95 protein-coding genes, 1 tRNA gene, 1 pseudogene and 1 riboswitch (1 of these 98 cut by a window edge) are annotated in these 115,343 nt (G+C 66.1%); of the genes and pseudogenes, 62 read left to right on the forward strand and 35 right to left on the reverse strand.

The features are described from left to right. Window position 1: 1 nt before the first annotated feature. From ACOYJQ_RS01675 to ACOYJQ_RS01685, 3 genes are all read left to right on the forward strand, one after another. A complete protein-coding gene (locus tag ACOYJQ_RS01675; protein ID WP_433455885.1) occupies window positions 2-913 on the forward strand; it encodes a cytochrome c1 in 912 nt (303 codons plus the stop codon). A 234-nt stretch (window positions 914-1,147) separates the two neighbouring features. Continuing rightward, on the forward strand, window positions 1,148-1,693 hold the full coding sequence (locus tag ACOYJQ_RS01680; RefSeq protein WP_433455887.1) for an adenine phosphoribosyltransferase: 546 nt from the start codon (window positions 1,148-1,150) through the stop codon (window positions 1,691-1,693). Window positions 1,694-1,703: 10 nt separating this feature from the next. Beyond that, window positions 1,704-2,498, forward strand: coding sequence for a tRNA1(Val) (adenine(37)-N6)-methyltransferase (locus tag ACOYJQ_RS01685; protein ID WP_433455889.1), 795 nt, complete (start codon window positions 1,704-1,706; stop codon window positions 2,496-2,498). Window positions 2,499-2,558: 60 nt separating this feature from the next. Here ACOYJQ_RS01685 and ACOYJQ_RS01690 read toward each other — a convergent pair whose 3' ends face one another. The 3 genes from ACOYJQ_RS01690 to ACOYJQ_RS01700 form a co-directional block, all read right to left on the reverse strand. Then, window positions 2,559-3,518: an NAD(P)-dependent oxidoreductase gene (locus ACOYJQ_RS01690; protein ID WP_433455891.1), complete on the reverse strand. Its 960-nt coding sequence runs from the start codon at window positions 3,516-3,518 to the stop codon at window positions 2,559-2,561. Window positions 3,519-3,565: 47 nt separating this feature from the next. After that, window positions 3,566-4,768 carry a tRNA epoxyqueuosine(34) reductase QueG gene (queG, locus tag ACOYJQ_RS01695; protein WP_433455893.1) on the reverse strand — a complete coding sequence of 401 codons (1,203 nt, stop codon included), beginning with the start codon at window positions 4,766-4,768 and terminating at the stop codon, window positions 3,566-3,568. 90 nt (window positions 4,769-4,858) lie between these two features. After that, window positions 4,859-5,551: a glutathione S-transferase family protein gene (locus tag ACOYJQ_RS01700; protein ID WP_433455894.1), complete on the reverse strand. Its 693-nt coding sequence runs from the start codon at window positions 5,549-5,551 to the stop codon at window positions 4,859-4,861. 297 nt (window positions 5,552-5,848) lie between these two features. Here ACOYJQ_RS01700 and ACOYJQ_RS01705 point away from each other — a divergent pair, with 297 nt between their 5' ends. Continuing rightward, on the forward strand, window positions 5,849-6,652 hold the full coding sequence (locus tag ACOYJQ_RS01705; RefSeq protein WP_433455896.1) for an undecaprenyl-diphosphate phosphatase: 804 nt from the start codon (window positions 5,849-5,851) through the stop codon (window positions 6,650-6,652). A gap of 331 nt (window positions 6,653-6,983) precedes the next feature. After that, complete coding sequence (locus ACOYJQ_RS01710; RefSeq protein ID WP_433455898.1) at window positions 6,984-8,654, forward strand: extracellular catalytic domain type 1 short-chain-length polyhydroxyalkanoate depolymerase; 1,671 nt, start codon at window positions 6,984-6,986, stop codon at window positions 8,652-8,654. Between the two features lie 63 nt (window positions 8,655-8,717). Here ACOYJQ_RS01710 and ctrA read toward each other — a convergent pair whose 3' ends face one another. The 7 genes from ctrA to ACOYJQ_RS01745 all read right to left on the reverse strand — a co-directional run bounded on the left by ctrA (window position 8,718) and on the right by ACOYJQ_RS01745 (window position 15,787). Beyond that, window positions 8,718-9,419, reverse strand: a complete 702-nt coding sequence (gene ctrA, locus ACOYJQ_RS01715; RefSeq protein WP_433455900.1) for a response regulator transcription factor CtrA — start codon at window positions 9,417-9,419, stop codon at window positions 8,718-8,720. Window positions 9,420-9,849: 430 nt separating this feature from the next. Further along, entirely contained in the window at window positions 9,850-11,412 is a 1,563-nt protein-coding gene (gene gcvPB / locus ACOYJQ_RS01720; protein WP_433455902.1) for an aminomethyl-transferring glycine dehydrogenase subunit GcvPB, read from the reverse strand. After that, window positions 11,412-12,752, reverse strand: a complete 1,341-nt coding sequence (gcvPA, locus tag ACOYJQ_RS01725; protein WP_433455903.1) for an aminomethyl-transferring glycine dehydrogenase subunit GcvPA — start codon at window positions 12,750-12,752, stop codon at window positions 11,412-11,414. Before gcvPA ends, gcvPB begins: the two co-directional genes overlap by 1 nt. 55 nt (window positions 12,753-12,807) lie before the next feature. Beyond that, the gene (gcvH, locus tag ACOYJQ_RS01730; protein ID WP_433455905.1) at window positions 12,808-13,188 is read right to left on the reverse strand and encodes a glycine cleavage system protein GcvH; all 381 of its coding nucleotides are present in this window, start codon (window positions 13,186-13,188) and stop codon (window positions 12,808-12,810) included. 147 nt (window positions 13,189-13,335) lie between these two features. After that, the gene (gene gcvT, locus ACOYJQ_RS01735; protein WP_433455906.1) at window positions 13,336-14,463 is read right to left on the reverse strand and encodes a glycine cleavage system aminomethyltransferase GcvT; all 1,128 of its coding nucleotides are present in this window, start codon (window positions 14,461-14,463) and stop codon (window positions 13,336-13,338) included. A 52-nt stretch (window positions 14,464-14,515) separates the two neighbouring features. Then, window positions 14,516-15,124, reverse strand: coding sequence for a hypothetical protein (locus ACOYJQ_RS01740; RefSeq protein WP_433455908.1), 609 nt, complete (start codon window positions 15,122-15,124; stop codon window positions 14,516-14,518). A gap of 141 nt (window positions 15,125-15,265) precedes the next feature. Next, entirely contained in the window at window positions 15,266-15,787 is a 522-nt protein-coding gene (locus ACOYJQ_RS01745; protein WP_433455910.1) for an invasion associated locus B family protein, read from the reverse strand. Between the two features lie 662 nt (window positions 15,788-16,449). Here ACOYJQ_RS01745 and coxB point away from each other — a divergent pair. The 8 genes from coxB to ACOYJQ_RS01785 all read left to right on the forward strand — a co-directional run bounded on the left by coxB (window position 16,450) and on the right by ACOYJQ_RS01785 (window position 23,137). Continuing rightward, the gene (gene coxB, locus ACOYJQ_RS01750) at window positions 16,450-17,304 is read left to right on the forward strand and encodes a cytochrome c oxidase subunit II (protein ID WP_433455912.1); all 855 of its coding nucleotides are present in this window, start codon (window positions 16,450-16,452) and stop codon (window positions 17,302-17,304) included. Window positions 17,305-17,443: 139 nt separating this feature from the next. After that, window positions 17,444-19,054: a cytochrome c oxidase subunit I gene (gene ctaD, locus ACOYJQ_RS01755; RefSeq protein WP_433455913.1), complete on the forward strand. Its 1,611-nt coding sequence runs from the start codon at window positions 17,444-17,446 to the stop codon at window positions 19,052-19,054. A 171-nt stretch (window positions 19,055-19,225) separates the two neighbouring features. After that, complete coding sequence (locus ACOYJQ_RS01760; RefSeq protein ID WP_433455915.1) at window positions 19,226-20,233, forward strand: heme o synthase; 1,008 nt, start codon at window positions 19,226-19,228, stop codon at window positions 20,231-20,233. Then, a complete protein-coding gene (locus ACOYJQ_RS01765) occupies window positions 20,230-20,439 on the forward strand; it encodes a hypothetical protein (RefSeq protein WP_433455917.1) in 210 nt (69 codons plus the stop codon). The genes ACOYJQ_RS01760 and ACOYJQ_RS01765 overlap by 4 nt, the downstream gene beginning before the upstream one ends. Before the next feature lie 17 nt (window positions 20,440-20,456). Then, on the forward strand, window positions 20,457-21,083 hold the full coding sequence (locus ACOYJQ_RS01770; protein ID WP_433455919.1) for a cytochrome c oxidase assembly protein: 627 nt from the start codon (window positions 20,457-20,459) through the stop codon (window positions 21,081-21,083). Window positions 21,084-21,124: 41 nt separating this feature from the next. Next, on the forward strand, window positions 21,125-21,976 hold the full coding sequence (locus ACOYJQ_RS01775; RefSeq protein WP_433455920.1) for a cytochrome c oxidase subunit 3: 852 nt from the start codon (window positions 21,125-21,127) through the stop codon (window positions 21,974-21,976). Between the two features lie 56 nt (window positions 21,977-22,032). Further along, window positions 22,033-22,830: an SURF1 family protein gene (locus tag ACOYJQ_RS01780; RefSeq protein WP_433455921.1), complete on the forward strand. Its 798-nt coding sequence runs from the start codon at window positions 22,033-22,035 to the stop codon at window positions 22,828-22,830. Window positions 22,831-23,061: 231 nt separating this feature from the next. Continuing rightward, window positions 23,062-23,137: transfer RNA gene (locus ACOYJQ_RS01785), tRNA-Thr, on the forward strand. A 363-nt stretch (window positions 23,138-23,500) separates the two neighbouring features. Here the strand turns inward: ACOYJQ_RS01785 and ACOYJQ_RS01790 are convergent. Continuing rightward, window positions 23,501-24,049 (reverse strand): GNAT family N-acetyltransferase, encoded by a 549-nt coding sequence (locus ACOYJQ_RS01790; RefSeq protein ID WP_433455923.1) that lies wholly within the window; start codon window positions 24,047-24,049, stop codon window positions 23,501-23,503. A 189-nt stretch (window positions 24,050-24,238) separates the two neighbouring features. Continuing rightward, window positions 24,239-25,186 carry a glycosyltransferase family 2 protein gene (locus ACOYJQ_RS01795; RefSeq protein ID WP_433455925.1) on the reverse strand — a complete coding sequence of 316 codons (948 nt, stop codon included), beginning with the start codon at window positions 25,184-25,186 and terminating at the stop codon, window positions 24,239-24,241. Window positions 25,187-26,351: 1,165 nt separating this feature from the next. Between ACOYJQ_RS01795 and ACOYJQ_RS01800 the strand changes: the two genes are divergently transcribed. Then, window positions 26,352-29,144, forward strand: coding sequence for a right-handed parallel beta-helix repeat-containing protein (locus ACOYJQ_RS01800; RefSeq protein WP_433455927.1), 2,793 nt, complete (start codon window positions 26,352-26,354; stop codon window positions 29,142-29,144). An 8-nt stretch (window positions 29,145-29,152) separates the two neighbouring features. Here the strand turns inward: ACOYJQ_RS01800 and ACOYJQ_RS01805 are convergent, their stop codons facing one another. The 6 genes from ACOYJQ_RS01805 to ACOYJQ_RS01830 all read right to left on the reverse strand — a co-directional run bounded on the left by ACOYJQ_RS01805 (window position 29,153) and on the right by ACOYJQ_RS01830 (window position 37,329). Beyond that, window positions 29,153-30,187, reverse strand: coding sequence for a glycosyltransferase family 2 protein (locus ACOYJQ_RS01805; RefSeq protein ID WP_433455929.1), 1,035 nt, complete (start codon window positions 30,185-30,187; stop codon window positions 29,153-29,155). Continuing rightward, window positions 30,184-31,659 (reverse strand): O-antigen ligase family protein, encoded by a 1,476-nt coding sequence (locus ACOYJQ_RS01810; RefSeq protein WP_433455931.1) that lies wholly within the window; start codon window positions 31,657-31,659, stop codon window positions 30,184-30,186. The genes ACOYJQ_RS01805 and ACOYJQ_RS01810 overlap by 4 nt, the downstream gene beginning before the upstream one ends. Continuing rightward, window positions 31,656-33,344 carry an alpha-L-arabinofuranosidase gene (locus ACOYJQ_RS01815; RefSeq protein WP_433455933.1) on the reverse strand — a complete coding sequence of 563 codons (1,689 nt, stop codon included), beginning with the start codon at window positions 33,342-33,344 and terminating at the stop codon, window positions 31,656-31,658. Before ACOYJQ_RS01815 ends, ACOYJQ_RS01810 begins: the two co-directional genes overlap by 4 nt. After that, window positions 33,344-35,374, reverse strand: coding sequence for a GumC family protein (locus tag ACOYJQ_RS01820; RefSeq protein WP_433455935.1), 2,031 nt, complete (start codon window positions 35,372-35,374; stop codon window positions 33,344-33,346). Before ACOYJQ_RS01820 ends, ACOYJQ_RS01815 begins: the two co-directional genes overlap by 1 nt. After that, window positions 35,371-36,582, reverse strand: coding sequence for a glycosyltransferase (locus ACOYJQ_RS01825; RefSeq protein ID WP_433455937.1), 1,212 nt, complete (start codon window positions 36,580-36,582; stop codon window positions 35,371-35,373). The genes ACOYJQ_RS01820 and ACOYJQ_RS01825 overlap by 4 nt, the downstream gene beginning before the upstream one ends. 72 nt (window positions 36,583-36,654) lie before the next feature. Beyond that, window positions 36,655-37,329, reverse strand: a complete 675-nt coding sequence (locus tag ACOYJQ_RS01830; protein WP_433455939.1) for a sugar transferase — start codon at window positions 37,327-37,329, stop codon at window positions 36,655-36,657. A gap of 475 nt (window positions 37,330-37,804) precedes the next feature. Between ACOYJQ_RS01830 and ACOYJQ_RS01835 the strand changes: the two genes are divergently transcribed. The 9 genes from ACOYJQ_RS01835 to rfbG are packed head-to-tail and all read left to right on the forward strand — an operon-like array spanning window position 37,805 to window position 47,474. Further along, window positions 37,805-38,941: a glycosyltransferase family 4 protein gene (locus tag ACOYJQ_RS01835; RefSeq protein WP_433455941.1), complete on the forward strand. Its 1,137-nt coding sequence runs from the start codon at window positions 37,805-37,807 to the stop codon at window positions 38,939-38,941. Further along, window positions 38,938-40,107, forward strand: a complete 1,170-nt coding sequence (locus ACOYJQ_RS01840; RefSeq protein ID WP_433455943.1) for a polysaccharide biosynthesis/export family protein — start codon at window positions 38,938-38,940, stop codon at window positions 40,105-40,107. Before ACOYJQ_RS01835 ends, ACOYJQ_RS01840 begins: the two co-directional genes overlap by 4 nt. After that, complete coding sequence (locus tag ACOYJQ_RS01845; protein WP_433455945.1) at window positions 40,104-41,498, forward strand: oligosaccharide flippase family protein; 1,395 nt, start codon at window positions 40,104-40,106, stop codon at window positions 41,496-41,498. Before ACOYJQ_RS01840 ends, ACOYJQ_RS01845 begins: the two co-directional genes overlap by 4 nt. Beyond that, entirely contained in the window at window positions 41,491-42,477 is a 987-nt protein-coding gene (locus ACOYJQ_RS01850; protein WP_433455947.1) for a glycosyltransferase, read from the forward strand. The genes ACOYJQ_RS01845 and ACOYJQ_RS01850 overlap by 8 nt, the downstream gene beginning before the upstream one ends. Further along, window positions 42,477-43,529, forward strand: coding sequence for a glycosyltransferase family 4 protein (locus tag ACOYJQ_RS01855; RefSeq protein WP_433455949.1), 1,053 nt, complete (start codon window positions 42,477-42,479; stop codon window positions 43,527-43,529). Before ACOYJQ_RS01850 ends, ACOYJQ_RS01855 begins: the two co-directional genes overlap by 1 nt. A 45-nt stretch (window positions 43,530-43,574) precedes the next feature. Continuing rightward, window positions 43,575-44,582, forward strand: coding sequence for a UDP-glucuronic acid decarboxylase family protein (locus ACOYJQ_RS01860; protein ID WP_433455951.1), 1,008 nt, complete (start codon window positions 43,575-43,577; stop codon window positions 44,580-44,582). 14 nt (window positions 44,583-44,596) lie between these two features. Beyond that, on the forward strand, window positions 44,597-45,427 hold the full coding sequence (locus tag ACOYJQ_RS01865) for a sugar phosphate nucleotidyltransferase (RefSeq protein WP_433455953.1): 831 nt from the start codon (window positions 44,597-44,599) through the stop codon (window positions 45,425-45,427). Continuing rightward, the gene (locus ACOYJQ_RS01870) at window positions 45,424-46,347 is read left to right on the forward strand and encodes an NAD-dependent epimerase/dehydratase family protein (protein ID WP_433455955.1); all 924 of its coding nucleotides are present in this window, start codon (window positions 45,424-45,426) and stop codon (window positions 46,345-46,347) included. Before ACOYJQ_RS01865 ends, ACOYJQ_RS01870 begins: the two co-directional genes overlap by 4 nt. Then, the gene (gene rfbG / locus ACOYJQ_RS01875) at window positions 46,344-47,474 is read left to right on the forward strand and encodes a CDP-glucose 4,6-dehydratase (protein ID WP_433455957.1); all 1,131 of its coding nucleotides are present in this window, start codon (window positions 46,344-46,346) and stop codon (window positions 47,472-47,474) included. Before ACOYJQ_RS01870 ends, rfbG begins: the two co-directional genes overlap by 4 nt. Before the next feature lie 96 nt (window positions 47,475-47,570). Here the strand turns inward: rfbG and ACOYJQ_RS01880 are convergent, their stop codons facing one another. After that, complete coding sequence (locus tag ACOYJQ_RS01880) at window positions 47,571-48,623, reverse strand: acyltransferase (protein WP_433455959.1); 1,053 nt, start codon at window positions 48,621-48,623, stop codon at window positions 47,571-47,573. 533 nt (window positions 48,624-49,156) lie between these two features. On the opposite strand from ACOYJQ_RS01880, the gene ACOYJQ_RS01885 reads away from it, so the two are divergent. Beyond that, entirely contained in the window at window positions 49,157-49,840 is a 684-nt protein-coding gene (locus ACOYJQ_RS01885; RefSeq protein ID WP_433455961.1) for a response regulator, read from the forward strand. Window positions 49,841-49,866: 26 nt separating this feature from the next. Further along, window positions 49,867-51,762: a sensor histidine kinase gene (locus tag ACOYJQ_RS01890; RefSeq protein ID WP_433455963.1), complete on the forward strand. Its 1,896-nt coding sequence runs from the start codon at window positions 49,867-49,869 to the stop codon at window positions 51,760-51,762. Window positions 51,763-51,936: 174 nt separating this feature from the next. Here ACOYJQ_RS01890 and ACOYJQ_RS01895 read toward each other — a convergent pair whose 3' ends face one another. Next, on the reverse strand, window positions 51,937-52,269 hold the full coding sequence (locus ACOYJQ_RS01895; protein ID WP_433455965.1) for a hypothetical protein: 333 nt from the start codon (window positions 52,267-52,269) through the stop codon (window positions 51,937-51,939). A gap of 227 nt (window positions 52,270-52,496) precedes the next feature. Between ACOYJQ_RS01895 and ACOYJQ_RS01900 the strand changes: the two genes are divergently transcribed. The 3 genes from ACOYJQ_RS01900 (at window position 52,497) to ACOYJQ_RS01910 (ending at window position 57,269) form a co-directional block, all read left to right on the forward strand. Continuing rightward, window positions 52,497-52,781: a hypothetical protein gene (locus ACOYJQ_RS01900; RefSeq protein WP_433455967.1), complete on the forward strand. Its 285-nt coding sequence runs from the start codon at window positions 52,497-52,499 to the stop codon at window positions 52,779-52,781. A 36-nt stretch (window positions 52,782-52,817) separates the two neighbouring features. Further along, window positions 52,818-53,924 (forward strand): efflux RND transporter periplasmic adaptor subunit, encoded by a 1,107-nt coding sequence (locus ACOYJQ_RS01905; RefSeq protein WP_433455969.1) that lies wholly within the window; start codon window positions 52,818-52,820, stop codon window positions 53,922-53,924. 213 nt (window positions 53,925-54,137) lie between these two features. Beyond that, window positions 54,138-57,269, forward strand: coding sequence for an efflux RND transporter permease subunit (locus tag ACOYJQ_RS01910; RefSeq protein ID WP_433455971.1), 3,132 nt, complete (start codon window positions 54,138-54,140; stop codon window positions 57,267-57,269). Window positions 57,270-57,366: 97 nt separating this feature from the next. Here the strand turns inward: ACOYJQ_RS01910 and ACOYJQ_RS01915 are convergent, their stop codons facing one another. Further along, a complete protein-coding gene (locus ACOYJQ_RS01915; RefSeq protein WP_433455973.1) occupies window positions 57,367-57,600 on the reverse strand; it encodes a cysteine rich repeat-containing protein in 234 nt (77 codons plus the stop codon). A gap of 555 nt (window positions 57,601-58,155) precedes the next feature. Beyond that, window positions 58,156-58,494, reverse strand: a complete 339-nt coding sequence (locus ACOYJQ_RS01920) for a DUF3088 domain-containing protein (protein ID WP_433455975.1) — start codon at window positions 58,492-58,494, stop codon at window positions 58,156-58,158. 466 nt (window positions 58,495-58,960) lie between these two features. Here ACOYJQ_RS01920 and ACOYJQ_RS01925 point away from each other — a divergent pair, with 466 nt between their 5' ends. The 11 genes from ACOYJQ_RS01925 (at window position 58,961) to ACOYJQ_RS01975 (ending at window position 73,394) form a co-directional block, all read left to right on the forward strand. Further along, entirely contained in the window at window positions 58,961-59,977 is a 1,017-nt protein-coding gene (locus ACOYJQ_RS01925; protein WP_433455977.1) for an LLM class flavin-dependent oxidoreductase, read from the forward strand. A 32-nt stretch (window positions 59,978-60,009) separates the two neighbouring features. Next, the gene (locus tag ACOYJQ_RS01930) at window positions 60,010-61,338 is read left to right on the forward strand and encodes an LLM class flavin-dependent oxidoreductase (RefSeq protein ID WP_433455979.1); all 1,329 of its coding nucleotides are present in this window, start codon (window positions 60,010-60,012) and stop codon (window positions 61,336-61,338) included. A 12-nt stretch (window positions 61,339-61,350) separates the two neighbouring features. Further along, a complete protein-coding gene (locus ACOYJQ_RS01935) occupies window positions 61,351-62,544 on the forward strand; it encodes a M20 aminoacylase family protein (protein WP_433455981.1) in 1,194 nt (397 codons plus the stop codon). 38 nt (window positions 62,545-62,582) lie between these two features. Next, complete coding sequence (locus tag ACOYJQ_RS01940; RefSeq protein ID WP_433455983.1) at window positions 62,583-63,539, forward strand: PLP-dependent cysteine synthase family protein; 957 nt, start codon at window positions 62,583-62,585, stop codon at window positions 63,537-63,539. A 116-nt stretch (window positions 63,540-63,655) separates the two neighbouring features. Next, entirely contained in the window at window positions 63,656-64,846 is a 1,191-nt protein-coding gene (locus tag ACOYJQ_RS01945; RefSeq protein WP_433455985.1) for an NAD(P)/FAD-dependent oxidoreductase, read from the forward strand. Window positions 64,847-65,342: 496 nt separating this feature from the next. Then, on the forward strand, window positions 65,343-66,989 hold the full coding sequence (locus tag ACOYJQ_RS01950) for an ABC transporter substrate-binding protein (protein WP_433455987.1): 1,647 nt from the start codon (window positions 65,343-65,345) through the stop codon (window positions 66,987-66,989). Between the two features lie 102 nt (window positions 66,990-67,091). Further along, on the forward strand, window positions 67,092-68,399 hold the full coding sequence (locus tag ACOYJQ_RS01955) for an NtaA/DmoA family FMN-dependent monooxygenase (protein ID WP_433455989.1): 1,308 nt from the start codon (window positions 67,092-67,094) through the stop codon (window positions 68,397-68,399). Between the two features lie 34 nt (window positions 68,400-68,433). Then, on the forward strand, window positions 68,434-69,438 hold the full coding sequence (locus tag ACOYJQ_RS01960) for an ABC transporter permease (protein ID WP_433455991.1): 1,005 nt from the start codon (window positions 68,434-68,436) through the stop codon (window positions 69,436-69,438). 96 nt (window positions 69,439-69,534) lie between these two features. Then, the gene (locus tag ACOYJQ_RS01965; protein ID WP_433455993.1) at window positions 69,535-70,428 is read left to right on the forward strand and encodes an ABC transporter permease; all 894 of its coding nucleotides are present in this window, start codon (window positions 69,535-69,537) and stop codon (window positions 70,426-70,428) included. Continuing rightward, window positions 70,425-72,056, forward strand: a complete 1,632-nt coding sequence (locus ACOYJQ_RS01970) for a dipeptide ABC transporter ATP-binding protein (protein ID WP_433455995.1) — start codon at window positions 70,425-70,427, stop codon at window positions 72,054-72,056. Before ACOYJQ_RS01965 ends, ACOYJQ_RS01970 begins: the two co-directional genes overlap by 4 nt. A gap of 132 nt (window positions 72,057-72,188) precedes the next feature. Beyond that, a complete protein-coding gene (locus ACOYJQ_RS01975) occupies window positions 72,189-73,394 on the forward strand; it encodes a PLP-dependent aminotransferase family protein (protein WP_433455997.1) in 1,206 nt (401 codons plus the stop codon). Between the two features lie 130 nt (window positions 73,395-73,524). Here the strand turns inward: ACOYJQ_RS01975 and yghU are convergent, their stop codons facing one another. After that, the gene (gene yghU / locus ACOYJQ_RS01980) at window positions 73,525-74,397 is read right to left on the reverse strand and encodes a glutathione-dependent disulfide-bond oxidoreductase (RefSeq protein ID WP_433455999.1); all 873 of its coding nucleotides are present in this window, start codon (window positions 74,395-74,397) and stop codon (window positions 73,525-73,527) included. A gap of 169 nt (window positions 74,398-74,566) precedes the next feature. On the opposite strand from yghU, the gene ACOYJQ_RS01985 reads away from it, so the two are divergent. Beyond that, window positions 74,567-75,244 carry a DNA-3-methyladenine glycosylase family protein gene (locus ACOYJQ_RS01985; RefSeq protein ID WP_433456000.1) on the forward strand — a complete coding sequence of 226 codons (678 nt, stop codon included), beginning with the start codon at window positions 74,567-74,569 and terminating at the stop codon, window positions 75,242-75,244. Window positions 75,245-75,285: 41 nt separating this feature from the next. On the opposite strand, the gene ACOYJQ_RS01990 is transcribed toward ACOYJQ_RS01985, so the two are convergent. The 5 genes from ACOYJQ_RS01990 to ACOYJQ_RS02010 form a co-directional block, all read right to left on the reverse strand. Then, on the reverse strand, window positions 75,286-76,317 hold the full coding sequence (locus ACOYJQ_RS01990) for an LLM class flavin-dependent oxidoreductase (protein WP_433456002.1): 1,032 nt from the start codon (window positions 76,315-76,317) through the stop codon (window positions 75,286-75,288). A gap of 41 nt (window positions 76,318-76,358) precedes the next feature. Beyond that, entirely contained in the window at window positions 76,359-77,195 is an 837-nt protein-coding gene (locus tag ACOYJQ_RS01995; protein WP_433456004.1) for a PhzF family phenazine biosynthesis protein, read from the reverse strand. A 133-nt stretch (window positions 77,196-77,328) separates the two neighbouring features. Beyond that, complete coding sequence (gene proX, locus ACOYJQ_RS02000) at window positions 77,329-78,393, reverse strand: glycine betaine/L-proline ABC transporter substrate-binding protein ProX (protein ID WP_433456006.1); 1,065 nt, start codon at window positions 78,391-78,393, stop codon at window positions 77,329-77,331. Window positions 78,394-78,577: 184 nt separating this feature from the next. Beyond that, window positions 78,578-79,606, reverse strand: a complete 1,029-nt coding sequence (locus ACOYJQ_RS02005; RefSeq protein ID WP_433456008.1) for an ABC transporter permease — start codon at window positions 79,604-79,606, stop codon at window positions 78,578-78,580. 121 nt (window positions 79,607-79,727) lie between these two features. After that, entirely contained in the window at window positions 79,728-81,017 is a 1,290-nt protein-coding gene (locus ACOYJQ_RS02010) for a quaternary amine ABC transporter ATP-binding protein (RefSeq protein WP_433456010.1), read from the reverse strand. A 706-nt stretch (window positions 81,018-81,723) separates the two neighbouring features. Here ACOYJQ_RS02010 and ACOYJQ_RS02015 point away from each other — a divergent pair. The 6 genes from ACOYJQ_RS02015 (at window position 81,724) to phnE (ACOYJQ_RS02040) (ending at window position 88,269) form a co-directional block, all read left to right on the forward strand. Continuing rightward, complete coding sequence (locus tag ACOYJQ_RS02015) at window positions 81,724-82,971, forward strand: glycosyltransferase (protein ID WP_433456012.1); 1,248 nt, start codon at window positions 81,724-81,726, stop codon at window positions 82,969-82,971. Between the two features lie 464 nt (window positions 82,972-83,435). Beyond that, window positions 83,436-84,560, forward strand: coding sequence for an acyltransferase family protein (locus tag ACOYJQ_RS02020; RefSeq protein WP_433456014.1), 1,125 nt, complete (start codon window positions 83,436-83,438; stop codon window positions 84,558-84,560). Between the two features lie 211 nt (window positions 84,561-84,771). Continuing rightward, window positions 84,772-85,728, forward strand: a complete 957-nt coding sequence (phnD, locus tag ACOYJQ_RS02025) for a phosphate/phosphite/phosphonate ABC transporter substrate-binding protein (RefSeq protein ID WP_433456015.1) — start codon at window positions 84,772-84,774, stop codon at window positions 85,726-85,728. Between the two features lie 78 nt (window positions 85,729-85,806). After that, the gene (gene phnC, locus ACOYJQ_RS02030) at window positions 85,807-86,646 is read left to right on the forward strand and encodes a phosphonate ABC transporter ATP-binding protein (RefSeq protein ID WP_433456017.1); all 840 of its coding nucleotides are present in this window, start codon (window positions 85,807-85,809) and stop codon (window positions 86,644-86,646) included. Continuing rightward, the gene (phnE, locus tag ACOYJQ_RS02035) at window positions 86,646-87,452 is read left to right on the forward strand and encodes a phosphonate ABC transporter, permease protein PhnE (RefSeq protein ID WP_433456019.1); all 807 of its coding nucleotides are present in this window, start codon (window positions 86,646-86,648) and stop codon (window positions 87,450-87,452) included. Before phnC ends, phnE (ACOYJQ_RS02035) begins: the two co-directional genes overlap by 1 nt. Before the next feature lies 1 nt (window position 87,453). Further along, a complete protein-coding gene (gene phnE / locus ACOYJQ_RS02040) occupies window positions 87,454-88,269 on the forward strand; it encodes a phosphonate ABC transporter, permease protein PhnE (RefSeq protein WP_433456021.1) in 816 nt (271 codons plus the stop codon). Window positions 88,270-88,350: 81 nt separating this feature from the next. Here the strand turns inward: phnE (ACOYJQ_RS02040) and ACOYJQ_RS02045 are convergent. The 4 genes and pseudogenes from ACOYJQ_RS02045 to ACOYJQ_RS02060 all read right to left on the reverse strand — a co-directional run. Next, window positions 88,351-89,565: pseudogene (locus tag ACOYJQ_RS02045) on the reverse strand (ATP-binding cassette domain-containing protein); the annotation flags it as partial. Window positions 89,566-89,723: 158 nt separating this feature from the next. Continuing rightward, the gene (locus tag ACOYJQ_RS02050) at window positions 89,724-90,716 is read right to left on the reverse strand and encodes an MsnO8 family LLM class oxidoreductase (protein WP_433456023.1); all 993 of its coding nucleotides are present in this window, start codon (window positions 90,714-90,716) and stop codon (window positions 89,724-89,726) included. A 351-nt stretch (window positions 90,717-91,067) separates the two neighbouring features. Continuing rightward, window positions 91,068-93,068, reverse strand: a complete 2,001-nt coding sequence (locus ACOYJQ_RS02055) for a SufS family cysteine desulfurase (protein ID WP_433456025.1) — start codon at window positions 93,066-93,068, stop codon at window positions 91,068-91,070. After that, the gene (locus ACOYJQ_RS02060) at window positions 93,052-94,467 is read right to left on the reverse strand and encodes a family 2B encapsulin nanocompartment shell protein (RefSeq protein WP_433456027.1); all 1,416 of its coding nucleotides are present in this window, start codon (window positions 94,465-94,467) and stop codon (window positions 93,052-93,054) included. The genes ACOYJQ_RS02055 and ACOYJQ_RS02060 overlap by 17 nt, the downstream gene beginning before the upstream one ends. Window positions 94,468-95,362: 895 nt before the next feature. Here ACOYJQ_RS02060 and ACOYJQ_RS02065 point away from each other — a divergent pair. The 4 genes from ACOYJQ_RS02065 to ACOYJQ_RS02080 all read left to right on the forward strand — a co-directional run bounded on the left by ACOYJQ_RS02065 (window position 95,363) and on the right by ACOYJQ_RS02080 (window position 98,464). Next, entirely contained in the window at window positions 95,363-96,688 is a 1,326-nt protein-coding gene (locus ACOYJQ_RS02065; RefSeq protein ID WP_433456029.1) for an LLM class flavin-dependent oxidoreductase, read from the forward strand. 143 nt (window positions 96,689-96,831) lie between these two features. Continuing rightward, on the forward strand, window positions 96,832-97,476 hold the full coding sequence (locus ACOYJQ_RS02070) for a peroxiredoxin (RefSeq protein WP_433456030.1): 645 nt from the start codon (window positions 96,832-96,834) through the stop codon (window positions 97,474-97,476). A 125-nt stretch (window positions 97,477-97,601) separates the two neighbouring features. Beyond that, window positions 97,602-98,030 (forward strand): YeeE/YedE family protein, encoded by a 429-nt coding sequence (locus ACOYJQ_RS02075; protein ID WP_433456405.1) that lies wholly within the window; start codon window positions 97,602-97,604, stop codon window positions 98,028-98,030. Next, window positions 98,030-98,464, forward strand: coding sequence for a DUF6691 family protein (locus ACOYJQ_RS02080; protein WP_433456032.1), 435 nt, complete (start codon window positions 98,030-98,032; stop codon window positions 98,462-98,464). The genes ACOYJQ_RS02075 and ACOYJQ_RS02080 overlap by 1 nt, the downstream gene beginning before the upstream one ends. 28 nt (window positions 98,465-98,492) lie before the next feature. Here ACOYJQ_RS02080 and hemP read toward each other — a convergent pair whose 3' ends face one another. Further along, the gene (gene hemP, locus ACOYJQ_RS02085; RefSeq protein ID WP_433456034.1) at window positions 98,493-98,699 is read right to left on the reverse strand and encodes a hemin uptake protein HemP; all 207 of its coding nucleotides are present in this window, start codon (window positions 98,697-98,699) and stop codon (window positions 98,493-98,495) included. Between the two features lie 236 nt (window positions 98,700-98,935). Here hemP and ACOYJQ_RS02090 point away from each other — a divergent pair, with 236 nt between their 5' ends. The 8 genes from ACOYJQ_RS02090 (at window position 98,936) to ACOYJQ_RS02125 (ending at window position 109,057) form a co-directional block, all read left to right on the forward strand. Continuing rightward, complete coding sequence (locus tag ACOYJQ_RS02090; protein ID WP_433456036.1) at window positions 98,936-101,074, forward strand: TonB-dependent hemoglobin/transferrin/lactoferrin family receptor; 2,139 nt, start codon at window positions 98,936-98,938, stop codon at window positions 101,072-101,074. Window positions 101,075-101,188: 114 nt separating this feature from the next. Next, window positions 101,189-102,118, forward strand: a complete 930-nt coding sequence (locus tag ACOYJQ_RS02095; protein ID WP_433456038.1) for a heme/hemin ABC transporter substrate-binding protein — start codon at window positions 101,189-101,191, stop codon at window positions 102,116-102,118. A gap of 11 nt (window positions 102,119-102,129) precedes the next feature. After that, window positions 102,130-103,272 carry a FecCD family ABC transporter permease gene (locus tag ACOYJQ_RS02100; protein WP_433456040.1) on the forward strand — a complete coding sequence of 381 codons (1,143 nt, stop codon included), beginning with the start codon at window positions 102,130-102,132 and terminating at the stop codon, window positions 103,270-103,272. Further along, window positions 103,269-104,099 (forward strand): heme ABC transporter ATP-binding protein, encoded by an 831-nt coding sequence (locus tag ACOYJQ_RS02105; protein WP_433456042.1) that lies wholly within the window; start codon window positions 103,269-103,271, stop codon window positions 104,097-104,099. The genes ACOYJQ_RS02100 and ACOYJQ_RS02105 overlap by 4 nt, the downstream gene beginning before the upstream one ends. A gap of 175 nt (window positions 104,100-104,274) precedes the next feature. Continuing rightward, the gene (locus ACOYJQ_RS02110) at window positions 104,275-105,834 is read left to right on the forward strand and encodes an ABC transporter substrate-binding protein (protein ID WP_433456044.1); all 1,560 of its coding nucleotides are present in this window, start codon (window positions 104,275-104,277) and stop codon (window positions 105,832-105,834) included. A gap of 20 nt (window positions 105,835-105,854) precedes the next feature. After that, on the forward strand, window positions 105,855-106,802 hold the full coding sequence (locus tag ACOYJQ_RS02115; RefSeq protein WP_433456046.1) for an ABC transporter permease: 948 nt from the start codon (window positions 105,855-105,857) through the stop codon (window positions 106,800-106,802). A gap of 3 nt (window positions 106,803-106,805) precedes the next feature. Further along, the gene (locus ACOYJQ_RS02120) at window positions 106,806-107,630 is read left to right on the forward strand and encodes an ABC transporter permease (protein WP_433456047.1); all 825 of its coding nucleotides are present in this window, start codon (window positions 106,806-106,808) and stop codon (window positions 107,628-107,630) included. Next, the gene (locus ACOYJQ_RS02125) at window positions 107,627-109,057 is read left to right on the forward strand and encodes an ABC transporter ATP-binding protein (RefSeq protein WP_433456049.1); all 1,431 of its coding nucleotides are present in this window, start codon (window positions 107,627-107,629) and stop codon (window positions 109,055-109,057) included. Before ACOYJQ_RS02120 ends, ACOYJQ_RS02125 begins: the two co-directional genes overlap by 4 nt. 465 nt (window positions 109,058-109,522) lie before the next feature. Here the strand turns inward: ACOYJQ_RS02125 and ACOYJQ_RS02130 are convergent, their stop codons facing one another. After that, a complete protein-coding gene (locus ACOYJQ_RS02130; protein WP_433456051.1) occupies window positions 109,523-110,446 on the reverse strand; it encodes an AraC family transcriptional regulator in 924 nt (307 codons plus the stop codon). Between the two features lie 97 nt (window positions 110,447-110,543). Here ACOYJQ_RS02130 and ACOYJQ_RS02135 point away from each other — a divergent pair, with 97 nt between their 5' ends. Beyond that, complete coding sequence (locus ACOYJQ_RS02135; protein WP_433456053.1) at window positions 110,544-111,290, forward strand: SDR family oxidoreductase; 747 nt, start codon at window positions 110,544-110,546, stop codon at window positions 111,288-111,290. A gap of 159 nt (window positions 111,291-111,449) precedes the next feature. Here ACOYJQ_RS02135 and ACOYJQ_RS02140 read toward each other — a convergent pair whose 3' ends face one another. Then, a complete protein-coding gene (locus tag ACOYJQ_RS02140; RefSeq protein WP_433456055.1) occupies window positions 111,450-111,953 on the reverse strand; it encodes a Fur family transcriptional regulator in 504 nt (167 codons plus the stop codon). A 150-nt stretch (window positions 111,954-112,103) separates the two neighbouring features. Here ACOYJQ_RS02140 and ACOYJQ_RS02145 point away from each other — a divergent pair, with 150 nt between their 5' ends. The 3 genes from ACOYJQ_RS02145 to ACOYJQ_RS02155 all read left to right on the forward strand — a co-directional run. Further along, entirely contained in the window at window positions 112,104-113,075 is a 972-nt protein-coding gene (locus tag ACOYJQ_RS02145; RefSeq protein WP_433456056.1) for a metal ABC transporter solute-binding protein, Zn/Mn family, read from the forward strand. 196 nt (window positions 113,076-113,271) lie between these two features. Beyond that, a complete protein-coding gene (cobT, locus tag ACOYJQ_RS02150; protein WP_433456407.1) occupies window positions 113,272-114,243 on the forward strand; it encodes a nicotinate-nucleotide--dimethylbenzimidazole phosphoribosyltransferase in 972 nt (323 codons plus the stop codon). A gap of 103 nt (window positions 114,244-114,346) precedes the next feature. Further along, window positions 114,347-114,541, forward strand: a riboswitch (cobalamin riboswitch). Window positions 114,542-114,661: 120 nt separating this feature from the next. Beyond that, window positions 114,662-115,343: the 5' portion of an ABC transporter substrate-binding protein gene (locus tag ACOYJQ_RS02155; protein WP_433456058.1), read on the forward strand. The gene runs 338 nt beyond the window's last position; 682 of the gene's 1,020 nt are visible here — the first part of the coding sequence; its start codon is at window positions 114,662-114,664; its stop codon lies off the right edge, out of view.

Genomic DNA, 115,343 nt, shown 5'->3' on the forward strand with positions numbered 1-115,343 from the left:
CATGAGCGAGAACAGGCGTGCGGCCTCCGTGGGCGGCGGATTGAGGCGCTTCGTGATGACGCTCGGCGCCGTCGCCGGGCTTGTGGCGGGCCTCGCCTTTTCCGCGCCGGCGCAGGCGGCGGGAGAGGCGATCCATCCGCCGGCGGTGTCCTGGTCGTTCGCAGGGCCTTTCGGCACCTACGACCGCGCGCAGTTGCAGCGCGGCTTCAAGATCTACCGGGAAGTCTGCGCAAGCTGCCACGCCCTGAGCCGCGTTGCGTTCCGCAATCTGGCCGAGCCCGGCGGGCCGGGATTTTCCGAGGATCAGGTGAAGGCGCTCGCCGCCACCTATCAGGTGCAGGACGGGCCGAACGACGCCGGCGACTACTTTGAGCGTCCCGGCATCGCTTCGGACCGCTTTCCCTCGCCGTTCCCGAACGAGCAGGCGGCGCGCGCCGCGAACGGCGGCGCCTACCCGCCGGATTTCTCGCTGCTGGCCAAGGCCCGCACCTACACGCGCGGCTTCCCGACCTTTCTGTTCGATATCTTCACCCTTTATCAGGAGCAGGGTCCCGACCTGATCCACGGCATCGTCGTCGGCTACGAGGAGCCGCCGGAGGGTGTGACGTTGCAGCCCGGCCAATACTATAACAAGTATTTCCCCGGCCATCTGATCGCCATGCCGCCGCCGATCGCCGACGGACAGGTCGAGTTTCCGCGCGGCGACGACGGCCGCCCCGTCGTTCCCGAGACGATAGACCAATATGCACGCGACGTGACGGCGTTCATGATGTGGGCGGCGGAGCCGCATATGGAAGCGCGCAAGGCGCTCGGCTTCCGGGTGATCATCTTCCTCGCCGTGTTCGCCGGCCTGCTTTACTTCGTGAAGAAGAAGATCTGGGCGAGCACCCACGCCGAAGAGCGTCACGCCTGACGATCCGACCGGCGAAAAAGCCCTCGGAGCGTTTCCCGATCAGATGGAAATATCTGATCGATCCGAGTTCGCCTGGAACGGGGAATCCCGGAACGGGGAATCCTGGATCGGTTTCCGATCCAGGTTGTTTTTTTGTTGGGCGTCCGTCCGGCAGGCGCTATTCTCGGCCGATCTCTCGGGGAGGTTCGTTCCCGACGACGCTGGTGGTCCCGGAAATGCCCAAGGTGATGTGACATGAGCAGGAACTCGACGGCCGATCTCAAGGCGACGATCCGCTCGATTCCCGATTATCCGCGTCCCGGCGTGGTGTTTCGCGACATCACCACCCTGCTCGGCAACGCCCGCGCCTTCCGGCGCACCATCGACGAACTGGTGCAACCCTGGCCGGGAGCCAAGATCGACAAGGTGGCCGGCATCGAGGCGCGCGGCCTCATCCTCGGCGGCGCGGTGGCGCACCAGCTCTCGGCCGGCTTCGTGCCGATTCGCAAGAAGGGCAAGCTGCCGCACGACACCGTCTCGATCGCCTATTCGCTGGAATACGGCCTCGACGCCATCGAGATGCACCGCGACGCCATCGACGCGGGGGAGCGCGTCATCCTTGTCGACGATCTCATTGCGACTGGCGGCACAGCGACCGCGGCGGTCGACCTGCTGCGGCGGATCGGCGCCGAGGTCGTCGCGGCCGTTTTCGTCGTCGACCTGCCCGATCTCGGCGGGGCGGAGAAGCTGCGGACCATGGGCGTCACCGTGCGAACGCTCGTGAGCTTCGACGGCGAATGACGCGGACCGCATGTCGGAGGCATCTTTCGATATCGTCGAGGATCGCCTGTTCGGCGACCGGCTGCGGCTTCTCCAGCCCCGACGCGGGCACCGGGCGGGCACCGATGCGGTGCTGCTGGCGGCGGCCGTCGCGGCGGATTTCGACGGCCATGTCGCGGATCTCGGCGCTGGCGTCGGCACGGTGGGACTGGCGGCGGCCGCGCTCAACCCGCGTGCGACGGCCACGCTGGTCGAGCGCGATCCGGACGCGGCCGGGCTCGCGGCACGCAATATCGCGCTGAACCATCTGGAAAGCAGGGTCCGCCTTGCCACTGTCGATCTGTTCTCGGCGGCGGAAAGGCGCGCCGCCGGCCTGCGGGACGCCGCCGATCTGGTGCTGACCAATCCGCCTTTTCATGAGGAAGGCGCGGTCCGCCGCTCGCCGGACGCCGCGAGGCGGTCGGCCCATATCCTCGAAGGCGGCACGCTGGACGACTGGATGCGCGCTTGCGCGGATGTCGCAAGGGCCGGCGGGCGCATCGTCGTCATTCATCGGGCGGATGCCCTGCACGGCCTGTTGACCGCCTGTGAGGGCCGCTTCGGCGGCGTGACGTTGCGAACCGTCCATCCTCACGCCGAGGCGCCGGCGACGCGGCTGCTGATCGCGGGTGTGAAGGGCTCGCGCGCGCCCCTGCGCATTCTGCCGCCGCTCGTGTTGCATGCGCCGTCGACAGGCGGCGGCCTGCCGGCGTTTACGCCGGAGATGCGGGCGATCAACCGCGGCGAGGCGCGTATCGCGATGGATCTCCGCCCGGCCGCTTCGTGAGTCGCCGCCCGCGTTCCGATGGAATCGGAACGTATGCGCCTGAACGTCCGTCGCTCCCGTTCAGCGGGAATCCGTGCCGGCAATGGCGCTGCCCTCGCCCAGGGCATGGAGCGCGGCGAGCCCTTCCCGATAGGTGGGGTAGGCAAGGCGAAAACCCGGCAGCGCCTTGAGCCGCGCATTGCTTACCCGCTTGTTTTCCACATGGAAGCTGCGCACCGTCTCCGGCAGTCTGGCCGTCGCGATATCGACGGGTTGCGGCGGCGGCACGCCGAGCAGCCGGGCGGCGAAGGCGACGACATCGCCCTGCGCGGCGGGTTCGTCATCGGTGACGTTGTAGACGCCTTCCGGGCCGTCCTGAGCCATCGCGGCCGCGATGGCGGCCGCGATGTCGTCCACATGCGCCCGGTTGAACACGTGCCCCGCCTTGACGATGTTGCGCGCCGTGCCGGCGGCGAGATCGCGCAGGTTGTTGCGTCCCGGTCCGTAGATGCCGGGCAGGCGAAAGACGAATGGGCGCGCTCCGGCCGATCGGGCGAGGGCGAGCCACGCGGCTTCCGCGTCCAGCCGGCGCAGGGAGCGCGGCAGACGGGTCAGCGTCAGCGAGGTTTCATCAACCCACGCGCCGCCGTGATCGCCATAGACGCCGATCGTCGAAAGATAGCCGATGTGGTTAATGCGCTTTCCGATTTCACGAAACCGGAAAAGGCGCTGCGATTCCGTTGCCTCCGGGGCCGCCGGCGTGTCAGTGCCGGTGAGCAGCGCGAGGGCGGGATCACCGGCCTCGCCGGGCGGAATGCCGGCGAGGAGGGTGTCGGCGGATTCGAGAGCGCGAAGCAATGCCGGCTCCGCGGGCTTCCGGCTGTCCGCGCCGTCGAAGACATGCGCGTCGATTCCGCGCGCCCTCAACGCCTGCGCCTTTTCCGCCGTCCTGACGGTGCCGGCGATGTGGGAAAAGCGGTGCGTCTGCGTGGCGATCAGCGCCTGCGCCGTGTAGCCGATGCCGAAAATGAAGAGTCTCATGCCGTTCCCCTGGAAGCGCTTCCCGATCTCATGCAATCGTCCGGCTCCTATCCGTGGTCGCTACGGCCTCTTGCGTCGATTGCCGCCTGCCACTCTCCGCCGACCTCGGTATCGGGCTCATGCGGGTGGCGACGGCGGGCGAGATCGGCGAAATCCGCTGCCGGAAGGAGCCGGCCAAGCGCCCACACGGCCGCGCCGCGCACCTCGGGCGCGGGATCGTCGAGCAGGGCGCGCGCCTCGTCCGCGAGCGCCGCATCCCCGGAATTGCCGATAGCGATGAGGACGTTGCGGATGAAGCGGTCGCGGCCGGTGCGCTTGACGGGCGATCCGGCGAAGCGGGCGCGGAAGGCGGCGTCCGTGAGGCGGGCGAGTTCGGCGAGCGGCGGGGCCACATTGTCGTCGCGGGCGACGAGCTTCGCCTCGCTGGCCGTGGCGGCGAACTTGTTCCACGGACAAACGGCGAGACAATCGTCGCAGCCGAAGATTCGGTTGCCGATCGCGGCCCGGAACGCGCGCGGGATCGCGCCCTTGTGCTCGATGGTCAGATAGGAGATGCAGCGGCGCGCGTCGAGCCGGTAGGGGGCGGGAAAGGCGTCGGTGGGGCAGATGTCGAGGCATCGGCGGCAGGAGCCGCAATGATCGCGCTCCGGCGCATCGGGCGGCAGCTCGGCGGTGGTGAAGATGACGCCGAGCAGCAGCCAGCCGCCGAAATCGCGCGAGACGATGACGGAGTGTTTGCCGGCCCAGCCGAGCCCGGCGGCCTGGGCGAGCGGCTTCTCCATCACGGGCGCGGTGTCGACGAACACCTTCACGTCCGCCCCGGCGCGGGAGGCGAAAAAGCCCGCCACCTGCTTGAGCTTGCCCTTGATGATGTCGTGATAGTCGCGGTTGCGCGCATAGGCGGCGATGACGCCGTTGCTCTTGCGGGTCAGCAGTTCCATCGGGTCGTCGGCCGGCCCGTAGTTCATGGCCAGCATGATGACCGAGCGCACCTCCGCCCACAGGGCGAGCGGCGAGGCGCGCCTGTCGGCGGTTTCCGCCATCCATTCCATCGAGGCATGATGGCCGGCAGCAAGCCATTCGGCAAGGCGTCCGCCTGCCTCCGGTATGGCGTCGGCGCGCGTGACGCGCACGAGATCGAAGCCCTCTTCGCGCGCCCGCGCGACCAGCGCCTGTTTCAGCGCGGCCCCGCGCGGCGCGGTTTCGTCCGCGCGGCCGCAGGGCTGGGCGGGAGAGGGGCGAACGTACAATCGGTCGGCTTTCGCGCCAGGTGCCAAGGTTCACGCAACCTATAGCACATGGCTGTCCGCGTTCAATTCGATCGTCGCGCCGGCCGCCGGTCAGAAATCGAGATCGGTGTAGTGGGCGGAGGGCACCATGCCCGGCACGCGGTCGGCAAGCAGGGAGCGGAAGGACGGGCGGGACTTGACGCGCGCGTACCAGGCACGCGCGGTTTCGTCTTCCTCCCACGGCACGTCGCCGAGATAGTCGATGCTGGAAAGGTGCGCGGCGGCGGCCAGATCGGCGTAGGTGAGCTCGGGGCCGGCGAGCCAGTTGCGCTTGGCGATGAGAAAGCCGATGTATTTCAGATGATAGCGCACGTTGGCCCGCGCGGCGCGGATGGCGCTCATGTCGGGCGGCCCGCCGCCGTCCGCGATGCTGATGAAACGCTTGTAGATTTTCTCGGTGACGAGATAGTCCGACACCTCTTCGTGGAATTTTCGCAGGAACCAGTCCATCAGCCGGCGCACCTCGACGCGCGCGGCGGCCTGCTCGGGCAGCAGTCGGCGGCTTTCGAGACCGAGACCGCGCGTCTCGTCCAGATACTCCGCGATGACCATCGGGCCGGGCACGGCGAAGCCCTGCTCCTCCAGAAACACCGGCAGGTTCCCGGCCGGATTCATGATCAGGAACTCGTGACGGCGCTCCCACGGCTTTTCCTCGATCAGTGCGGATTCGAGGCCCATCTCGGCCATCACGAGGCGGATGAAGCGCGATTGGGGGCAAAATGGATAGTGGAATAAGGTCGCCATCGATTCAGCCAAACGAGTCCGGGGGTGAAGGACGCGGCGCGGCACCACGCATACGGATTCTCAACATGACGCCCCTGTGCGGGCTCCGCACCGGGAAATCCCGCAGGATGCGGGCGCATTCGAATTGTCGCCCACTCATAGAGCCGGCTTGCGGCGCGAACAACTGATTTTATGCGTCGCAAACAGTGTAATGAAGTATGTCATTAAAGGTTCTCTAACGCTATACCGGCACAACGCCGGGGTGCGCGGCAGCGACGCTCATCGGGCGCCGGCGCGCCGGGAATCAAGGAGAACATCATGGTGATCGGCGACTTGCCTGAAGCGGCGGTGCTCGGCGTGGTCGAGGGACTGACGGAGTTCATTCCCGTTTCTTCCACAGGGCATCTGCTGCTGCTCGGCCATTTCATGGGTTTCGAGTCGAACGGCAAGACATTCGAGGTGCTCGTGCAGTTCGGTGCGATCCTCGCCATCATGCTGGTCTATTTTCAGCGGCTTGTCACCATGGCGCGGAACATCCGCACCGACCCGGAGGTGCAGCGCTTCGTCCTCGGCGTGTTCATCGCCTTCCTGCCCGCCGTCGCCATCGGCGCCGTCGGCCACAGCTTCATCAAGAACGTGCTCTTCAATCCCTGGATCGTCTGCGTGACGCTGATCCTCGGCGGCTTCGTGCTGATGGCCGTGGACAGGATGAAGTTTTCCCCCCGCTTCAACGACGCGACGCATTTTCCGCTCAAGACCTGCCTGATCATCGGCCTGTGCCAGTGCGTCGCGATGATCCCCGGCGTGTCGCGGTCCGGCGCGACCATCGTGGGCGCCATGTTCAACGGCGCCGACAAAAGGGCCGCGACGGAATTCTCGTTCTTTCTCGCCATGCCCACCATGGCGGCGGCTTTCTCCTACGACCTGCTGAAGAACTACCGCAACCTGGATTTCAACGACGGCCTGCTCATCGTGGTCGGGTTCATCGCGGCGTTTCTCTCCGGCTACCTCGTGGTGCGCTCCCTGCTCGCCTTCGTTTCCAATCACGGGCTGGGATTTTTCGCCTGGTGGCGCATCATCGCCGGCGCCGCGGGCCTTGCCGGCCTCATCGTCTTCGGCTGATGCCGCGTTGGCCGCGAGACCGGACTTGCGAGACAGGACTTGCAGGAACTGGACTTGCGGGAACTGGACTTGCGGGAAATTTCAATGTATTTTCAACGATGAAAAAAGAGCGGGCGTGACGCTCCATTTTTCCGGCATGCTGCGTGGCGTTTGGTAACGCACGTTGTGAACTTGTTGACATGGTTTTGCTGCAATGCGGTAGCATCTGTGCAGAGGGGCCCGCTTCAAGACCGGCGGATTAGCGGTGAACGGGGATCAGGGGCGGTGTCGCGTTTTTTTTCACCGCCTTCCCGGCATCTCCACGGTCCGACAACAAGAAAGATGGAGCAATATGACGGGAATTGCATCGACGACCGCGAATCTCGCCTTGTGGCGGATGCAGTGGGAGACGCTTTTTTCCCTGCCGCACCTGCTGGACGATGACGACATCGGCACGGAAGAAGGCTGTCGTCTCTCCGAGGTGGAACATTTTGGCGACAATCCCGGCAATCTGCGGCTGTTTCAGTACATTCCGCGCAACCTGCCGCCGGAGGCGCCGCTTGTCGTCGTGCTGCATGGTTGCACGCAGACCGCCGCCGGTTACGATCGCGGTTCCGGGTGGTCGTGGCTGGCCGAGCGGGAGGGCTTCGCCGTCATCTTCGCGCAGCAACGCAACGAGAACAATCCGCGCCGCTGCTTCAACTGGTTTCGCGTCGGCGATATCGAGCGCGACGCGGGCGAGGCGGCTTCCATCCGGCAGATGGTGAATTTCGTCTCGGCCGCGCACCGAATCGACCGGCAGCGCATCTTCGTGACCGGCCTTTCCGCGGGCGGCGGCATGACCAATGTCATGCTCGCGACCTATCCCGAGGTATTTGCCGCCGGCGCGATCATCGCCGGGCTCCCGTATCGCGCCGCCACCACCGTCCATGATGCGCTTCAGGTGATGATGGAGGGCAGCCAGCGTTCGCCGGCGGAGCGGGGCGAGGAGGTTCGCCGCGCCTCGCCGTTCGGCGCCCTGGTCGAAACCCGCGTCGCCGCGCGGTGGCCGCGCCTTGCCGTCTGGCAGGGGCTTGCCGACGATGTCGTCCGGCCGTCGAATGCCATGGAAATCGTCAAGCAGTGGACGAACGTGCATGGCCTCGATGAACTGGCGAGCGAGGAGGACGACTTCAAGGGCAGCCGCAGGCTGCGCTGGCGCGACGCCGACGGGCAGGTGCTGGTGGAGGCGGTGGCGATCGAACATCTCGGCCACGCCGTGCCGATCGACGCGCGGCGCGCCGATGTGCACGAACAGCCGGGGCCGCATTTCGCGGATATCGGCATGTCGGCGACGGAGGAAATCGCCCGGTTTTTCGGCCTGCTGCCCGAGCCCGTCGAGGCTGTGCCCGCTCCCGGCGAGGAGAAGCAGGTCGCGCCGGCGCTGAAGGCGCCGTCCTCGCGGGGCCGGCGGAACGGCGATGCGCGCCCGGCGTCGCGCACCCGTGACGCCGCCGCCGGGGATCGCGGCGCTGGGGATCGCGGCGCTGGGGATGAGCGGCCGCCCGTTCCAGCGGAAGGGGCTTCGGCGGAGGAAACCTTGTCAGAGCCAGCCCTGACGAAAGAGACCTTGCCGCACGGGATTTCTGAGCCGCAAGGGGGGGCTGCGCACGAAGTCCCGGCGAAAGATATCTTGCAGGAAAAGGTTCCGGCGGGAGAAGCGGCCGCTCCGGTCGCGGAGCCGGCCGGGCCGGAGGCGGGCGAGCCCTTGCCGCTCAAGCCCTTGCCGCTCAAGCCTTTGTCGCTCAAGCCCGCGATTGCGCCGAAGCCGCCCGCCGCACCACCGCTCTTGCCGGATGCATCGCCGGCGCAGGCCGAGCCTCTCCCGGCATCCGCAGCGCCGACGGAAGAAGCGCCGCCGGATACGGCCTCGCTGGCGCAGCCGGTTGATGGCGGCGCGATAGCGCCGGCCGTTTCCGCTGTCAAACCAGGACGAAGCCTTCTCCGGCGCATCTGGCGGGCGATGCTCTTCCGGGGACGGTAAACGTTACGCATCTTCACGGCACGCCGCTGCCTTCAACCCGCTTCCTTGTACGGAACGGGCTTTTCAGCCGGCCATTCGCGCCTCGCCGGGAGCGATATCCCGCAGCACATAGCCGCGACCCCACACCGTTTCGATGTAGTTCGTGCCCGCCGAGGCATTGGAGAGCTTCTTGCGGAGCTTGCAGATGAACACGTCGATGATCTTCAGTTCCGGCTCGTCCATGCCGCCGTAGAGATGGTTGAGGAACATCTCCTTGGTGAGCGTCGTTCCCTTGCGCAGGGAAAGAAGCTCCAGCATCTGATATTCCTTGCCGGTGAGATGGACCCGCGCCCCGTTGACCTCGACGGTCTTGGCGTCCAGGTTCACGAGAAGGTCGCCGGTGGTGATGACGGATTGCGCATGCCCCTTCGAGCGGCGCACGATGGCGTGAATGCGCGCGACGAGCTCGTCCTTGTGAAAGGGCTTGGTGAGATAGTCGTCCGCCCCGAAGCCGAGCCCCTTCACCTTGTCCTCGATTCCGGCGAGGCCGGAGAGGATCAGGATCGGCGTCTTGACTTTCGCGACGCGCAGGCTGCGCAGGACCTCGTATCCCGACATGTCGGGCAAGTTGAGATCAAGCAGAATGATATCGTAATCGTAGAGCTTGCCAAGGTCGACGCCTTCCTCGCCAAGATCGGTCGTATAGGCATTGAAGTTTTCGGACTTCAGCATCAATTCGATGCTCTGCGCGGTAGCGCTGTCGTCCTCAATGAGCAATACGCGCATGGCCTCGTCCCAAACCTCGCTTCCGAGGCTCCCTGTGCTGTTGGCTCCGAACGGGCGACGTTGACGACGGGTTGCCCCGGTCAGCCTGCCCGATCTCATCCGATTTCAACTCGAAACGCTATGCTGCAATGGTTAACAAACCATGATTCATGCTGGCAAGTTATTTACGCATATGAACCATTCTTTCGGTGTAAATCTCCATTTGCGGCGCGACAGACATGAGTCAGCTTCAGAATGTCCCGCGTCTCCGAAACGGTCTAACTGACTCCAGCGATTCAATACTTCAAGGCCTCCGCGTCCCGGTGCCGGACCGCTGCCGTCGGGAGACATTCTTAACGACAGCGGTAAACGAAAGGTTGATGGGCCGCGCCCGCGCGAATCATTCGTTGACGAATGTGGACAGTTGCGGGCGTGCTTGCGGCCGCCCCTGTCAGGCCGGCGGCGTCCAGCGGAGCACCGGCTGGCGGGCGGCGCGGGTTTCGTCCAGCCGGCCGCGCGGCGCAAGGCGCGGCGCTCCGGTAAAGCGCGCGTGCTCGCCCGCCAGCGCGCTGCGGGCAAGGTCGCGCAGCGTGGCGATGAAAAGATCGAGGGAGGCTTTCGACTCGCTCTCCGTCGGCTCCACCAGCATCGCGCCGTGGACCACGAGCGGGAAGTAGACGGTCATCGGGTGATAGCCCTCGTCGATCAGCGCCTTGGCGATATCGAGAGTCGTGATGCCCGTGCCCTTGAGCCAGGTGTCGTCGAACAGCACTTCGTGCATGGTCGGCCTGTCGAACGCCACCGACATCAGATCGTCGAGGCTCGCGCGGATGTAGTTGGCGGCGAGCACGGCGTCCTCCGCCGCCTGCCGCAGACCGTCCGCGCCGTGGGACAGCATGAAGGCCAACGCGCGCACGAACATGCCGGTCTGCCCGTGGAAGGCGGCGATGCGGCCGAAGGGCGCCGCATCGGGCGACGCCGCGCCGCAGGCCCGCTCGTCTTCCACGAGCACGAAGGCGTCGCCCTCGCGCCTCACCAGCGGCAGCGGCGCGAAAGCCGCAAGCCTTGCGGAAAGCGCCACCGGCCCCGCGCCGGGGCCGCCGCCGCCGTGGGGCGTCGAGAAGGTTTTGTGCAGGTTGAGGTGCATGGCGTCGACGCCGAGGTCCATCGGCCGCACCTTGCCCATGATGGCGTTGAAGTTCGCTCCGTCGCAATAGAAGAACGCACCCGCGGCGTGCACGGCATCGGCGATCGCCGTGATGTCGCGCTCGAACAGGCCGCAGGTGTTGGGGTTGGTGAGCATGATGGCCGCAACGTCCGGCCCCAGCGCGCCGGTCACGGCGGCGACGTCCACCGTGCCGTCGTCACGCGCCGGAACGGCCCGCACCGAAAAGCCGAGCAGCGCCGCCGTCGCCGGATTGGTGCCGTGAGCGGAATCGGGCACCAGCACGACGGTGCGCGTGCCGGCCTCGCCGCGCGCCTCGATGGCCGCCCGGATGGCGGCCATGCCGCAGAACTCGCCGTGCGCGCCCGCCTTGGGCGGCAGCGCGATCGCCGCCGCGCCGGTCAGCTCCGCGAGCCAGCGCGACAGCTCGTCGAACAGCGCCAATGCGCCCTGCACCGTGGAGAGCGGTTGCAGGGGGTGGATGTCGGCGAAGCCCGGCAGCCGCGCCATCGCCTCGTTAAGGCGCGGGTTGTGTTTCATCGTGCAGGAGCCCAACGGAAAAAGGCCGGTGTCGATGCCGTAGTTCCGCTGGCTGAGACGCACGTAGTGGCGGACGGTCTCGGGCTCGGACAGGCCGGGCAGGCCGATCCCGTCCTCGCGCATGAGTCCGCCGAGGCGCGGGGTGAAGGGCGCGGGCTCCTCGATGTCGACGCCGGCGGCGTCGATCCGGCCGATCTCGAAGATCAGCGCTTCCTCCTGCGCCAGTCCGCGGTTGCCGGTGAAGGTGCGACAGGCCCCGTTTTCTCCGGCCGTTGCGGGAGCGTCCGAGCGGTCGCGATCGTTTGCCATCACAGCACCCCCTTCAGGCCCGCGACGAGCGCGGCGCGGTCGTCGTCCGTGTTGATTTCCGTCGAGGCGACGAGCAGCAGATCGTCGAGCCCCGCATCCGGCAGCAGGCGCGACACCGGCACGCCGGCGAGAACGCCGCGCGCTGCGAGTTCCTCCACCACGGCCGCGGCCGGGCGCGGCAGCCGCACCGTGAATTCGTTGAAGAATGTGTCGTTCAGCACCGCAACGCCGTCGATGCCGGCCAGCGTGTCGGCCAGCGCCACCGCGCCCGCGTGGTTGAGGCGCGCGAGCCGCCGCAGCCCCTCCGACCCCAGCAGCGTGGCGTGAATGGAGAAGGCGAGGGCGCAAAGGCCGGAATTGGTGCAGATATTCGACGTCGCCTTCTCGCGCCGGATGTGCTGCTCGCGCGCGGAAAGCGTCAGCACGAAGCCGCGCCGCCCTTGCGCGTCGAGCGTCTGCCCCGCGAGGCGGCCGGGCATCTGGCGCAGGTATTTCGTCCGCGTCGCGAACAGGCCGACGTAGGGACCGCCGAAGTTGAGCGCGTTGCCGATCGACTGCCCCTCGCCGACGACGATATCCGCCCCCATCGCGCCGGGCGGCGTGACGAGCCCGAGCGACACCGCCTCCGTGACGACCGCCACCAGCAGCGCGCCGCGCGCATGCGCGGCCTCGGCCACGGTGCGCAGATCGCGCAGGTTGCCGAACACGTCCGGCGTCTGCACCACGACGCAGGAAGCGTCGTCGTCGATATGGGCGGCAAGGTCCTCGTCCGCCGCGACATCGGGCGGTAGCGCGACGGTCTCGTGGCCGCCGGGCGACGAAACGGTGCGCACCACCGCCGCATAATGCGGATGCAGCCCGCCCGACAACACTGCCTTGCCGCGGCGGGTGACGCGGTGGGCCATCAGCACGGCTTCGGCGGTGGCGGTGGAGCCGTCGTACATCGAGGCGTTGGCGACTTCCATGCCGGTCAGCGCCGCCACCTGAGTCTGGAATTCGAAGAGCATTTGCAGGGTGCCCTGCGCGATCTCCGGCTGATAGGGCGTGTAGCTCGTCAGGAATTCCGACCGCTGGATGAGATGGTCGACCGTCGCCGGCACGTGATGGCGATAGGCGCCCGCTCCGAGGAAGAACGGCACCGAGCCGGCGGGCACGTTGCGGGCGGCCAGCGCGCGCAACCGGCGCTCGACGGCCAGCTCGCCCTGATGGCCCGGCAGCGGCAGGTCCCCCGCCAGCCGCACGTCGCGCGGGATGTCGGCGAACAGGTCGTCGACGGAATCGACGCCGATGCGCGCCAGCATCCCGGCGCGATCGGCATCGGACAGCGGAAGATAGCGCATGGCGCAAACCTCTCTGGCGCGGCCCGAACCTTCCGGCGCGGCCGCCGTGATCGGATCAGGCGAGGTCGCGGATGTAATCCGCGTAGGCGGCCTCGTCGAGCAGTTGCGTGAGTTCCGTCGGATCGGCCAGTTCGAGCCTGAAGAACCAGCCGTTGCCGAGCGGGTCCTCGTTGACGGTGGCGGGATTGTCCTCCAGCGCCGTGTTGACGGCGACCACCCGGCCGGAAGCCGGCGCGAATACCTCGCTCGCGGCCTTCACGCTCTCGACGACGGCGGCCTGCTCTCCGGCCTTGAGAACGCGCCCAACCTCGGGCAGCTCGACGAAAACCACGTCGCCGAGCGCGGATTGGGCGTGGTCGCTGATGCCGACGGTGGCGACGGCGCCCTCATCGACGCGAATGTACTCGTGATCCCTGGTGTAGCGGATATCGCTCATGCTGCGCTCCGAAGGTTCCTAGAGCGTTTTCAAGCAAAGTGGATACCGCTTTGCGTGAAGAAAACGCGTCAAGTCAATAAGATAGAGCATTTCGGTGTTTCAACGAAACGCCGAAATGCTCTAGCGGTTGGGTGGCGGCAGGCCGTGCTATCGCCGGTAGCCATGCGTGATGAAGGGCAGCGGCACGACGCTCGCCGGAATGACCTTGCCCCGCACGTCGAGCCCGATCGCCGTGCCGATGCCCGTGTAATCGCTGACGACGTAACCCATCGCGATCGGTCCGCTGACGGAAGGACCGAAGCCGCCCGAAGTAACCTCGCCGATGAGTTCGCCCTTGCCGTTGAGGACGGCCGTTCCCTCCCGCGCGGGCGTGCGCCCCTGCGGCAGGATGCCGACGCGCTTGCGCAGCGTGCCTTCCTCCAGCTCGGCCAGGATGCGGCGATGGCCGGGAAAGCCGCCTTCCGCGCGCCGGCGCTTCGGAATCGACCAGGCGAGACCCGCCTCGACGGGCGAGGTCTCCTCGTTGATGTCGTGGCCGTAAAGGCACAGGCCGGCTTCGAGACGCAGCGAATCGCGCGCGCCGAGACCGACCGGCCGCACCTCCGGCTGGCCGGCGAGCACATCCCACAGCGCCACCGCCCGGTCGGCGACGACCGACAGTTCGAAACCGTCCTCGCCCGTATAGCCGGAGCGCGTCGCCGATACCTCGACACCCTCGATCCGCGCCTCCGCCGCGCCCATGAACGGCAGATCCCGCAAGGCGGGGGCGAAACGGGCGAGCACGTCGGCGGAGAGCGGCCCCTGAAGCGCGACGAGCGCCCGGCCGGGATGCGGAATCAGCCGGACGTTCTCCGGCAGGTTGAGCGCGAGATGGCGGAAATCGGCCTCCTTGCGCGCCGCGTTGACGACGAGATACAGGCGCCCGTCCGCCGAAGGACCGGCGGCGCGGCTCACCATCAGATCGTCGATGATGCCGCCCTGCTCGTTGAGCAACTGCGTGTAGCGCTGACGGCCGGGCGCGAGGCCCAGGATGTCGGCCGGCACGAGGGTCTCGATCGCGCGGGCGGTCGTTTCGTGATCCAGCCCGGCGAGCGTCGCCTGCCCCATGTGGGAGATGTCGAACAACCCCGCCGCCTCGCGCGTGTGACGGTGCTCGGCGATGATGCCCGCCGCATATTGCACGGGCAGCGAATAACCGGCGAACGCGACGAAACGGGCGCCCAGCGCCTGTTGCCGCTCGTGGAGCGGCGTGGTCAACAACCCGTCGGGCGTCATCGCTTTCCCCTTTTCGTCTGTTCCGCGCCGCCCTCTCCGGGTCGGTGCTGTGCTATCGCCGCAGTGCGCCCAGGCCGATCTGGATCAGCACGCCGGACGTATCCTCCGGCAAGGGCAGCCCTTCTTCCACGATGCGCGTCAGGGCCTGCGCCTCACCCGCCGGGATGGTGACGGAAACCTGCCGGGTGCGGGTGGCGAGCACCGTGTTGTTGCGTCTGATGGCGATGTGGAGCGGCGTCGAGAACGTGCCGGGCCGGCCCGCCGGCCCGAGCAGCGCCAGCACTTCCACGCCCACGTTGACGGTATGCGTGCCGTCCGCGTGCGTGATGCACTCGCGCGCCGTGGTCCTGATCGCAAGCTGGTGACGCAGCTCGCGCCCCTCGCCGGAGCGGACGGCGGAGCCCCCTTCGAAAACGTCGAAGCGCGGGCAGATGACCTCTTCAGCGGGCACCTCCATTTCCGGCGGCACGGTGGCGCCGCCGTAGAGCAGGAAGTTTTTCAGGGTGGAGCCGCCGGAATCGCCGCCGGAGGACTGGCAGCCGCCAAGCACCAGCGCGCCGCAGAGCACGGCGGCGGGCAGGATGCGACGCAGCGCCGCCATGCCGGCTGCCTGCTTGCCGGCTGTCGTCTTGCGGAATGCGGGTGCACGGGTGTCGGTCATGGTTGCCTCGTCGATACTGCGGCAGGAAACTGCATAATGCGCCCGTTCGTCAACCGATCCCCGCGCACGAAATGACGTTCGGGGCAAAATGCGTCGCGGCGAAGCGACGGACGCCCCGCCGTTCCGGTGCCCGACGACGGTTCAGGGCAGCGCATCGAACCCGGCGTTGAAGCCTCCGAGGGCGACCGGGATGCCGACGCCTTCCTCCGGCGTCTGGAACACGATGAAGGTGGCGGTCTTGCCCGCCTTCAACTGGCCGAGAAGCGTGTCGTCCATGACGACCTCGGCGATGCAGCCCGTGTTGAGGCAGCGCACGAAGCCGGCGCGGCCGACGTCGGTCTGGTCGATCTTGAGGCCGAGCCCGGCGGGCAGCAGCACGCCCAGCGGCGCGACGACGCGCAGCAGGCGGCTCTTGTTGTCGGCCGTCTTGAGAACGATTACGAGCAGGGTGATGTTCGGCCGGTCCTCGGCGGCGACGTTCTGGACCAGCGCGCATTGTTCACCGGCGGCGCCGGGCGGCGTCTCGCACCGCATCTGCCATTCGCCGTGCGTGGCGCGCACGACGCCCTGCGCTGCGGCCGGCGCGCCGGCGAGGCCGGCAGCCGTGCCGGCGACGGCGGCGGCCGTTACGATGCGGCGGAACATGCGCTTCACTTCCAACATGCGCTTCATTTCCCTCGGGTCTGGTTGCCTTGGATCTGACTGCCCCGTTCGTCGACACGAACCGCCGATACGAACCGCCGATACGAACCGCGCAGTCAACCGCATCCCGGCGTCTCGCGAGAGTGCCAGACATAGTGCCATTTCCCGCTTTCGTAAATTCGGGAAATGAGTCGGGCGGCGAAAACGGGTGGATCGTCGGTCGCATTTTCGCCCCGATGGCCGTCTTCGTGGGTGATTCGGCGTCCCCGGGACGGCTTTCCGACCCCGATCGGCCCGCGAAACGCACCGGAAGGCGGTGGCGGGGCATCCGCATCGGCATGGGACGTTCGCCCCGGCATGATGCGGCGCGCCTTGTTTTTCAACGATTCCAGAGTGGAATATCTCCGAACGCCGCGGCGCCGGCGGCGCGGTTTCCTCAAGCCGGTTGCGCCCGGCGCGCGGTTGTGTCTTTGATTACGCTCAAAAGTAGCTGCGCGGGAGGGCGGGTGATATTGTCGCTCGTGTGTCCCGCGCGGAAATTCGACATGATCGGGCTGCCGCGATGTCAGCCCGACGCGGGTTGGGAACCAGTCGGGTCGGGGCCGCGCCTCGCCGACATCAAGGGGAGCATCGGACGAACGATGGGGAACACGTTTTTTCGTTTGCGGTCGCCGATGGCCCCGGTGAGGGGCCTTGCGGCCGTCGCGCGCGCGACGGCGGCGCCGGTCCCCGCGACGCTGCTCGCCTTCGCCGCCTTATCCGGCGCCAGTGCGCAGGCGGGCGTCGGACAGCCGTCGCCATGGCAGATCAGCCTCCAGACGCCGGTGACGGAAGTCGCCCACGCCATGCACGATTTCCACAATCTGTTGCTGTGGATCATCGGGCTGATCGTGGCCTTCGTCGCCGTGCTGCTGCTGATCGTGGTCTATCGCTTCAACGAGAAGGTCAATCCCAACCCCTCGCGCTTCTCGCACAACTCGTTGCTCGAGGTGGCGTGGACCGTGGTGCCGGTGCTGATCCTCGTGGTGATCGCCGTGCCGTCCTTCAAGCTGCTGCGCCAGCAACTCGTGATTCCGCCGAGCGACATCACGGTGAAGGTGACGGCGCACCAGTGGTACTGGACTTATGACTATCCCGAGGATCAGGGCGGCTTCGGCTTCGATTCCAACTATATCCCGGAAGACCAGTTGCAGGAGGGGCAGCCTCGCCTGCTCGCCGTCGACAACGAACTGGTGTTGCCCGTCAACAAAACGGTGCGCGTGCAGGTGACGGCGGCCGACGTGATCCACGCCTTCGCCCTGCCGTCTTTCGGGCTCAAGATCGACGCCATTCCGGGGCGTCTGAACGAGACGTGGTTCCGGGCCGAGCGGGAAGGCGTCTATTACGGCCAGTGCTCGCTGATCTGCGGCCAGAATCATGCGTTCATGCCGATCGCCATCCGCATCGTCAGCGAGGAGCGCTATGCGGAATGGCTGGCCGAGGCTAAAACGCGGTTCGCGGCCGGCGACGGCGCGGTTCGGCTGGCTGCGTCGCGATAGGATGGCGCGTTCGCCGCGGCGCCTGTCCGCCGGCGCATCGAATTTCTCAAGGGGGAACGGCGCCCGCTCACGGTTCGAGGCTTGAAGCCGAGGCCGGTCGGGTGCGCCGGGTGCGGTATATGCAAGGGGGAGCTCGACCATGGCTTCTACGGTAACGGCGCATGAAGGTCATGCGCATCCGACGGGGTGGCGGCGCTGGGTGCTGTCGACCAACCACAAGGATATCGGCACGCTCTACCTTATCTTCGCGCTGAGCGCGGGGCTCGTGGGCGGGGCGCTGTCCATTCTGATGCGTCTCGAGTTGCAGTCCCCCGGCCTGCAAATCTTTTCCAACGGGCAGCTCTTCAACGTGGTCGTCACCGGCCACGGCCTGATCATGGTGTTCTTCGTCGTGATGCCGGCGCTGATCGGCGGCTTCGGCAACTGGTTCATCCCGATCATGATCGGCGCGCCGGACATGGCGTTTCCGCGCCTGAACAACATTTCGTTCTGGCTGCTGGTGGCGGCGTTCTCGCTGCTCGTGATCTCGATGTTCGTGCCGGGCGCGCCGGGCAGCCTCGGTTTCGGCGGCGGCTGGACGGCCTATCCGCCGCTTTCCGTCTCCGGCCATCCGGGGCCGTCGTTCGACTTCGGCATCCTGGCGCTGCACGTCGCCGGCGCATCGTCGATCCTGGGCGCGATCAACTTCATCACCACCATCCTGAACATGCGCGCGCCGGGCATGACGCTGCACAAGATGCCGCTGTTCGCCTGGGGCATGCTGGTGACGGCGTTCCTGCTGCTGATCTCGCTGCCGGTGCTGGCCGGCGCCATCACGATGCTGCTGACCGACCGCAACTTCGGCACGACCTTCTTCGATCCCGCCGGCGGCGGTGATCCGGTGCTCTACCAGCATCTGTTCTGGTTCTTCGGCCATCCCGAAGTCTACATCATGATCCTGCCGGCATTCGGCGTCATCTCGCATATCGTCTCGACCTTCGCGCGCAAGCCGATCTTCGGCTATCTCGGCATGGCCTATGCGATGGTGGCGATCGGGGTGGTGGGCTTCATCGTCTGGGCGCACCATATGTATACGGTCGGCCTGTCGCTCGACACGCAGCGCTACTTCGTGTTCGCGACGATGGTGATCGCGGTGCCGACCGGCATCAAGATCTTCTCGTGGATCGCGACGATGTGGGGCGGCTCGATCCGCTTCACCGCGCCGATGGTCTGGGCGATCGGGTTCATCTTCCTGTTCACGGTGGGCGGCGTCACCGGCGTGGTGCTGGCCAACGCCGGCATCGACCGCGAACTGCACAACACTTATTATGTGATCGCTCACTTCCACTACGTGCTGTCGCTCGGCGCGGTGTTCGGCATCTTCGCCGCCTGGTACTACTGGTTCCCGAAGATGTTCGGCTACGTGATCCCGGACTGGATCGGCCGGCTGCATTTCTGGATGGCCTTCGTCGGCGCCAACGTGCTCTTCTTTCCGATGCACTTTCTGGGCCTGGCCGGCATGCCGCGTCATTATGTCGACTATCCCGACGCCTATGCGGGATGGCACTTCATCGCCTCGCTGGGCTCCTACATCTTCGCGCTGAGCCTTGGCGTGTTCTTCTACGGGCTGTGGGTCGCCTATTCCCGCAAGGAGCGCGCGGCGGACAATCCTTGGGGCGAGGGTGCGACGACGCTGGAATGGACGCTGTCGTCGCCGCCTCCGTTCCATCAGTTCGAAACCCTGCCGCGCATCTCGGGCGGCGGGCACTGAGGCAATTCCGGCGAGGGCGAATGCCGCTTTTGCGCCCGGCGTTGCGTCCTGACAGGGAGATGGGGCATATCCGCGTTTCGACGAAATGAGGATATGCCCTGAATGGGCCGGTCGTTGGCCGATCGGGTAAGTGACATGGCGCGGACAGGTGACTTGGCGCGGATAGGTGACATGGCGGTCGTGACGGACGGATGGGTGGAACGGGAGCGGGCGGCGGTTGCCCCGGCGGGCGAGCGGCCGCTCGTCTCGACAGGGAGCGTCGGGGATTTCGTCTCGCTGCTGAAACCGCGCGTCATGTCGCTGGTGGTGTTTACGGCGCTCGTCGGCATGCTCGTGGCGCCGGGGCATGTGAATCCCGTCGTGGGGGCGATCGCGCTGCTGGCGATCGCGGTGGGCGCGGGGGCGTCCGGTTGTCTCAACATGTGGTGGGACGCCGATATCGACGCTGTGATGACACGCACGCGCAACCGGCCGATTCCGGCCGGGCGCATCAGGCCGGACGAGGCGCTGACGTTCGGCATGATACTGGCGTGCGGCTCGGTGTTCGTGCTCGGCATCGCGACCAACTGGTTCGCCGCCGCCTTTCTGGCCTTCACGATCTTCTTTTATGCGGTCGTCTATTCCGTGTGGCTGAAGCGCGCGACGCCGCAGAACATCGTCATCGGCGGAGCGGCCGGCGCCTTTCCGCCGATGATCGGCGAGGCCGCCGTCACCGGCACGGTGAGCGTCGACGGGCTGGTGCTGTTCCTGATCATCTTCCTGTGGACGCCGCCGCATTTCTGGGCGCTGGCGCTGGTCAAGTCGGACGATTACGCACGCGCGGGCGTGCCGATGATGCCCAATGTCGCCGGGCAGGAAGCGACGCGGTTGCAGATCCTGCTTTACACGCTCGTGCTGGTGCCGGTCGCGACGCTTCCGGTGTGGCTTGGAACGGGCGGGGCCATCTATGCGCTGGTGTCCGGTGTCGGCGGGGCCGGGATGCTCGCGCTGGCGTTCCGGCTCTGGCGCGCAGGCACGGCCGAGGGGCTGACGCAGGCGGGGGCGAAGACGGCCCGGCGGCTGTTCGGATTTTCGATCCTGTATCTTTTCCTGCTTTTTGCGGCATTGCTCGCGGAGCGGGTATCGGGCTTCAGCGTCTTCCTCGCCGGAGCCGGCGTCCTGCGGGGGGTGATGCCGTGAGCGACGAGGCGGTGAAAAGCGGACGCGACGGCAAGCGCGCGGTTTCAGGGGCGGACTCCGACGGGGGCAAGCTCTCCCCGGAGGAGCGCCGGCGTCAGCGCGCGCGCAATGTCGCCATCGGTCTGGTTCTGGGCGGGCTGTTCGTGCTGTTTTACATCCTGACCATCGCCCGGCTGGGTTCCAACGTTTTCAACCGGCCGCTATAGCGGCCCGAGAGGGAGCCATGAGCGATCACCGGCAGCCATCGCAGCAGGAGCCCGCGGACCGGGCCGTGCGTCGCGCGCGCAACACAGCCCTGGTCTGTGTCGGCGTGGCTGCGGGCATGCTCGGCCTCGCATTCGCGGCGGTGCCGCTTTATCGGCTGTTCTGTCAGGTGACGGGATTTGCCGGCACGCCGATTGCGGGGAGCGCGGCGAACGGCGAGGTGTCCGACAGGCGCATGCTGGTGCGGTTCGATGCCAACGTGTCGTCGTCGATACCGTGGCGCATCGTCCCTGAAGTGCCGGTCGTCGAGGTGCGGCTGGGAGAGACGACGACGGTTTTCTACGAGCTGACCAACCGCAGCGACAAGCCCGTCACCGGCATCGCAACCTATAACGTGCAGCCCGACCAGATGGGGCAGTATTTCGTGAAGCTCGACTGCTTCTGTTTCGAGGAACAGACACTGGAGCCGGGCGAGACCATCATCGCCCCGGTTGTTTTCTATATCGACGCGGCTCTCGACGGCGAGCGCGACCTGAAGACGCTGGGATCGGTCACGCTGTCCTACACGATGTTTCAGGCGAAGGACGGCAAGGCGCTGTCGTCGGCGGCGTCCGCGAACGAACCAGCAGGGTGGAAAAGGCTGTGAGGCCGGAAGGCGCCAGCGACTTATTCGGAGACCGGAAAATCATGGCTCAGGCTCACGCGAAACATCACGATTATCATCTTGTCGATCCGAGCCCGTGGCCGTTCGTCGGCTCGGTCAGCGCGTTCATCATGGCGGTGGGCGGCGTGATGAGCATGAAGGCGCTCACGCTCGGCGGCCTGCATCTCGGCCCGTATCTTTTCGGGGCCGGCATCATCGGCGTGCTCTACACGATGGCGGCCTGGTGGACGGATGTCGTCAACGAGGCGCAGCGCGGCGAGCACACCCGCGTGGTGCAGATCCATCACCGCTACGGCATGATTCTGTTCATCGTCTCGGAGGTGATGTTCTTCGTCGCATGGTTCTGGGCCTATTTCGACGCCAGCCTGTTCCCCGGCGAGGCGATCCAGTTCCAGCGCGCGGAGGTGACGGGCGGGCACTGGCCTCCCGCCGGCATCGAGACGCTCGATCCGTGGCATCTGCCGCTGTTCAACACGCTCATCCTGCTGACATCCGGCACCACCGTGACGTGGGCGCACCATGCGCTTCTGCATGACGATCGGGAAGGGTTGAAACAGGCGCTGTGGCTGACGCTGGTGCTCGCCGTGCTGTTCACGCTCGTGCAGGCCTATGAATACGGCCACGCCACGTTCGACTTCTCCGGCAACATCTATGGCGCGACGTTCTTCATGGCGACCGGCTTTCACGGCGCGCATGTGATCATCGGCACGGTGTTTCTCGCGGTTTGCCTGCTGCGCGTCTATCTGGGGCATTTCACCCCGCGGCAGCACGGCGGTTTCGAGTTCGCCGCCTGGTATTGGCATTTCGTTGACGTGGTGTGGCTGTTCCTGTTCGTCGCCATCTATGTCTGGGGCTACGGCGGCGGCGGTCACTGAGCGGCCCGCAAGGCGCTTCGCAGCATCACCGACACGTTTGCGCGGGAGTGAGGGGCATGGCGACGAACTCGCCGGCGGGCAGGATATCGGCATGGCGGATCTTGCTCATGCCGGGCTTGTTCGCTGTCGTCGGCGTGCTCGTGCTCGTTGCGCTCGGCATCTGGCAGTTGCAGCGCCTCGCCTGGAAAGAGGCGCTGATCGCCCGTATCGAGACGCGTATAGCAGCGGCGCCCGTGCCGGCCCCGGACGAAAGCTCCTGGTCATCCGCGCGCTGGGCGGACGATGAGTATCGGCCCGTCACGGCGTCCGGCCGCTATCTTTATGAACGGCAGGTTTATGTCCACGGCAACGCGACGCTCGAGGGCAGTACGCGGATGGGATATTTCGTGCTGACGCCCTTGCAGCAGGCCGGCGGCAGCATCATCGTGGTTAATCGCGGCTTCATGCCGATGGAGTTCAAGCGCGACGCAGCCGCTGTTCAGCGCTGGCGTGCCGGCGAGCGCGACGGGGAACAGGTGAGCGTGGCGGGCCTGCTGCGGGCACCGCAGTCGCGCGGCTGGTTCGTTCCCGTCGACGTGCCGGAGAAAGGCGAATGGTTCACGCGCGATCCGCAGGCCATCGCGCAGGCGGGTGAGCTGGAGCGGGTCGCTCCCTTCCTGATCGATGCGTTCGATACGCACGGCGACGGCGCTTCCATGTGGCCGAAGGGCGGGCTGACGGTCGTGAGTTTTCCGAACAACCATCTCGATTATGCTTTCACCTGGTTCGGGCTCGCGGTGACGCTCCTGGTCGTTTTCGCGTTGTTCGCGTGCAGGCAGCTTAAATCGGTTTCCGCACGAACGGAATCGCTCTGAGAGAGAAAGTGATTCGATATCAATCGCTTATAACCGATTTGCTGTTCCGCCGAAAGACAGCCTGCTCCGGCAATGGGGCACCCTCCGAAGAGAAGCACTTCGGATGCGGATGGGGGAAATGTGGAAAAACGTATTTCCCGCTTGACCCGCCGCGCAGGATGGTTAAAAGCACAACAGGCATCGCGATGACGTTTGCACTCCCCGGTGCAGGCGATTTCGTTGATACGGTCCGCCGCTTTAGCTCAGTTGGTAGAGCACATCATTCGTAATGATGGGGTCGCGTGTTCGAGTCACGCAAGCGGCACCACTTCCTTTGAAATCGAGTGGTTTGGGCATCGGGTTCCGCGTACGGGACATCCGACGAGTATATTCTGCGTAGCTCTCAAAGTCGAGCAGCGCCATTTTCCATCTTTGCTGGCTCTGCCGAGGCTACTTCATTCACAGGAAGAAGTCTGCGGCCAAGCTGTCACAACGGTGCCGCGATCCGCAAAAGACACTGCGTTTGTCCCGCCCGCTGATCAAGATGGGAGAAGGGTTGAACGACGACGGAATAGCCTGCGGCATGCGCCATGATGAATTATGTGCCTTGTCGTCCACAGTTTTTCGGAAAGAGACCCGGCGAGGCCTGCCTGGGGCTCCCCTCGCCAAAACCGTTTCCATCGCTGCCCGATCATATCTGATCCGCGACACCGTCTGCCGAGCCAGCCGCGTCACCCTGACTGACATTAAATCCTTCGTGGAAAGCCACACGGCCTGTTGGAACATGTCCGTTGAATGATAACCGCATGAAATATTCCGCCGGCAACCCCTCGTATCGCAATGCAGTATCATTTTCGAAGCCAAAGCGACGATAGTATGCCGGATCGCCTAGAAGCAAGCATCCGTTTGCGCCAGCCTGTTTCAAGCGTGCTAATCCTTCTCGGATCAACGCGCTTCCAATACCCTGCCGATGAAGGGCCGGTTTCACTGAAACCGGGCCAAGACCGAACCACTCCATATGCTCCCCTTCGATCGTCACGGGCGAGAAGGCGACATGGCCGACCGTTTCATTGCCTGCCACGGCGACCAGAGAAAGAGTGAGGGCGCCGGCTTTGCGGAGCGCATCAATAATCGCGCCTTCCGCTCCGGTGCTGTAACGATTAAGCTTGAATGCCGCTTCCGTAATTTGGCGAATAGCCTGAGCATCTGCAATGCTCTCCGGTCGGATTTCGACGTTCATATCGATTGGCTCTCCGCACGTTGCCCCGTCACGGGCCAACGAAACCCGCACTGATCGCATGTACACATAATATTCGCCCTCGCATGCTTCAATTCACCAAAGCTGCCTCAGCTCCGGTGCGACCATCAAGGCGATCAGCGCGTCCCTCATCGATAACCGTCCGAATGGCGACATGCCGCTTTCAGGATGTCATCCGCGATACCATCGGGAATCGTGCCCCGTCGCGATGTCATATCCGCGCTCTCCCAGAACCAGACACAGGGCGGCCGTCAGCAGGCCCTTCCAGCGCACGGGGTGGATCCGGGCGGCCCGCCAGAGGGTGCGCCGCGCCACGGCCGGATCATCCCGACGTTGCGCCTGGGCAAGCTGATAGAGCACGGTGACAAGCCGGCGATCCACATAACGCCTTTGCACCGGAGACAAGGGAAGCTGTGCGAGCTTCTCGCAAAGGCTCACCAGCATGCGCGCGGCGCGGAGCGGTACGCGGCGCACCTGGGAACTGAGCGACGCGCCGTCGTTCGCCAGACGGCGCACCGACGCGCAGACATGCCCCGTGATCAGCCAATCTCCCCTCAGCGCGACGCGCCCCAGAAACAGCGCATCCTCACCCACCGACAGGGTGGGGTCGAAGCCAGGCACCTCGTCGATAACCGACCGGCGGATGACGATGGCTTGCAGGTTGCCGCCCTCCGCCGCGAAGATGAAAGGATCCCTGATCCTGACCGCCTCGGTTTCGGGAAAACGTTCGCCCCTGATGGCGAAATGGTTCCAGCTATAGCCATCGCCCACAAACAGGATGTTGCCGCAGTGAGCCGTGAAATCCTCCCCGGCGGCGCGCCGGTCGCGGTGAAAGACCGCGAGACGGTCGTGCGTCCAGATATCGTCTGAATCGATGAAGGCGATCCAGGCGCCGGAAGCGTGGGCCATTCCCGCGTTTCGCGCGGCGCTGACGCCCCTGTTCTCCTGACGGATAATCGTGATGCGATCGCGGTAACGCGCCAGAACCTCGGCTGTGTCGTCGGTGGAGCCGTCGTCAACCACGATGATCTCCTCCGCCGGCCATTCCTGTGCGAGAACGCTGTCGAGAGTCTCGGCAATGGAATGAGCGCGATTGAAAGTCGGAATTACGACCGACACGGACGACTTGCCTCTGGACATGAGAACCCCGGCTTTATCAGATAACGAAAGAGGGTCCGATCTGGTAAAACCGGACTTGTTGATGGTCAGGTGCTTGATTTCAAGCAATTTTTCGATTGGAAGGCGAGCCGACCGCAGGAATGCCGGCAGCCGGATGACTGCCGGGGACGCTGATATATAAACTGTCCAGCACGAAAGAACATGCATTCAGGTCGATCAATGATCAATTTCGGTTCCGTATGCGCGGGAACAACAGTCATGATCGAGAATATCTATCTTAATATCGGCTTAAAAAAGAGCATATATAGCGCATTTATGGCTTTTCCGGCTTGACCTGACGCAGGAAATGCCGCAAAAAGTTGCATCTTATGGCGGCCCGTCGCCATGCGTAGCGCGTCCGTTCGCTCTTGAACAAGTAATGAACCATCGAATGTCCGGGTTAAGCATCCGGAACAGAGGGCGTTTCAGAACGGGGTAAGTATGATGGCCCCGGTGTGCCCGGACGGCGGCTCATGAGTTGCATGCCGACCGACGCCCGGAGCAGTTTGCGTTCAAGTCGATTGATCGATTTTAACGCAAGTTGCGGTAAAATATGGAATCCGGAGCGGCGTGACAATTCCACTTGAATGCACGCCGCTCTATAGCATCTCGACATTTCGTTGAAACGCCGAAATGCTCTATGTTATTGACTTGGCGCGTTTTCTCGACGCAAAGCGTTATCCGTTTTGCTTGAAAACGCTTTAGCCCCGCCGTGTCCGATGCGTGTTGTTGAGAAGGGCGTTGCAAGCTGATTGCCGAGCCGGAATTAACAGCACTCTCGTCAGCACGGATAATCAGGCTTGGTATATAGTCGGGGTCAAGCTAAGATGGAAGAACTCTATCACGCGTCGTCGTGAAGAGAGATGTGTATCGCGTGGGTGTTTTCGATTTTTGCCGCGCGCATCTGGCATGCGTCGTGCATTTCCACAGCGTATCCGCCGTAGCGGACGATTGGTGTCGGTGAGTATCTGCCGACCCGCTTTCAGAAAGTATGCGTCTCCCATACACCCGCATGCGGATAGCGGCCGCATGCGGCGTGGCAACGTGGCTGCAACCGGACAACTCGCCGATGGCGTAACAGGAGTGATCGGCTTGACATCGGGTTAACGATATCAGGAGCAGAGCAATGGCTGTGTACTACATCGATCCCTCCGCGACGACCAACGGAGACGGATCTGCTGAAAGTCCGTTCAATAGCTGGTATTCAGTAACATTCGAGGAAGGATCGACATATCTCCAGAAGGCCGGGACGACCTTTACCGGAAGCATTCATCTGGAGAACATCGGCGATGCCTCGCAACCGATCGTCATCGGAAGCTACGGCAGCGGCGACAAGCCCGTCATCGACGGCGATTTTCGTCTGAACAATGCCAAAGGAGTTTCGATCTCCGGCTTCACCATCACGGATTCAGGATACGCCGGCATCACGGTGGGCGGCAATTCAAGCGATATTACCATAACGGAAAACGATATCCATCATAATGTCATCGGCATTCAATTGCTCGACGGCACCATGAGCAATATCAATATAGCCGACAATAGTATCATGCGCAACGATGCCCAGGGCATCTACGTCAACGAGGCGCATGCCGCGGCGGCGGAAAGCGTGGTGATCGCCGCCAACGTCATCGTCCAGAACGGCATGCAGGGCGTGCTGCTTTCGGGCAGCGGGACGGTGGTCGAGAACAACGACATTCACAACAACGGGTTGAGCGGACTGCCGGGCACCAGCGCGGTCCATATGATCGCGCTGACGGACGGCACGCTCGCCGGCGACAACAATATCGTTCGCGGCAATCGCATCTCGGGCCAGAAGGATGCGGAAGCCTATGACGGCAACGGCATTCAGGCCGATCACTTCGCCGACAACAACGGCATTTACAACAACATCATCTTCAACAACGACGGCGCGGGCATCTCCATCCTCGATGCCCATGGCACGGTGGTGCAGGGCAATCTGTTGCAGGGCAACATGATCGATCCCGGTCTGACGCATCGCGACCGGGGCGAGATCGTCGTCACGAGCAGCGTGCGCGGGCGCGGCGGATCGAGCGACACGCTGATAACTGGCAACACGATCCTGTTTTCCACGGGCGTCCCGCCGTTGCGCGTCGATGCCGCAAGCGAGGGACGGGATTTCGTCTATCAGGGCAATACGGCGACCAACCAGACGGAGCCGGGGCACGATACGGTGCTCGATCCCGACTGGCTGTCGCTCGATTACGTGCCTTCCGTCTGGCTCCAGAATACCGATACCGCATGGGTCGTGCGCGTGTTCGGCACTGATATCGGCGACACGATCCTGGGCGGACCGCACAATGACGTACTTGTCGGCGGCAGCGGCAACGACACGATCGACGGCGGGGGCGGCGCGGACCTGATCGCCGGCAACGACGGCGACGACGTGATACTCGCCGGCCCCGGCGACGACATGGTGTGGGGCGGCCGCGGCAACGACACGATCCATGGCGGTGCGGGCCACGATCTGCTGGACGGCGGCACCGGCGACGATGTTCTGCTCGGCGAGGCCGGCAACGACACGATCTTCGGCGGCCGCGGCAACGACACGATCGACGGCGGCGCCGGCGACGACGTGATCTACGGCGACGACGGTGATGACGAGATCAACGCCGGCACGGGTTCCGACACGATCTACGCCGGCGAAGGAAACAACAAGGTCGACGCCTCGGCCGACGCCATCGGTGATCGCATCTGGGCGGGAGCGGGCAACGACACGATCGTCGCCGGCGACGGCAACGACTATATCGACGCCGGCGACGGCGACAACACGATCCGAACCGGCAAGGGGTCCGACATCGTCATCACGGGCAATGGCGCGGACTTCGTGTTCGCCCGTTTCGAGGGCGACACGAGCGGCGATCATATCGAGACCGGCGCCGGCAACGACAATATCACGGCCGGCTACGGCACGAACTACATTCACGCGGGCGATGGCGACGACACCGTGGTGAGCTACGGCACGGGCGACACGATCATGGGCGGCGGCGGCAACGATGTCATCGACATCCGGCAGGCCGCCGGCGGGCTGGTGTTCGTCGATGCCGGCAGCGGCAACGACGAAGTTCTCGGCTCCGGCTGGGTGGATTACATCCTGGGCGGCAGCGGCGACGACAGGCTCTACGGTTTCGCGGGCGCCGACATCATCGACGGGGGCGCGGGCGACGATTTCATCGACGGCGGCGACGGCGACGACGTGCTGATCGCGGGCGCGGGCGCCGACACCATCCTGGGCGGCGCGGGCGCGGATATCATCTCCGCCAACGCGGACGCCATCGGCGATACGATCGACGGCGGGCCGGGCAACGATCTGATTATTTCCGGCGCGGGCGACGATGTCATCGACGGCGGCGACGGCAATGACACGATCATCGCCGCCGGGGGCGCGGATACCATCTCGGGAGGCGGCGGCAACGACATCATCAATCTCGCCGAAGCGATCAGCGGCGGCGCGCTGGTGGACGGCGGCAGCGGCAACGATACGCTCTACGGATCGCGCTTTGCGGAAACCTTGCGCGGGGGCGACGGCAACGACATGATCTATGGCGAGGCCGGCAACGACGTCGTCGACGGCGGCGCAGGCGACGATCGGCTTTTCGGCGGCGCGGGCGACGACACGCTGATCGGCGGCGGCGGCAACGATACCCTCGTCGGCGGGGCGGGGAGGGATACCTTCGTTATCGCCTGGGAGGGCGAAGGGCATGCCCTGATCGTCGATGCCGAGCCGGGCGAGACGATCGTGATCGAGGCCCCCGGTGGAGCGATGGCAAGAACCTCGACCGCGCTCACCATCGAGGCGAATGCGGACGGCTATGCGACAATCATGCTGGAACAGGGCTCCGTTACGCTGCATGGCGTATGGTTGTCCACGCTCGATCAGTACGATATCACGCTGATCTGAAAAGGCGATCAGCTTCCGGCGCGATCGTCGATCTTGTTCTCCGAAACCTGCTGGACGCGGTTGGGCCGCCGCCGCATCCCGCCGAGCCGCACCTCGGGAAACAGCGTGTCGGCATAAAGCGGCGCCAGCGCACGGTCGTCGAGACGACGGACGGCCGCGAGCTGGCGCCTGCGGCGCAGCGTGCCGCCGAGGTTCGCCACGTTCCACAGCAGTCCGCGCAGCTTCGGCCGCCGCGGTGCCCGCAGCACGATGTCGGCCAGGGTATAGCCGAGATAAAGCGGCAGATAGAGCGCCAGCATGCGCGCCCCGGCATTGGCGATGAGCGAGGCGAGCCGGTTCTTGCTGCCATGGAACACCAGCGGATCGGCCGCCGCGCCGATCGTGTCGCCGACATTGTGGAACGCCACCGCCGTCGGGAGCACGCGCTGCGGGCCGGCGATGGCGGAAACCCGCCAGCCGAGATCGCTGTCCTCGAAGCCGTAGAAGAACCGGCCGTCGAAGGCGCCGGCGGCGCGCACCGCCTCGCGGCGCATCAGCACGGCCGAGCAGTTGATCCACAGCCGCGTCGCCGGGACGTCGATCCGCTCCGCGGGCCAGCCCTCGCAGGCGTCCCACGCAAGGCCGATGCGGCTCAGGACGCCGCCGTAGGAGTTGACGAAGCCGCGGTCGTTGCCGTAGATCACCACCCCGCCCACCGCCGAGATCCCCGCATCGCGGTCGAGTTCCGCGACGCAAACCGCGAGCCAGTCGGGCGCAAGCTCCACGTCGCTGTCGATGAAGGCGAGATACTCGCCCCGCGCCGCGTCGATGCCCGCGTTTCTGGCGCCCGCCGGCCCGCTGGGCCGGATGCGGATATACCGGAACGGGATCGGTCCGGGTTCCCGCATCCGCGCGGTCAGTGCGGCCTCGGTGCCGTCGGTCGAGCCGTTGTCGACCACGATGATCTCGAAATCGCGGCGGATCTGCGCCTCCAGCGCGGCGAACACGGCCTGCAAGTCCTTGAGGCGGTTGAATGTCGGGATGATCACCGAAACGCGCGTCATGCCGGGATGTCCTTGCCTGAAACCTCGCTGTCGCGAACGTAGCCGGCCATTGCGGCGAGCACCGTGATCAGCGCCATATGATGATCGAACCAGAAGGAGAAATCGGTCGTCTGCTGCACCATCAGCCCGGCGAAGCCCCAGAACACGCCGGCGAAGAACAGCCCTGCCGGCGAGGAGGCCCTGCCCGCGTCGTGGAACAGCTTCGCGAGCGAGGCGATGAAGAAGCCGAAGCAGATGATGCCGATGATGCCGATCTCGGCAAGCAACCACAGATAGACGTTGTGAACCGGGGCGATGGACTTGATGTTCGCCTCTTGCCGGAAGCTGGCGATCATCTCGTTGATTTCGGCGAGTTCCGGGTTGTAGAGGCCGAGCTTCTCGAAGAACTGCATCGGCCCCACCCCGAGAAGCGGCGCGTGCTGCCAGATCGCCACCGCCGAATCGTTGTAATTGGCGCGGAAATCGACGGAGGCTCCGAAGTCGCCGGTGAGCCGCTCCATGATGCGGTCCGTGAACGGCGCGATCACGACGAGCCCGGCGACGACGCAGATCACCGCCGCCCCGAGCAGGCGCGGCACGCTGACATGCCGGCGCCAGGTGAGTTGAAGCGCGAGCCCTCCGACTGCCCCGAACAAGGCGGCCACCGGCGCGCGCGATTGCGACAGCACGATGGCCAGGCAGCCGAGGAGCCCCGCGCCGACGGCGATCAGCCGCAGCCGCCGGTCCATGCGCGCGAAGCCCAGCGCCAGAAAGCCGGGAACGAAGGTCAGCAGGAAAGGGGCGTACATGTTGGGATGTCCCAACGTGCCGGTTGCGCGGTGGGCCATTTCACCGACCTGCGCCGAAAGGTCGCTGAGGCCGCTGCCGCCCGCACCGAGGGCGAATTGCAGGAAGCCGATGGCGAATTGCGCCAGCAGCACCAGCAGCAGGCCGAGGAACAGGGTATGCTTGCGGTCCTCGTCCATCAGGCTGCGCAGCAGCACGAACATCAACAGATACTTGACGATGCGCATCGTCTCGATCATCGGCACCACGAGCGGGTCCACCCGGAAGGCGGAAACCGCCATCACCGCGATCATGGCCAGAAACGCAGGCTCCACCGCAAGCCGCCGCGGCGCGACCGCGCACGACACGCGGCCCTTCAGCGCCGCCTGCACGAGCGCCGTCGCCGCGAGCGCCAGCGTCACGATATCCGCCGGTGTCCAATAGAGCCCGCCGGGACCGTAGTCGCCGAACGATTCGTCGAAGCTGAAATATTGCCGGTTGTAGGAGATGGCGAAAACGAGCGCGACCAGCAGCGGCGCGACCACATCCCGCAGCAGCGCCGCCAGGATGACGGTGCCGAAGAACGCGGCCGCGACGAGCATCGCCTTGGCGCCCGCCTCCGAAAGGGCGACGACGGCGGCGGTCGCCGCCATCGCGCCGGCCGCCGCCGCCGCGCCGCGCAGAAAAACGCCGCCGGACGCCGTCACGGGAGCGGCGCCAGCGTGACGCCGGCGACGGAAGCGGGCGGCAGCGTCAAGGTCAGCACGCCGTCACGAAAATCGGCGTCGCCCGGCCGCAGGCCGACCGTATCCGCATCGGAGCGGATGAACCAGCCGTCCTTGCCGAAAGACGCCGCCTTCGCGAACGCGACGCCGGGCACCTCGATGATCGCGGTGCCGCGATGCGCATCGGCGGAAGGCCCCGTGATCACGCGCACCTGCGCGCGATAGCCGGCCGCGGCCCCTTCGATCCTGACGGCGACCTGCTGCGCCCGCGTCAGATCGGCGTTGCTGAGCATGATGCCGATCCGCCCGTCCGCCTGCCGGCCGGCGATGCCGTCGACGGCGGGTGCGTCGTCGACCCGGCCCGTAAAACCCTGCTCCGGCGTGGAGAATGTAGGTCCCGACTCGCGGCGCAGCGGCAGCACCGCATCGGTCAGCACCTCGCGGTAAAGGCCGAAGACCAGCAGCGCGGGTGTCTCGCGAAAGCCGCCGCCGGGCGTGTGGTTGATCCAGCCCATGTTGAGCCAGTCGGACAGCTTGAAGAAGTTCGCGGCCTCCACGCGCGTGTCGCGCAGGAATACGTCGAGCGTGCGCGCGACGAAGACGCCCGAACCCAGCGTCTTGATATGGTCGAAATAGGGGCTGGTGGGATCGACGGCGAAGAAGGGCCCCCATTCCGTGATCGCAAGGCCGATGCGGCCCGCCCGCGCGGGTTGCAGCCGGTCGATCTGGGCAGCCGTGTCGCGCATGTTCTTCGCGATGAGTTGCGGCGCCGCCAGCATGGAGCGATAGACGGCATCCCACCTGCCGCGCGAGCGCGTGGTGACGAGCGGCGCGTAGGAATTGTGGATCGCCAGAACATCGATGACGTCGCCCGCGCGCGCCAGCACCACCTCGTTCCAGTTGTCGTGCGCGTTGAAACGGTAGGGGCCGTAGTTGAGCAGGCCGATCGCCGCGATTTTCGCCTGCGGCAGTTCCTTGCGGATGGCGGCGGCGAAGTCGCGCACGCGCGCCGCGTAGGCTTCCGGCGTGGTGGAGCCGCCGGAAAGGTCGTCCGCCATGTAGAGTTCGTTGCCGATCTCCCAATAGGGGGCGATGTCCGCGCCGTGCGTGTCGCGAACGTAGGCCGCCCAGGCGGCCGCCTCTTCCGGGGTGCCGTGGCCGGCGTTCACGGTGATCATCAGCTTCGCGCCGATGGCCTTGGCGAAGGCGGCGATCTCGTCCGTGCCGATGTCGTGGCGGGAGGTTTCGCCGAGTTTCGGCGCGATCTTCGTCTCCGGCCGCTTGTCGTGCGGGCCCACGCCGTCGCGCCAGTTGTAGAAGTCCGACCACACGCCGCCCGGAAAGCGGATCAGCGTGATCCCCGCGTCGCGGCTCATGCGGATGATGCCGGCGTCGAGCTGCTTTTCCTTGGCGTTCCAGAGCCCGTTGCCGGCGCGAATCCATTCGACGTTGGTGCCGAAGACGGGTTCCGGCAGCGGCCGCGCCGGTGCGTCCTGCGCCAGCGTGAAGGTGGTGAGATTATCCGAAGGCGCGTCGACGCCGCGTGCGAGAGCAACCGCCGGCGGCGCGGGCGTGGCCGCGAGGGTGACGCCGAGAACGAACGCCGCGAGCCGGCCGATGAAAGCGCGCCTGCGCAGGGGCGGTGGCATCTTGTCGGACGAAATCATCACGCCTCCTTCGCAAGACGGGGCGTCTGCGTGAGAACGAGCCCCAGCGCAAGACCGCCGTTGCGGTCGATCCACGATACGACTTCCCGCACCTGCGCCAGTTCATCGCGGCCCGCCGCCACGTCCAGCACGACGCCGCCCGCCGTCTGGGCCGCGCGCAGCGGGATGGGACCGGAGAACAGCGGCCCGGTGGCGATCAGCGTGATACCGTCAAAACCGTCGCGCCCCTCCGCCGCCGCGGCGACGCGTTCGAGGCCGCCGGTATCCGTCGGCACATCGAGTTCCGCGAGCCCGGCCGCGCCGGCCTTGCCGCCCGCCGGCCAGCGCCCGGCGTTGATGATCCTGACCGATTTTTCACCCTGATCGCGCAGCGCGAGGGCCAGCGCGCGCACTCTTGCGGCGGCCTGGGTCGCGGCATGAGACGGCTCGTCGCGCAACGCCATGCAGACGATCGAGCGGGGTTCGCCCTGCGCGAAGCTTTGCCGCAGGGTCACGGCGGCCGGGGCGAGTTCGTCCCGTCCCGGTCCGTTCCGCCGGCGCCCCAGCGAGACGAGCACCGGCGCGCCGGCCGCGGCCAGATCCCGGCCCCGCCACACGCGGCTGTCAAGGAACTCCCGCACGGCGACCCAGGCGCCGCCCGCGAAGACGGCGAACACGACCCCCAGCACCATGACGGTGATGTTGCGCGTGCCCACCGCGAGCGTGGCCTCGGTCGGCTCCTGAATGACGACGATGTTCCCGAGCCGCTCCCGGCGCAGCTCGCGCGCGCTGATGGCTTCCGCGAGCCGCTCCGCGTTGTGCTGGAGCTCGTTTTCCGCGAGCCGGCGATCGATCTGCAACTGGTTCCAGCGCGGCTCGTTCTCCGATAGCCGCGCGAACCGGGCGCGCACCAGCGCCACCCGCGCGGCGGCGTTGCTGCGGATCGCCGCGATCTGGTCGGCATAGTCGGACAGCGCCCGGACGGTGGCCTGCGTCAGCGACGCGTAGCTTTCGTCGAGAGCCGCAAGCTCGTGCCCGTCGATTCGCGGCAGCGCCGCGACGCGCAACCGCTCGCGCGCCACGGCGACGGATTGTTCGTCGAGCAGGCCGAGCAGCGCGTGGTCGGGCAGGTTGGCGAGCACGAGCGGCCCGCCGGCGAGGCCGCGCTTTTCCACAGCGGCCAGCCGCTCGCGCGTGGTGGTCAGCCGCAGTGCCGCTTCCCGCTCCGCCGTCTCGGCTTGCGACAGCTCCGTCAGCAGCAGCTTGCGCTGCGCGTCGACGTCCTCGATGCCGGCCCGCCGGCGCAGCGCGGCAATCTCCGTTTCGACGCCGGCGAGCTTCTCGGCAGAGGTGTTGCGCAGCCGCTCGAAGAACGAGGCGTCGCCCTCCTGGAACGCCTCAAGACGGAATTGCAGGAAGGTGTCGATGTATTTGCTCAGCAGCGCCTGCGGCACCTCGCGGTCCGGCCAGCGGAAGGAGACGACCACGACGTTGGAGGTGCGCGTGTTCTGGACTTGCAGCGAACTGCGCACCTGGCGCGCAAGCGCCTCGTTCAGCGTCATCGGCACCTTCATGCCGGTGGCATAGAGCAGATTGTCGACGCCGCTGCGCGCGAGTCTCGCCACGGAGCCGACCGCCGCCTTGATGTAATCCGTGAACGATTCCGGCTGCCTGGGCGTTACCTGCGCCTCCAGATTGATGTCCCGGATAACGCGCTGGGCGATATCGGCGTTCAGCAACAGGTCGATTTCGGACGTCACGTCGCTGGTGGCGGGGGCGATCAGGGTCGAGCCCGTCGGGGTGAGCAGGGTGCGCGGGGGCTGCTGCTCCTGGCTGAGGCGCACGAACAGGCGCGCCTCGCTTTCGTAAAGCGGCGTGCGCAACAGGGCGATATAGGCGAGCGTCAGCGCGACGATCGCCACCACGACGACCAGAAACTCACGCAGCCATTTCGACGCGATGAAGACGAGATCGCGCATCGATATCGTCGAGAGTTCCTCAAGGCGGCGGGCGAGCGGCGCGTCGCCGGGGGCGGGGCGGATATCGCTCACGGCCTGTCGTCCGCCGGGGAGGGAACCGCGCCGCTCGCAGGCGCCTGACGGCTGTCTCGCGCCTGACGCTTGACAATGATCCGGTCGATTTCGGCGTCGAAGACGTCCATGAACCGCTCCCAGGTAAAATTCGTCACATGCGTGAGCCCCTCGCGGCCCATACGCGCCGCAAGGCCCTCCTCGCGTTCCAGCCGGAACATCGGCGCGGCGAAGCTTTCCGGATCGGGTTCAACCAGAAAGCCGTTCACGCCGTCGACCACCGATTCGCGCGGGCCGCCCCGGTTGACGGCGATCGAAGGCTTGCCGCAAGCCATGCCCTCAAGCGGCGTCAGGCCCTGATCCTCGTTGAAGGAAGCGAGTAGCACGGCGCGGCAATTCTCGTAAAGATCCCGCATCCGCGCATCGCTGACCACGGTCTCGAAAGCGATGTCGGGTATTCCCTGCGCACGCTCCTTCAGATCGTTGAAATAGCCCTGGCTCTTGTTGTCGACCATGCCGGCGATCACCAGCCGCAATGTCCCGCCTCGCTCGCGGTAGAGCGCATAGGCGTCGATGGCGAGTTCGATGTTTTTCGTCCACATGATGCGGCCGGGAAGAAAGAAGAAATCTCCCATCGGCCCCTGCTCGCGGATGGAGGAGGCCGCGACGCCGGGATAGGCGACGATCAGATCCTGCGCCGCGCGCAGGCCGCCGGCCGTTACGCGGTCGCGCGTGGTGCGGCTGTTGCAGATCACGCTGTCGAAGCGCTGCCACGCCAGCCTGTCCACGATGCGGAACGCCTTTTCCGCCAGTAGCTTGGCGAAGCGCCATCCGCCCCGGTCCATCAGCCGCTTGCGGTATTCCATGTCGTAGACGGCGCGCAGCGGCGTGAAGCAGAGATTGAGCAGCGGCAGGTTTCCGTTGCGGAAACCGAGCAGCGGGCCAAGGCCGTCGCAGCAGATGACGAGGGCGTCCGTCTTCGCCGGGTCGAAGCGAAGCGTCAGCATGCGCAAGGCGGCCTTGCCGGCTTCGAGATAGGTGCGGCGCACCGACACCTCGCCGACGATGTGCACGGGGATGCCGGAAAAATCGGCATAGGTGCCCTGCGGATCGAAATGCGAGGTATAGACGGTGATGTCGTGCCGGGAGCGGCGCACGACTTCGACGATCGTGCGCTCGATACCGCTCTTCAGGTATATCCACGGATAATAGAGAGCAACCCGGCTCATGGCGTCAGCAATTCTCCGCAATTCTTGTCGGCGCGGGAAAGCTCATGCTCGCCGCGCCGCGCCGGCAGGGGCTCAGTACGAGCCGCCTTTCCTGAAGGGAATCGTCAGCGTCGCCAGCAGGATCTGGAGATCGAGCCAGAAGTTGCATTTGCGGATGTAGGCGATGTCGTAGTCGATCCGCTCCTGCCCCATCGCCACATCGACGAGCGGGCCGCGGTTGCCATTGATCTGCGCGAGCCCCGTGATTCCCGGGCGCACGAGATGGCGCGCGTGATAGTTTTCGATCACGCGCTCGGCCTTCTCTCCCCCGATCTCCATCTCGATGGGATGCGGGCGCGGACCGACGAGCGCGAGACGGCCGAACATCACGTCCACGAACTGCGGAATTTCGTCGAGACAGGTGGAGCGAAGGAAGCGGCCGATGCGGGTCACGCGCATGTCGCCGCGCGTCGCCTGCTGGCGGCCGCCGGTGTCGGTAAGCTCATGGCGCATGGTGCGGAACTTCGTGATCAGCACGGGATGGCCGCCGAGCCCGTAGCGGCGCTGCCGGAACAGCACCGGCCCCGGCGAATCCAGCCGAATGGCGATCGCGACGGCGATGAACACAGGCAAGAGAAAAAGCACGGCCACCGTCGCGACCATGGCATCCAGAGCCGGCTTGATCCACTGACGGTATAGCTGCCGACGCCCGGAAAGCGCGTCGACAAGGAGAGTCCGGTCCGGTGTATCGGCCGAATGAGCGTTCATCGCCAATCCCCAACATCCAGAAATTCAGAAAACCGCGGGTGCGGCCATACGCCAGCGCCCCCGACCCCATGCCGAAGGTTGCTTGAAGCGCGTGTATTTCACGGCGGGTATCCCTTTCACAATGCCGACAGATTATCAAGTGAACTTTTTGACAATGACCGATAATTAATTGCACATAAGGACTTAGTATATATTATGTACCATATTTCAATGGAAATTATTTGATAATGGTTTTTAAAAATATGTTGTCATACGGTATCTGCTTGTATATCCCGTGGGGCTGATCGGCGATGAAAGTCGGTCATTGGGGTTGCGCTCTGGAATCGGGAAGCCTGATTGTATTTGGATAATATAAATTCCGACATCAATCGCGGACGCACTATGAGCGGCAACTTATGAGTAGCAAGTAGATGTAATTTTTATGATCGACCTGCGTATAGATTAATCATCTCTAAGTAAAATGGCTGATGACAGAATGAAAGTTGCCGTTACGCATCCGACTGCCTGGCCGTGGGTTCGGCGCGGTTCGGAGAGGCTCCTGAACGACTTCAGCCAATATCTGGCCGGCCGCGGATACGCGGTGACGGTTATTTCGAGTTCGCCGGAAGGCCGTTCGGAAACCATGGACGGCGCCGTCAGAAAGATTTTCGTCAGGCAGAGGCTGTCCTTCCTGAAGGGGCTGCGGCAACTGAACGGCTTTCACGCCTTCACGTTCGACTGCCGCGATGCCGTCTTGCGCGGCGATTACGACGCCGTGCACTGCCTCAATTACCACGACGCCTATGGCGCGTTGCTGGCGCGCCGGGCCAGCGGACGCCATTTCCGCATCGTTTATCAGATGACCGGCATTCCCGTGGCGCGCTATTTCCGGTCGATCCCGATCGACCGTCTGATGTTCCGGCGTGTGGTGCGGGAATGCGACGCGGTGATCTGTCTCTCGCGTTTCGCGCTGGACTGCCTGCGGCGGGATTTCGGCCGGGAGGGCCTGCTCATACCCTCGCCGACCGCGGTCGGGCCGTTCGAGGCGCAGCCGCGCCGGCTGCGGGAACCGCGCATGATTCTGTTCTCGGGCGATGCGGACGAGCCTCGCAAGGGTGCCCTGCTGCTGGCGCGGGCCTTTCCGCGCATCGTCGAGGGCGCGGGCGCGCTGCAATTGCACTTCGCGGGCCGTTGTTCGCCGGCGACGCAGGCCGCGATCCTGGCCGGGATGCCGCAGGCGCTGCGTGACAAGATCGTCTTTCACGGCATCGGCAAGGTGGACGATCTGCCGCCGCTCTATGCCTCCGCCGCGGTCGTGGTCAATCCCGCCATCTGGGAGGCGCTCGGCAACGTGCTGATCGAGGCGCTGGCGGCGGGCGCGCCGGTGGTGGGCGCCAATCACGCCGGCATCCCGGACATCATCGACAGTCCGCGCGTCGGCGCGCTTTTCGAGCCGGGCAGCACGGTCGGCGCGGCGAACAACGTCGACGGGCTCGTCGCCGCCGTTCTGGCGGCGCTCGAACTCTCGGGGCGGCCGGAGACGGCGGACCTTTGCCGCGAGAGGGCGCGGGACTTCGAATGGGAGAAGCTGGGGCCGCGCTATGAGGCCGCTCTCCGGGAGGTGCCGGCATGAAGGCATTTACGCTGTTTGCTGCGGTGCTGCTTGCCGCCGCCGGGGCGGCGGCCGCTGCGCCGGCGCTTCAACCCGGCGACACGCTGTCGATCCAGATCGCGCGCTTCCCCGAGTTTTCCCGCAATGCGACGATCGCGGACGACGGCACGGTGCGCGTGGGCGGCGTCGGCCCCGTGCGCGCCGCCGGGCTGACGCTCGATGACGTGTCCGCGGCGATCACGGCCGCGCTGAAGGAGCGGCTCGGTCTCGAAACCACCTCCGTGCTGATCGACATCGCGCAGCATCGCCCCGTCGTCGTTTACGGCGACGGCGTGCGCGGCGCGGAGGTCGCCTATCGCCCCGGCATGACGATCGTGCACGCGCTGGCCGCCAGCCGCACGCGCGGGAGCGAGGCTGACGGCTCCGTGCTCGAAAAGCTGGAGGCGGAGCGGGTGGTGACGCGCCTCGTGCAGAACCAGGAGCGGCTGGCGCTGGCGCTCTCGCTCCGGGCGCGGCTCGTGGCGGAGCGCGACGATGGCGAGATCGTCGCGCCGGACCTGTCGGGGCTGGGGTTGCAGGACGTGCGTATCGCGGAAATCGTGCAGTCCGAAAAGGCACTGCGCGACCTGCGCAAACGGCAGTTGCAGGATCAGATCGACAATCTCGCCCGGCAACGCGCCGCGGTGGAGCGGCAGATCGCCTCGCTCGCGCAGGAACTCGAACTGCAACGCGAGCGCGAATATGTCGCCACGGAAGCGGCGACCCGGCTGAGGGCGCTCGACGCGCGCGGGCTCGCCACCCAGAACCGCCTGGTCGAAGTCAATACGGAGCTGGTCAACGCGCGGCTTCTCGTGATCCGCATTCTGGCCGACCGGGCAGGGGCGGAGACACGGCTCGCCCAGATCGACACCGCCGAGAGCGACCTCAAGGCGCAGCGCACGCTCGAACTGGTGCGGATGCTCGCGGATGTGGAGACGGAAATCGCCGCAGCCCGCCGTGACGTCGCCGCCGGCCGGCGCGAAAGCGGCCTGGCGGAGGAGCACCTGGGCGGCTTGTCCGCGGCGGCGGCGCCCGGCGCTTCGTCCTATCGCATTCACCGCGAGAACGCTGGCGGCGCGCAGGTGATCGAGGCGGAACTGTTCGCGCGCCTCGAACCCGGCGATATCGTGGAGGTCGTCAGGGAATGACCCGTCCGGCCGGAGTGATGGCGCGTGCGCGCGAATGGGTGCGCGGTCCGGTCTCCTCGGGCCGCGGCTCCGCCTCGCGCGCGGGTCTGGCCGCCATCGCGGCCAAGCTTGCCGGCGCGGGCCTCGGCCTGCTGATCAATGTCGTGGTCGCCCGGCAACTCGGCGCGGAGCAGTTCGGGCTTTTCGTCCTCGGGATCACGGCGGCGTCGCTCCTGTCCATGCTCGCCTCCTTCGGCCTGCCTTTCGCCGCGATACGGCACCTGCCGGACTATATCGCGCGCGGCGATTGGGGCGGCGTGGCGGGTTTCTGCCGGGCGAGCCTTGTCGCGAGCCTCGCCGGAGCGGGCCTTTTCGCGGCGCTGCTCGTCGCCGGATCGTTCGCGGCGGGCGCGGAGCCCGGCGCCTTGCAGGCGTTCACCTGGGCGGCGGCGCTCGTGCTGCCGATGACGCTCGCGCAGACCTTCGCCAGCATTCTTCAGGCACGCGGCGAAGTCGTGCTGCCGGAGCTGACGCAGAACGTGATCCGGCAGGGGCTGACGCTGGCCCTTATCCTGCTTTGGCCGCTTCTGGGGTTGTTCGTTTCCGGCTCCGGTGAGCTTCCCGGCGTCGGCGCGGTTCTCGGCATCACCTTCGTCGGCGCCGCGGTTTCGGTCGCGGTCCTCGGCGCGATGGTCGCCCGGCGCGCGGCAGGCGATCCGCCCGCCGACGGCGGGGCGCGTTACGACCTGCGCGGCTGGGCGGCGACGGGCAGCGCCGTGCTCTTCATCCTGCTCAGCACCTCGCTGAACGAACGGCTCGACATCCTGCTTCTCGGCTGGCTGGTGGATGCGCACGATCTCGGCGTCTACGCCGCCGCCGTGCGGCTGGCGGTCATCGCCGTGCTGGCGCTGGCGGGCCTCAACGCCGCCTACATGCCGCGCATCTCCAGCGCCTGGGCCGCGCGCGACCGCGACCGCGTGGAAAGGCTTTGCCGCGACGTGTGCCGGATCGGCCTCGCCATCACGGCGCTGCTCACCATCGGCGCGGCGGCGGGCGGCGATCTCGTGCTCGCGGCTTTCGGGCCGGAATTCGCGGCGGGGCGGCCGGTGCTCGTGATCCTGCTCGCGGCGCAGATGTGCGTCGCGGCCGGCGGTGTCGCCGGCGGCGTCGCGGTCATCACGGGCCACAGCCGCGTCGTGCTTGCCGCGGTGCTGACCTGCATCGCGGTCAACATCGCCCTGATCCTGCTTCTCACGCCCGTGTTCGGCATTACGGGCACGGCCTTTTCCACGCTGGTGGCGGTGGGCGGCACGCAGTTCGCGGTGAGCGTCATTTGCAGCCGCAGGCTCGGGCTGAACGTCTCGCTGCTGCCTGTCAGGCCCCGCACCGGAAGGATGGCTGACCTTGTCTGATACGACGACAAACGCGCCGGCCGACTGGCCGTTCATCTCGGTGGTCATTCCCACCCGCGCCCGGCCGCTCGCGCTGAAGCGCTGCCTGGAGGCGCTGCTGGCGCAGGATTATCCCGTCGACCGCTACGAGATCCACGTCGTCCACAACGCATCGCCGGACGGCACCGAGGAAGTCGTGCGTGAGATGGCGGCGGGCGCCGGCGTGCCGCTGACGTATACCTGGCGGGCGGGCAACGGCCCCGGCCTGTCGCGGCGTGTCGGCGGCATGAAGGCCGCCGGCGACATTCTGGCCTTCATCGACGACGATTGCGTCGCGACGCCCGGCTGGCTGCGCGCCGGGGTGGCGGCTTTCGGCCCGCGGACGGGCCTGGTGCAGGGCAGGACGGCGCCGAACCCCGCCCACAAGCGCCGGCTTCTCGAAAAGACCGTCAACGTTCCCGGTCCCTCGCCCTATTTCGAAACCTGCAACATCTTCTACCGCAAGGACGCCTTTCTGGAGGCGAGCGGCGAGGCGGGGCCGTTCGCCGAGTTGTTCTTCGGCGAGGATACGGACCTTGCCCGCCGCGTGCTGCGCGAGGGGTACGAGGCCGCTTTCGCCGCCGATGCGCTCGCCTATCACGACGTCACCCGCCAGCCGCTCGTGAAATGGCTGATGGAGTGCTGGCACCTGCGCAACATCCCCCTGCTGGTGCGGCTGTGGCCGGAGATGCGGGAGACGCTGTTTCTGGGTGTCTTTCTCTCGCGCCAGAGCGCGGCGTTCGACCTTGCGGTCGTCGGCGGATTGCTGGGCGCGCCGTTCATCGGCGGCTGGGCGCTTCTGTTCGTGCTGCCCTACCTGCTTGTCAGGATGCTGGAGCCGGGGCGCTACCGCAACCCGCCCGTCGTCATCGCGCGCGCGCTTCTGGGCCTGCCGCGCTCCTGCGTCACCTTCGCGGCGCTCGTCTACGGCAGCATACGCCACCGCGCCCTGGTGCTGTGATGAAGATCCTTCTCATCCACGAACGTTTCGCGCCCGATAGCGGCGGCGGCGGCGAGTATGTCGCTCTCGAGCGCGCGCGCGGTCTCGCGCGGGCGGGGCATAGCGTGACGGTGCTCTGCGCCGGCGACCCCGCCATCCGCGCGTATGGCGGCGTGGCGACGGCGCGCTACCGCGTGCCGCGCCCGCTCGTCCTGCTGCTGCTGCCCATCGCGGTCTGGCGCGCGCGGCAGGCCGATATCGTGCACGGCTTCACTTTCCACGCCGCGCCGCTCGCGTGGCTCGCCGCGCGTCTGGCCGGCCGGCCCGCCGTCTGCGAGCAACTCGGCCTGTTCGGCCCGGCGTGGAGCGAGATGCGCCCCGGCGCCGGCGGCCGCTTCTACGGCCGGCTGGAGAAACTCTTCCTGCGCATCCCCTTCGACCGGCATCTGTTTCTGAGCACCCATTCGCTCGCGCTGGCGGAGCGGCTCGGGTTTCGCGGGCGGGGCGTGGTCGTGGCGCCGGGCATAGACGCACGGGAGACGCCGCGCGCCGGAAAGTCCGGGCCGCCGGTCGTCCTGTTTGCCGGCAAGTTCGACTGGCGAAAGGGCATGGACCGGCTGTGCGCCGTGGCGCAGGCAATGCCAGAAGCGCGCTTCGAGGCCGTGGGATGGTGGGAGGAGGGCGCGCCGCGCCCGCGGCTTCCCGCCAATCTCGCCGTGATCGAAGGGCGCGGCGACGTCTACCGCCGGGCGCTGGCGCGCGCATCCGTCCTGCTGATGCCGTCGCGGGCCGAGACCTTCGGGCTGGTCATCTACGAGGCGATGCAGGCGGGCTGCTCGATCGTCTCCACCATCCCCGGCGATTACGCCGGCCGCTTTCTCGACCCCTGGGACACCGACGCCGCCGTCGCGGCGCTGCGCGAGCGTCTCGCCTCTCCGGCGCTCGTGGCGCGCGAGGGCGAGGCGAACAGGCGCAGCGCCGCGCGCTTCACCTGGGAACGCAGCACCGACGAGGTGCTGGACCTTTACGGGGAACTCGTGGCCGGTCCCGCCGGCGCGAAGGCCCCGTCATGACTTCAAGCATGATCCATTTCCGCCCTCCAAGCAGGGGATTGCCGCGTGACGAACAATGTGATTGAGCCGAAACGGGTGCTGGTGACCGGCGGCGCCGGCTTCATCGGCAGCCACCTTTGCGACTGTCTGCTGGCGCGCGGCGACGAGGTGCTGTGCGTCGACAACTTCTATACGGGCAGGCGGCGCAACATCGAGCACCTGCTGGGCAACCCCCGTTTCGAGCTGCTTCGGCACGACATCACGCATCCGCTCTTCGTGGAGGTCGACGAGATCTACAATCTCGCCTGCCCGGCCTCGCCCATCCATTACCAGGTCGATCCCGTCCAGACGACGAAGACCTGCGTGATGGGCGCCATCAACATGCTGGGGCTCGCCAAGCGGCTGAAGGCGAAGATTTTTCAGGCTTCGACCTCGGAGATTTACGGCAGCCCGCACGTTCACCCCCAGGTTGAGGATTACTGGGGCAACGTCAATCCCATCGGCCCGCGCTCCTGCTACGACGAGGGCAAGCGCTGCGCCGAGACGCTGTTCTTCGATTATCACCGCCAGCACGGCACGAAGATCAAGGTCATCCGCATCTTCAACACCTACGGGCCGCGGATGCACCCCAACGACGGCCGCGTGGTGTCGAACTTCATCGTTCAGGCGCTGACGGGCCAGCCCATCACCATTTACGGCGACGGCAACCAGACCCGCTCCTTCGGCTATGTCGACGACCTGATCACCGCGATCACGGCGATGATGGAGACGCCGGATACCGTCACCGGCCCCGTCAATGTGGGCAATCCGGTCGAGTTCACGATGCTGGAGCTTGCCCGCCTCGTGATCGAGATGACGGGCTCCTCGTCCGAACTCCGGCATCTGCCCCTGCCCCTGAACGATCCGCACCAGCGCCGGCCGGACATCTCCGTCGCGCGCCGGGTGCTCGGCTGGGAGCCCACCGTGCAGCTTCGCGAGGGGCTGCGGGCGACGATCGCCTATTTCGACAGCTCCCTCGCCGCCGGCCATGCCGCCGTCGACGACGCATCCGCTTCCATTTCCAGAATCATCTGATGGCAGAAAGACACATGCAACAGGCAGTTTTTGATCCCGGAGAAATTCCTGTCGTCATCCTGTGTGGCGGTGAAGGCACGCGGCTGAGAGAGATGAGCGAGCGGATGCCCAAGCCGCTCGTCGATATCGGCGGCACCCCTATCCTGCTGCACATCATGCGCATCTACGCGCGGCAGGGCTTCAACCGCTTCATCCTGTGCCTCGGCTACCGGGGCATCATGATCAAGGAAGCGTTCCTCGAATACGACCTGCGCCGGCGCGATCTCGTGCTCGACATGTCCGAGGGCCGGCGCAGCTATGTCGGCGAGGAGGATGCCGCCGACATGGACTGGCGGATCGTGTTCGCGGAAACGGGCGAATCCGCCCAGACCGGCAGCCGCATCGCCCAGGTCGCGCCCTACGTGAACACCGACCGTTTCATGGTGACATACGGCGACGGCGTCGCCGATATCGACCTGCATGCCGAGCTTGCCTTTCATATGCGGCACGGGCGCATCGGCACGGTGGCCGGGGTGAAGCCCGCCTCGCAGTTCGGGGTGATGGGTGTCGAGGGCGACGATGTGACGGCCTTCGCGGAAAAGCCGAAGTCCCAGTCCCTGATCAACGGCGGCTTCTTCATTTTCGAGCGGGCTTTCCTCGACTACCTGTCCACCGACAGGGGCTGCATCCTGGAGCGGGAGCCGCTGGAGCGGCTGGCGCGCGACCGTCAGCTCAAGGTCTTCGAGCACAAGGGCTACTGGCGCTGCATGGATACGTTCAAGGACTATCGGGAGCTGAACGAATCCTTCGCCGCCGGCGTCGCGCCGTGGCTGTCCGTTCCGGGCCGCAAGGACGCGGTTCCGTGAAACCGGTTCTCGTCACCGGCGCGACGGGCTTTCTGGGATCGTGGCTCTGCCGTATCCTCGCGGGCCAGGGTGAGCGGGTGATCGCGGTCGCCCGCCGCCCGCCGCCCGCCGAAGGGCCGTTTCGCCGGTTCGGCCTGACGGAAGAGCCGAACGTGCGGGTGCTGGAGCGCCCGGCGCTGACGCCGGACGATATGGCGGCGGCCGATCCCCGCGCGGTGTTCCATCTCGCCGGCTACTCGCAGATGGGAGAGGCGGCGCGCGACGTGGCGGGCGCTTTCGAGGCCAATGCGCGCGGCACCTGGCTGCTGCTCGACGCCATCCGCCGCGCCGGTGTGGCGCCGGTGACGGTGCTCGCGTCGAGCGACGCGGTTTACGGCGAAGGCGGGAGCGTCGCCTCGCGCGAGGACGATCCGCCGCGCGCCCGCAACCCCTATGCGCTGTCGAAGATCGCGGCGGAGGCGGCGGCGCTTGCCTTCGCCGCCGGCGGGCTGCCGGTCGCCATCGCGCGCATCGGCAATGTCTACGGCCCCGGCGATCCCAACGGCGCGCGTCTGATGCCCGCCATCGTGCAGGCGGTCGCGGCCGGCCGGCCGCCGCAATTGCGCTCGGCGGCTTCCGTCAGGGGATACCTGCACGTGCGCGATTGCATCGCCGGGCTCCTGGCGCTTGCGTCCGACAGGACGAGCGCGCCCGGCAACATCGTCAACATCGTGTCGGAAAAGCCCGTATCGAATCTGGACGTCGCGCGCCTGGCGCTGTCGATCGCCGGGCGAACCGACCTCGAACCCGAGATCGTCGGCACCGACGCGCCGTCGGAAAGATTGTCGAGCGCCGGAAAGGCGAGGGAGCTTTATCGCTGGCGCGAGACGGTGCCCCTGGCCAACGGCCTGCGCGAGCTTCTGGAGGAAAACCCCGCATGATCAGTTCCGCCGCCCTTCCGTTGGCCCGCACCTATGCCGGGCTGCGGGTTCTCGTCACCGGACACACCGGTTTCAAGGGATCGTGGCTTTCGCTCTGGCTCTCCGGGCTGGGCGCGGAGGTCGCGGGCGTGAGCGATATCGTTCCCACGCAGCCCGCCGCCTACCACTGGTTCGGGCCGGCGGCGGTGAAACGCGATTTCCGCTGCGACATCCGCAATGCGGAAGGGATCGCCTCCATCGTCGCCGAATGGCGGCCGGACGTGATCTTTCATCTCGCCGCCCAGCCGATCGTGATCCAGGCCGCGCGCGATCCGCTCGGCACGTTCGCCGTCAACGTGATCGGCACGGCGGCGGTGTTGGAGGCCGCGCGGAAAACATCGTCCGTGCGCGCGGTTCTCGTCGTCACCAGCGACAAGGTCTACGCCAACGACAACGCGGGCCGCGCCTTCGTCGAGGCCGATACGCTCGGCGGCCACGAGCCCTACGGCGCGAGCAAGGCGGCCGCCGAGATCGTGGCCGCGACCTATCGCTCGGCCGGCTTTCACGCCGGGGCGGGTTCGTCCAACGTGCCGGCCGTGGCCACGGCCCGCGCCGGCAACGTCATCGGCGGCGGCGACTGGGCGGCGAACCGGCTGATACCCGATGCCGTGCGCGCCATCGTGGCGCAGGAACCGATCGTCATCCGCAGCCCGCACGCCACCCGCCCGTGGCAGCATGTCCTTGAGCCTGTCGGCGGCTACCTGCTGCATGCGCAGGCGCTGCTGGCCGATTCCGCGACGGCTCCGGCGGCGCTGAACTTCGGCCCCGACGACAAGACCGCCCGCAGCGTCAGCGACGTCATCCGGCTTTTTCTCGATGAGATGAAGCCGTGGACGACGGAACTCGTCATCAGCGAGAACACGACCGGCCTCGAGTCGAAGACGCTCATGGTCGATTCGTCGCTGGCGCACGAGGTTCTCGGCTGGTCGCCGTCCTGGTCGTGGTCGGAGGCGGTGACGCGCGTCGCGCAATGGCACCGCGCGCATCTGGCGGGCGATGTCGATCTCGTCGATCTGGCGCGGCGGCAGATCGAGGACTATTGCACCGCCTCGGCGGTCCCCGCCTTCCGTTCGGGCGGTTCCGTCTGAACGGAAGGCACTCGCTCGGGATCGACAGGGGGCATGCCGCCGTTTCCATGAAAGGGCGGCATGTTCCGTCGAACCGGCGGGATGCGGCGGCGGGCCTCAGCCGGGCTCCACGCCGCTGCCCCGTGCGGGCTCCGGCTCGGGCGCGGGCTTTGCGCGCGCGGCGCGGATGCGCTCCGCCAGCAGGCCGGAGAGCGTGCTCGCCGCCAGCACGAGGAGCGTCAGGGCGAGGCGCGGCGCGAGCCCGCTTTCCGGCGTTATGTGCATCAGCTCCGCCGCGATGTACAGAAACGCGAGATGAACGCAGTAGATCCAGAGCGTCAGCCGGCCGAGCGGCGCGATGCGGCTGGCGACGGGGCCGGAACACCGCCGGGCGAGGATGAAGACGCCGAGCGCGAACGGGGCCGAGCCGAGGAGAAAATCCTCGAAGATCCAGCGGGTATAGCCGGCCGACAGCAGATATTGCTCCACGACGAACAGCAGATAGCCGCCGGTCATGACGAGCGCCGCCGGCCCCGGCCGCATGTCGAAGCCCGTGCGGGCGAGCAGATAACCCAGCGCCACGAAAGGCGCGCCCATGAGCGGGCCGGAGCGCGCCACCCAGATCGGGCTGCGCGGCAGGCCCAGCGCCTCGCTGTATCCCCCGAGCACGAGCCCGAGCAGGAAGCTGACGGCCGCGGCCAGCGCCATCAGCCGCAGATCGTGGCGGAACAGAAGGACGGCGACGATGCCGATCCAGAGCGCTGGCAGAAACCACAGATGCACGGCGGGGCCGCCGGTCAGGCCGGGGCTCAGCACCATCTCCATCAGTGTCCGCAGATCGGCCGCCGTCAGCCCGTCGTGCGCCTCGATCGCCAGCCAGAGAAGGCTGTAGGCCGCCATCCAGCCGAAATACAGCGGCGCCAGCCGCCGGAAGGAAGCGAGGGCGACAGTTGCCGTGGGCTGGTGCCGCGGCAGGAAGTAACCGCTCACCATGAAGAAGAAGGGCACCGTGCAGCGCGCCAGATCGCGGAACAGCACGAGCGCCGCGTTGTCATGCGGCAGGTCGGGAAGGGCATGGGCGAGGATCACCGCGCCGATGGCGATGAAGCGAAACGCTTCTATGCCGGGAAGGCGGGCGCCGATGCGGGAGGCGTGAGGCGACGATGACATTATATATGTGACTCTCGACCTTCATGGCCCGTAAAGGCTGTCGGTGATCAGGGGCGATATCCGGCTGGCCGCATGCGGTGGATGTCGCCCGGCGTAAGCCTGCCGCGCCGGCATGCAACGGATCGCCCGGCCTCGCCCCGTCGCCGGGCCGGGCCGGGCCGCGCATTCGCTCGCGACGAGCGCCCGGACAAAATCGCTCACATCCAGCCCCGTCCATGGTACCCGACAGCCTCCAGCGCTACATGTCAGCCCGATGCGGCTGCATTTTCCGTGTTTCACGGACGATCATGGCCGTGGAACGATGTTCAATGCGTTTGATTTGTTGTCAAGTCGTATGATCAAAATGTCAAGTATTCATAGCATCATACCAATATCGCAATTCGTATCTCCCGTGTCTGAAATCCCTGATCAGATTGTGTCCGCCGCTTCGATTTCCTCTGTTTCATCCGCCTGCCCCCCATGATCATGGTTGTTGGGCGGCTTCGGCATCGGCGATAATGCCAGAGGGCATCGCATAGACGGAGTGGGCGAGGATGGAGACCGGGCGGTCGAACGAGGAAACCGAGGGGCCGGTTTCAGTTCTGGTCGTGGAGGATGACGCGCCGACGCGCTGGCGCATCGGGGACGCCCTGTCGCGCGAGCCGAAGTTTCGCGTGGCCGGGGCCGCGAACCTCGCCGAGGCGCGCAATCTCATCAATGTTTCCATCCCGGATGTGCTGCTCACCGACCTCCAGCTCCCCGACGGCAGCGGCATGGAGTTGATTCGGGAGGTGCGGCAGCGCAGCGAAACGGCGGAAATCATGGTGATCTCGATTCTCGGCGACGAGGAAAGCGTGATCTCCGCCATTTTGCTGGGCGCGAACGGGTATCTGCTCAAGGACGCCTTTCCGGCCGACATCGCTGATACGGTGCGCGATCTGCTGCGCGGTCATTCGCCGATTTCCGCCTCGATCGCCCGTTTCATCGTGCGCCGCACGCAGGGGCGGCCGGGCGGCGGCATGGTCTCGGACCTCAACACCGCCAAGCTCACGCCGCGCGAGATCGATATCCTGTGGGGCATCGCCAAGGGTTTCAGCTATGCCGACATCGCGGATCATCTCGGTATTTCCAGACAGACCGTTCCCGGTTATATCAAGGCGGTCTATCGCAAGCTCGACGTGAACACCCGCGGCGAGGCCGTTTTCGAAGCCCTTCAGCAGGGGCTCATCAAGTTCTAGAAGCTCCCATGGCCGAGCGCCCTTTGATGCGCCCTTCTGCGGGCTGGAGAAACGGCCGCCTCAGGGCCTATCTCGCTCTTCAGATCGCCATCGTGGCGATGTGCGTCTGCCTGTTCTACGTCCAGCCGCCGGATCCGCCTCCCCTTTACGAACTGGTTCGGGCGGAGGAGAGCCGCGACGGCCTGTCGTGGCAGCCCGTGGCGCTTCCCCATCGCCGCACATACGAAGGCAGGCAGCCGGAGCCCGTTCTTTACAGGATGAACTTCGAGCGCCCGTCGTCCGAGGCCGGCGCGTCCTGGGCCGTTCTCGTGCCGCACTTCACGGCGGGCGTCGAGATTTCGGTCAACGGCACGCTCGTTCTCGACAGCCGCCGGGAAACGTACGCGGCGCGCATGGATCGCAACGTGCCGGCGATGGCCCTCATACCGCAGCCGCTGCTGCGCGACGGCGTCAACGATCTCGTGGTGAGGCTTCTGATCTGGGGGCCTTTCGCCGGCTACCTCGACAATGTCTACGTCGGCCCCGACGCGCTCCTGCGCCCGGTATATGATACGCGATCCGCGCTCTTCTTCGCCGTTCCGCTCGTGCTCGCCGCGTTGCAGGGGATGCTTGCCATCCTGTTCGGCATGATCTGGATCAACAGGCGAGGCGAGCCCGCCTACGGCTGGCTCGCGGGCGCGATGGTGATCGGCGCGGGGCAGCAGTTCATTCCGCTTCCGGCCCCTCAGGCGCTGGTCGGTTTTCTCGGTGCCGCGAATTCGCTCGAGGTTGCGATGCTCCTGCATTTCCTCGCGTGTTATTTGCGGTTGAAGATCTTGCCGGCCGGCTGGCTGGCGTTCGTGCCCGGTTTCGCCATTCTCGGCGCGGGGCTGTTCGGCAGTGCCGACGATTTGCTGAGGATGCATTCGATATTCGGGCCGACGAGCGTGGGCGTGCTTCTCGTCGTCATCGCCGTCATGCTGGGGCGGTCGGCGGTGAGGCAAAAAGACCGGCGAAGCCTTTTTCTGGGCTCGACGATGACCGTGGTGATCGCCTTCTGGGTGCATGACATAGCGGCCATGCTGAATGTTCTGCCCGGCGAGCGCCTTTTCCTCGCCCGCATCTCCTACTCGCTTGTTCTGACCGCCATCGGCATCGGCCTGACGTGGCGTTTCATCGAGGCGCTCAAGGAGTCCGACAACTTCGCCGGCCGGCTGGTGCAGCAGGTGCGCGAGGCGGAGGAGAAGCTGCGGGAAAGTTTCGCCCGCGAGGAGGAGAGAGGCCGCAACGAGGCGCTGGCGGCGGAACGGACGCGGCTGATGCGCGATCTGCATGACGGTCTCGGCGGGCAGCTCGTCAGTATTGTCGCTCTGGCGGAGCGCATCGGCCGCGAGGGCGCCGCCATCGGCGAGGCGGCGCGGGCGGCGCTGAAGGATTTGCGGCTCGTGATCGATGCGATGGAAGAGATCGACGGCGATCTCATGCTGGCGCTGGGCTCGTGGCGGGAGCGGATCGCGACCCAGTTGCGCGCTCACGAGATCGGATTGTCGTGGCAGGTGCCCACGCCGGGCGGCCTGCCGGTCTTTCCGGGGCTGCGGCCGTGGCATGTCATCCAGATCGTCCGCCTGCTGGACGAGGCCGTGACCAACGCCATCAAGCATTCGGGCGCCGGGATGCTCAGGGTCGTCATCGAGGCCGTCCCGGACGGCGCGGGCAACCGCGGCGGGCGTATCGTCATCGAGGACGACGGCAAGGGTTTCGATATCGCGGCCCTTCAACCCGGCGGCGCCGTTCGGGGAGGTTTCGCGGCGGGGCATGGGCTTGCCAACATGAGACGACGCGCCGAATTGTGCGGGGCGGATCTTGCCCTGTCGTCCGGCCCGGCGGGAACGCGCGTGAGCCTCTCGCTGCCTGCCGGTCTCGGCGTGTCCGCCGCCGAATGATAGAGCATTTCGGTTTTTCGTTGAAACACCAGAATGCTTTACCTTATTGATTTAGAACGTTTTTTTTATGAAAAGCGGTATCCGCTTCGCTTGAAACGCTTTGGACCGCAACCGGCCGATGGAGCGGCGGAACGGCCCGCGCTGGCGACGCCGGCCGTTCCGCCGTCCAAACCCTTACCAGCGGCCGATATGGTTGACCGGTCCGCCGCGGTTCATCGGCGTTCCGGCCGGGCCGGGCTTGCAGCCCACCGGCACGCCCGGAGCGGTGCAGTAAACGACGGCCCTCGGCGCCGGACGAACCACGCAACCCACCGGCACGCCGGGCGCTGTGCAGTAAACAACCACCTTCGGCTTCGGCGGCGGGCGCACGACGCATCCCTTCGGCACGCCGTAAGATTTGCAATAGACGACTGCCGCCGCCGGTTCCGGCGTCGCGACGATCGTCATGGAAGCCGCCAATCCAGCCGCCGCGATCGCAGCCTGCAAGAGAATTCCAATACGCCTCACGTTCACGCCTCCCGTTCTGCCCGTCCGTGGCGCGGATCCCGGCACACGGATGCGAGCCACAACGACGCCTTATATCTCACCCTTCCGGAAGCCGGATGGGCGAGACACGCCATGTTCATGGGGTGCATGACGCAATTGTCGTGTAATATGACGCATGAAAGCGACGCAAGCGGCGAAATATGTCGTGAGCGGAGCGCGATCCCGGATCGCCATTCAGGAGAAATGCGTTGCCCGCAATCAGGATTCTCGTGCCGTTCATCGCACTTGCCGCCGTCTTCACCGGGGCGCTCTCCGTCAACGCGCAGAATGAAGCTTTTGCCGCGGCGGACAAGAACGCCGACGGCGCGCTCGACCAGGCGGAATTTCGGGCTTTCATCGATCAGCAGGCCGCTGACGGCAAGCCGAACGCCGTCAAGATCAAGTCCTCCGGCCGTTACGGCACGGCGTTCGGCCGCATCGACAAGAACGGCGACGGGCGCATCACGCCGGATGAGCTGTCGTCCGCGCGATAATCTTCCTCGATCGCTTCTCCCAGGGATCTGAAAGCGATGCTTCGGCCGATCGGAATTCTCGCGTCCTTGTTTCTCGTCTGCTGTGCGAGCGCCGCCATGGCTCAGGGCGCGGTGCGGAATGTCATCGCGCAGGCGCCCGTGCAGCGCGAGGTGACGCGCTATCTTCAATCCACGGGCACGGTGCAGGCCGTCAACAGTGTGGATCTCGTCGCGCGCGTCTCGGGCACGCTGGACCGGGTCGCCTTCGAGGATGGCGCGCAGGTCCGCAAGGGCGACGTCATCTTCGTCATCGAGCAGGAGCCGTACCGGATCAGCCTCGCGGCGGCGGCGGCCGAACTGGCGCAGTCGCGCGCCAATCTGGAGGAGGCGAGCGCCAATCTGGCCAGGCAGCAGGCGCTTGCCGCGCGGCAGGTGGTGTCGGAGAGCGCGCTGGATTCCGCGGTGGCCCAGCAGAAGACGGCCGCGGCGCAGGTCGCCGCCTCGCAGACCAAGGTGCGCAGCGCCGAACTCAATCTGGGCTATACCGAGATCCGCGCGCCGTTCGACGGCATCCTCGCCGCCCGCGTGATGGACCCCGGCGCCTACATCAACGCGGCGTCGGCGCCGAAACTCGCCTCGCTCATCCAGCCGGATCCGGTCTACGTGCTCTTTTCGGCCAGCGAGCAGCAGGTGATCGCGGTGCGAAAGGCGCTCGGGGAGCGCAATATTCCGGTGGGCGGCTACGGCGCGATCGCGGTGGAAGTCGGCTTGCAGACGGAGAGCGGTTATCCGCATGTCGGCAAGCTGGATTACGTCGCGCCCGAGCTGGATGCGGGTTCCGGCGTCGTCACCGTCCGGGGTGTCGTCGAGAATCCAAGCCGCCTGTTCTCGCCGGGCATGTTCGCGCGGGTCCGCATCCCGCTGGCGACCCATCGCGCGCTCGCGATCCCTGAAGCCGCGATCGGCAATTCGCAACTCGGGCGCACGGTGCTCGTGATCGGCGAGGGCGGCCGTGCCGAGCAGCGCAGGGTCACTGTCGGCGACGCTCTCGGCGACGGCGTGCGTGAGATCGTCGACGGGCTGACGGAGGCCGACCGCGTCATCGTTCGCGGCGCGGGCGGCGTGCGGCCGGGCGATACGGTTGCGGTCGTCGACCGGCTCTAGGGGCTTTCCGCGTTTCGCTGAAACGCAAAAAGCCTCCAGGTTTTTGATTTTTGAGCGAATTGCGATCGTTCAAACGATTCCGTTTGAACGGAACGCGCTCTGGAGCGCCTCTCGCCGGAGGCCGTTCCATCGGTTTTTCGTCAACGCATGCATTTCCCGAACCGGCGGTATTCGTTCTTCGGGGTCATGCTTCAGCCGGTCCGCGGGATTGCCATGATCGCCAAGTTCTTTATCGACCGGCCGGTGCTCGCCAACGTCATCGCCATATTGACGGTGGTGCTCGGCCTTGTGGCGCTGACGCGGCTGCCGGTTTCGCAATATCCCGACATCGTGCCGCCCTCCGTTCAGGTAACGGCGCGCTATCCGGGCGCCAATGCGGAAACGATCGTCCGCGACGTGGCGTTGCCCGTCGAGCAGAAGGTGAACGGCGTCGAGGGCATGCTCTACATGCAGTCGACCGCGACGAGCGACGGCGCCTATACGCTGACCGTCACCTTCGCCATCGGCACGGACCCCGACCTGGCGCAGATCCTCGTGCAGAACCGGGTGGCGAGCGCCCTGCCGTCGCTGCCGGACGCCGTTCAGGCGCAGGGCGTGCAAACCGCCAAGCGTTCGAGCGCCATCCTCGCGATCGTGGCGCTGTCGTCCACCGATCCGGCGCACGACAGCCTGTTCATGGCGAATTACGCCACGATCAACGTCGTCGACCAGCTTTCCCGCGTTCCCGGCATCGGCAACGTCTCGGTGTTCGGTTCGGGGCAATATGCGGTGCGCATCTGGATGAACCCGGAGCTGCTCGCCGCGCGCGGCCTTATCCCGGCCGATATCGTCAACGCCATCAACAGGCAGAGCCGCTCCACGACGGCGGGGCAGCTCGGCCTGCCGCCGGCCCCGGCGGGGCAGGATTTCCAGTATACGCTGAAACTCGAATCGCGACTCACCGACGTGTCGTCTTTCGAGGATATCATCGTGCGGGTTTCCGACAGCGGGCAGATCACGCGGCTGCGCGACGTCGCCCGCGTGGAGCTCGGCGCCCAGCAATACAACCAGGATTTCGCCATCGACGGTCGCCCCGCCGCCGGGCTCTCGCTGTTCCTGCTGCCGGAGGCCAATGCGCTCGAGGCCATCGGCCGGGTCAAGGCGAAGATGGAGGAACTGTCGGCGGATTTTCCCGAAGGCATGGCGCATTCCATTCCCTTCGACACCACGCGATTCGTATCCGCGGCCATCGGCGACGTCTATCACACGCTGGTGGAGGCGGCCCTGCTGGTTCTGCTCGTCATCCTCGTGTTCCTGCAAGACTGGCGCGCCACGCTGGTGCCCGCGACGACGGTTCCGGTGACGATCGTCGGCGCCTTCGCGGCGCTTGCCGTGTTCGGCTTCTCGATCAACCTGTCGACATTGTTCGCCATCATTCTGGCCATCGGCATCGTGGTCGACGATGCGATCGTCGTGGTGGAGGCGGCGGCCAAACACCTGGAGGAAGGCAGGTCGCCGCGCGATGCTGCGGCTCTCGCCATGCAGCAACTGACCGGGCCGATCATCGGCATCACGCTGGTGCTGCTTGCGGTGTTCTTGCCGGCGGCGTTCCTGCCGGGGCTCAGCGGCGAGATGTACAAGCAATTCTCGCTGGTGATCGCGGCCACCGCGCTGATCAGCGCCGTCAACGCCATGACGCTGAAGCCGACGCAATGCGCCCTCTGGCTGAAGGCCCGGCCCGCCGGGGAGCGGAAGAACATCTTCTATCGCGCCTTCAACCGCATCTATGATGCCTGCGAGCGGGCCTATGCGGGGCTGGTGGCGCGCATGGTCGGGTTCAGCCTCGCGCTGACGGTCGCGGCCGCCATGCTGGTCGGCCTGTCCCTCTATCTGCTGTCGCGCGTGCCGACGGATTTTCTGCCGGTCGAGGATCAGGGGTATTTCCTCGTTTCGGTCCAGCTTCCCGAAGGCGCGTCGCTGGAGCGCACGCGAGCGGCGCTGGAGGACGTGCGCAAGCGCGTGGAAGGCGTGGGCGCCGTCGATACCGTCATCGCGATCAGCGGCCTTTCGGCTGTCAACAACAACGCAAGCCTCGCCAATGCCGGCGTGCTTTACGTCATTCTCAACGACTGGAGCGACCGCAAGGAGGGCGAGGATCTCCTCTCCCTCTACAAGGGCCTCAGCCGGTTGACCGCCAATCTGCCCGATGGCGAAGCGATCGTCCTGCCGCCGCCGCCCATTCAGGGCATCGGCAACGCGGCCGGTTTCTCCATGCAGATCGAGTCGCGCGACGGCCGTTTCGATTATGCGGCCTTGCAGGAGGCGGCGGCTTCGGTCATCGCCGCCACGCGGACCGATCCCGTCATCGGGCAGGCGTTCAGCCCGTTCAGGGCCGATGCGCCGCAGTTCGACATCGCCTTCGACCGCACCAAGACCGAAAGCCTCGGCGTCGACACCGGCAGCGCCTTCGACACCGTGAGCCAGTATGTGGGGTCGTCCTACGCGGGGCAGATCAATCTGTTCGGCCGGGTGTTCCAGATCTACGTGCAGGCCGAATCGCAGAAGCGCGTCGATCTCGTCGATCTGGAACAGATCAGGCTGCGCAACGGCGCCGGCCAGATGGTGCCGCTGGGCTCGCTCGCGGCGATCACGCCCACGACAGGCCCGTCTCTGATCGGCCTTTACAACCTCTATCCCGCCGCGCAGGTCATCGGCACCCAGGCGCACGGCTTCAGCACGGGCCAGGCGCTGACGGCGCTGGAACGGATCACGCAGGATCTGCTGCCGCCCGGATTCTCGACAGAATGGACGGCCGTCTCCTATCAGGAGAGGGAGATCGGAGGCCAGATCTACATCGTCTACGCGCTCAGCCTGATCCTCGTCTATTTCGTCCTCGCCGGCCAATATGAAAGCTGGTACGCACCGGTTTCCGTCATCGCCACCGTGCCGCTCGCGTTGCTCGGCACCGCCACGACGCTGCTGGCGGCCCAGGCCGCGGTCAATCTCTATACGCAGATCGGCCTCGTGCTTCTGATCGCCCTCTCGGCGAAGAACGCCATCCTGATCGTCGAAACCGCGCGTCACCTGCGTCTTCACGATGGCATGGCCATCGCCGAGGCGGCCGTCGAAGCCGCGCGCACGCGCTTCCGGCCGATCCTGATGACTTCCATCGCCTTCATTCTCGGCGTGGTGCCGCTGGTGTTGCAGACCGGGGCCGGCGCCAGCGCGCAAAAGTCGATCGGCATCGCCGTCTTTACCGGCATGCTGGGTTCGACCTGCCTCACGGTCGTGTTCGTGCCGTCTCTCTTCGTCGTCATGCAGCGACTGGAAGAGCGGCTACGCGCCGGAAAACGTCGCGCCGGGTGAGAGGGTTACGGCCGTGTCGGGCCGCCGGGGCCTTCTTCCCCGGCGGGCGTATCCCTTGCGGCCGGATGCTCGCTTCCGGCCGCAAGGAAAAAGAGGATTACTTCTTGGCCTTCGCCTGCATCTTCTGGAGCGCCTGCGCACAGCCCACGCTCATTTCCTTTCCGTGCGCTTTCAGGCAGCCCATGATGCGCCCGTCGCCGGGCTTCACATTCTTGCAGAGGCGCTGAATATCCGCCTTGCAGTATTTCATCAGATCGTTTTGTTGTGCAAAGGACGGAGAGGAAAATACAACGGCAGTAACCAGCGCTGCGGAGAATACACGGAGACGCATTTTGAATGTCCTTTTCATGTCCGATGATACGGGAAAGGAATATGAGGATAGCGGAATGCCTCACGATCCGGCCGGAAATGCGGCAGATCACCTGAGAGGCATGGCCTAGCCCAAGTATATTATATGCAAATGAGGCGCGATCATAAAGAAAATATTTCTTGATTGTTGTCGGCTTTAAAATTCATAATAACCATTGAAATAGTATTATTATATAGTGATGTATTATGCGTGCAATTGTAAAAACTGTTATCGCATTTTTCATCAGATATAAAATATTATAAATAGATTCTATTTTGAAAGGTTGGAGGCGACGCCCGCCGGCCCGATGTGAGGCGTGCCTGTCGGGCGACGCCGATGCGCCCGTGAGGGGCGGGCACCTGTCGAGGGCTTTTGTCAGGCGGGGCGAGGACGGCAGAGCATCGCGCCGATCGCTCGCATCGCGCTTCCGGCGGCGTCATTCCTCGCCGCATGGCATAAAATTGTGGCCCGGAAAGCGGGATTCGCTTTCCGGGCCAATGTTCCATGTATTAGCCGCCGCTTCGGGGCAGACCGTTTTCAATGCAGTTGCGGAAAGCCGTGGCGCTCGGCAAGTAGGGCCAGAATCCGGGTGGTATCGCTGATGAAGCGGACGCCGTTGTGCTCGCGCGCGTCGGCCGGCGGGTTGTCCGCGAAAATGAGGGCCGGAAGCGACTGGTTGTCCTCGCCGAGAAGCGCAACGACATCCGGCCGGGGGCGGGGAAAGGCAACCCGCTCGACATCGATGTTCGCCGCCAGCTCGGGAGATGCCGCCAGCAGCCCTTCGACCTGATTGCACGCGGGGCACACGAACACCCCGCCCGGCCGGTTCGGATTGGTGAAACCGGGTTTGATCAGAAACAGCTTGTCCTTGGCCACGATCTTTCCTCCACGCTCAGAGCGCTTTCCGATTAGAGATGCGATCAGGTTGAATCGCCATCCCGCTCCAAATGCTATGTTTCCCACAAATTGCATTCAATTCGATGGATCGGTTTGAATGCAAGCAGCAGGAAAACCGTTCCAACTGAGATAATTCAGTCGATAAGAATTCGCTCAAAACAGAGAACCCGGAAGATGTTCTGTTGCAATCCGAACAGGACATGTTCTGAGGCACGGCTGCACTCGTGGTTCGCAGGATTGCTCCGGCGGCATGGCGCCCGACAGCGCTTCCTATGCCCGGATGAGCCTCGCGAGAGGCCCGCCCGTTCCGCCGTGCCTGTCGAAGGAATCAAGAACGCACTTGATTACATATAAATTCTATAGATATGATTGCAACCGATGTCGGCGAATTCATCAACGGATTCGCTGGCTGCTTCCTGTTTCGAGACCGAGAGACACCCTGCCGATGAGCTATGCGCTGAGCCTTCTGGATAAAAGCCCGTTGCAAAAGGGCGAGACCGCCGTCGAGGCGCTCGCGCGCACCGTGGCGCTGGCCCGCAAGGCGGAGCAGCTCGGCTATCGGCGCTTCTGGGTGGCGGAGCATCACAACAGCGCGGAGCTGGCAAGTCCTTCTCCCGAGCTGTTGGCGGCCTATCTGGCCGCCAACACGGCGCGGATCCGCATCGGCACCGGCGGCGTGATGTTGCAACACTACAGCGCCTACAAGGTGGCGGAAAATTTCAAGCTGCTGGCCTCGCTCGCGCCGGGGCGCATCGATCTCGGCGTCGGCAAGGCGCCCGGCGGCCTGCCGCTGTCCACGCGGGCGCTGCAATGGCATTACGATCAGGCGGGCAAGCCGGGTTTCGCGGAGCAGGTCGCCCAGATCGCGGCCTTCCTCGGCGAGGGATTCGAGGCGCCGCACCCGCTGGCGGGCGTGAAGGCGACGCCGGAAGTCGCCATCCCGCCGGAGCGGTTCCTGCTGGGCACCGGCGAGGACAGCGCGGCGCTCGCGGCGCGGCATGGCTGGGGCTTCGTGTATGCCGCGCATCTCAATGGCGACGCCGCGCATCTCGAACGGGCGCTGGATGCCTATCGCGCCGGCGGCGGCGCGACGCCGATCATCGCGCTCGCCGCCATCGTGGCGGAAGACCCGGCCGACATCGCCCCCCATATCACGGACAAGACCGTTTTCAGGGTGACGCTGAACGACGGGCGCAGCGTCAACGTCGGTTCGCGCGAAAGGGTCGAGAACTTTCTGCGCGAGGTCGGCGTAGACCCCGCGGATACGCAGGCCTATCGCGTGGCCGAGAACAGGCCCAGCATCCTCCACGGCACGCCGGACGCCGTGGAGCGGGAACTCGAAGCGCTCGGTGCGCGCTACGGCGTCCATGAATTCATCATCGACCTGCCGGTCGCGGATGAGGCCGTGCGCTTCGGAACCGCCGAGCTGCTGGCCCGCCGGCGGCTGGATTCCGCCGCCTGAAGCCCGGCGCCCGAACAAGGAGAATGATCATCATGAGCGCACAACCGATCACCTTCGGTATCATGCTGCAAGGCCCCGGGGGCCATCTCAATTCGTGGCGGCACCCTTCCGGTCCCGCCGACGCCAGCGTGAACTTCGCGTTCTATGCCGCGACCGCGCGCAAGGCCGAGGAGGCGGGCATCGCCTTCGCCTTCATCGCCGACGGTCTCTACATCAACGAAAAGTCGATCCCGCATTTTCTGAACCGCTTCGAGCCCATTTCCATCCTGTCGGCGTTGGCCGCCGTCACCAGCCGGATCGGCCTGGTGGGCACCATCTCCACTTCCTACAGCGATCCGTTCACCATCGCGCGTCAGCTCGCTTCGCTCGATCTCATCAGCGACGGCCGCGCCGGCTGGAATGTCGTCACCTCGCCGTTGGAGGGGAGCGCCGGCAATTACGGCCGTTCGCATCCCGAACACGGGCATCGCTACGAAATCGCCGACGAATATCTCGATGTCGTGAAGGGGTTGTGGGATTCGTGGGAAGACGACGCCTTCGTGCGTGACCGCGGGACAGGCGTGTTCTTCGACAGGTCGAAGCTGCATGCCCTCGATCATCGCGGCAAGCATTTCTCGGTGTCGGGGCCGCTGAACATCGGGCGCTCGCGTCAGGGCCAGCCGGTGGTGTTCCAGGCGGGTTCGTCGGAATCCGGTATCCGTCTGGCGGGGCGGCATGCGGACGGCGTGTTCACCAACAATGTCTCGTTGGAGGAAAACCTTTCCTTTGCCGGCAAGGTGCGCGCCAGCGCCGTCGCCCGGGGGCGCGCGGCGGGCGACGTGAAGATTTTCCCCGGCGTCGGCCCGATCATCGGCGGCACGGACGAGGAGGCGGAGGCGAAGTATCAGGAGATCCGCAACCTCGTTTCCATCGATGAAGCATTGGCGTATATCGGCCGCTTCTTCAGCCATCACGATTTCAGCGTCTATCCGCTGGACGAGCCGTTTCCCGATCTCGGCGACCTCGGCAGGAACGATTTCCGCTCCACCACCGACCGCATCAAGGCCAGGGCGAAGGAAAGCGGCAAGACATTGCGGGAAGTGGCGCTCGATGTCGCCACGCCGCGCACGGCCTTCATCGGCTCCGCCGAAAAGATCGCCGACGAGATCATCCGCTGGATCGACGCCGGCGCCGCCGACGGCTTCATCCTCGGCTTCCCGGTCATCGCCCAGGGGCTCGACGATTTTGTCGAGCACGTCATCCCCATCCTCGAAAAGCGCGGCCGATACCGCCGCGAGCAAACGGGCGACACGCTGCGCGCCCATCTCGGGCTGCCCCGGCGTGAAAGCCGTTATGCCGCGCCGGCTGTCGCGGCGGAATAGAAGGATCGGGACATGAGCCGGCAAGCCGAAGCGCCCGCGACGGGCGTCAACGACCAGGTGGAACAGGGCATCCTTGCTTTCATCGACGAATTCGTCGCCCTGCGGCGGGACCTGCACACGCATCCCGAACTGGCGTTCGAGGAGGTGCGCACGGCGGGCATCGTCGCGCAACTGCTCGCGTCGTGGGGTTATGAGGTGACGACCGGCGTCGGCGGCACGGGCGTCGTGGGCACCCTGAAACGGGGCGATGGCGCGCGCAGCATCGCCATTCGCGCCGACATGGACGCCCTGCCCATTCACGAGGCGACGGGCCTGCCCTACGCCAGCGAGACGCCCGGCGTCATGCACGCGTGCGGCCATGACGGACACACCACGATCCTGCTGGCCGCGGCGCGTTATCTGGCTGAAAGCGGCCGCTTTTCCGGCACGCTGAACCTTGTTTTCCAGCCGGCGGAGGAGCTGGGGCGCGGCGCGCGGCGCATGCTGAACGACGGCCTGTTCGAGCGCTTTCCCAGCGACGCCGTTTTCGGCCTGCACAATTGGCCGGGCGAGCCCGAAGGCCAGTTCGGCTTCGTCGACGGGCCGGCGATGGCCTCCATCGACTACGCGCGCATCACGGTGACGGGCAAGGGCGGGCATGGCGCGGCGCCGCATCTGGCCGTCGATCCGGTGGTGGCGAGCGCCGCCATCGTGCTGGCGTTGCAGAGCGTCGTGGCGCGCAGCATCAATCCGCTCGACACGGCGGTCGTCACCGTCGGCTCCATCCACGGCGGGCAGGCGGCCAATGTCATTCCCGAAAGCGTGGAGCTTACCCTGACGGCGCGCGCCTATGACAAGGGCGTGCGCGACCGCATCAAGGAACGCATCACGGCGCTTGCCGAGGCGCAGGCGGCGAGTTTCGGCGCGACGGCCGCCGTCGAATACCGCAACGGCTTTCCTCCCGTGATCAATCATGCCGCCGAGACGCATTTCGCGCGCTCCGTCGCCGTCGACGCATTCGGCCCCGCCCGTGTCGCCGAAACCTTCACCCCGCGCACGGCGAGCGAGGATTTCGCCTATCTGTTGCAGGCGCGGCCGGGCAGCTACCTGTTCATCGGCAACGGCGACAGCGCGCCCCTGCACAGCCCGAACTACAATTTCAACGACGCGCTGCTGGCGCCCGCGGCTGTCTACTGGGCGCGTCTGGCGCAGGCCTATCTGTCATGATGGCTTGAGACGCCGCCGTTCTTGCTGGAGATCGTATTGTGGGCAAAATATACAATAATTTCGCGGAGCTTGTCGGCAATACGCCGCTTCTGGAGCTTCACAAGATCAGGAAGAGCCGTCAACTGCGGCCGCGCCTTCTGGCCAAGATCGAGTATCTGAACCCGGCCGGCAGCATCAAGGATCGCACGGCGTGGTCCATCATCCGCGAGGGTGAGCGGAGCGGCAGGCTGAAACCCGGCGATCTGCTGGTCGACATCACGAGCGGCAACACCGGTATCGGTCTCGCCGCCGTCGCGGCGTCGCGCGGCTATCGGTCCAAGTTCTATCTGCGCAACATCATCAGCCCGGACAAGATCAACATTCTTCGCCAGTATGGCGCGGAGGTGGTGCTGATCGACAACAGGGAATTTCTGGAGCCCAACGCGATCGAGGACATTCTGGCGAGAATTCAGCGCGAGAACCCCGGCGCGTTCTTCACCGACCAGCGGGGCAATCCCGCCAATCCGCTCATTCATCTGGAGACGACCGGTCCCGAAATCTGGCGCGACACCGATGGCGCGGTGGATATTCTTGTCGGCGCGGTGGGCACGGGCGGCACCATCTCCGGCACCGGCCGCTTCCTGAAGGAGCGGAAGCCCGGCGTGAAGGTCGTCGTCGCCGAGCCCACCGCCGATTCTTTGCCGACGAAGGAAAATCCCCATGCGGAAGGCATCGAAGGTGTTCACAAGGTGACGGAGGTGGAGGAGGGGCGTCTTCCCGACAATTTCGACGCGAGCGTGGTCGACGAGGTGATCGCCGTGAACACCGCCGATGCGCGCGCGACGGCGCAGATATTCGCCAGGGAGGAGGGCATTCTGGCGGGAACGTCTGCCGGCTCGATCCTTCATGCCACCCTGCAACTCGCCGAGCGGCCCGAGAATGCCGACAAGACGTTCGTCATCATCGTGCCCGACAGCGGCGAGCGATACCTGTCCCCGCCCGTCGCCCTCGCGTGAGCATTGGAAAGACGGGGAGCGTTTACGGATCGCCGCGACGCGTCCGATGCGCCGCGGAGCCGCTCCCGCTTCCCGCGTGAAAGATCGTTCCCGGCCCAGTGAAAGGTGAGTTTCGGATGAGTGCTCCTGAGCGGTGGAAGAAGGAAACGTCGCCCGGGATCGTCGTGGTCGGCGCCGGCGTGCTCGGGCTGGCGATCGCGACCGCGCTCGCCGCCAAAGGCGCGAACGTCACGGTCGTCGACAAGGGCGCGCCGGTCGGCGGCACATCCGGCACGAGCTTCGCCTGGGTCAATTCCAACGGCAAGGCGCCGCATGCCTATCATGCGCTCAATGCAGAGGGTCTGAGGCGGCATGCCGCGTGGCAGCGGGATCTGCCGCCAGCGCTGCAATGGTTCCGGCGCGCAGGCGCATTCGAATGGGCCGGCGGCGGCGCTTTCGCGGAGCTGGAACGGCGCGTGAAGGTGTTGCAGGCGATCGGCTATGCCGCCGATATCGTCGAGGCGGAGCAGGCCCGCAGGGCCAATCCCGGCCTTCGCGTGCCCGGCGATGTCGTCGCGGCCTTTTCGGAGGAAGGGTATGTCGAGGTCGCGCGTTTTGCCGCATGGGCGCTGCTGAAGCTGCGAGACGCGGGCGCGCGGCTGGCCTTCGGTCAGGCCGTCGCGCGGATCGGGCCGGCGGCCGGCGGCGTTTCCCTGTGGCTGGAGAACGGCGAGGAAATCGCGGCGGACCGTCTGGTGCTGGCCACGGGGCGCTGGACCCGCCCGACGCTGCATGAACTGGGCTATGATTTCGCTGCGCCCGATCCATTGGCGTCAGGGGTCCGCGTCCGCAGTCTTCTGGCTTACACCGCAGCCCTGCCGGTGCAATTGCAGAGCCTGATCTTCACCGATCGGCTGAATCTTCGCCCCGACGGTGGCGGCCGGCTGGTTCTGCAATCAGCGGAACTGGACGCTTTCCTCGCCGACGAAAGCGAGATCGCGGCCAACGGAGCCTTCGCGCAGGAGTTCCGCAGGCGGCTTGGAGACTTGCTGCCGTTTCTGCCGCATGACGCCATTCGGGAACTGCGGATCGGCCGGCGGTCGCTCACCGACGACAGGCTTCCGGCCATCGGCTGGATCGACGGCAGCATCTATCTGGCTGTCACGCATAGCGGCGTCACCCTGGCCCCGGTTATCGCCGATATCGCCGCCGCCGAAATTCTGGCGGAAGAAGAGAGCGACGCGCTGGCCGACTTTCGCCCCCGCCGCTTGCTCAATCCCGCGCAGGCGGTTGCCAAACGAACCTCCGCGCTTCATTCCGCGCAATAGGACGAAGAGTTTCCTCGCGAAAGCGTATTCCGGCGCATGTCCGGCGTCGATCGCGGGAGCGCGAACACAACCATCGGGTCGCCGTCCAACGCGAAAGCCCTTTGCATCGAGCCGGAGAACGCGCCCCTTTCGGCTCGATGATTTCGAGCGGCAGGCGTTCATATGCAATCGCGCCGTCACTCTATCCATCTGTTTGCGCATGCATTTGCAGGCCCGGCACCACAACGCAAACTTTCCGCCCGCCCGAATGCCGCCTGCTCTCGTGGTTGAGAATACAGCCCACGAACACGCTGGAATATGTCCTGTTCAGATTGAAACAGGACATATTCCAAATTTCTTGCCTTGAGCGAATGCTGATCGTTCAAACGATTCCGCTTGAATGCACGCCGCTCTAAAAACGCGATGGACAAAGGTCCGGCGCTTGACCGATATTTATCCATATAATATATATATTTTATAGAAAGAATCATATTTCCAATAGCGGACAGGTATCCATATGACGACGATCGATAAACGGGGGCGTGGCTTCAGCCGGCGGAAGCTGGCGTTCTTCAGCGCGGTCGGACTGATGGTCGCGGCCTCGCTCGGGCCGGCTGCCGCGCAGCAAACCGGCGGTGACGGGCGTGTCGCGGGCGGGACGCTGCGCGTCTACACCGAAGGGTTTTCGGTCGATCCCCGGCAGTCATGGAGCACCGCGGCCCATGCCCTCACGGACTCGCTGGTCGATCGCAATCCCGACACGCTGGAATTCGTGCCGTGGCTGGCGGAATCCTGGAAGGTCAACGAAGACGCGACGGAATACACCTTCACCCTGCGGGAGGGTGTGACCTTCTCGAACGGCGACGTGCTTGACTCCAGGGTGGTCAAGGCGAATTTCGATGGCGCCGTCGCGGATCTGAAGGCCGGCGGCGGGTGGTATATCCGCGGCGTGTTCGATCATTATGTCGGGACGGAAATCATCGACGACCGCACCTTCAAGGTGAAGTTCTCGGTCGGCAACGGGCCGTTCCTCGCGAATGTCTCCACCGACCAGCTCGGCATCATTCACCCGGACGATTTCAAGAAGACGCTCGACGAGCGCAAGAATTACGGCATCGTCGGGACGGGGCCGTTCGTGATCAAGAGCGTGACGCCGCGCGCCGCGCTGCGGCTCGACCGCCGGGACGACTACAACTGGTCCAGCAAGCTGGCGCGGCATCAGGGGCCGGCGAGCATCGAGGCCGTGGAACTCACGGTCGTGCCGGAGCGCGGCACCCGCGAAGGCGCGCTGCAATCGGGCGAGGCCGATCTCATCACCGTTCCGACGCCGGAAGGCGTCGTCCAGTTGCCCCGGCTCGGCTACAAGGTGGCCTGGCGGCAGCAGACGGGGCTGGGCAAGAGCCTCAACGTCAATTTCAAGTCGGACAAGCTCAATCAGCTCGAATTGCGGCAGGCGGTCCTGAAGGCGATCGATCGCAAGGAGCTTTCCGATCTCGTCGCCGGGCCGGCCTCGCGCGCCGCGGGCAGCATCCTCGCGTCGTCGACTTTCGGCTATCACGACTTCTCCGGCGACCTTCTCGCTTATGACCCGGAAGGAGCGAAGAAGCTGCTGGACAGCATCGGCTGGGTCGTGAAGGAAAGCGGTTTTCGCGAGCGCGACGGCAAGCGCCTGACGCTCAACCTGGTGTGGGACGACAGCCACACGACCGAGGAGTTCGTGACCCTTCTCAGGGATCAGTTCGCGCGCGTGGGCATCGAGCTTACGCTGACGTTCAGGAAGATCTCCCAGGCCAGCGCCGATTTCCGGGAAGGGAAGTTCGATTTCTGGTACCAGAACGGCACGCGCGCCGACCCCGACGTGCTGCGCAAGACCTACTCCAACGCGGGCGCCGCTCTCGACGCCACGGTGCGCTACGGCGACAGCGCCGAGGTGACGGGCAGCACCGAGCTGGAGGAAGTGTTGCAGGCGACCAATACCGTCGCCGACTCTCCCGAGCGCGCCGAACTCGTCAAGAAGGCGCAGGAAATCCTGATCAAATACGCATTCAGGATTCCCGTCGAGGACAACCCTCAGGTGGTGATCGCGACGGCGAAGGATCTTGAGGGCCTGCGGTTCAGCCCTCTCGGCGAGCCTGTTTTCTATGACATCTGGCTGAAGCGGTGATCCGACCCGCCGCGCCCGTCCCGGACGGGCGCGGCTTTGCAACGGCAACGTGACGGACCCGCACGCTTTGGCTCGTCCGCATTTTCCTCAGGAAGACGGCAAATGACCAGCACCGAAGGCAGGCAGATCAAGTTTGGCTATCATTTGGCTCCGCAATACGGCTGGGCGCATTCGCAGGAAGAAGCCTATGCGCCCTATGAGGCGGAGCCGCTCATCAAGGTGGCGCAAAAGGCGGAAGAGGCGCTGATCGATGCGCTTTTCCGGGCGGACGGCTTCAGCTTCACGCCGGATAACGCGAGCAAGTTCCGCTACGGCTCGCTCGATCCGCTGCTGGCGTTCTCGGCGGTCGCCGCCGCCACGAAGCGCATCGGCCTGGTCGCGACCGCCTCCACCACCTTCAACGAGCCCTATGTGGTTGCGCGCCAGGTGCTGTCGCTCGATCATCTCTCGCGCGGGCGCGCGGGATGGAACGCCGTGACGTCGTTTCAGGGGGAGCGGGCTTTCGGCGCCGAGCCGATCCCCGACCAGACGGTCCGCTATGAGCGCGCGGAGGAGTTCCTTCAGGTCGTGCACGGCTTCTGGTCGAGCTGGGACGGCGATGCGCTGGTGCTCGACAAATCCAGCGGCAAGTTCGCCGATCCCGCCAAGGTGAAGTCGTTCGCCTTCCGCGGGCGCTTCTTCGATGTCGAGGCGACGAGCCCGTTGCCGCCTTCCCCGCAGGGCGGGCCGGTGCAGTTTCAGGCGGGTGCCTCCGCCGAGGGCAAGCAGTTCGCTGCGCGCTTCGCGGAAGCCATTTTCTCGGCCTCTCCCGACATCGATCATGCGCGCTCGATCTATGCGGAGTTGAAATCGCTCGTCGGCGCGGAAGGACGCGATCCCGACAAATTCCTGATCCTCCCCGGCGCCTCGTTCGTGCTCGGCGAGACCCATGAGGAAGCCGAGGAAATCTATCGCGGCATCACCGCCGATCTCGATTTCAAGCTGGGGCGGCGGGGCGTCGAGAGCTATTTCGGCGGCGTCGACCTCTCCGGCGTCGATCTCGACGAGCCGATCCCGCCGCATCTGGTGCCGGCGGATACTTCCGTGCTGCACCGCCGGCGCAGCCGGGCGGAATTGCTGAAGGGTGTGGCGGTGAAGCCCGGCAATACGTTGCGCGACGTCATCCGCACGTTTCTCATCAGCGACGGCGGGCATTTCCTCACCGTGCAATCATATGACGGCGCGGCCGACGTGCTGGAAGAGTGGTTCCGCACGGGCGCGGCGGACGGCTTCGTGCTCTCGTTCCCGGCGCGCGGCGAGCAGTTCGACAAGTTCATCGAGCATGTCATCCCGCGTCTTCAGGATCGGGGGCTCTACCGGCGCGCCTATGAGGGATCGACGCTCAGGGAGAACCTCGGGCTGGCGTCCTGACGATCGTTCCACGACAACTTCCGGCGGATGACAGATGACCATTGAAACGCTCGCAGCACCTTCCGGCGGCCCGAGAACTTCGCTCGCCCGGCGTTACGGGGATACGCTCCGCTATATCGCCCGCAGGATCGGGCATGCGGCCATCGTGGTGTGGGCGGCCTATACGATCACCTTCGTGCTGCTGTATCTGCTGCCGTCCGATCCGATAACGATCATGCTTCAGTCGCGCGGCGACGGAACGGGCATCGACCCCGTCGTCCTCGCGCGCCTCAATGCGCAATACGGCTTCGACGAGCCGGTGATCTGGCAGTATCTCACGCTCCTGCTCAACGCGCTTCAGGGTGATTTCGGCAACTCGATCAACGACGGCCGTCCGGTCCTCACGCGGATTCTGGAGGTGCTGCCCTATACGATCGAGCTGTCGCTCGCGGGGCTTGCCGTCGGCATCGTGCTCGGGATCGGGGTGGCGGTGTTCGCCAACCTCACGCGGCGGAGCTGGGTGAAGCACATCCTTTTCTCCTACGCGCCGTTCGTGGCTTCCGTTCCCGCGTTCCTGATCGGCCTGTTCCTCATCCAGGTGTTTTCCTACAACCTCGGCCTGCTGCCGGCGGCGGGCAACAAGGGGTTCGTCTCGCTCATCCTGCCCGCGCTGGCCATCGGCCTGCAAATCAGCGACAGCATCGCGCAGGTGACGGCCAAATCCATCCATGAAAACCTGCACGCCCCCTATGCGCACTACCTGCGCGCCAAGGGGCTCAGCCGGCGCGCCATCCTGCTCCATCATTCGCTGCGCAACGCGATCATCCCGGCGGTCACGCTCGTCGGCCTCAGCATCGGCAGCATCCTGGGGGGCGCGATCATCACGGAAACGGTGTTCTCCCGCCAGGGCCTCGGCCGTCTGCTGGAGGAGGCGGTGACGCATCAGGATATTCCGGTCGTGCAGGCGGTGGTGGTTTTCACCGCCATTCTCTTTGCGATCTCCAATCTGGCCGTCGATCTCATCTATCCGCTCATCAATCCGAAAGTGACCGTGAGATAGCGGCCGTCGCCCGACCTCCGGCCGGGAGCCCGCTTCCCGGCCCGATGCGTCGGCAACGAGCCAAGGACAGAGTCTAAGGACGGAGTTGAAAGCCTCATGGCGACCAAAAGCACGACCTCCCTGGAGGCGGCGGCTGTGTCCGACGCCCTCGATCTGAACGCTCCATACCGCGACGCCCGGCCGAGCTGGCTGAAAGTGCCGCGCGCGAATGTTTCGCTCATCGTCTCGGTGCTCCTGCTGGCCATCGTGGTGTTGTGGGCCATCCTGCCCGGGGCGTTCGCGCCCTACGATCCTTACGTGGTCGATGGGAGATCGAAGCTTCTGCCGCCCTCCGCCGACCATCTCTTCGGCACCGACGGTCTGGGGCGCGACCTGTTCAGCCGGTTCATATGGGGCACGCGGACGACGCTGGTGGCGGCGGGCGTGGCTTTGCTGCTGGCCTTCGTCGTCTCGTCCGTGCTGGGGTTGCTGGCGGGATATCTCGGCGGCACGGTCGATGACGTGATCGGCCGGGTCCTCGACATCTTCCTCGCCGTGCCCGGCCTGCTGATCTCGCTCATGCTGGTGACGGCGCTCGGCTTCGGCAGCCTCAACATCGCCATAGCCGTCGGCGTCAGTTCGATCGCCGCCTTCGCGCGCGTGATGCGCGCCGAAGTGTTCCGCATTCGCCATTCGGATTTCGTGACCTCGGCGCGGCTTGCGGGCGTGAGCTGGTATGTGATTCTGTGGCGCCATATCTTTCCGCACGCCATCGGCCCCGTGCTGGCGCTCACCGCGCTTCAGTTCGGCAGCGCGATCATGTCGATCTCCGCCCTGAGCTTTCTCGGCTTCGGCGCGCAGGCGCCGGAACCCGAGTGGGGCAACATCATTTCCGGCGGGCGCGCCGTGCTGCGATACGCCTGGTGGATATCGGTCGTGCCCGGCACCGTCATCGTGCTGGTGGTGCTGGCCACGAACCGCCTGAGCCGGTATCTGGAGCGGATCGGATGAGCGCGAGCCAGCCCCTTCTCGATATCGCCGATTTCTCCGTCTCCTACCGGACGTCGAAAGGCCCCGTCCGCGCTCTCGACCGCGTTTCGTTCGCTCTCGGGCGGGCGACCAGAACGGCGCTCGTGGGCGAGTCCGGCTCGGGCAAGTCGTCCATCGCAAAGGCCGTTCTCGGCCTCCTGCCGCCCGAAAGCGCGACCGAGGGCGCGCTGCGCTTCGGCACCCAGGTGCTCAGCGACTTCTCGCACGAGCGGGAATGGCAGGCCATCAGGGGGCGGCACATCGCCCTCATTCCGCAGGACCCGCTGATCTCTCTCGATCCCGTCCAGCGGGTGGGGCTTCAGATCGTCGAATCGCTGAGGCTGCATCGCTCGCTGGAAAAGGAAGCCGCGCGGGCGGAGGCCGTCAGGCTGCTGACATCGGTGGGCATCGCGGCCGCCGCCGATATCTACGACAGCTATCCGCATCAGCTCTCGGGCGGACAATTGCAGCGGGTATTGATCGCCATCGCCCTGTCCGGCAACCCCTCCCTGATCATCGCGGACGAGCCGACCTCGGGTCTTGATGTGACGTCGCAGAGGCTCGTGCTGGAAGAGATCGAGAATCTCGTGCAGCAGAACGGGACGTCGTTGCTGCTCATCACGCACGATCTCGCCATCGCGCGGAAATACACCGACAACATCATCGTGCTGCAAGGCGGCTCCATCGTCGAGGAGGTGCCGTCGGGACAGGTCGCCGAATCCGCCGTTCCCTATACGCGCGAGCTTTTCGAGGCGATGCCCTCGCTGCATTCGCGGCGTCTGCGACCGGTGACGGTGCCTCCCCGCGAGGCGCTCCCTCGAGAGCGATTTGCGGCCGGATCGGCTTCCGCTCTGGCGCGGTTCGAGAAGGTATCGAAAAAATTCCTCCGCAACGCCGCTTCAGGTGCCGCCGGCGGCTTTGCGGGGATCGACGGCATTTCCTTCGACATCCATCCCGGACAGTCCTTCGGGCTCGTGGGTGAGTCGGGATCCGGCAAGTCGACCACGGCCAAGATCGCGGCCGGGATCATCCGGCCCGACGAGGGCGAATTCATCTGGACGGGGGAGAAGGGGCCGACTCCGAAAAGCCGGCACACACGCGCGCGCGACATCCAGTTCGTGTTCCAGAATCCCTATTCGTCGCTCAATCCCAAGCTCACGATCGAGCGCACCCTGCGCGAACCGCTGGATGCGCTCGGGATCGGGGAGAAACCGGAGCGCGCGGATCTCGTGGAGGCCGCGCTCGAATCGGTCGGTCTGCCCGCATCGTTTTCGAAGCGCAGGCCGGGTGAGCTTTCGGGCGGGCAAAGCCAGCGGGTCGCCATCGCCCGCGCCATCGTCGTCGAGCCCAAGCTGCTGATTCTCGACGAGCCCGTGTCCGCGCTGGATGTGACCGTCCAGCAGCAGGTTCTGCAACTTCTCGTGGACCTTCAGGCCCGTCTCGGGCTGAGCTACCTCTTCATCTCGCACGATCTGTCGGTCATCAGGCTGTTTTGCGACGACGTGGCGGTGATCAGGTCCGGCAAGATCGTGGAGCAGGGCGCGGTCGAAAGCGTCTTCAACCATCCAGCCCACGATTACACGCGGGAGCTTCTCGCTGCCATCCCGTAAGGGCGGACTGAGGCAACGGATATGGAGCGGCGAACATTCAAAAGGCGCTGCCGCTCCATCCTCTTGTTTTTACATCGAGTTTGCCCGAAAAGCGCCCACGCTTTCCGGCTTGACGCCATGGAGGAACCCATCATGACGACCAACCCATCGCCGATTGCCCGGCACATCGCCTCTCTTGCCGTGGCGGCGCGCTTCGGAGGCGGCAGTCCGCTCGACGGCGTGCGCTTCAACCTGCTCGGCGGCTCGCCCGCGCCGGAGGCGCTGCCGACGGAGGGGCTCGCCGCGGCTGCGGCCGAAGTGCTCGCCCGCGACGACGCCGCCCGTGTGACGCTCAACTATTCCGACGTGCTCGGCAACGCCGCGCTGCGCCAGTGGATCGCCGATCGCGAGGGCGTTGATGCGCGGCGCGTCGTCATCACCAACGGCGCCCTGCACGGCATCTCGCTGTTGAGCCGCGTGCTGCTCGATCCCGGCGATACGGTGGTGGTCGAGGACCCGACCTTCATCGTCGCCCTGCTGGCGTGGCAGCTCGAGGACGCGCGGATCGAAAGGCTGCCGGTATCCGCGAACGGCTTCGACATCCACCGGCTCAAGGATGCCCTGCAGAAGGGACTGAGACCCAAGCTCGTCTATGTCATCGCGGATTTCCAGAACCCGACCGGCACCGTGCTGGAGAACGACGGGCGCGCGGCGCTGGTCGATCTGGCGGAAAACTACGGCTTCACCGTGCTGTGGGACAATCCCTATCGGGATTCGCGCTTCGCGGGCGAGACGCGCGCGGATGTCAGGACCGATAGCGACAGGGTGGTCAAGGTCAACACCTTCTCCAAATCCGTGGGGCCGGGGCTGCGCCTGGGCTGGCTCGTGCTGCCGGAATGGCTGGTCGACCCGATCGTCAACGTGCGCCGGCGCACGGATCAGCAGCCGCCGACCTTCTCGCAGGCCGTCGTCGCCTCGCTGGTGACGACGCCGGGCGCATTCGACGGCCTGCTCGACAGAACGCGCATTCTGCATCGCGAGCGCGCGCAGGCGCTCACGGGGAGCCTGTCGCGGCATGCCGGCGGCGCGCTGCGCTTTGCGGAGCCCGAGGGCGGCTTCTTCCTCTGGACGACGCTCGCGGATGCGGATATCGACCCCGACGCATTGCAGGGCGCGGCGCGCGAGAGCGGCCTGATCTATGTCGCAGGCGAACGGTTTTCGTCGCCCGGCTCCGAAAAACACGCAAGGGCGTTGAGGCTCGGTTTCACGAACTCGACGCCCGAGCAACTCGCCAATGCCGGCGAGGTGCTCGGGCAAGCGCTCGAAACCGCCCGCCGGCCCGTCGCCCGGAGAGCGTGAGCCTACGGCGTTTCCGCGTTTCACGGAAACACGACCTGCCCCCGCCCTTCACGCGGAAAGGCGGCGGTTCGTATCGAGGTGTCTCCCTGCATGACGCGATGAATGGAGACATCCGGGACGATGCACGGCGTCAGCCGGCGGTCAGCTTGTCCTGCGTCCGGGTCTCGAAGTCGCCGGCATCGTGGCGTTCGTGCAACTGGTCGGAAAGCTCGCCGCTCGTGCGATTGACCTTGCGCCCGCGCTGCACCGCCGGCCGTTCGAGGATCGCATCCGCCCAGCGCAGGACGTTCTTGTATTCCTGCACTTGCAGGAACTCTCCCGCGTTGTAGAGCCAGCCTTTCGCAAGACCGCCGTACCACGGAAAGGCGGCGATGTCGGCGATCGAATATTCGCTGCCGGCAAGATATTCGCTTTCCGCGAGGCGACGATCGATGACGTCGAGCAGACGCTTGGTCTCCATCGTGAAACGGTCGATGGCGTAGCGGATTTTCTCCGGCGCATAGGCATAGAAATGGCCGAAACCGCCGCCGAGATAGGGCGCGCTGCCCATCTGCCAGAACAGCCACGACAGGGCTTCGGCGCGCGCGCCGGCATCTTTCGGCAGGAACGCGCCGAACTTCTCCGCCAGATAGAGCAGGATGGCGCCGGATTCGAAAACCCGCACCGGCGAAGGGCCGCTGCGATCCAGAAGGGCGGGAATCTTGGAGTTGGGATTGACCTTGACGAAGCCGCTGCCGAACTGGTCGCCCTCGCCGATCCTGATCAGCCATGCGTCGTATTCGGCGCCCGTGTGGCCGAGCGCCAGCAATTCCTCAAGCAGGATCGCCACTTTCTGCCCGTTGGGCGTCGCCAGCGAATAGAGTTGCAGCGGGTGCCGGCCGACGGGCAATTCCTTCTCATGGGTCGGGCCGGCGATCGGGCGGTTGATGCTGGCGAACCTGCCGCCGCTCTCCTTTTCCCAGGTCCATATTGGCGGTGGCGTGTAGTCGGACGAGCCGGTCATATCCAAACTCCGGGTTATTCGATGGACACAATCAGGAAATACCGTTCGCCATAAGGTATCCTGCGGTTGAGGCCGCGAGTCAACGCGGGCGGCGGGATACCTGCGCCCTCGACCGCGCCGGTCTCCGGAAAAACGCGCGCAACGGTGTAGGCTGGTGTAGGCTTAAGCGATGAGATCGGACGATGCCATTGTTTGCGACGTGCCGCGCCGGGTGATCGCTTCGGCGGCCGATGTGGCCGAGGGCATGCGCGCGCTCGCGGCGCGCGACCCGGCATGGACGCCGCTCATCGAGCGCACGGGCGTGCCGCCGCTGCGCCGCTGGCCGGGAGGTTTCGAGGGGCTGGCGTCCATCGTCGTCTCGCAGCAGGTTTCCGTCGCCAGCGCCCGTGCGATCTGGGAACGCACGCGGGCCGTGCTGGGCGAGGTCAGTGTCGCGCGCCTGCTGTCGGCGAGCGATGACGATCTGCGCCGCTGCGGCCTGTCCCGGCCCAAGCAACGCGCGTTGCGCGCCGCCGCTTCCGCCGCCGCCGGGGGCCGGCTGGATTTCGACGCGCTCGAGCGCGCGGAAGCCGATGCGGTGCATGATATGCTGACGGCGATTGCCGGCATCGGCCCGTGGACGGCGGATATCTACATCCTGATGTGCCTTGGCCACCGCGACGGCTTCGCCGCCGGCGATCTCGCGGTGCAGGAGGCGGCGCGGCACGCCTTCGGCCTGCCGGCGCGGCCGGGCGCGCGCGAGCTGCTGGCCCGCGCCGAGGCATGGCGGCCGTGGCGCGGCGTCGCCGCGCATCTGCTGTGGGCCTACTACGCCGTGCTGAAGGGCCGGGAAGGCATCGTCTCGTGAAACGCCAGGCGCTTCACGACACTTCGTTCACGACGCTTCATTCATGATACTTGCGGCCGCCAGCCGATGGACGGCGCGATATGCGCGGCGATCGTCCGCAACAGCTTGGCGTTGTAGTCGACGCCGAGCTGGTTGGGAACGGTGACGAGCAGGATGTCGGCGGCCCGTACCGCCTCGTCGCGCGCCAGGTCGCGCGCGATGGCGTCCGGCTCGCCGACGTAGCTTTTGCCGAACCGGCTGAGAAAGCCGTCGATGTAGCCCACCTGATCCTCGCCGCTGCGCCGGGTGTCGGCGCCGAAATAGAGCCTGTCGGTATCGTCGACGATCGGCAGCACCGAGCGCGACACCGATACCTGCGGCTGCCGCCCCCAGCCGGCGGCGGCGAAGGTTTCGCGGTAGAGCCTGATCTGCTCCGCCTGCAGCTGGCTGAACGGCAGGCCGGTCTCTTCCGTCAGCAGCGTCGAGCTCATCAGGTTCATGCCTTTTTCCGCCGCCCAGACGGCGGACTGTCGCGTGCCGGCGCCCCACCAGATGCGTTCGCGCAGGCCGGGAGACTGCGGCTGGATCGGCAATGCCCCGCTGCTTCCCGTCATCTGCGGATCGGCGGGCGCGACGCCCGCGCCGGAGAGGGCGTGCAGGAAGATGTCGGTCTTCACCCGCGCCATGTCGGCGCTGCGCGGATCGTCGCTCGACGCATAGCCGAAGGCTTCCCAGCCTCTCAGCGCCGGCTCCGGCGATCCGCGGCTGATGCCGAGTTGCAGGCGGCCGTGGCCGATGAGATCGGCGATGGCCGCCTCTTCCGCCATGTAGAGCGGGTTCTCGTAGCGCATGTCGACGACGGCGGTGCCGAAAGCGATGCGGCGCGTGCGGGCGGCGATGGCGGCGAGCAGCGGGAACGGCGCGGCGAGCTGCCGGGCGAAATGGTGGACGCGCACGAAGGCGCCGTCGATGCCGATCTCCTCTGCGGCCACCGCAAGCTCGACGGTTTGCAGCAGTGCGTCCTGCCCCGTGAGCGTTTGCGATCCATGGGCGTTCTGCCAATGGCCGAACGATAGAAAACCGATCTTCTTCATGATGCCTCGCCGCTTTCGGGCGCTCGCGCCCGGTTGATCCGTTACAGGATGACCGTGCCTTCGACGCAGGGCGCGACGTCGCCGCCGATCCAGATATCCGCGCCGTCCTTGAGCACATGCACGCGCCCCCGCCGGCCGAGCGCCGTGCCCTGGCTGGCGACATAACGCGCGGGCGCGAGGCCCGCGCCGATCAGCCACTGCGCCAGCCCGGCATTGAGACTGCCCGTGACGGGATCTTCAATCCCCGGCCCGAAGAAGGCGCGCACCTCGAACTGCGCTTCCGCGCCGTCGCGGGCGCCGTCCCATGGCCCGACGATGCCGATCTTGCCGTCGCCGAGCGCCGCGAAATCGGGATCGACCGCCAGCACGTCCGCGCGCGAGCGCAGCAGCAGCGCGAGCCAACCCGGCCCGTTGTCGACCCAGTGGGCGGCGACGACCGCCTCCGCCGCCAGCCCCAGCGCCGCGGCCGCCTGCGCGCGCTCCTCGTCCGCCGCCGGGCCGGCGCGCTTCAGCGGCGGCGCGGCGAAGAACAGCCTGCCGGCGTCCCGCCTGATGCGCACCGGCCCCACGGCGCATTCCTGCACGATTTCGGCGCCTTTCGGCACGCCGCCGGCGGCAAGCCACACATGGCACGAGCCGAGCGTCGGATGGCCGGCGAACGGCAACTCGCCGAAGGGCGTGAAGATGCGCACGCGATAATCCGCCCGTTCATCCTCGGGACGAAGCAGAAAGGTGGTTTCGCTGAGGTTGGTCCAGCGGGCGAAGGCCGCCATCTGCGATTCAGACAACCCGTCCGCGCCGCCGACGACGGCGAGCGGATTGCCGGATGTCGGCTGCGCGGTGAAGACATCCACCTGATGGAAGGAGAAACGGGTCATCGTTCGCTCAAGATCGAGAATCGGCAAGCAATCGCCCATCCGGCCGGATGGGCGATTGCTTCTCTCAATCAAGCACGTTCGGGCCGTCATTTCCAGACGTCCCGGCGGGCATCAGATATGCCGCGGGGCGGCGTCAGCGGGCCGCCGCGCCGGCCTGCGCGATCCAGCTATCGAAGGTTTCCCTGTTCTTGCCGATCCATTCGTCGGCGTGACGGGCGATGTCGGCTTCGGTATTCTCGCCGTCGTTCATCCGCGCGTTCTGGGCATGGATGTCGTCGACGGGAATCGAGGCCGTTTCGAGAAGCTTCCTCACGGCCGGATTCTCGTTGATGAACGCCGTGTTGACGATGGGGCGGATGTCGCCGACCTGCCAGCCGAGACGGCAGGGATCCGCGACGCAGCCTTCCACGCCGGCGATGGCGACCGACTGTTCAGGCTTGCCGGGCAGCTCCGGCGTCTCGAGCCAGACGACATCCCGCCCCGGCTTGAGCGCGCCGACGGTCCAGTTCGGGGTCCAGGTATAGAAGAGGATCGGCTTGCCCTCGCCGTAGCGCCCGATCGCGTCGGCCATGGACGCGGAATAGGAAGCCTTGGTCGGCTGGACGGCGTCGCGCAATCCGAAAGCCTCCAGACGCTCGTCGATATCCTGCTCGCATATCCAGCCGGGAGGACAGGCGACGAGATCGGCCTTGCCGTCGCCGTTGGCGTCGAACAGACGCGCGATCTCCGGTTTCGCCAGATCGGCGATGTTCCTGATGTCGTGCGCCTCCGCCGTTTTCTTGTCGACGAGGAAGCCCTGCAAGGCGCCCTTGGCGGCGACGGTGCCGACGACGGCGAGGTCACCGGGAAACTGGTCCAGATAATTCTGCTGCTGCGGAAGCCAGCCCGAGACCCAAAGGTCGACATCGCGCTGGCTCGCGGCCTGGTAGAAGGTCGGCACATCGAGCGTCGTCGGGCCGGAAACGGTGTAGCCCAGCGCCTCCAGTGCCTTGGCGTAAATGCTGGTCGGGAACCAGTCCGTATCCCAGCTCGGCCGGGCGAGGTTCACGGTCTTGCCGCTGCCGGGCAGGTTCTGGGCGTGCGCCGGCGCACCGAGCGCGAGCGCCAGCGCCGCGCCGATGCCGAGCAGGGCGGCGCGAAACGGAGCGCCGGGGGATTTCGGGCTGCGAAGGGATTTCGAGGTAAAGGTGTTTGACATCCGGTGTTCCTGTCGGTTGCGCATGCCGGCGGATTGCGCCGCCGCATGCGGATGTTGACGACCAGATGGCCGCCGGATGGTGGGGCCGGCGCATGTCATCGTCTCGCGGAAGCGATGACATGCGCCGGGTCTGATCGGAACGCATTCCCGTCGACCGGACATGCGATCCGGCCGGAATGCGCTCTCAGGGCGCGGACGCCCCGGCCTCGCGGGCTTGCGGCGCGAAAAGACGCTGCAAACAGCCGCGAAAGGTCCACGTGCCCTTGCGATGCGTTTTCGGATCGGCGAGGGCCTGGGTGAAACGGTCGAGAATGATGGCGATGAGCACGATGCCGATGCCGCCGACCGTCGCCGCGCCCACGTCGAGCCGGCCAAGGCCGGTGTAGACCGTCAGCCCCAGCCCGCCCGCGCCGATCATCGCCGCGACCACGACCATGGAGAGCGACATCATCAGCGTCTGGTTCATGCCGGCCATGATGGTGCGCGTCGCCTGCGGCAACTGCACTTCCGTCAGCACCTGCAGGCGGGTCGAGCCGAAGGCGTAGGCCGCCTCCACCAGTTCCCTGTCCACCTGCCGGATGCCGAGATTGGTCAGGCGCGTGACGGGCGGCAGGGCGAAGACGATCGTGGCGATGACGCCTGGCACGAGGCCGACGCCGAACAGCATGACGATCGGCACCAGATAGACGAAGGAGGGAATGGTCTGCATCACGTCGAGCGTGGGCCGCAGGATCTCCGAAAAGCGGTCGCTGCGCGCGGCCAGTATGCCGAGCGGTATGCCGATCAGCGCGCAGAAGAAGACGGCGGTCAGCACCATGGCGAGCGTCGTCATGGTCGGCGCCCAGATGTTCAGCCACGCGATCAGCCCGAGCGAGAGCGCCGTGAAGATCATCATGCCGCGGCTCACGCAGCGCCAGATCAGGATGGCCGAAAGGGCGATGAAGACAGAGACGGGGATCGCCTGCAATGCCGCCTCGAACCAGTTCAGCACCTGCGCGACGGGCCATTGCATCGCGCGGAAGGTGGGGCGGAAGTTGGGCACCAGCCAGCCGCGCACGAACTGGTTGATCCAGCCCGCCAGCGGCAGGCTGCCGTCCGGGGCGAGGTTGAGCAGGGTCGTCAGCTTGAGGGAGGCGGTCTGGATCGCATCGAACAGACCGCCGGCGATGGCGTTGTCGTCAGGGACCGCCGCTTCGGGCAGGGGTGTCGCCATGGTCTTGATGGCCTCCGAACGGAAACAGGCGCCGCCCCCGCGCGGGGAGCGGGCAATCGCTTCGATGAACGCACGCCCGGACGGATGTTCCGCGCGCGGGCAGGGGCGGGTCGCGCGGCTCTCAGGCGTGCGCGCGCGCGGGCAGGCCGGCCGCGGCGATGGCGGGCGGCGGCGTCTCGTCGGCCATTGGGTCGGCTTCGTCGTCGGCCCGGCCGTCGATCTCGGCTTCGCCGTTCGTCTGGTCCTTGCCGAGCACCGCGAAGACTTGCAGCGGATCGATCACGCCCTTGTAGCGCCCGCTGGCGGACACCACCGGCACGGTATGGCCGGCGGCGCATTGGCCGAAAACTTCCACGATGGGCGCATCCGACTGCACGGCCGCCGCTTCCTTGCGGATCGCCTCGCGCACGTCGAGGCGCGCCGGCCGGTCGGCGAGGCTTTCGGCGTCCACCAGCCCGATGAACCGGCTGGTCCCGTCGACGACGGGCAGGCTGTCGTGCGGAACTTCCTCAAGGCGCTCGCGCGCGGCGCCCACCCGGTCGTGGCCGGCGATCAGCGGTTCGAGATCGGCGGTGACGACGGCGGCCGGCAGCACGCGGCTGCGGTCGACATCGCGCGTGAAGGCGGCGACGTAATCGTCCGCCGGCTCGGTGACGATCTCGTGCGCGGTGCCCACCTGCACGAAGCGCCCGTCCTTCATGATGGCGATGCGGTCGCCCAGCGACAGCGCCTCGTTGAGGTCGTGGCTGATGAACACGATCGCGCAATTGTAGCGCTCGCGCAGGCGCAGCAATTCCTTCTGCATTTCCGCGCGGATCAGCGGATCGAGCGCGCCGAAGGGCTCGTCCATCAGCAGCACTTCCGGGTTCACCGCCAGCGCCCGCGCGATGCCGACGCGCTGGCGCATGCCGCCGGAAAGCGCCTCGGGCAGCGCCTCCGTCCAGCCGGAAAGCCCGACGGCGTCGAGCGCCTGGAGCGCCCGCTCGCGCCGCTCCTGCGGGCTGACGCCCTGCATCTTGAGGCCGTATTCGGCGTTCTCCAGCACGGTCTTGTGCGGGAACAGCGCAAAATGCTGGAAGACCATGGAAATCTTGCGCAGCCGGATCTGGCGCAGCGCCTCGCGGCCGATGTCGGCGATCTCCGTGCCGTCGACGCGGATCGAGCCGCGCGAGGGATCGACGAGCCGGTTGAGGCAGCGCACCAGCGTGGATTTGCCGCTGCCGGAAAGGCCCATCACGACGAAGATCTCGCCGGGAGCCAGATCGAAACTGATGTCGTTGACCGCGACCACGCTGCGGGTCTCGCGGAAGATCGCATCCTTGTCGAACCCGCTGCCGGCCAGCCTGATCGCCTTGCCGGGACGCGGGCCGAAAACCTTGAAAAGGTTCCTGACCGATAGTTTGGGAGGCACGAGCCGTCATTCTCCTTGAAGCTTGCTGCGATGTCTTTCGACACGGGTGAAGCGCGCAGGAGAGCACGCCGGAAACGGGCGCCCGCAAGGCGGACCGGAGATGAGGAGAACTCCGCAGGGTGCGGGACGCACCGTCGCGGTGCGGACGCACGTCTGGCCCCGGCGAGGAGGCGCAGAATTGAGCCGTCTTCACCGAGTATCTGAACATCAATGATGTATCTGAACATCGATTGACAATTGTTCTGCGCCAATAATGCATATATCGAGGCTTTCGTCAACCTTCACGGGAGATGATTTTATGTCAATTTATATTTATATAGAATGATGCGCGAATGCTATATTGTCTATATGTTTCTTATTATTCATAAATAATGATAAATATAGATCGTCTCCGTGAATTGTATTCATCGCAGGTCGCGGCCGGCTTTTTTCTTGTGCCGGGCACCGGTTTCGTCACAGGTCAAGGCGCGGGCAAGGATGTCGGCCGGAATGCGGGCAAGATGCCGGGCGTGCCGGGGAAGGGGCAAGGGGGGGCGAAAGCCGGCCGGGATCGCGCACTATACCGTTGTTCTTCACGGGTTGACCGAAAGGCGCGATGGATTGATTTGTTATATCGCTGATTTCATGTATTTGAACGGTCGATCGGCTGTTCGTATTGGTTTTGCGTCTGGACGGCTGTCGTTGAAGCCGGAGTCGGGAGGGCCGCATGAAGATCCTGTTCGTTCACCAGAATTTTCCCGGCCAGTTCCTGCATCTCGCTCCCGAGATGGCGCGGCGCGGCCATGAAGTGCTGGCCCTGTCGGATATCGGGAACAAGCGTCCAGGCAACGTGCGGATGATGCACTACCGCCACGATACGCCGGAGCCCGATCGCGCCGCCTGCCGGCTGGGGTATACTTTCACCCAGAACGCCGACCGCGGGGTTTCCGTCGCCCGCGCGGCGCTCGCGCTGAGAGCACGCCACAACTATGTGCCGGATATCGTCTTCGGGCATTCCGGCTGGGGCGAGACTCTGTTTCTCAAGGAAGTATGGCCGGAAGCGAAACTCATCGTCTACGCCGAGTTCTTCTATCGGGGCACGGGCGCGGATGTCGGCTTCGACCCGGAGCTTCAGCAGGCGGGGCTTGACAAGCAGGTCGTCACCCGATCGAGAACCGCCCATCTCGGCCTGTCGATGCTGAACGCCGACGCGGCGCTCGCGCCGACCCGTTGGCAGGCCAGCACGTTTCCCGACCGGCTGCAACCGATGATCGAGGTCATTTTCGACGGCATCGACACCTCGCTGCTGAAGCCCGATCCCGCCGCGCGGTGGCAGTTGCCCGATGGCCGCGTCCTGCGCGCGGGCGACGAGGTGCTGACCTTCGTCAACCGGAATCTGGAACCCTACCGGGGCTATCACATTTTCATGCGCGCCCTGCCGGAGGTGATGGCCGCCCGCCCGGACGTCCAGGTCGTGATCGTCGGCGGCGATGAAGTGTCCTACGGTTTTCCGCCGCCCGCCGGCGGATCGTGGAAGGACGTGTTTCTGAACGAGGTGCGCGATCGGGTCGATCTCGGGCGCCTGCATTTTGTCGGCCGCGTGCCGTACCATGATTTCGTCGCTCTGATGCAGATCAGCCGGGTCCACGCCTATCTGACCTATCCCTTCGTGCTGAGCTGGTCGATGCTGGAGGCGATGTCGGCCGGCGCTCACGTGGTCGGCTCGCGCACCGCGCCGGTCCAGGAACTGATCGTGGACGGGGTAAACGGCCGGCTCGTCGATTTCTTCGATGTCGCGGGCTGGAGCCGGGCGCTGATCGAAGGGCTCGCGCAACCGGAAAACTACGCGCGCCTCGCGCGTGCGGCGCGCGACACCATCGTGACGGGCTACGATCTGAGGACCCGCTGCCTTCCCGGGATCGCGGATTTCGTGGAAGCGGTCGGCAACGGAAACTGGAAGCCGCGCGACCGCTGAAGCGCGACGCGTCCGGCTGAGAACTCCCGACATGTCCGCGGGCGCCCGTTTCAGAGCGGCGGCGATTCAAACCTGATCGTCCTGCCGCTCTATCCTTTTGTTTACGCGATAATTTTTTTCCGACCCAACGGGTCGCGAACCGAAAAGCGCGCACGCTTTTCGGCTTGATGCCCGGCGCGCGCTTCAGGCCGGCTTTTCTTCCCTCATCGGTATTCCCGAGTAACGGCGCCCCGCAACCGAAAATCCCGGGCGCCGCTTCGCGTTTTTCGCGCGGCGTTGCTTGGCGAAACAACCATGGCGAGAACTTCTTGACGCACATCAAGCAGTTACAAAAATTCGTCTTGTCACGTTGCAAAAATATCAAAAATCAATCGCCAATAAAAAAATAAACAGGTATTCATCAGAATCAAAACTTGTAGTTTTGATTCATAATATAAAAAACGGTGTTAATCCGGGAGGAAACAATGGTAGAAAGATTGCATCATATGGACGGGCTGCGGGGGGTGGCCGCGGTCGTCGTCGTCTGTTTTCACCTGATGTCGGCATTGACGCCCGGACTTGTCGCGGAGCACGGGGCCGGCGGCTCATGGGTCGCTCACACTCCTCTCGCCGTTCTCTGGAACGGGAAGTTCGCGGTGGCGGTGTTCTTCGTGCTCAGCGGCTTTGTGGTGACGAATGCGACACTGAAGAGGGGGGACCCGATCTGGATCGACGTGCCGATCCGTTATCTGCGGCTTGCCGTGCCGGCGACGCTCAGCGTCCTTTTCGCGTGGGGGTTGCTCAATGCGTTTCCCAACGCCGCGACGGAACTGGCCGCCCTGACATCGAGCCCCTGGCTCGCATGGACGTATCAGGATTCCATTCCCGGTCTGCGGGCCGCCGTCTACAACGGTCTCATCGGCATCTTCGCGACCGGCGGCTCGTTCTTCAACAACGTCCTCTGGACGATGCGGCCGGAGCTGATCGGCTCCATCGTCTGCTTCGTCGTCTGCATCTTCAGGAGCGGCCGCGCCCGGATCGTCGCGGCAAGCGCCTTCGCCGCCGTCGCTGTGGCCGCGGGCCGTTACGAATATACATGCTTCACGCTGGGCATCTTTCTGCATGAAGCCTGGGCGGCCGGGCGGCTGCCGTCCGCCCGCGCCCTGCCGGCCCTCCTGGCGGGTCTCGTCATCGGCTCGCAAAGCGGCAATGCGGCGGAAAGGCTTGGATTCGGCCGGTTGCCGGCGGCGCTCGACACAGCCGACGGCGGCGGGCTGCTTTATCCGCTCGCCGCGACGCTCGTGGTCTACGGCTGCATGCGATATGCGCCGGCGGCGCGCGCATTGTCGGGGCGGATCGGGAGGTTCCTCGGGGCGGTCTCGTTCCCGCTCTATCTGCTTCACGCACCGCTCATCTACACCGTCGTCGCCAGTGTGTACGTCGCGAATTTTCACAAGGGCTTCATGCTTGTCGTCGTCGTGGCGGGCTTTTTCACAGCGCTGTTCGCTCTCTCCCATCTGGCGGAGCGGTATGTCGAGAGGCCGCTCCTCAACCACCTCATGAGATTGCGGCGCAATCTGGCCGTCGCCGCCCTGCTCCGCCCGTCATGACGGCGGAGCCGTTCCGACAGCCGCCCCGGTCCTGCTCCGCCGGGCACGTCGCGCGCGAGACCCGGCCGCATGCGGCCGGGGATGTATTCACGCCGATGTCACAGGGCTGAGACATTTTTGTTCAATATGACAGCAGGATCATCTCAGGCGCGCTCCGGGACGCTGTTCCCGGCGCTATGGCGGCTGCCGCATTGCCACACAGGGGGTATCGATGAAAAAGCTTCTCGCCGCTCTGGCGTTGTCCGTTTCGTTCGCATTTCCGGCGCAGGCCGAATTCAAGCTGGATAGCCGTTACACGGATGCCGACGGCGATCTGATCGCCGACACGCCGGCCGATCCGGCCCGGCAGATCGATCCCGACACGCTGATCTTCGCCTATACGCCGGTCGAGGACCCTGCGGTCTACGCGGATGTATGGAAGGGCTTCCTCGATCACCTCGCCGAGAAGACCGGCAAGAAGGTGCAGTTCTTCCCCGTTCAGTCGAACGCCGCCCAGATCGAGGCGATGCGCGCAGGCCGGCTGCATGTGGCGGGCTTCAACACGGGCGGCAATCCTCTCGCGGTTGCCTGCGCGGGCTTCAAGCCCTTCGCCATGATGGCCGCCAACAAGGACGACGCCTACGGCTACGAGATGGAAATCATCACCTATCCGGGCTCGGGCATCGAGAAGATCGAGGATCTGAAGGGCAAGAAGCTCGCCTTCACCTCGGAAACCTCCAACTCGGGCTTCAAGGCGCCTTCCGCCATCCTGAAGGCCGAATACGGCCTTGAAGCCGGCAAGGATTTCGAGCCGGTGTTCTCCGGCAAGCACGACAATTCCATTCTCGGCGTCGCCAACAAGGATTATCCGGCCGCGGCCGTCGCCAACTCGGTGCTCAACCGCATGGTCGCGCGCGATGTGGTGAAGCGCGATCAATATGTCTCGATCTTCAAGTCCCAGTCCTTCCCCACCACGGGCTACGGCCTGGTCTACAACCTGAAGCCGGAGCTTCAGGACAAGATCAGGGACGCCTTCTTCACGTTCGACTGGGAAGGGTCGGCGCTGCTGAAGGAGTTCCAGGCGTCCGAGCCGCCGCAGGAAAAGTTCATCCCGATCAGCTTCAAGGACCATTGGGCCGTGATCCGCGCCATCGACGAGGCCAACGGCGTCAGCTACGATTGCAAGTAAACATCCGTTGCGGGCTGCCGGCGCCGGTGTTCGACGGAACACCGGCGCCGTTTGCCGCCCGGCTTGAAGGACGACGCGATGCTCCGGGTCTCGCACCTGACGAAAACCTACAGAACCGGTGACAAGGCCCTGAAAGGCGTCAGCTTCGCGATTCCGGCCGGGCAGGTCGTGGGCCTCATCGGCCCCTCGGGCTCGGGCAAGTCGACCCTCATCCGCTGCATCAACCGCCTCGTCGAGCCGAGCGGCGGCGCGGTCCACCTCGGCGACACCGACATCACGGCGCTGCCGCGCGCGAGGCTGCGGCTGGCGCGCCGGCGCATCGGCATGATCTTTCAGGAATACGCGCTCGTCGAACGGCTCACCGTGATGGAGAACGTGCTGTCGGGGCGCCTCGGTTATGTTCCGTTCTGGCGCAGTTTCCTGCGCCGCTTTCCGCCGGCCTATGTCGCCGACGCCTTCGCGCTGCTCGACCGCGTGGGGCTGCTCGACCACGCCGACAAGCGCGCCGACGCGTTGTCCGGCGGGCAGCGGCAGCGTGTCGGCATCGCCCGCGCGCTGGAGCAGGACCCCGAACTGCTGCTGATCGACGAGCCGACCGCCTCTCTCGATCCGCGCACGTCGCGCCAGATCATGCGGCTCATCGTCGAGATCTGCCGTGAGCGGCATCTGCCGGCGGTCATCAACATTCACGACGTGCTGCTGGCGCAGGCTTTCGTGGAGCGGATCATCGGCCTGCGCGCCGGTGAAATCGTGTTCGACGGGCCGCCGGGCGCGCTCGACATGGCGGCGTTGACGCGCATCTACGGCGAGGAGGATTGGGCGGCGATGCGCCGGCAGGCCGACGCCGATGCGTCCGAGGATGCGCAGGAGGCCGCCCATGCGCGCGAGGCCGCCGCGCGGCTCGCGGGAACCGCGTGATGGCGGCGTCCGGCTATCCCGCGCGCTGGAAGCGGCCGCCGCTCTTCATCCGCTCGCGCGGCATGCGCCTTGTCGTCTATGGCGGGCTCGCCCTGTACCTGCTCGCCGCCCTGTCGACGGTGGAAGTGAACTGGCTGCGCGTCTACGAGGGGCTCGACCGCGGCTGGCGCTTCGTGCAGGGCTTTCTGGTGCCGGATTTTTCCTCCCGATGGCGCGATATCGTCACCGGCATTCAGGAAAGCCTGACCATGACCGTCTGCGCCACGGTGGTCGGCATCCTGATTTCCGTCCCGATCGGCATCGGCGCGGCGCGCAACCTCGCCCCTGCTCCGGTCTATTTCGCCTGCCGCTTCATCATCGCCGTCTCGCGCGCCTTTCAGGAGATCGTGATCGCCATCCTGCTGGTGGCCATGTTCGGCTTCGGGCCGTTCGCGGGTTTCCTGACGCTCGCCTTCGCGACGATCGGCTTCATCGCCAAGCTGCTGGCGGAGGACATCGAGGAGATCGACGAAAAGCAGGCCGAGGCCATCCGCGCCACGGGCGCATCGTGGTTCCAGCTCGTGAACTACGCGGTGCAGCCGCAGGTCATGCCGCGCCTGATCGGCCTGTCGCTTTACCGTTTCGACATCAATTTCCGCGAGTCCGCGGTCATCGGGATCGTCGGCGCCGGCGGCGTGGGGGCGACCCTCAACACCGCCATCGACCGCTATGAGTATGACAGCGCGGGCGCGATCCTGCTCGTCATCATCGCCATCGTCATGCTGGCCGAATACGGCTCCGGCATCATACGCAAGCGGATACAGTAGGATGCCGGTCTCCATCGTCAACGGAACACGGCAATGGCGCCACCGGACGCCGGCGCGCGAGATCGCCGGTTTCGCCGCGTGGCTGGCGCTGGTGGCCTTTTTCGTCTTCTGCTGGCAGGTCATGACGAAGGACACCATCTGGATCTTCGTTCAGGATGCGCCCGCGCAGGGGGCCGACATTCTCGCCCGCGCCTTTCCGCCGCGCTGGTCCTATATCGGCCAGTTGTGGAAGCCGCTGTGGGATACGCTGAACATGGCGACGCTGGGCACCCTGCTGGGCACGGCGATCGCGGTGCCCGTCGCGTTTCTCGCCGCCCGCAACACCACGCCGAGCCAGGTGATCGCGCGGCCGGTGGCGCTTTTCCTCATCGTGGCCTCGCGGTCGATCAACTCGCTGATCTGGGCGCTGCTGCTGGTTTCCATTCTCGGGCCGGGCATGCTGGCGGGCATCATCGCCATCGCGCTGCGATCCATCGGCTTCGTCGGCAAGCTGCTTTACGAGGGAATCGAGGAAATCGACCCGAAGCAGGTCGAAGCCGTTTCCGCCACCGGCGCAAGCGGATTGCAGGTGATCGACTACGCCATCGTGCCGCAGGTGCTGCCGTCCTTCATCGGCTCGGTCGTTTTCCGCTGGGACATCAACATCCGCGAATCGGCGATACTGGGATTGGTGGGGGCCGGCGGGCTCGGCCTCAACCTGCAATCGTCCCTGAATGTTCTCGCCTGGCCGCAGGTGACGACGATCTTTCTCGTCATACTGGCGACGGTTATCGTTTCGGAATGGGTTTCAGCCAGGGTTCGGCAGGCCATCACCTGAACCGCCGCCGCTCCGTCCGCTCGTTGACGTCACCAACCAGGCCGCCTTGAGGCGGCGGCCCGGCGGTCGCTCGAAACGGATTCAGAATTTCTGCAATCCTGCGGGATTGGTTTCGGACCGGCTCAATGCCTCCTCGTCCACCCGCCAGCGTTGCAACGCTTTGAGATAGCTGCCGTTCTCGATCGCGCCGTTGAGGGCGAGGGTGATCGCGGCCGCAAGTCCGCTTCTTTCGTGCGTGACGATGATCAGTGTGCTGCCGGACCGGGCCAGTTCCTTGATGACATCCAGCACCTCGTTCACCAGTTCGGGATCGAGCGCCGATGTCGGTTCGTCGAAGAGCAGCACCTTCGGCTTCAGCGCCAGCGCGCGGGCGATCGCGACACGCTGCTGCTGACCCCCGGAGAGCTGGCGCGGGAAAGCCCGCGCCTTTTCCGCAAGGCCGACGCGCGCCAGCAGGTCCCGTGCAAGCCCTTCGGCCTCCTGTCGCGGCAGCTTCCTGACGGCTATCGGCGCTTCCGTGATGTTTTGCAGCACGCTCAGGTGCGGAAACAGGTTGAAGCTCTGGAAAACCATGCCGATATCGGCGCGGCGGGCCAGGATTTCGCTCTCCCGCAGCTCGTAGAGCTTGTCGCCCTCGCGCCGGTAGCCGACGAGTTCGCCGTCGACGGCAATGTATCCCTGGTCGATGCCTTCCAGATGGTTGATCGTGCGCAGCAGCGTCGATTTGCCGGAGCCCGACTGTCCGAGGATCGCCGTCACGCTGCCGGGGGGAAAGCGCAGGGTTACATTATCCAGCACACGCAGATCGCCGAAATTCTTGCCGACGTGCTGGATCACCACCTCCGCCCCGCGCGGCAGGCCGCGCACCCGATCGTCCCTGACGCTTCCCGGCCGCGCGGCCGTCGCCGCTCCGTCCGGCGTCGCGTCGATCTTCCGGCCGGGCCGGGGCGCGGCGATCAGGCCGAGTTTCGACAGGAGGACGAGAAAGGCGTGCGGCGGAAGCGTGCGGAGCGCGCCGCGGGAATAATACCGCTCGACATGATACTGAATGATGGACAGAACGGACAGGATGACAAGATACCAGACCGTCGCGACCATCAACAGGGGAATGACTTCGAGGTTGCGCCGATAGATGATCTGCACGGTGTAGAATAATTCCGGCAGCGCCAGCACGTAAAGCAGCGACGTGCCCTTGGCGAGCCCGATGATTTCGTTGAACGCCGTCGGAATGATGGAGCGCATCGCCTGCGGCAGCACGATGTACCACGATTGATGCGCCCGGCTCAGGCCGAGCGGCGTCCGCATTCCGGCCGGTCCCTGGAGCGCTTTGCGATCGAACGGCAATCGATAAGCATTCGCTCGAAACGAGGAATCCGGGATCTGTCCTGTTTCAATCCGGACAGGACAGATCCCGGCGCGCCGGTCGGGGATGCTGGCGCAAGGTCTGCCTGCCGTCAGGCGGCGGCGCGTTGAAACGTGCTCGCGATCAGCTCGATCGACTTGAGGCGCGCCGTCGGATCGGCGACGGGGCTGTCGATGATGATTTCGGCCGCTCCGAACTCATGGTGCAGACGATCCAGCTCGCGCCGGATGTAGTCCGGCGTGCCGGCGATGATGTGCGGCGTCTTCTTTTCGATGCGATAATCGTCGAGCCCGTATTGACGGGCATATTCCGCCACGGCTTCCTCCGTGCCGAGATTGGCGCGATGGCCGTCCGGGAAAATCGCCTTGTAGATGTGGTGTTCCCCGGCGAGCTTGAGCGCCTCCTCCGTGCTCGCGGCCGCGATCGCATGGATGGCGAGGAGGGGATTGCGCCCCGCTATCTGCCGGTAGGCCGCGAAGCTGCGTTGCGTGCCGGCCGGATCGCCGTCGAAATGGCCGGCATGCACGAAGCCCCAGCCGATGTTCGCCGCGAAGGTCGCGCTCTCTTCGCTGGCGCCGAGATAGAAGCGTTCCGGCAGTTCCCCGGGGAGCGGGCGCGCCACCGCCCCGGCAAGCGGATGATCGGAGGGCAGGCTGTTGCGCAGGAACGCATCCAGCTCGGAAACCTTGTCCTCGATGCCGATATGGGCCTTCGTGCCCTGAAGCGCGCGCGCGGTCTGCGGAAATCCGCCGCCGGCCTTGCCGATGCCGAGATCGACCCTGCCCGGCGCCAGCGCCGACAACACGCCGAAAAGCTCGGCGACGCGATAGGCGCTGTAGTGCCGCAGAAGCACGCCGCCGGTTCCCACCCGGATGCGCGAGGTGATCGCGAGGATGTGGGCGACGAGCAATTCCGGCGCCGAGCCGGCGACAAGCTGCGAATCGTGATGCTCCGCCACCCAGAACCGGTGAAATCCCAGCGCGTCGGCAAGCCGCGCGTAAGCCCGCGTGGTTTCGAAGGCGTCTTCCGGGGTTCCACCGGCCGGAATCGGGCTTTTATCGAGGATACTCAGCAGGTAGGTCATTTCGCCCTCGCTCGTTCCGGCTTCCGGCCGGCGATCGGCCGATGAAGTCCCTGAACATTGTAGAAAAATACACACGTCATGCATGCCAGACGGAAAGGTCTGTTTGCGGCGGAGGGGTATGGAGCATTCTGAAGAAAACTATCCAAAATCCCTTAATGTACTAAATTAGTAGATTAATGGAAATGAGTTGTCAACGGCGCGCCGGGGAGCGTCGGCAGGCTTTCGACGCCGGTGGACAAGATGTCGCTGGTGCGTTTCGGGGGCGGCCGGAGCGTCGCTGACGGAAAAACCCCGGCGGGTGAGCGCCGGGGTTTCGGTCGTGCCGATGCGGGCCGGGCGCTGCGATGGGCTCTACCGCCGCGGCAGCAGATGCAGGCCGTTGACGAGGGCGTCGACGTCCTCGCGCGTATTATAGAGAGCGAGCGAGGCGCGCACGGTGGCTTCCACGCCGAAGCGGCGCAGGGCCGGCTGGGCGCAGTGATGGCCGGAGCGTGTCGCGATGCCGTGCTTGTCGAGGTGGCGCGACACCTGCTCGGGCTCGAACCCCTTGACCACGAACGACAGGACGCTGGCCTTCAGCGGCGACGTGCCGATGAGGCGCAGGCCCGGAACGGTGGCAAGGCCCTCGTTCGCGTAATCGAGCAGGGCGTGCTCGTAAGCCGCGATCTCGGCGATGCCGACGCCGTTGATATAGTCGACCGCCGCGCCCAGTCCGACCGCGCCGGCGATATCGGGCGTTCCGGCCTCGAATTTTTCAGGCAGGCCCTGAAAAACCGTATGCTCGAACGTCACGTCGCGGATCATGTGCCCGCCGCCCTGCCAGGGGGGCAGCGCCTCGAGCAGATGCTCCTTGCCGTACAGGATGCCGATGCCGGTCGGGCCGAAAATCTTGTGGCCGGACAGGACAAGGAAATCGGCATCGAGCGCGCGGACGTCGATCGGCAGATGCGGCGCGGATTGCGCCGCATCGACCAGCACGGGCACGCCGCGCGCATGCGCGAGCGCGATGATTTCGGCCACCGGATTGATGGTGCCGAGCGCGTTCGCCACCTGCGTCACCGAAACGAGTTTCGTCCGCGGCCCGAGCAGCGCCGCGAAGCGATCGAGCAGCAGCGTGCCGTTGTCGTCGACAGGCGCGACCTTGAGCACCGCGCCCGTGCGCTGCGCCAGCAACTGCCACGGCACGATGTTGGCGTGATGCTCGATATGCGTGATCAGGATCTCGTCGCCGGAGCCGACGAACCGCTGTCCGTAGCTGTTGGCGACGAGATTGATCGCCTCCGTCGTGCCGCGCACGAACACGATCTCGCGGGAGCTGGCCGCGCCGACGAAATCGCGCAGCTTGTCGCGCGCTCCTTCGAACAGGTCGGTGGAGCGGGCGGCGAGCGTGTGGGCGGCGCGGTGGATGTTCGAATTATGCCGGGAATAAAATTCCGACGTAATATCGATCACGCCCTGCGGCTTCTGGGTCGTCGCCGCATTGTCGAGCCACACCAGGGGCTTGCCGTTGACGGTCTGGTGCAGGACGGGGAAGTCTTTGCGCAGGCCGCGCGATTCGAAGGCCGTCAGCACGCCGTCGCGCGGCGCGTTGGCCGCCGTGTGCGCGGCGGCCGGCGGCGTCTGCGCGGTGGCGCCGGAAGCATCCCGGGCGGTCTCGCCCGGTCCCACGCTCGCCGGCACCGCATCCGACGCCGCCGGCGCCCTCCGCTGTTCCAGGAAGTAGTAATGCGAGGCCGAATCATGGCGCGCATGATGCTGCGCGATGACCGTATCGCTGTCCTGCCTGTCCTCGTAGCCGTCGAGGAAGCGGGGCTCGCCGAAGGCGAACAGATCGTCGGGCTTCAACACATGATCGAGCGCCAGCGCGCCGTCCGTGGTCGGCGCGCCGGAGAGGCCGGCCGCGCCGGCCGGCGCATAGTCGCTGACCGGCGGATAGCCGCTCGCGGAAGCGGGATTTCCCGGCGCGTTCGGGTAGGCGCCGGAAAAGAAGCCGCCGTCGGGCGTCGGCGGAACAGCGGCGCGGTCGGGCGCGAACGCCCGCGGCGACACCGCCTCCGGCGCCACGGATGCCGGGTCCGCCGAGGCGATGGCGGAGGGCGTCGGGGCCGCAAGAGCCGTCGGCAGCGACGAAGCCGCCACCGAGACGGAATCCGCCCGCGCCGGCTGCGCCCCGGCGGCCGGCGCTGCGGGAGCCGGGCCCTGCGGGATGAAACCGGGCAGACCCTCCGGGAAGGAGGGAGCGCCCGGCGCGCCGGAAAACGCTTCCCGCACGAGCTGCGACAACAGGGAGGTATGCGGCGATTGGCCCTGACCCGACGGCAATACCGCGTGGGGATCAGACGGCGTAGTCATGGTAGCGGCCGATCAGAACGTTGTCGAGGCGGGCCACGGCGTCGTCGACGAGCACCGCGAGGGAGAAGTACCGCGTGATGAGGTGCGAGGCGATCGAATATTCGTCCGTGCCGCTGTAGCGAACCGACAGGCCGGGCTCCACCTCGCCGGTGACGCCGGTCTTCTGCAGGCCGACGACACCCTGATCGGCCTCGCCGACGCGCAGCAGCAGGATGCTGGTGGTCTCGGCCTCGCCGTTGAACCCGCCGGCGATCGGCAGCTTGTTGGAGGGCACGAGCGGCACGCCGCGCCATGTCAGGAAGGGCGCGCCGAACAGATGCACGATGACCGGCGGCACGCCGCGGCGGGTGGCCTCGCGCCCGAAGGCGGCGATGGCGCGCGGATGGGCGAGGAAGAACGCGGGCTTCTTCCAGACGCGGGCGAGCAGCTCGTCGAGATCGTCGGGCGTCGGCGGACCGGAGCGGGTGGGGATGCGGTTGGCGGGGCTCGCCTCATGCAACAGGCCGAACTCGGCGTTGTTGATCAGCTCCCATTCCTCGCGCTCCTTCACCGCGTCGACGGTGAGGCGCACCTGCTCGCGGAGCTGGTCGATCTGGTTGCTGTAAAGGTCGGTGACGCGGGTGTGCGTGTGCAGCACGGTCTGGATGGTGCTGAGGTGATACTCGCGCGGATGCTCGGCATAATCGACGAAAGTGGTCGGCAGGCGCGGCTCGCCGCTGTGGCCGGACAGCAGGTCGACGGCAACCTCGCCCCACTCGTTGGTGCGGGCGGAAAGCGCATGCTGCTCGTCGCTGGAGCGGGCGATGGCCTGTCGCAGGCTGGACTGCTCGTCGAGCTTCGAAATGTCGAGCTTCAGCACGGTGACGCCCGTGAGCGCGGCGGCCGTGGTGGCGATGGGGCTGTCCTGAAGCAGGGTGCGGTGGCCGAAGAAGCCGCCGGCGCCGATCAGCCGCTGGCGCAGCTTGCCGCCGAAGGGGTTGACGCCGGTCTGCTCGACCGTGCCCTCGGCCACGAGGAAAAGCTTGCGCGCGCCGCTGCCGGCCTCGGTCAGACGCTCGCCGGCCTCCACGTGCTTGACGACGAAAAGATCCGCGATCTTCTTCAGTTCCTCCCCGTTCAGGCCGGCCAGCGCGGGAATGGCGGCGAGCGATCCGGGCACCACGCTGAACTTGCCGCCGTCGTTGACGATGGCGACCTGCCCCTCGCGGGTGCTGATGACCTTGCGGCGGTTGACGCGATAGACGCCGCCGGCGACGTCGACCCACGGAAGCAGCTTGTGCAGCCAGCGCGGCGTCCGCTCCGTATTCTGGACTACGGTGACGGTCGCCGTCGCGAGATTGCGTGCCGCGGGAGCGCTGACGCTCCGCTGGGCGCCGTGGCTGATGGAGGAGGAAGTCATTCTTAACCCCATTCATTCGGATGGATGATGAAAAACGGTGTCCGATACATCGCGAAGCCGCGCCGGAGGCGTTTCTTCGATATTCAATGCGGCCGCGGCGACCGTTGTGCTCCGGCCGCACGCCTTCGCCCGTTGTCCCGCGAGCCGGTTTCGCCGGGCCATGACATCACATGTGGCAAACGGCCTTTTCAGATGCGGAACGACGCACGCTGACAATATCCTGAGCCCGGTTTGACAACTTTCTTCTCCGTTATCAAGCAAAAATTCAGCAAAATTGACGTATTTCTGCGCTAAATTCCACTTACGATTTATGCGTTGATTGCTTATTGTGTGGCACATGTTGATATTAACGGCTTTCTACATGCGTGAAATAAAAATATTTACATGAAGAAAGGCGAAATCGGCTAAACTACAGCGTATTCCGACCCTGTGCTTATTTCACGGTGAGGCTCCTGTTGTTTCGCCGATCCATCGGCAAGCGCTTGCTCCGGCGCGCCGGAACATGCTCCCGCGCATGCGCCGTTTCCGGCCGCCTCGGCGGAAATGCCCTGCGGGAACCCATGCGCGGCCGGATGGTGGCGGGCGGATGCTTCGGAAAGAAAGAATTCGGGCCGGGTGGCGCGATGCTTGCGCTCACCCCATCTCCATCGGTGCAAGCCGGGAAGGTGGTCGAGAAGGCCGGTCGTTGTCAGCCGGACGATACGATCTGCTCACCATCGCCTGAACTCTCCCGATGCGCCGGGGCCGGGTCTGCCGGGGCCGGCGGGTCGCTTGCGTCACACTGGAAAGTTTCCGGCATTAGAATATAATGTCAATAGAAAATATGTAATTTCGGGCGTGAGGGCGTTCGCAATCGGGCCGGCGGCCATGCGCCGCTTCTTTCTGCGAGGTTATGATGACGGCAAGACGTCAATTGAAACTCGGCGCGTTCATGCGTCCGGTCAGCATACACACCGGCGCCTGGCGCTATCCGGGCGCACAGCGCGACGCCAACTTCAATCTCGCCGCCCTGACGCGCTATGCCCGGCGGCTGGAGGAGGCCAGGTTCGACGCTTTCTTCATGGCGGATCATCTGGCCCTGCTCAACATGCCGGTCGAGGCGCTGAAGCGCAGCCACACGGTGACGTCCTTCGAGCCGTTCACGTTGCTGTCCGCGCTGGCGGGGGCGACGCGGCGGCTGGGTCTCGTCGCCACCGCATCCACCACTTTCGAGCATCCTTTCAACCTGGCGCGTCGATTCGCCTCGCTCGACCACATCAGCGAAGGCCGGGCGGGGTGGAACATCGTCACCACGTCGAACCCCGACGCGGCGCTGAACTTCGGCCTCGACGAGCATGTCGCCCATGCCGACCGCTATGCCCGCGCACGCGAGTTCTACGAGGTGGTGACGGGCCTGTGGGACAGTTTCGCCGACGACGCCTTCGTGCGCGATGCGGAAAGCGGCATCTACTTCGACCCCTCCCGGCTGCATGTGCTCGGTCACAAGGGCGAGCATTTCTCGGTGCGCGGCCCACTGCACATCGCGCGCCCGGTGCAGGGCTGGCCCGTGATCGTGCAGGCGGGCGCATCGGAGGCCGGACGCCAGCTCGCGGCGGAGACGGCGGAGGTGGTGTTCGCCGCCGGCAGCACGCTGGAGGAAGGGCAGCGCTTCTACGCGGATGTGAAGGGCAGGCTCGCCGCGGCGGGACGCGAGCGCGACCATCTGAAGATCCTGCCGGGTGCTTTCGTCGTGGTGGGCGAGACGGTGGAGGAAGCGCGGACGATCCGCGCGCATCTCGATTCGCTGGTTCACGCCGACAGCGCCATCGCCTCGCTGTCGATCGCGCTTGGCTACGATGTCTCGCGGTTCGATCCCGACGGCTTTCTGCCGGACATTCCCGACACCAACCAGAGCAAGAGCAGCCGCGAGCGCGTGCTGGCGCTGGCGGAGCGCGAGAAGCTCACCATCCGCCAACTGGCGCAGCGGCTCGGCGGCTACGGCGGGCTCGCCTTCGTCGGCACGCCGCACACCATCGCCGACGCCATGCAGGAATGGCTCGAGAGCGAAGCGTCGGACGGCTTCAACGTCATGTTCCCCTATCTGCCGGGCGGGCTCGACGCCTTCGTCGAGGGTGTCGTGCCCGAATTGCAGCGACGGGGCATTTTCCGCACCGAATACGAAGGCGCGACGCTGAGGGAAAACCTCGGTCTGCCCCGGCCAGCGAATCGCTTTTTCGCATGATGGCGGCGTCGGGGTGGAAGATTCTTTTCCGTGGTTCTATCGATTATCTGGATTTGGCCGCCGCCCCCGGTGTAGACTGTCGCGACGCAGATCGAAGATTTCGGCGCGGCCCGTTGTCCGCGCGCAACACAGGAGACGATGACATGTCCATTCAGCTTGGTCAGATCGCGCCCGACTTCGTTCAGAACAGCACCGAAGGCGAGATCCGTTTTCACGAATGGCTCGGGAATTCCTGGGGCATCCTGTTCAGCCACCCCAGAAACTTCACGCCGGTCTGCACGACGGAACTCGGCGAGGTCGCGCGCCTCGCGCCCGAGTGGGAGAAGCGCAACGTCAAGGTCATCGGCCTTTCCGTCGATCCGGTCGACGCGCACGAGAAATGGAGCGCCGATATCGAGGAGACGCAGGGCCACAAGCTGAACTTCCCCCTGCTCGCCGACGATGACAGGAAGGTTTCGGAACTTTACGGCCTCATTCACCCCGACGCCGATCCGAACATCACGGTGCGCGCGGTCTTCATCATCGACCCCAACAAGAAAGTGCGCCTGACGCTTACCTATCCGCCGAGCGCCGGCCGCAACTTCGCCGAGATCCTGCGGGTCGTCGACAGCCTGCAACTCACGGACGCGCAGAAGGTCTCGACTCCGGTCAACTGGAAGCAGGGCGATCCCGTGATCATCGTTCCCTCGGTGTCGGACGAGGAGGCGAAGGAGCGCTTCCCGCAGGGTTTCAAGACGCTGAAGCCCTATCTGCGGATCGTCGAGCTCGACAAGCAGCCGGCCGGCTGACCGGCAGGCGGAACGACGCGACGGATGCCGGACCGGAAAGCGGGCTCGTTTTCCGGTCCGGCGCTATGATGTCTCAGGCTGCCTTCCCGTGGAGGGAGGCCATGATACGCGCGGAAACGGATGCGATGACCGAGTTCACTCCATGGCTGTCGCTCGCGGGCGGCGTCCTGATCGGGCTGTCGGCGGTGTTGCTGATGGCGCTGCACGGCCGCATCGCCGGCATCACCGGCATTCTTTCCGGCCTCCTGCCGCCCGGCGCCGGCGATCGGGCATGGCGGGCCGCGTTCCTGGCCGGGGCCGTTATCGCCCCCGCGCTCATCGCCGCCGTTTCCGGCCGCGCGATTCCTTTCGAGAGCCCCACGCCGGCCGTATGGCTGGCGATCGGCGGGTTGATCGTCGGCGTCGGCGTGCATTTCGGCGGGGGCTGCACGTCCGGGCACGGCGTTTGCGGCATGGCAAGGCTGTCGCGGCGCTCCATCGTCGCCACGCTCACCTTCATGGCCTCGACCGCGCTGACCGTGTTCGTCATCCGCCACGTCATCGGAGGCCTGTGATGATCCGCCGGCTCTCGGCTCTCGCCATCGGCCTGATCTTCGGCTCCGGCATCGTTCTCGGCGGCATGATCAACCCGGCGAAGGTTCTCAACTTCTTCGATTTCGCCGGCCACTGGGACCCCTCGCTCGCCTTCGTGATGGGCGGGGCGCTGACGGTCACGGCCATCGGCTATTTCTTCATACTCAAACGCCCCGCGCCGGTGTTCGACGTCCGCTTTCACCTGCCGACGCGCCGCGAGGTGGATCTGCCGCTCGTGGCCGGATCGGCCGTTTTCGGCATCGGCTGGGGCATCACCGGTTTTTGCCCCGGCGGCTCGATTCCCGCGCTCGGTCTCGGCGAGGGCGAAGCCTTCGTTTTCGTCGGAGCCATGATCCTGGGCATCCTGCTGGCGCGCTTCATCCGCGCCGCGCTGACGCGCGCCCCCGCTCCCTGATCCGCGCCACGGCGCCGGCACGCGGCCCCTATTTGGTGAGAATGAGTTTGCCGCGCGCGGTGATGCGCAGGCGGTAAGGCTCGCCGTTATGGACGAGCACGATCTCACGCGCGTCTCCCATGACGTCACGCAAATCCAGCTCGCGAATGCCCGCCTGTCCCTTCGCATCCGATGGGCCGGCATGCGCATGCGCCGGGTTCGCCTCCGCGGGAGATGGCAAGGTAGTATTGTTCAAGTTTTCGCCTCTCATTTTATCTGGAAAAATTTTAATCAGCGGCGATTTTGTGCGTAAAACGGTGTGTGAGGGATTCTTCCATGGGGAAGACTCGCCTGTATATTGACTTGATAAGGCCATATGACTACAGCTTGCAACAAATATGGCGTAGCCAGCCAGCGCGGATGCAGTCCACCAGCCAGCCAGCCAGCCTGAACGAGCGTCACCACAATCGCTGTGCAATGAAGGCTTTGCCGATGGCTTCCTCCGCTCACGGGCTGCGTATTGCGGCCTTGTCCCTGCTCGCAACCGTTTCCGCTGCGGCCCTCGCGACCCGCGCCGAGGCGCAGGCCACGGCCGCCGCGCCTGCCGCGCAGACGCAGGAGGCGAGCGACGGGGCGGACAATCCGCTGGTGCTCGACACGATCACGGTGATCGCCACCCGCACCGACGAGCGGCTGGTGGATACGCTCGCCGGCGCGAGCGTGGTGACGCGCGCCGATGTCGAGCTGTTGCAGGCGGGGTCGGTCAACGCGCTGCTGCGCAACGTGCCGGGCGTGACGGTCCAGTTGTCGCAGGACGATCCGGCGCAGGCCATCAACATTCGCGGGTTGCAGGATTTCGGCCGCGTGAACGTGCTCGTCGACGGCGCCCGGCAGAATTACCAGACCAGCGGCCACGGCGCCAACGGCGTATTCTATCTCGACCCGGAGCTGATCGGCAGCGTGGATATCGTGCGCGGCCCGGTGTCGAACATCTACGGCTCCGGTGCCATCGGCGGCGTGGCGGCCTTCACGACGCGCGGCATCGACGACATCCTCGCGGGCGACCAGCGCTATGGCGCGGAGCAGAAGACCGGCTACGGCTCCAACGGCTCCGGCTTCCTCAGCAGCACCGCCGGCGCGGTGCGCATCGGGACGGCGGCGGACGTTTTCGGCCAGTTCGTCCTGCGCGACAAGCGCGCCTATCAGGACGGCGACGGCAACCGCGTGGACCGCACCGGCTCCGATCTGGCGGCGGGCCTGTTCAAGTTCAACCTGCGTCCCGGCGAGGGGCACAAGATCTCCGGCACGGCGCTCTATCAGGATTACGATTTCGAGAACGGCAGCTCGACGGAGTTCAGGAGCCATGTCACGACCGGCACCTACACGCTCGGCTACACGTTCGCGCGCCCTGACATTCCGTGGCTCGACCTGTCGGTGAAGGGCTACTACACCACGACGCGCAACGAGCAGCGCATCGTTTCGCCGAGCGCGACCTATCGGGCATTCAACGCGGATGTCGGCTCCCCCCGGACGTTCGACATCGGCACCTGGGGCGTCGACATCCACAACACGGCCCGCTTCGCCACCGGCCCCGTGGACCACGCGCTGACCGTCGGTCTTGACGGCGTGTGGGATGACGTGACGGTGACGGACTACGCGGGCGGTTTCGGCTCCGCCTTCACGCCCGGCGGCAAGCGCAGCCTGTTCGGCGCCTTCATCCAGGACGAGTTGCGCTACAACGACTGGCTGCGGGTCATCGGCGCGCTGCGCTTCGATTCCTACGAGCTGGAGGGAGAGGGCTTCAGCTCCAGCGGCGACCGCGTGTCGCCCCGCATCACCGTCGGCGTGACGCCGCTGAAGGGCATCGAGCTTTACGCCAGCTATGCGGAAGGCTACAGGGCGCCGTCGATCACCGAAACCCTGATCGACGGCACGCATCCCTTCCCGGCCTTCGACATCCTGCCCAACCCGAACCTGAAGGCGGAGACGGCCCACAACATCGAAGGCGGCGTCAACATCGCCTATGACGACGTGCTGGTGGCCGGCGACAGGCTGCGCGGCAAGATCAACGTGTTCCGCAACGATGTCGACGACTACATCGGCATCGTCGATGTCGGCAGCCCCCAGCTCACGCCGGTGGTGCCCGGCATGCCCGCGAGCGTGTGCCGCTTCTCGCCCCGGCTGTGCATCTCGCTTTATGACCAGCAGTACCGGAATATCTCCAAGGTCAGGCTCGACGGCGCGGAGGTCGAGGCGGCCTACGACTGGGGCGGCGGCTTCGTCACCCTCGCGGCCTCGCGCACGAACGGCAAGAACCGCACCGAAAACCTGCCGCTGGAGTCGGCGCCGCCCTACACCATCGGTTCGACGCTGGGCCTGCGCTTCTTCGGCGACAAGCTCACCGTCGGCGCGCGTTGGACCTATACGGGCGCGAAGAAGAGCGGCTCCACGCCGAGCGAGGATTATCACCTCGTCGATCTGTTCGCCTCCTACAAATACAACGAAAATGTCCGGGCGGATTTCGCGGTGCAGAACGTGTTCGACGAGCAATACACGCAATATCGGCATTCCGCGGCGAGCCCCGGCCTGACGGCCAAGGGGGCGCTGACGATCCGGTTCGCGTCGTATTGATCGATCATGTCGCCCCGGCGTGCTATTGTTCATGGTCGCCGGGGCGAACGTACTCAAGCGTCCGCCCGGTTTTTCAGGTGCGCCTTCCGGGCATGAGACAGGCAAGAGCCGGTTATGCGAACAACATTTCGGTCATTATTGGAAAAGTTCCATATTGCGACAGTCGCATGCTGCCTTCTTGCCGCGATTTTCCTTTTCGTTGCCGGCTCCCGCGAGGGCCGCGCGGATGACGCCGCGCCCAGGATCGTTTCGGTCGGCGGGGCGATCACGGAGATTCTTTACGATCTGGGGCTTGCCGACAGGATCGCGGGTGTCGACACGACAAGCCGGTTTCCGCCGGAGGCCCTGAGCGACAAGCCGAACGTGGGTTACATGCGCGCGCTGTCGGCGGAGGGCGTTCTCGCGCTCGCGCCCACGCAGGTGCTGCTGCTGGATGGCTCCGGTCCGCCCGGCGCATTGCAGTTGCTGGCGGAATCGGGCCTGCCCGTCGTGCGCATCGGCGACGATCCGACGCCGGCCGGCGTCGCGGCCAAGATCCGCGAGATCGGGCGGGCGACGGGCGCGACCGCCGGAGCGGCGGCGCTGGCGGCGAGCGTGGAGCGGCGTTTCGCGCTGCTGGAGGCCTTGCGCGGGAAGATCGACCGCCCGAAAAAGGTGTTGTTCGTGCTGGGCTTTCAGGGCGGCCGGCCGCTGGTCGCGGGGCAGGAGACGGCGGCGGACGGCATCATCCGCCTTGCCGGAGCGCAGAACGCGGCGCAGGGATTTTCCGGCTACAAGCCGATGACGGACGAGGCGATCATCACGGCCGCGCCGGAAGCGATCGTCACCATGGGCGGCGCCGGCCACGCGACGGACGCCGACGACCTTTTCGCGCGTCCCGCTTTCGCCGGTACGCCCGCCGCGGCGCAGAAGCGGTTCATCAGCCGCGACGGCCAGTTCCTGCTCGGCTTCGGCCCGCGCACGCCGCAGGCGGCCGCCGATCTGCTGCACGCGCTGTACCCCGATGTGCCGGTGCCCGACGAACTCGCCGCCGGCGCGCGGTAACGTCCGCGGTCATGACGAGGCCCGCCGACTTCAGCCCTGCGCATGCGGCCGCGGATGTCTCCGACCGGAGCCGGCGCGCCGTGTGGCTGATGGCGGCGCTCGCCATGCTCGCGCTTGCCGCCTCGGTCGTGTCGCTGGGCACGGGCGCGGTCTCCATGCCGCCGGAGCGGGTGTTGCGCGTGTTGTGGCTGGAGGCCGCCGGCGTTCATGACGCGGTGACGGCGGGCGACCGGCTCGTGGTGATCGGCATCCGCCTGCCGCGCACCCTGCTCGGCCTGATGGTGGGCGGAGCCTTGGCGGTGTCCGGCGCGCTCATGCAGGGGTTGTTCCGCAATCCGCTGGCCGATCCGGGCCTTGCCGGCGTGTCGAGCGGCGCGGCGCTGGCGGCGGCGGTGGTCATCGTCCTGGGGCAGCCGATCGCGGCGGCGGCGGCGGCCCTGCTTCCCGCGGGGCTCGGCGACGGTCTCGCCCTGCCCGGCGGGGGAACGCCGTTCGCCCTGTTGCCGGTCGCGGCCTTCGGCGGCGGATTGCTCGTCACGCTGCTGCTCTATGCGCTGTCTACCCGCAACGGCCAGACGCGGATCGCCACGCTGTTGCTCGCCGGCGTCGCCATCGGCGCGCTGACGGGCGCGATCACCGGCTTTCTCTCCTATATCAGCGACGACCGCCAGTTGCGCGATCTGACCTTCTGGTCGCTGGGCAGTCTCGGCGGGGCGACATGGGACCGGGTGGCGACGGTCGCGCCGGCCATTCTGCCGGTGTTCGTCGCGGTGCCGTTTCTGGCGCGCGGGCTCAACGCGCTGGCGCTCGGCGAGGCGGAAGCGTTCCATCTCGGCATCGCCGTGCAGCGCATCAAGCGCGTGACGCTGCTTCTCGTGTCGGTGGCCGTCGGGGCGGCGGTGGCGGCATCGGGCGTGATCGGCTTCGTCGGCCTCGTGGTGCCGCATCTGCTGCGCCTGTTGCATGGCGCGGATCACCGCACCCTGCTGCCGGCCAGCGCGCTGCTCGGCGGCGCGCTGCTCGTGGGCGCGGACAGCCTGGCGCGCACCCTCGTCGCGCCGGCGGAGCTGCCCATCGGCATTCTCACGGCCGCGCTGGGCGCGCCGTTCTTCCTGTGGCTGCTGCTGGCGCGCAGCCGGGATCTGTCGATATGAGCGCCATCGAAGCGCGCGGCGCGGGGTTTTCGGTCGGCGGCCGGGACCTCGTGGCGGCCGTCGACCTGTCCGTGGCCGCCGGCGAGATGGTGGTGGTGGCCGGGCCGAACGGCGCGGGCAAGTCCACGCTGCTGCGCATGCTCGCGGGCGAGATGCGGCCGACGCGGGGCAGCGTCCTCTACGGCGGCGAGGATATCGCCCGCTTGCCGCCGTGGCGTCTGGCGCTGGTGCGCGCCGTATTGCCGCAGAGCACGCATGTGGCCTTTCCCTTTCGCGTGCGCGAGGTGGTGCGGCTCGGCGTCGACGGCGTGGGGCGCATGCTGCCGCGCGCGATGCGCGGCGACATCGTGAGCGAGGCGCTGGATGCCGGCGACGTGCTTCATCTGCGTGACCGTCTGTACCAGACGCTCTCGGGCGGCGAGCAGCAGCGGGTGCAGTTCGCGCGCGTGCTCGCCCAGTTGCACGCCGGCATGCGCACGGGGATTTGCGCCGGCCTTGCGGGCGGCGCGCCCGTCCTGCTGCTGGACGAGCCGGTTTCAAGCCTTGATCTCAAGCACCAGAGCGCCCTCCTGCGCGCCGCGCGCGCATTGTCGCGGCAGGGCGTGGCGGTGCTGGCCATCCTGCACGATCTCAACCTCGCCGCCGCCTTCGGCGACCGGCTCGTGGTGCTGCACAAGGGCGGTGTCGCGGCGCAGGGCGTGCCGGCCGAGGTGCTGACGGACAGCCTGCTGGAGCGGGTTTTCGAAGTGTCGTTCCGCGTCGGCGTCGCGCCGCCGGCACCCGCGCCCTATGTTTTGCCGTTCGATCCGCCGCCGGCGTCATCGTAACATTACAACATAGCGGTAGTTTGGCATTCGAAGAACGGCGGCTCCGGCCCCTTCCTGAAAACATAATGATTCCAAAATTTTGCAGGATGCGCGATCGCGCTGGACAAGCGGCGCGCATTTCGTTATCGAAATGATATAACATTTCTTTTATATCTCATGACGCAGGACACAGGCCATGTTGCGAAAGACCGCTTCATTATTATCGGCGTCGGCTCGGGCGCTCGTCGTCGCATGCGGCGTTTCCGGCGCGACCTGGATAACTCCGGGCACGGCTTCGGAGGCGGACGTGTTCAACGTGGTCGCGCCGTTCGAGGTGAAGGGCGTCGAGCCGTCGACGTCCGGCGATCTGTTCCTGAAGACGCGCGTGGCCGAAACGCTCGTCGACGCGGACGAGAACGGCAATCCGCTGCCCGCGCTCGCGGAGCGGTGGGAGGTGTCGGACGACGGCAAGGTCTGGCGCTTCTTCGTGCGTCCCGGCGTCGTCTTCCACGATGGGTCGAAGCTGACGGCGGACAGCATCGTGCATGCGCTCAACGTCGCGCTTGGCCGTTCCGGCGGCCTGCTGGCGAAGGCGCCGATCGACGGCATCGCGGCGGAGGGCGAGGTGGTCGTCGTCACCCTCAAGCAGCCCTTCGCGCCGCTGCTCGCCTTCCTGGCGCACAACACCACGCAGATTCTCGCGCCCGCCTCCTACGCGGGCGACGATACCGTGAAGACGGTGATCGGGACGGGGCCGTTCAAGTTGGGCGCGTTCGAGCCGCCGCTGAAGTTTTCCGTGATCCGCTTCGAGAATTATTGGGGCGAGCGGCCGGCGATCGCGCAGGCCCATTATCTGGCGGCCGGGCGCGGCGAGACGCGCGCGCTGCTGGCCGAGAGCGGCGATGCCGATTACGTGCTGAACCTCGATCCCGCCAGCCGCGTGCGGCTCGAGCGGGGCGGCAAGGTCGACGTGCTGTCCATCGCCATTCCCCGCACGGTGCTGATCAAGGTCAACGCCGGTCATCCGGCGCTGAAGGATGTCGCGACCCGTGAGGCGCTCAGCGCGGCCATCGACCGCGAGGGCATCGCCGCCGCCATCCTGCGCCTGCCGGACGCCGGCGCGACGCAGCTTTTTCCGCCGAGCGTCGGCACCTGGCACAACGACGCGATCGCGCCGCTCACCCATGACGTCGACAAGGCGAAGACGCTGCTGGCGCAAGCCGGCTGGAAGGCGGGCGCGGACGGTGTGCTGGAGCGTGACGGCACGCGCTTTGCCGTGACGCTCACCACCTACCCGGATCGGCCCGAGCTGCCGCTGATCGCCGCCGCCTTGCAGGAGCAATGGCGCGAGGTCGGCATCGCCGTCACCATCAACTCCACCAATTCGAGCGAGATTCCCGCCAAACACCAGGACGGCACGCTGGAACTGGGGCTGGTGGCGCGCAATTTCGCGCTGGTGCCCGATCCGGTCGGCACCATCCTTCAGGATTACCCGCCGGAGGGCGGCGACTGGGGCGCGCTCAACTGGTCGAACGCGGAATTCAGCGCCGCCATCGACGCGCTGTCGCGCACGGCCGACAAGGCGGAAGGGCAGGCCCTGCGCGACAAGGCGGTGAGCATCCTGCAGGCCGAACTGCCCGTCATCCCGGTGGCGTGGTATCAGCAGACGGCGGCGGTGTCCAAGAAGGTCGAGGGCGCGCGGCTCGATCCGTTCGAGCGCGATTTCGGTCTCGCCAGGATGCGCAAGGCGCCGTGATGTCGGATGCGATGTTTCGGATGGCCCGTTCCGTCCTGCTGCCCCGTCTCGTGCAGGCGGCGCTGGTGGCGCTCGTCGTCGGCGTCCTCACCTTCATTCTGGTGCGCTCGCTGCCCGGCGACATGGCCTATCGCATCGCCGCCGGACGCTACGGCTACGACATGGTGGACACGGCCGCGGCCGACGCCGTGCGGCGGGAACTCGGGCTCGAACAGCCGGCGATCACGGCGCTCGCCGGCTGGCTTTGGGATATCCTGCGTCTCGATTTCGGCAAATCGCTGATCTCGGGCGAGCCTGTCATCGACGAGATCGTGCATCAGCTCGGCGCGACGATGGAACTGTCGCTGGCGGCGGTGCTGCTGTCGCTGCTCATCGGCCCGCCGCTTGGCGTGCTCGCGGGCCTGCGGCCGGGCGGTTGGCTCGACCGGGCGCTGCTCGTCGCCTCCAGCGGCCTCAGGGCGCTGCCGGCCTTCGTGCTGGGCCTGCTGCTCGTCCTCGTGCTGGCGCGGGAGCTTGGCCTTTTCCCGGTGGCGGGGCACGGCGGCGCGCGCAACCTCTTCCTGCCCGCGCTGACGCTGGCGCTGGGGCTCGCGGCCGTGTCGGCGAGGGTGGCGCGCGATGCGATGCTCGCTGTCGCGCAGTCGCCCTATTACGCCTTCGGGCGGACGAAGGGCCTGTCGGAGCGCGAGGTTTTCGCCCGCCATGGCCTGCGCAACGTCGCGGTGCCGGTGGTGACTTATCTCGGCGTGCAGTTCGTCTATCTGATCGAGGGCGTGGTGGTGGTGGAATCGCTTTTCGCCTGGCCGGGCATCGGCCATGCGCTGGTGCACGCCATCTTCGCCCGCGACGTGCCGATGATTCAGGGCACGGCGCTCGTCATGGGGCTGATGTTCGTTGTGCTGAACACGGGCGTCGATCTCGCCTGCCGCTGGCTCGATCCGCGCGGCGCGCGCCTGACGGAAGGGTGATCCATGGCCGCCGATCTTGCTCTCGTCGGGGCGCGGGCAACGTCGTTCTGGTCCGCGCAGCGGATCGTGGGCGTCGTGCTGCTCGCCGCGATCGCCGCCTTCGCCTTCCTCACGCCCTTCGTGATCGACACCGATCCCGTCCGCCAGAGCCTGCGCCATGCGCTCGGCGGTCCGACGGCGGCGGAGCCGCTCGGTTACGATCATCTGGGCCGCTCCATGCTGGCGCGGCTGTCGGCGGCGCTGCGCCTGTCGCTGGGGCTGGCGCTGCTCAGCGTCGTCACGGCGGCGGTGCCAGGCATCGCGCTCGGCATCCTCGCGGCGTGGAAGGGCGGCGTCGTGGACCGCCTCGTCTCGCTGGTGGCCGACGCCTTCCTGGCGCTGCCGGGGCTGCTGCTCGTGCTGATGTTCGTCGCCATCGTGCCGAACGCGCCCTGGGCGCTCTATGTCGGCATCTCGCTGGTGTTGTGGATCGAGTATTTCCGCCTCACGCGCTCCGTCACCCGCGCGCTTGTCGCCTCGCCGGCCGTGCAGGCGTCGCGGCTGCTGGGGTTCGGGCCGCTCTACGTCGTGCGCCGCCACATCTGGCCCGAGATCGCGCCGCTCGTGCTCACGGTCGGCGCTTTCGGCGCGGCCTCGGCCATCGCGGCCATCGCGGCGCTCAGCTTCGTCAGCGTCGGCGTGCGGCCGCCCACGCCGGAACTCGGGCTGATGATGACGGAGCTGCTGCCCTATTACCACGAGGCGCCGCACGCGCTGTTGCAGCCGGTCGTCGCGGTGTTCCTGCTCATCCTCAGCCTCAACTTCATCGCCGGGAGCAACAGCCGATGACAGCGCTTCTCGTTGCGGAGCAGGTCGCCGTTTTCGCGGCGGGCCTGCTCGTTCATCCCGCGTCGCTGACGCTGCATGCCGGGCGGCCGTTCACGATTCTGGGCGAGACCGGATCGGGCAAGAGCCTGCTGGCGCAGGCGATCATGGGCACCTTGCCGCGCGGGCTGCGCGCCGGGGGGCGGGTGACGATCGACGACAGGCGGCTCGATCTGGGCACGGGGCAGGGCCATCGCGCCCTGTGGGGGCGCACGATCGGCGTGCTGCCGCAGGAGCCGTGGCTTGCGCTCGATCCCACCATGCGCGCGCAGGAGCAGGTGGCGGAAGGCTATCGTCTCGTGCGGCGCTTGCCGGCGGGCGAGGCGCAAACGCGGGCGCAGGCGGATCTTGCCGCTCTCGGCCTCGGCGGGGCGGGCGGGAAACTGCCGTCCGAGCTGTCCGGCGGCATGGCGCAGCGGGTGGCCTTCGCCGCCGCGCGGGCGGGCGGCGCGCGGATCGTGATCGCCGACGAGCCGACCAAGGGGCTCGACGTGCAGAGGCGCGACGACGTGATCGCGCTGCTGCTGAAGGAGGTCGAGGACGGCGGCGGCCTGCTCACCATCACCCACGATCTGGAACTGGCGCGCCGCATGGGCGGCGACGTCGCGGTCGTGCTGGAGGGCAGGATCATCGAGCAGGGGCCGGCGGCGCAGGTGCTGGGCGCGCCCCGCCACGACTACACGAAACGCCTGATCGCGGCCGACCCGGCCGCATGGCCGGAGCGGCGGGCGACGGCACGGCGGGAGACGGCGGCCGCGCCGGTGCTGTCGGCGGCGGGCCTCGGCAAGACGCGCGGCGGGCAACTGCTGTTCAGCGATCGGGATCTCATCGTCCATCCCGGCGAAATCGTCGGCATCACCGGCCCCAGCGGCTGCGGCAAGAGCACTTTCGGCGATATCCTGCTGGGGCTGGTTCAGCCCGACGCGGGCACGGTGACGCGGGCCGAGGGGGTTGCGCGCGTGCGCTTCCAGAAGCTCTATCAGGACCCGCCCGCCGCCTTCCCGCAGCGGGTTTCGATCCGCCGCGCGCTGGGCGATCTCGTCCGGCTGCACGGTCTCGACGCCGGCCGCATCGCGCCGCTGCTCGGGCGGCTGCGCCTGTCGCCGGACCTGCTCGACAGGCTGCCGTCGCAGGTATCGGGCGGGGAACTGCAACGCTTCGCGCTGCTGCGCGTGCTGCTCCTCGACCCCGTTTTCCTGTTCGCCGACGAGCCGACCTCGCGGCTGGACCTCATCACCCAGCAGGAAACGGTGGAATTGCTGACCGAGGTGGCGCGCGAGCGCAACTGCGCCGTCCTCATCGTCAGCCACGATACCGAGCTTGTCCGCAAGATCAGCGACCGGCGGATCGCGTTCGGAGGCCGGCCGGATACCGCGGCGCTCGCGGCGTGATCCCGTCAGCCCGGCTTGTCCAGTCCGGCGCCCGCCGTGGGGCCGGAACGCAGGGTGTGGATTTCCTCGATGTGGATGAGCACGGCGCACCGGGGCTGCCGACGAAGCGGTAGCCGTCGAGCGTCTCGCCATCGATCACGGCGACGGCCATTCCGGCGTGTCGGGCGGGCGCGTGAGCCATGATCGCGCTCCCGCTCATGGCGCCGGAAAGGCGGCAAAGTTTTCAGGGCCGGTGATCGGCATTGGCGGGCTCCTTTCGTGTCGATTGTCGGATGCGTGCATGCGATGCCGCCGGCTGTGTTGCCGTTGCCGTGGAGAGCGAACGATGTCCGCGCGGCCGGCCGCGGTGTCGAGGCGTTTCAGCCTGATGACGATATCGACGCTACCGCTTGCCTCCTCGGCCGCTCAAGCATCGGGAATGCACCTCCGCTCTTGGATGGTCACCATGGGCATCAACGGAACGTTTCATGTGGTGGGCACCTTAGGCACCCTCTGGATCGGGTGCCCGTACTGGCTCGGTGCGACGCCGACAAAACGGGAAAAGGCAACGCTGAAGGCGCTTGCCGAGCCGTAGCCGATGCGTCTGGCGATCTCTTTCATTCCCCCGTCCTTGCGCCGCAGCATGTCCTTGGCCAGCGCCATCCGCCACGACAGCAGATATTCCATGGGCGCCATGCCAGTCTGTTTTTGAAACCTGTCGAAGAACACCGACCGTGACAGCATGGCAGTGGACGCCAGTTCCTCGATCGTCCAAGCTTTGGCGGGATTCTCGTGCATCTGCCGAATTGATGGGCCGAGATTCTTGTCGGTAAGGCCCCGCAGCAGGCCCGGCGCTTCCAACCCGGCGGAATCCGAGCGCAATGCCTCGATCAAAAGAAGCTGCAACTGCCTTTCGAGCACGATCTCCCTGGCGGGTCTGTCGCCTTGCGCTTCCTCGCGGATCATTTGTACGAGTGCGGTCAGGCGTGCCTGACCGCGCACGTGCAGCAGGCGAGGCAGGAGTGCGAAAACCAGGGTTGTATCGGGAGAGCCGAAGGCCAGCCGCCCGATCAGCACGCGCATATTGGGCATACCGGTTGGATCGCCATGTCGCGTTTCGTCGCCGAGCCGCGTGACCCGAAGCGGGTCGTCGGCTTCATCCGTGTTTTCGGCATTGCTCGACATCGTGAAGCGGCAGGCGGCCGGAATGAGCACGAAATCGTTCTCCTCCAGCGCAATGCCCGGCTGTCCGTTGATGGCAAGCCTTGCCGATCCTTCGAGGATCACCGCAAAGAACGGGCTTCCGTCGCCGGCTCCGTCCACACGCCAATTTCCGGATCCGCTCGCCGCCTTGGAGAAGGGCAGGCTCGGCTGAAGCATGCTGACGATTTCGGCAAGGGGGTCGATCAACAGGACGATCTCTAATGCAATCAGGATATGCCATGATAGTGCATCCTGTCTTTGGGGTCCACATAAGCGGCGTCAGAACACCGTGAAAGGACTTCTCATGAAAACCGTGCTCATTACCGGCTGCTCGTCCGGCTTTGGTCTCGATACCGCCAGGCTTTTCCTCGATCGTGGCTGGAAGGTCATCGCAACCATGCGCTCGCCGCGCAGCGACCTGCTGCCGAAGTCGGACAAACTGGTCGTTCTGCCGCTCGACGTCACCAGTGACGAGAGCGTTCGCGATGCCGTCGAGGCGGCGGGGCCGCTCGACGTGCTGGTCAACAATGCGGGGATCGGCTGGCTCAACGCCCTTGAAGGCACTCCAATCGATGTTGCCCGGTCCCTTTTCGAGACCAATACGCTAGGCACCATGCGCATGATCAGCGCCGTCCTGCCCCAGTTTCGCGACAGAAACGCGGGCCTTGTCATCAACGTGACCTCAAGCGTCACGATGAAGCCGCTGCCGCTCCTTTCGGCCTATACGGCCAGCAAGGCAGCCGTGAACGCCTTCACGGAATCCCTGGCGCTGGAACTCGCCCCTTTTGGAATTGAGGTCAGGATCGTGTTGCCCGGCTCCGCGCCGGAGACAAGCTTCGGCAGCACCGCGCTTTCACGACTGGAGGAAAACGGCGGCTTCCCCGCGCCCTATGCCAAGTTTGCCAATGACGTGATCGCGGCCATGCGGACATCGGACGCTCCGAAGACCCTTTCCTCGGACGTCGCTGAGGCCGTCTGGCGTGCGGCCACCGATCCATCCGCTCCGATGCGCATCCCGGCAGGCGCCGACGCGGTTGCGCTGGAACGTTAGGTCAGGTCCCGGCCTTCCAGGCTGACGCCCGATGCGGAGCCGAGCGGATCTGAATCGGGCGAGATCACCATCTTCCACGCGCTCCGTCCGCAATCGTCAGAACATGACAATGAACTGACGGTCTTCTTACCACCCCATTGCGGACCTTCGATCGAAGACTCAATTCAGAGGGTTATAGCGTAGACGTAGTTCTCCGTTTCGTCGTTTTCGGCCCGGCGGAACATCGGCGATGCGGCGTTCGGCCTCGAAATGGAAATGTTGATGGTCGCCGGTGTCGGTATAGAACCACGTCCGCTTGCCGTCGACGCGGACGCAGCGCAGAAGCCCCGCATCGGAGAATCGGTCGAGTGCGTTGTAGACGGTCGCGAGCAATAGCGGCCCGCCGGCGCCGATCGCATCCCGATGCAGGTCGTCGGCGGTGACATGGCGGTGGCCATGCCGATAGAGCAGGCCGGCTGTCCGTGGCAGGTCGGCGATGTCGGCGCGCGTGAGAGAATGCCTGTCGCGCGCCGCGCGCAGGCGCTTCAGCATGTCATCGGGAACGAGAAGCATCGGAGCATCCGTTGCAGGTGGCCGGGCATCGGAAAGCCGCGGCCGGGGGGCGCGGCGCGGAGAACCGGTCATCGCGGCGTTTTTCTTGCCGGTTGCGTTCATCGTCGTCATCCGGTCGAATCCTTGTTGCAATTCAGTTGCAATTGCAGAATAAGAAAGGCGGGACACGCGTCAATCCATTTTTGCAAATGATTTGCAACTGCATTGACGGATGATATGCGATGGACGACGAAATTGTCGCATTAACAAGGAGATGCGAGTATGTTTGACAGGATGAGACGGGCCGTTCTGGCCGGCTTGATCGGCGTGTCGCTGGCTGCTGCAATGGCGGTTGCGCCGGCCGCCGCGCAGGAAAAGAAGCTCGCCGTCGTCGCGACGACGGGCATGATCGCCGATGCGGTGCGGCAGGTCGGCGGCGAGCGTGTCGAGGTGAGGGCGCTGATGGGGCCGGGCGTCGATCCCCATGTCTACCGCCAGACCCGCTCCGACATCGCGGCGATGGCGAGGGCCGACGCCGTGTTCTGGCACGGCCTTTATCTGGAGGCCCAGCTTGAGGAATTTTTCCACGATCTCGCGAAGCGCAAGCCGGTTGTCGCGCTGGCCGAGAGTTTGCCGAAAGACCGGCTTCTGCCCAACGACGACTATCAGAATCGCTACGATCCGCATGTCTGGATGAACCCGCGCCTGTGGCGGGGCGTCGTCGCGGCGGCGCGCGACGCGCTGATCGGGCTCGACCCCGACGGGAGGGCCGTTTTCGAGGCGAACGCCGAACGGCATTTCACCGAGATCGATGCGCTCGCCGATTATGCGGACAAGGCGCTTGCCACGGTGCCCGAGGCTTCGCGCGTGCTGATCACGGCGCATGACGCCTTCAACTACTTCGGCAGGGCCTACGGCTTCGAGGTGCTCGGCATTCAGGGCATCTCGACGGAGAGCGAGGCGGGGCTGAGGCAGATCGAGGATCTGGTCGGCGTGCTGGTCGACCGCAAGATCGGAGCGATCTTCATCGAATCGTCGGTCTCCGACCGCAACGTCAAGGCGCTGATCGAGGGCGCCGCCGCGAAGGGGCATAAGGTGACGATCGGCGGCGAGCTGTTTTCCGATGCCATGGGCGCGCCCGGCACTTATGAAGGTACGTATATCGGCATGATCGATCACAACGCCACCGTGATCGCCCGTGCGCTCGGCGGCGAGGCGCCGGAAAAGGGCCTGAACGGCAGGCTGGGCTCCTGAGGCTTGCGCCGGATTCCGGTGGCCCCGCCGCCGCGATTGTGCTTTGTCGGCGGTCTGGCCGCCCCACCGGCGGGGCGCATGCGTGAACATGAAACGAAGGCATGAAACGGTGATTTTATCCGAATCGGGCGCGCCCCCTCTTGCCACTTTTCCGCTTGCCACTTTTCCGCTCGCCGCCCTGGCGGATATCGCGCCGATGGCGGCGATCCTTCCCGGCACCGATGCCGGGGCGCGCGATGCGGCCGCGGCGCATCAGGACAGGCTGACGAAGCCGCAAGGCTCCCTCGGGCGGCTGGAGGAACTGGCGCTGTTCATGGCCGGCTGGCGGGCGGACCCGCATCCGCGGGTCGATCTGGCGCAGGCGCTGGTCTTTGCCGGGAATCACGGCGTCTGCGCGCAGGGCGTCAACCCGTTTCCGCAGGAGGTGACGGCGCAGATGGTCGCGAACTTCCGGGCGGGCGGCGCGGCGATCAACCAGCTTTGCCGTGTCGCCGGCGCGCGGATGGAGGTGATCGCGCTCGATCTCGACCGCCCCACGGCCGATTTCACCGCCGGACCTGCGATGACGGAAGAAGAGACGCTCGTCGCGCTCAACCGGGGTGCGGCGGCGATCGATGCGGCGGCGGACGTGCTGGTGCTGGGCGAGATGGGCATCGGCAACAGCACGGTCGCGGCGGCGCTGGCGGCGGCGTTGTTCGGCGGGCCGGCGGCCGAATGGGTCGGTCCCGGCACGGGGGCGGGAGCCGAGGGCGTGCGGCGCAAGGCGGAGGTCGTCGAAAGAGGGCTCGCGCGCCACCCCGGCCGCGATCCGCTGCGGGTTCTCGCCGCTTTGGGCGGGCGCGAGCAGGCGGCGATCTGCGGCGCGATCCTGGCGGCGAGGGCGGCGCGGATTCCGGTGCTGCTCGACGGGTTCATCTGCACGGCCGCCGCCTCTGTGCTGCATGCGGTCGATTCCCGGCTGCTCGATCATTGTCTCGCCGGCCACGTTTCCGCCGAGCCCGGCCACCGCCGCCTGCTGGAGCGGCTGGGCAAGAGGGCCGTTCTGGAGCTCGACCTGCGGCTGGGCGAAGGCACGGGCGCGGCGCTGGCGCTCAACATCCTGCGCGCCGCGCTGGAGTGCCACAACAGCATGGCGACCTTCGCCGGGGCGGGCGTTTCAGAAGGCTGAGCCGGCGGCGCGGGGCGCGGTTCCGGCTCTTGCCGTTTCGGTTTCTCGCCGCTCCGGTTTCTTGCCGCTCCGGTTTCTTGCCGCTTGACAAAAGCGGCGGCGCATCGGCTTATGCGGCGTCGGTTTCCTTCGGGAATGAATAGGGAATTCGCGGCGATCCGTCGCCAAACGAAACTGCCCCCGCAACTGTAGGCGGTGAGCCTTCTCCCCTTGACGCCACTGGGCCGGATGGTCCGGGAAGGTCGGGAGAGGGCGCTGATCCGTCAGTCAGGAGACCTGCCGACGACTGGAATGTTGACGCGGGCGGGGTGTCCCGAGGAAAGGATCGTCATGATGTGTCAGGCGCTTGCCCTGATAGGCACGTTTGTGCCGTTCGATGTCGAGACCGGCCGTTCGCCTTCGAATGGAGCCGGAAACGATGTCTAGAAAATCCATCCTCGCGGGCCTTGTCGCCTCGTTTCTCCTCGCGCCGGGCGCGTTCGCCGCGGAGGCGACCCATTATCCGCTGACGCTGAAGAACTGCGGCATCGACGTCACCTTCGATCACGCGCCGCAGCGCACCGTAACCATCGGGCAATCCGCCACCGAAGTGCTCTATTCGCTGGGGCTCTCCGACAGGGTTGTCGGCACCTCGGTGTGGTTCAACGAGGTGTTGCCGGAGTTCCGGGACGTCAACGACAAGGTGGAGCGGCTGGCGGACAACGACCCCAGCTTCGAGAGCGTGGTGCAGAAGCGCCCCGATCTCGTCGCCATCCAGTTCGTCTGGCATGTCGGGCCGGAGGGCATCGTCGCGACGCGCGACCAGTTCCACGATCTTTCGATTCCCACCTACACCATGCCCGCCGACTGCATCGCCAAGGATAACACGGTCGGCGTCGACGGCACGCGCTCGGAGTTGTTCAACACGGAAAGCCTCTATCAGGGCATCCGCGAGCTGGCGGAGATCTTCGACATCCCGGAACGCGGCGACAGGCTGGTGGCGGATCTCAAGGCGCGCGAGCAGGCGGCCATCGCGCGGGCGGCGGCCTTCAGGAGCAAGGATATCTCCGCCGTGTTCTGGTTCTCCAGCGCGGACATGGACATCGATCCGTATGTCGCCG

Source organism: Pseudochelatococcus sp. (assembly GCF_050946405.1).
In the GTDB taxonomy this organism is placed as follows: Bacteria; Pseudomonadota; Alphaproteobacteria; order Rhizobiales; family Beijerinckiaceae; genus Pseudochelatococcus.

Bases quoted from the DNA above. Each gene is read 5' to 3' on its own strand.
- ACOYJQ_RS01800 (WP_433455927.1), top strand. From the start codon at position 26,352: ATGGCTGTGTACTACATCGATCCCTCCGCGACGACCAACGGAGACGGA.
- ACOYJQ_RS01880 (WP_433455959.1), bottom strand. From the start codon at position 48,623: ATGTCATCGTCGCCTCACGCCTCCCGCATCGGCGCCCGCCTTCCCGGC.
- gcvPB (WP_433455902.1), bottom strand. From the start codon at position 11,412: ATGGCAAACGATCGCGACCGCTCGGACGCTCCCGCAACGGCCGGAGAA.
- ACOYJQ_RS01960 (WP_433455991.1), top strand. From the start codon at position 68,434: ATGACCATTGAAACGCTCGCAGCACCTTCCGGCGGCCCGAGAACTTCG.
- ACOYJQ_RS01680 (WP_433455887.1), top strand. From the start codon at position 1,148: ATGAGCAGGAACTCGACGGCCGATCTCAAGGCGACGATCCGCTCGATT.
- ACOYJQ_RS02115 (WP_433456046.1), top strand. From the start codon at position 105,855: ATGGCCCGTTCCGTCCTGCTGCCCCGTCTCGTGCAGGCGGCGCTGGTG.
- ACOYJQ_RS01930 (WP_433455979.1), top strand. From the start codon at position 60,010: ATGAGCGCACAACCGATCACCTTCGGTATCATGCTGCAAGGCCCCGGG.
- ACOYJQ_RS02095 (WP_433456038.1), top strand. From the start codon at position 101,189: ATGCGAACAACATTTCGGTCATTATTGGAAAAGTTCCATATTGCGACA.
- ACOYJQ_RS01835 (WP_433455941.1), top strand. From the start codon at position 37,805: ATGAAAGTTGCCGTTACGCATCCGACTGCCTGGCCGTGGGTTCGGCGC.
- ACOYJQ_RS01935 (WP_433455981.1), top strand. From the start codon at position 61,351: ATGAGCCGGCAAGCCGAAGCGCCCGCGACGGGCGTCAACGACCAGGTG.
- ACOYJQ_RS01990 (WP_433456002.1), bottom strand. From the start codon at position 76,317: ATGAAGAAGATCGGTTTTCTATCGTTCGGCCATTGGCAGAACGCCCAT.
- phnC (WP_433456017.1), top strand. From the start codon at position 85,807: ATGCTCCGGGTCTCGCACCTGACGAAAACCTACAGAACCGGTGACAAG.
- ACOYJQ_RS01865 (WP_433455953.1), top strand. From the start codon at position 44,597: ATGCAACAGGCAGTTTTTGATCCCGGAGAAATTCCTGTCGTCATCCTG.
- phnD (WP_433456015.1), top strand. From the start codon at position 84,772: ATGAAAAAGCTTCTCGCCGCTCTGGCGTTGTCCGTTTCGTTCGCATTT.
- ACOYJQ_RS01890 (WP_433455963.1), top strand. From the start codon at position 49,867: ATGCGCCCTTCTGCGGGCTGGAGAAACGGCCGCCTCAGGGCCTATCTC.
- ACOYJQ_RS02005 (WP_433456008.1), bottom strand. From the start codon at position 79,606: ATGGCGACACCCCTGCCCGAAGCGGCGGTCCCTGACGACAACGCCATC.
- ACOYJQ_RS02080 (WP_433456032.1), top strand. From the start codon at position 98,030: ATGATCCGCCGGCTCTCGGCTCTCGCCATCGGCCTGATCTTCGGCTCC.
- ACOYJQ_RS01995 (WP_433456004.1), bottom strand. From the start codon at position 77,195: ATGACCCGTTTCTCCTTCCATCAGGTGGATGTCTTCACCGCGCAGCCG.
- rfbG (WP_433455957.1), top strand. From the start codon at position 46,344: ATGATCAGTTCCGCCGCCCTTCCGTTGGCCCGCACCTATGCCGGGCTG.
- ctrA (WP_433455900.1), bottom strand. From the start codon at position 9,419: ATGCGCGTATTGCTCATTGAGGACGACAGCGCTACCGCGCAGAGCATC.
- cobT (WP_433456407.1), top strand. From the start codon at position 113,272: ATGGCGGCGATCCTTCCCGGCACCGATGCCGGGGCGCGCGATGCGGCC.
- ACOYJQ_RS02135 (WP_433456053.1), top strand. From the start codon at position 110,544: ATGAAAACCGTGCTCATTACCGGCTGCTCGTCCGGCTTTGGTCTCGAT.
- ACOYJQ_RS01915 (WP_433455973.1), bottom strand. From the start codon at position 57,600: ATGCGTCTCCGTGTATTCTCCGCAGCGCTGGTTACTGCCGTTGTATTT.
- ACOYJQ_RS01760 (WP_433455915.1), top strand. From the start codon at position 19,226: ATGGCGGTCGTGACGGACGGATGGGTGGAACGGGAGCGGGCGGCGGTT.
- ACOYJQ_RS01675 (WP_433455885.1), top strand. From the start codon at position 2: ATGAGCGAGAACAGGCGTGCGGCCTCCGTGGGCGGCGGATTGAGGCGC.
- ACOYJQ_RS01815 (WP_433455933.1), bottom strand. From the start codon at position 33,344: ATGATTTCGTCCGACAAGATGCCACCGCCCCTGCGCAGGCGCGCTTTC.
- ACOYJQ_RS01905 (WP_433455969.1), top strand. From the start codon at position 52,818: ATGCTTCGGCCGATCGGAATTCTCGCGTCCTTGTTTCTCGTCTGCTGT.
- ACOYJQ_RS01780 (WP_433455921.1), top strand. From the start codon at position 22,033: ATGGCGACGAACTCGCCGGCGGGCAGGATATCGGCATGGCGGATCTTG.
- gcvH (WP_433455905.1), bottom strand. From the start codon at position 13,188: ATGAGCGATATCCGCTACACCAGGGATCACGAGTACATTCGCGTCGAT.
- phnE (WP_433456019.1), top strand. From the start codon at position 86,646: ATGGCGGCGTCCGGCTATCCCGCGCGCTGGAAGCGGCCGCCGCTCTTC.
- ACOYJQ_RS01970 (WP_433455995.1), top strand. From the start codon at position 70,425: ATGAGCGCGAGCCAGCCCCTTCTCGATATCGCCGATTTCTCCGTCTCC.
- ACOYJQ_RS01740 (WP_433455908.1), bottom strand. From the start codon at position 15,124: ATGACCGACACCCGTGCACCCGCATTCCGCAAGACGACAGCCGGCAAG.
- ACOYJQ_RS01705 (WP_433455896.1), top strand. From the start codon at position 5,849: ATGGTGATCGGCGACTTGCCTGAAGCGGCGGTGCTCGGCGTGGTCGAG.
- gcvT (WP_433455906.1), bottom strand. From the start codon at position 14,463: ATGACGCCCGACGGGTTGTTGACCACGCCGCTCCACGAGCGGCAACAG.
- phnE (WP_433456021.1), top strand. From the start codon at position 87,454: ATGCCGGTCTCCATCGTCAACGGAACACGGCAATGGCGCCACCGGACG.
- ACOYJQ_RS01955 (WP_433455989.1), top strand. From the start codon at position 67,092: ATGACCAGCACCGAAGGCAGGCAGATCAAGTTTGGCTATCATTTGGCT.
- ACOYJQ_RS01945 (WP_433455985.1), top strand. From the start codon at position 63,656: ATGAGTGCTCCTGAGCGGTGGAAGAAGGAAACGTCGCCCGGGATCGTC.
- ACOYJQ_RS01965 (WP_433455993.1), top strand. From the start codon at position 69,535: ATGGCGACCAAAAGCACGACCTCCCTGGAGGCGGCGGCTGTGTCCGAC.
- ctaD (WP_433455913.1), top strand. From the start codon at position 17,444: ATGGCTTCTACGGTAACGGCGCATGAAGGTCATGCGCATCCGACGGGG.
- ACOYJQ_RS01825 (WP_433455937.1), bottom strand. From the start codon at position 36,582: ATGAGCCGGGTTGCTCTCTATTATCCGTGGATATACCTGAAGAGCGGT.
- ACOYJQ_RS02145 (WP_433456056.1), top strand. From the start codon at position 112,104: ATGTTTGACAGGATGAGACGGGCCGTTCTGGCCGGCTTGATCGGCGTG.
- ACOYJQ_RS01685 (WP_433455889.1), top strand. From the start codon at position 1,704: ATGTCGGAGGCATCTTTCGATATCGTCGAGGATCGCCTGTTCGGCGAC.
- ACOYJQ_RS01950 (WP_433455987.1), top strand. From the start codon at position 65,343: ATGACGACGATCGATAAACGGGGGCGTGGCTTCAGCCGGCGGAAGCTG.
- ACOYJQ_RS02020 (WP_433456014.1), top strand. From the start codon at position 83,436: ATGGTAGAAAGATTGCATCATATGGACGGGCTGCGGGGGGTGGCCGCG.
- ACOYJQ_RS01830 (WP_433455939.1), bottom strand. From the start codon at position 37,329: ATGAACGCTCATTCGGCCGATACACCGGACCGGACTCTCCTTGTCGAC.
- ACOYJQ_RS01745 (WP_433455910.1), bottom strand. From the start codon at position 15,787: ATGTTGGAAGTGAAGCGCATGTTCCGCCGCATCGTAACGGCCGCCGCC.
- ACOYJQ_RS02110 (WP_433456044.1), top strand. From the start codon at position 104,275: ATGTTGCGAAAGACCGCTTCATTATTATCGGCGTCGGCTCGGGCGCTC.
- ACOYJQ_RS01885 (WP_433455961.1), top strand. From the start codon at position 49,157: ATGGAGACCGGGCGGTCGAACGAGGAAACCGAGGGGCCGGTTTCAGTT.
- ACOYJQ_RS01840 (WP_433455943.1), top strand. From the start codon at position 38,938: ATGAAGGCATTTACGCTGTTTGCTGCGGTGCTGCTTGCCGCCGCCGGG.
- ACOYJQ_RS02075 (WP_433456405.1), top strand. From the start codon at position 97,602: ATGACCGAGTTCACTCCATGGCTGTCGCTCGCGGGCGGCGTCCTGATC.
- ACOYJQ_RS02120 (WP_433456047.1), top strand. From the start codon at position 106,806: ATGGCCGCCGATCTTGCTCTCGTCGGGGCGCGGGCAACGTCGTTCTGG.
- ACOYJQ_RS02015 (WP_433456012.1), top strand. From the start codon at position 81,724: ATGAAGATCCTGTTCGTTCACCAGAATTTTCCCGGCCAGTTCCTGCAT.
- ACOYJQ_RS02140 (WP_433456055.1), bottom strand. From the start codon at position 111,953: ATGACGACGATGAACGCAACCGGCAAGAAAAACGCCGCGATGACCGGT.
- ACOYJQ_RS01985 (WP_433456000.1), top strand. From the start codon at position 74,567: ATGAGATCGGACGATGCCATTGTTTGCGACGTGCCGCGCCGGGTGATC.
- yghU (WP_433455999.1), bottom strand. From the start codon at position 74,397: ATGACCGGCTCGTCCGACTACACGCCACCGCCAATATGGACCTGGGAA.
- ACOYJQ_RS02090 (WP_433456036.1), top strand. From the start codon at position 98,936: ATGGCTTCCTCCGCTCACGGGCTGCGTATTGCGGCCTTGTCCCTGCTC.
- ACOYJQ_RS01790 (WP_433455923.1), bottom strand. From the start codon at position 24,049: ATGAACGTCGAAATCCGACCGGAGAGCATTGCAGATGCTCAGGCTATT.
- ACOYJQ_RS02125 (WP_433456049.1), top strand. From the start codon at position 107,627: ATGACAGCGCTTCTCGTTGCGGAGCAGGTCGCCGTTTTCGCGGCGGGC.
- ACOYJQ_RS01700 (WP_433455894.1), bottom strand. From the start codon at position 5,551: ATGGCGACCTTATTCCACTATCCATTTTGCCCCCAATCGCGCTTCATC.
- ACOYJQ_RS01710 (WP_433455898.1), top strand. From the start codon at position 6,984: ATGACGGGAATTGCATCGACGACCGCGAATCTCGCCTTGTGGCGGATG.
- ACOYJQ_RS01770 (WP_433455919.1), top strand. From the start codon at position 20,457: ATGAGCGATCACCGGCAGCCATCGCAGCAGGAGCCCGCGGACCGGGCC.
- gcvPA (WP_433455903.1), bottom strand. From the start codon at position 12,752: ATGCGCTATCTTCCGCTGTCCGATGCCGATCGCGCCGGGATGCTGGCG.
- ACOYJQ_RS02070 (WP_433456030.1), top strand. From the start codon at position 96,832: ATGTCCATTCAGCTTGGTCAGATCGCGCCCGACTTCGTTCAGAACAGC.
- ACOYJQ_RS01910 (WP_433455971.1), top strand. From the start codon at position 54,138: ATGATCGCCAAGTTCTTTATCGACCGGCCGGTGCTCGCCAACGTCATC.
- ACOYJQ_RS02105 (WP_433456042.1), top strand. From the start codon at position 103,269: ATGAGCGCCATCGAAGCGCGCGGCGCGGGGTTTTCGGTCGGCGGCCGG.
- ACOYJQ_RS02100 (WP_433456040.1), top strand. From the start codon at position 102,130: ATGACGAGGCCCGCCGACTTCAGCCCTGCGCATGCGGCCGCGGATGTC.
- ACOYJQ_RS01805 (WP_433455929.1), bottom strand. From the start codon at position 30,187: ATGACGCGCGTTTCGGTGATCATCCCGACATTCAACCGCCTCAAGGAC.
- ACOYJQ_RS02055 (WP_433456025.1), bottom strand. From the start codon at position 93,068: ATGACTACGCCGTCTGATCCCCACGCGGTATTGCCGTCGGGTCAGGGC.
- ACOYJQ_RS01925 (WP_433455977.1), top strand. From the start codon at position 58,961: ATGAGCTATGCGCTGAGCCTTCTGGATAAAAGCCCGTTGCAAAAGGGC.
- proX (WP_433456006.1), bottom strand. From the start codon at position 78,393: ATGTCAAACACCTTTACCTCGAAATCCCTTCGCAGCCCGAAATCCCCC.
- ACOYJQ_RS02060 (WP_433456027.1), bottom strand. From the start codon at position 94,467: ATGACTTCCTCCTCCATCAGCCACGGCGCCCAGCGGAGCGTCAGCGCT.
- ACOYJQ_RS02065 (WP_433456029.1), top strand. From the start codon at position 95,363: ATGACGGCAAGACGTCAATTGAAACTCGGCGCGTTCATGCGTCCGGTC.
- ACOYJQ_RS01845 (WP_433455945.1), top strand. From the start codon at position 40,104: ATGACCCGTCCGGCCGGAGTGATGGCGCGTGCGCGCGAATGGGTGCGC.
- ACOYJQ_RS01775 (WP_433455920.1), top strand. From the start codon at position 21,125: ATGGCTCAGGCTCACGCGAAACATCACGATTATCATCTTGTCGATCCG.
- ACOYJQ_RS01855 (WP_433455949.1), top strand. From the start codon at position 42,477: ATGAAGATCCTTCTCATCCACGAACGTTTCGCGCCCGATAGCGGCGGC.
- ACOYJQ_RS02050 (WP_433456023.1), bottom strand. From the start codon at position 90,716: ATGACCTACCTGCTGAGTATCCTCGATAAAAGCCCGATTCCGGCCGGT.
- ACOYJQ_RS01690 (WP_433455891.1), bottom strand. From the start codon at position 3,518: ATGAGACTCTTCATTTTCGGCATCGGCTACACGGCGCAGGCGCTGATC.
- ACOYJQ_RS01975 (WP_433455997.1), top strand. From the start codon at position 72,189: ATGACGACCAACCCATCGCCGATTGCCCGGCACATCGCCTCTCTTGCC.